This window comes from Candidatus Saccharimonadales bacterium, from assembly GCA_035758565.1.
Classification (GTDB): domain Bacteria; phylum Patescibacteriota; class Saccharimonadia; order Saccharimonadales; family UBA10212; genus DASTXL01.
Genome location: DASTXL010000001.1, coordinates 224358 through 335297, shown reverse-complemented (window position 1 = coordinate 335297; position 110940 = coordinate 224358). Strand labels below are relative to the sequence as shown.

Below are 110940 nucleotides of genomic sequence, written 5' to 3'. Positions count from 1 at the left end.
ATGTGCGCCGCCAAATAAGTTCATACAATTTCTTTTGCTGGGCGTCGGCTCCGCGGCTCGGTTTGGTCAAATCTGTTGGGCGAATAGCCTCGTGGGCTTCTTGAGCGGACTGATTCTTGGTCTTGAATTGTCTTACTTTAGAATACTTTTCACCGTATTCGCGGGTGATGTACTCTTTGGCTGCGTTTATGGCCAAGCCTGACAAAATAGTGCTATCGGTGCGCATATAGGTGATGTGGCCAGCCTCGTACAAACGCTGGGCCAGGCTCATAGTCTGGCGCACGCTATAACCCAGCCTGCGGGCAGCTTCTTGCTGTAAGGTACTGGTAGTAAATGGCGCGCCGGGATTGCGTAGCCCCGGTTTCTGTTCAATACGCTCAACGCTAAACTTGGCACCCAGCAAATCTTCTAAGAATTTTTTGGCTGTGTCGTAACCATCTAATTTATCAGGCAGCTCGGCTGGTAATTCTTGGCCGTCGACGTTAAAAGTTGCCGAAATTTTGTAGCTGCTTTCCGGCTTAAAATCACGAATCTCACGTTCCCGTTCCACGATTAGGCGCACAGCTACACTTTGTACTCGGCCGGCGGATAAGCCAGTTCGGACCTTTTTCCATAAAACTGGGCTGAGCTCGTAGCCCACCAGGCGGTCCAATACTCGCCTGGCCTGCTGGGCGTCAACCAACTTCATGTCGATAGTGCGCGGCTTTTCAATAGCTGCCGTAATCGCTGGCTTGGTGATCTCGTGAAAAACAATTCGTTTGGTTTTTGCGGGGTCTAAGCCTAGAAGTTCGGCAATATGCCAAGCAATGGCTTCACCTTCGCGGTCTTCATCGCTGGCCAGCCAAACAGTTGCGCCGTGAGCCGCTTTTTTTAATTCGCTAACAACTTTCTTTTTATCTGGACTAACCTCATAAGTAGGCTCAAAATTTTTATCAATATCAACACCGATTCCCTTTTTAGGGAGGTCGCGGATGTGGCCAAAGCTGCTTTTTATTTCGTAATCGCTGCCCAAAAAACGGGCGATGGTTTTGGCTTTAGCTGGACTTTCTACTATTACTAGGTTCTTAGGCATAGGTTCTACGTATTAAGAGTTTAGGGAGCTTCTTATATATATGCAAATAAAAGGCTCAGTCGCTAATGCTAAACCCCAGATGCGCTTTTTACAAGCCGTTTTTTACGCAACAAGCCAATAACCGGCGCCAGCTGGACGAATATGGCCGTTAATTTCCAGCATTGTTAAGATAGTGGCCAAACTTGCACCGTCCAGAGATAATTCAATGGCTAAATCTTCTTGAGCGGTAATGCCGCTAGTGATTAATTCAAATACCGCTCTTTCTTGATCGTTGCCGCTAAATAGTCTTGGAATTTTTTGTTGCCCGATTTCCAACCCTAGGGCAAATAACACATCTTCGACGCCAGTAACCGGCACTGCACCGCTCTTGATTAAGTTATTAGCTCCCTCGCTTAATGGACTAGTGATATTGCCCGGTACGGCCATCACCGTTTTCCCTTGCTCCAGGGCAAAGCGAGCGGTGTGCAGGCTGCCGCTGGCGGCTGCGGCTTCGGTAATGACTAATACGTCGACAAGACCGCTAACTATTCGGTTGCGAGCAATAAAGTTTTGCTTATGGGGTGTTGCGCCAAGGGGGTATTCACTTACTAACGCTCCGCCATGGGCGATAATGCTCCGGGCCAAGCCAGCGTGACTAGCGGGGTAAATCTTATCCAGTCCGGCTGGCAAAATTGCTATTGTTTGACCTCCGACTTCTAAGGCTGCCTGGTGAGCAATCGAATCGACACCTAGCGCGAGTCCACTAATAACTACAACGCCATGCTTGGCAAGCTCTTTTGCCAGTTGGCTGGTAACTTCTCGGCCGTAAGCACTTACCTTGCGGCTACCAACAACAGCAACCCTCGGCAACTGTAGCCATTCTTCAGGGGTCGAGCCTAACCAGAATAGCTGTTCTGGAACGCTATGAATCTGCTTTAGAATAGCCGGAAAACTGGGGTCATCCCGCTTAAGACTATTGACTTTCATAGTTAATCATTAAGTAGTATTGACACAACGTAACTATTTTGCTAAAATTGCAACTCGTAAGTACAGTTTGTCTGAACTTACGCACCTTATACCCCCATTTCTAACATCTTGTTAGATTGTTTAAGAGCATCTAGATGAGGCAAAGTTGTACCCTCCACTTACCTTTCTAGCCCAGCACTTAGAATGCAGCGAAGACAAGTCTTCAACTTAGATAAAACTTTATATGGTTTCGGTTTAACTGTCCATAAAGTTTGAGCTACATAATGGCCGCGCCATTATCTGCATTCTAGGTGCTGGGAACTCTTAAACAAACTAACCCCTTTAACTTTCACCCCATGAAATTGCTTTGCAATTTAATGGGGACCCCAATTCAATGTGGGTCGGCGAGTCGTAAAAGATGGTCGTAAGACCGGCGCGGTTTTTGCTCCGAGGAGCCTCCGGACAGCTTCGCTTCATGGTGGGTTGAAGGGTGTATTTAAGGGACGAGCCAGGTGCTCGTCCCCTGGAAAGACTTCCGGCGGTGCCCACCCCCTCCGGAAGTCTTTCCAGTTTCGGAGTAGATTCTTTAAGTATAGAATCAGATACAAGATCTTAATTATGAGTAGCGTGAAGAATAAATTTGTCGGTTTTGCCATAGAGGCTCATAAATCTACTGCGCAAGAAATGTTGGATGAACGACCACATCGCAACGCGATGCTGCGTCTAGCTTTGGTCGGGGTTTATAAAACTATGAGCGCTCCAATTGTGGGTCAAGTTGAGCGATACCTTGGTGCTGAATTCTTTGGAATTGGTGGAGAACAAATAGCTTTCCGCAAGAGCGGCGAAGTCGTGAAAATATTACGATCCACCACCGGACTGCCGAAAGAGACGGCCGCAGAAGAAGCTAAATCGTATCAGAAACTCTCTGATATAGCTCAATCATTTATAGGTAATCGGTGGGTCGATACTACTTTCTCAGCCGAAAAGATGCCAAGAGTAATTGGCGGCTACGCTGTTGTTGCCGTTCAGCCGGAGGTTAATCCTATAAAGAGCCTACAATCTCCAGAAGAGCTGCTCTCCTACCCTGTTTCCTCAGAGCTACTTCGGCACCTTGGAGATATTGTCGAAAGCATCAAAGAACTTCACTGCGTAACAGGCATGTATCCCGATCTTTTCGGTCCTGGCAATGTTTTAATGGTTGGACCGCAAGGTTCAGAAGATCTCTCCATCGTAGACACTATCCCGGAAACACCAGGAAAGCTTGAAATGGCTATGGGGCCCGATCGTGGAGGGATAAGTCGCAGGCAAGCTCATCATGAAGCTATTGGGGCTTGGGGCGACTTCGTCAGGTCTAACTTAGAACGCTACGAGTCTCCGGCAGTAGTTTTCCATTAAAAATAAACTCGGTGATTATGGCGTTGGCTTCGCGTAGAACCTGTGGCAGCCGATCCTGCTCGTCTTTAGTAAATTTTCCCAACACAAAATCTGAAGTATCGGCTTTGCCGCTAAATTCATTGGCTACGCCAAGGCGCAAGCGGCCAAAGTCATCGCCAATATGCTGAATAAGCGACTTTACTCCATTGTGGCCGGCGTCGATACCACCAACCCTTGTGCGCAAGCTGCCAAATGGGATAGCCAGCTCGTCGTAAATCACCAGGGTGCTTTGATTATAAATCCTATAAAAATGCTGCACAGCCTGGGCGGACCAGCCACTGTTATTCATAAAGGTCGCCGGTTTACAAAGAATCACGCGGGTTTCACCCAAATTCGTAGAGCTAAGCTCGCATTTTAAATCTTTCTTGCTGATCCAGGCCGGGAAGTTGTTTTTATCTGCAAAGTAATCTAGCGCGACAAAACCAATGTTATGGCGAGTATTTTTGTATTCGTTCCCTGGATTGCCCAAGCCGATAATTAATACAGTTTTATTAGACCCCAAAGTGTAAAGCGGAGCGTTACTGGTGACGTTTGGTTTTTTTTGAAATAAAGCCATCTTCAGACTCTATCTTACAATAATCTGTTTCCGGTCGACACCGGTCCCGATGAAGTTGATGTCAATGTCCAACTGCTCCTCAATAAATCTTATCAATTTTTGAGCCTCCAGCGGCAGTTCGCTAAGCTCTTTCGCTGCCCTTACCCGCTCGTTCTTTTGCTGTGACCATAGACCAACTTCTTCGTAAGCTGGACGAGCCCTATCAAGCTCCTTAGAGTTGTTAGGCGCAACTGCAGTAGCGTGAGTTCCTTCTTCGTAGTCTATTTCGTAACCGACGGCTACTAGCATTGATCGGCCAAAAAGCGGTAATTGATCCAGCTTGGTCAGGGCCAGGCTGTTTATTCCGTTGGCCATTATCGAACGCCTCACTTCCGGCAGATCAAGATACCCTACTCGTCTTGGTCGGCCCGAAGTGGTTCCGTATTCGGCGCCCGGTTCTCCGCGTTTTTGTCTAAGACGATTGGCTAATTTTTGGTCATATATTTCCGTGGCCATAGGTCCGCCACCAACACGAGACTTTATGCCTTTCATCACGCCTATAACACTGCCGATTGATTGAGCGGGTATTTTTAGACCATCAACTATACCGCCAATACCGGTATGGGTTGACGATCCCCAAGGGTATGGCTGTTCGTTTATGTCTAGCCAGTGGCTTTGGGCGCCAGAGGCGAGAATTCTGCCGTTAACATCTAGTATTCTGTTTAAAAAGATCGTAGTGTCACCCTTATACTGCAATAGTTCCTTCGCGGCCTCTATCCACTCGCTGGCTTCCGCGACTGGGTTGTGTTCGTTTAGGCCAACGTAACGCCTGAGTTGCTGAAGGCCGTAGAGTTTTTCAATAATAACTTCACTAACAGCTTCTGGGCCTTCGGCTATCGTTTCAAGCTGAATGCCCTCGCGTTCGTATTTGTCGGCAGCCACATAGGCCAAGCCGCTTTTAGTGCTGCCTTGTTTCCCCCGACCAGCTTCTCTGATTTCGTCTCTACTGACATGAAAAGGCGTGATCAGATGAGTATTGTTGCTAATGAGCAGCTTGTCTGGGCCGACCCTATAATTTTTTATTTCGGCTGTCAGTTTAACTGGATCTACGACGGCGCCTGGCCCAATAACACTTTCGGCTCCTGGATATAGCGCGCCTTCCGGTAAGCCATGAAATTTATAAACTTTGCCGTCTACATAAATTGTATGACCGGCGTTGGGGCCGCCCGCGGCTCTGGCGACATAGTGGTACTCACCATTACTCATCAAAGCGTCGACAATCTTGCCCTTGCCTTCATCGCCCCACTGGGCACCAATGACGGCATCAACGTTTCGTGGAATGTTCCTCACAGGCAGCAGTTTACTACCTAAAAATTAGTTAAAGCAAGCAGAAGCGTTTAATGCTTCTCGATGAACCAGAATTTAAGCGGTGAACCGTCTAGGGGCCAAGTCTCGCGGAATTTGCGCTCCATGTAGCGCTTGTAGCTCCAATGCAAAAAACGCGTGTGGGCGCCAAAGACCTTGAAGCTCGGAATTGGGTTATCATCTTCCTGAACTATGTAGTTGAGCTTGGGCGAGCGGTTTTTAAGGCCGGCTGGCGGATGCTCGTTGACTACTCGGCGCAGCCAGTTGTTAAGCTCGGCGGTAGCGAAGCGTTGTTTCCTAACCTCGCTAATTTGAATTATCAGGTCGAAAATCTTGGTAACGTTTTGCCCAGTAACGGAGCTGGTAAATATCAATGGGGCCCACGGCACAAAGTCGAAGTTGGCGGCAATTTGTGGGGCGAGAGTATCGTGCGTGTAGGCGTCTTTGTCTAAACTGTCCCACTTAGCTACTACTAACACCAGACCCTTGCCGGCTTCTTTGATCATGCCGGCGATTTTCTGGTCGAGCTGTACGTTCAGTTCGCCGGCGTCCATTAATAGCAGGCAAACGTCCGCCTGCTCTATAACGGCTAGCGAGCGCAAAACACTAAAGTGCTCAGCTCCTCGCTCAACTTTGCCAGCCCGGCGTATGCCGGCGGTATCCATGAGTTCAATTTCCCGACCTTCATAGCGAATAACGGTGCGGTTTACATCCCGGGTAGTGCCTGCTCTATCCGCGACGATCGCTTGCTGTTTTTTAGCTAGCGCGTTGAACAACGATGACTTGCCAACGTTTGGCCGGCCAAGCAGGCCAACGCGGATACGATTATCATCCTCGTGAATCCTGCCTTTTGGCAGCTGCTCCGTAACGTAATCAAACAGATCGTCAATACCGATACGCTGAGTGACACTGGTGCCAAAAGCTGGCTTAATGCCTAGTCTCTGCCAGTCGCCCAAGTCAGCCCGTTTATTTTTGTCGAGCTTATTGACTACCAAAACGACCGGCTGGCGGCTTTTTAGAGCCATGCGGGCCACTCGACGATCTTCTTCTGTCGGCGGCACATCGGCTTCGACAACAACCAATATCATATCGGCAGTGGCAGCGGCTTCGCTGATCTGCTCTTGAATAGTTAACTCAAAATCGTCTTCGGCGGTTTTGAGGCCGGCTGTATCTACCAACCAGAAATCTTTATCGTTCCAGCTTGCCTTGGCCATTAAAGAATCGCGGGTGGTGCCGGGTTCGTCGGCGACAATCGCTTCCCGCTGGCCAATGATGGTGTTAAACAGACTGGACTTGCCCACGTTAGCCCGGCCGACAATTGCGACAATACTTGCTTTTTGACTGCTCATTGGTTCTATATTATACCTGTAAAATGAAAAATCCGCCTCTATAAGTTAGGGGCGGATTTTTACTGGTCTATTCAATTTAGATTGCGTTGCTTGTTGGATTTCCTGGCGCTGGCGGCGTTGCTGATGTGTCGCCTGCTGGCGGCATTGCCGAACCGTCTGCGGCTGGTGCCGGCGCGTCGGTTTGCGGCGGCACTACCGGCGGGTTATCAGCTGGCGGCGTTGCCGGCGGAACCACTGGTACATCGGTAGTTGCAGCTGGAGCCGTTAAATCGGGAGCGCCAGGAGTAGATACTGGATTATCTACTGGCGCACTTGGCGTGAATGCTGTGCCTGGATCCGGGGTAGTGGCTGGCGCTGGCGGGGTCATGCTATCGGCGGCAGGGGGAGTAGCACCATCAGTGGCCGGAGCGTTATTTACGAAATCATTAATTTGGCCTTGAACGGCGTTTTGCTCGTCGGTGGTGCTTTGCTGATCGCTACTGACACCTGAGTCTGGCGCGCCAGTTGCTGGCGGGGTCATTGGGTCCGCTGGTGGCGTTGGCGCCGGATCAGCGGCTGGTGTTGCCGGGTTAGTTGGCGTTGTTGGTTCTTCTGGCATTTTGCTCTCGCTTTCTTGGCTATTTTGTGAGGATGCACTAGCTTGTCCTGTTGCCGGTGCGGCACTGGCGCCGGTTGGCGGCAATACCTCGCGGATGACTCGGGCAAAATCTTCAAGCGTAGCCTGAGACTTCACTAGGTACTTTACCACGCCCAGTTTTTCGCCGCGAGACCGGTCTTCTGCTTGGCCTAACGCCGTCATCATTATGACTTTGGCGTCTTTACCCTCTGGGGTGGCTCGTAGATTCTCGATCATCTCAAAGCCCGACAATTTGGGCATCATGACGTCTGAGATGATTAGGTCGGGCTTGGTCTGCATGGCTACGGTTAGACCCTCTTCGCCGTTTCCGGCGGTGACGGTGTCGTAACCCTCAGCCTGCAAACGCATCTCGAAGATTTCTCTCAGATTATTGTCATCTTCTACGAGCAGTACTTTTGGCATCTAGCGATCCTGCTTAAGTTTATAGGCCAATTGTAACAACGTTGCTATTTAAAAGCTACCCTTATGCAACAGGGCTGGATATGCCGGCCTGGTTCTTTTGCATATTAAGAGCTTGCTCGGTGGTTAACCGGGGCAAGTTAATGTAAAAAGTACTGCCGTTGCTTAGGGTGCTTTCTACCCATATGCTGCCATTATAGAGCTGTAGAATTTTCTTGCAGATATAAAGGCCAAGCCCTGTTCCGCCGATGGTGCGCGTAGCTGTGTTATCGACACGGTAAAACTTCTGGAAAAGGTGCGGAATATCTTCTGACGGTATGCCAATGCCGGTATCGCTGACCTGGATTTGGATTACACTGCCATCACCTGTTAAACGGACCGTGATGGAACCTTGAGGGGTGTACTTAACGGCGTTATCGATTATATTTTGCAAAACTTCCGTTAGCCGGTTTGGATCAGCAAAACAATAATACAAAGGCTTTATTACCTTGCCGCCGGCCACGTCTTGCGGCGCGCTGACCGCGTAATTCAGTGCCAGGCTCTTTTCTTTGGCGCGGAAGCGCTCGCTCTCTACCACCTGAGTAAGTACTTCGCCCATCTCTACTACTACCGGGTAGCTGGTAATCCGGCCGTCCTCAGCCCTGGAGCTGGTCAAAAGATCTTGAAACAGCTGACCCAAGTGCTTGGTGGCGTCAGCCGCTTTTTGGATGTATTTTTGGGCGTTTGGGTCAATTTGGCTAATCTTTGGATTGAGCGCCAGGCTAAGGTAACCCTCGATGGCAGCCAGTGGCGTGCGCATTTCGTGAGAAGCGGTGCTGATAAAATCATTGCGCTGTTCTTCCTGCTCTTTTTCGCGGGTGACATCGCGAAAAATACCTACTACGTTGCCGGTCGGTGCGGCCTTCTCGTCTAGGATTGGCGAGACAACCAGTGAAATGGTCAAGGTTTTTCCACTTTTGGTAGCTAGGGTGGTGCTGGGGTTGCGCACGGCCTTGCCGCTGGCAATAGCCTGGGCAAAAGGATGCTGTTCGGCTGGCAGAGGGTGCCCCTTGGCGTCTATTAAGGGCAGCACGTGATAAATATCAGAGTTCACAGCCTCCTCAGCTTTCCAGCCCGTTAAAACGGCTGCCCCCGGGTTGAATAAGTTGACCCGACCATCACGGCTAGCTAGCACTACGCCGTCTTCGATAGCGCTAAGAATAAAATCAGAGCCTAGGCGGCTGTCTTTCTCTGCCTGTTCACTGACTGTTAGGCCGCCTTTTCTCTGATGAGCGGCCTTTAACTTACGAAATAACACCCTGTTTCACCCACCGTATAGCTATAAAGTTAATGCTTTTATTATCTGTCGCCGGCAAGATTTTTTCAATCTGATTATTCAAGTACAAGACTAGGCGTTGCAGAGTAGTTCAAAGTAGCGTGTGGTACCGAACGGAATTTTTTGTTTGACGGTAGCTTTGGCGCCCAAAGACGTAGCAAAAGTTATGGTGAATTCGCCAAACTGACCGTTAATCGTGTCTATAGCCTCAGTCAGCCAGGCTTCTTTGTTAACCTCCTCTAGCAGACTAATTTGGTTAATATTTGACGGCTCTAGTCCGTAGCAAGTCACGCCGATTTCGCGCTCATAGGCCTCATGCGGCCGGTTATTAAAGAGTAGTAATGCTCGGCGCAGCACTTCTTGGTTGGTGTAAAAAGCGCTTTTGAACATCCGCCGGTCATACCAATAGTCGCCGTTAGCGTAACGTACGTAAACGAAGATGCCGCGCGCACAGACTCCCTTATAACGTAACTTCATAGCTGTGGTTTCGCAGAGGTAGGCCAGGCGCGTCCGCACGGTATCGGCGCTGGGACGCATTTCGTCCATCACAAATTGCCGGCCAACCGTTTTTAAACCGTGTTCTACGTCGTCAACTTCCCAGCCGCGCAGGCGTTTATACCAATCTTCGCCGCAAACACTTTTAAACACCCGGCGGCGGAGTAGGTCAGCCGGGGCGTCTAAAAACTCTAGCGGCGTATAAATGCCAGCGCTGTTTAGGCGAGCTTGGTTGCGCTCGGCGATGCCGGTCAGGTCGGTTAGTTTAAGGCCAGTAAAAATCTGGCGCAAATTTCTCGCGGTAATAATATCCAGGCCGTCTGGCTTATTAAGACCGGCGGCGGTTTTAGCCAAAAACCGGTTGGGGGCAATGCCAATATTACATTTCATCCAGCAGCCAATTTCGTCCTTTAAGCGTTGTTTGATTTCGTAGCCAATGTCCTCCAGAGACCCTTTGTTTACAAGTTCGGTGCCTTCAAAATCTACGATACCTTCGTCTATCGATTTCATAGTGACAAATGGCGAGTAGCTTCTCATGATATCGACCAAGATCTGATAAACGTAGTGGTACTTGGGCGGGTCGGATTCTACTAGTACAATATCCGGCGCCAGCAATTTAGCGTCGTGGAAGCTCATGCCGACCTTTACGCCCAGCGCCTTAGCCTCGTAGCTGCAAGCTACCACGCAGGTGTATTCGGTATTGCGGTTGGCGACGCCAACTGGCCGGCCGCGAAGCAGTGGCCTAGCCTGCTGCTCGACAGTAGCGAAGCAACTATTCAAGTCTATGTGCATAACCAGCGGTTTAGCTGGGTTAAGCGGCAAGGCTAGGTGTGAGGAATGTGGCATCTTGTTGTTCGCTAATATCGGCGATTGAAACCAGCGTCCAGGTAAGCTGTTGAGCGTCGAACTCCAAGCGGTAGTCGGCACTGCCGTCGGTCATGTCAAAGATGTGCAAGGTGCGCTGACCTTTCTTAGTGGGGTGTACCATGCCGGTTTCGGTGAAGTTGACTCTTCGGCCATTCCATTCCATAGCCTTTGGGTAGCAGCGCAAACGGCGTCCGCGGTTATGAAAGTAGTAGGCTACGATCGATACGTCTTGGTTGATTAGATTTACGTTTTCCATAGTTGAATTCCTTTCTTGGCAGCCTAGGCGGCTGATTTTGCCACCTTGTGCCGACAACCCGGGGGTTCCCCGCAAAGTTTACTTTGTGGGGTGCACTGGTGGCGCCAAACTCTCAGCACATTCGAAAACTGGATGCTCATTCGATCACTCATTAAAAGTGAATCTGCGGGACTCCTCACTATTGTTCGTCAGACAAGTCCTCGATTCCACTTTTACTCGTGCTCTCTCGCTCTGTTTTCTCGAGTGGTGAAAATTAGGTTTTTAAGGTTTATAAAAAGAGTGCCATTCATCTGTAGTCGAGATGTGGCGAACGGCCTTTATAAGAGTCGGCTGCCTTGAAGCGTCTAAGGGTCGGTAACCGTTCTGATACCTGCCCCGTTTAGCTAGGAAGCTTAGCAAATGTATTGAGGTTAGCAGTGACTAGGTTGTGATGCTACCCTGGAGTTTGAAAATAAGTCTGCGAGGAGAAACGTTTACCGAGTCCTCACACGGCTAATTTTATTTTAGACCAAGCATTTAAGCACGGGCAATATTGATTTTTGCGGGTAATATTTCGCTAGAACTACGCTGAAAGAGATAGCTCGATTTCTCGAATTAGCTGGCTGTAATCTTCGTCTAGGGTCATAAATCTAGCTAGCCAGCTCCAGGCAAAGTTACGCACCTTATCGCGCTGGCCTTCGCCGGTGTGCGGGTTGTAGTGTTCGTAAGCGCCAGTCCGGAACTCTTTTAGATGATGGGCTTCTAATTCTATTTTGGTGAAGATGTCGATAACTTTAGCGCCCATACTTTGTGCTCGTCGCCTTTCGGGTTCGTTCATGTCCAGGAGCTCGTTGGAGGCCTGGGTGAGGCGGTTGGCCCAGGCTTTGCAGCGCAGACGCAGCTTGGGGCTGATGTCTTGCCGGGCAGCCTGCATAAACAAGCCGTGTTCGGCTATATACCAATTGGTATTGAGCCACGTCGGTCCGCGCCACAAGCGATCCTTTTCTTGGTTGTTGGGGTCGTAGTTCGGACTCTTGATTGAGCCGCTAGGCAACGGATAAGGCACATTAAAGTGCTCATCCATCATATTAAGAACGGCTTTTAATTTTTCTTCGGGCAGGTGGGGCAAAGTTAGAGCCATTAAATTACTAACCGTTATGGTCTCAATTGGCTCGCCATTGTCCTTTAGCGAGTAAAAGCCCGGCATCGGTACTTTATCTGGATCGTCTTGCCACATATCATCTATCATCTGTTGCTCAACGGTGTTTGCTAAATTCTCATAAAACTCCAAATCATCTTGTTTGCCGAGCTCGGCTGCCAGCTTGGCCATAACTTGCAGGTTATGGAAATAAATGCTGTTTATTAATACGTCGTTACACCAGAAAAGCTGGCGCTGTTTGGCAAGATCGCCGCCAGCCACAAGGTAGCGTTCGAATAGCCGGACTACAAAGTGACCGCCGTCGGCAAAGCGGTTGCGATCGTCAACTTCTTGAGGCGTGTCGACGCCGTTGCGCTCTACTCGGTGAGGTTTGATGTAATCCCATTGTTCTAATGAGTCCAAGCCGGTTTCGTGCGGTTCAATCACACCTATTTTCTTATCGGCCAGGCTGTTGCTGCGGTAGTCGTGGAAGTAGCGCATAAATTTATCCATAGAACCGTACATTTCTTCTAGATAAAGCTTGGCATTGGGGTTGTTGGTCTCGACCATTGACTTATAAGTCGCGTAAGTTGCCAGCGGCAAAACAGGCGGCTGAGTATAATTGCTGCTTTTGTTGACTTTGTCGAGAGATACAAACTGCTCAACTTCATACCAGAGAGTTCCCTCGCCATACTGTAGGTTGGGTATGAAACCGTTTGCTTTTTGGCCTTTAATAACCGAGAAGCCCTCTGTAACACTGGCCCTCTGGAAAGTTTCGGCAAGGTCTTTCAGTTGTTTTATTGCTGAAACAATTTCTAGCCGGTCTTCTAGTGGAGCGCTATTCAGACGGGTTTCTAGGTGAACTGCTGATTTATAAGCCAGTTCGGCGGCTTGCGCCAGCATGATCTGGCAAAAACCGGAATCCCATAGATAAGTATGGCGGTAGTGTTCGGCGGCTGGCGGCGTGTGCAGCCCGTCGTGCCAGTGATAAAGTTCTTGGGCCCGCTCACGGTTCCTGATTAGCATTTTAGCTGCATGGATGCGGGCGTCTGCGAGCATGCTGTGGGCCAATGCCTTAATGTTCCCAAGGCCTTCTTGCCAGTGAGCTGGTTCACGCCATTCAAATGGCTCGCGCCAATCTAAGTCAACTTTAAGCGCTTGCTCGCTCCCACGCGGCAACTCTTCCTTACGCATTACCTAATCTTAATAAGAAGTAACCAGCAGACCAAGCATAGGCGGTTTACTACTGGACTACGATTGTGCCGCGCATTGAAGGGTGTGTGCGGCAATGGTACTGATAAGAGCCAGCTTGGTTGAAGGTGTAGCTAAAGCTCGCACCAGGAGAAATATTGCTGCTCTGCGGGCCGTCGCCGTGGTCGATAATTACGGTGTGGGAGACCTTGTCGTTATTGGTCCATGTTACAGTAGTGCCCCTAACGACTGTAACTTGAGAGGGCGTGAACATCATATTGCGGATATTAACTTCAGCCGATCGCTGGCCGGCGTTGAAGTTCCCATTCTCGGCAGTGTGTGGCGGCATCGGTTTTGGTTTATTGTGGTCGTGAATAGCAATTGCTCCACCCACCGCTAGTAGCAATATTATCAGGGTTATAATAGCTTGCTTAGTGATGCTGATTCGCAAAGTTAACTTCATTTAATTAATTATACAAATAAAAAGCCCCTTGAGGCGGGCTTATGTGTGGTGACGCTACGGGGAATCCGTCGTCGCCTAAAGGCTCCTTTGGGATACCTGCGTCGCATGCTCGATGCGAGCATCTGCGCGTGCTCCTTGTTATCGAACCCTTGACGGCGTTCCGGTTCGGCTGAACCGACCAACTAAAATACCCGACAAAAAGTCGGGCACTTTAGTTGGTGATCCCAAGGGGAATCGAACCCCTGTTGCTGGGATGAGAACCCAGTGTCCTAACCGCTAGACGATGGGACCGTTTAGCAAGACCGGTCTATTTTAACAGACGTAAAGGCAAATTAACAGAGGAAAGGTAGTAGCTCAGCTTGCCCTTCCAGGGGCGGCTTTGCCGACTGAGCGTTGAAGGAAAACCGTCCGGTTGTCCTTCAATTGAGTCAGGGGTAAAAAGTCTACTTGTAGCTAACTTGGCTAGTGTCGCTGACTAGCGTGACCCAGGTTTGGCCGGCGTTTAGGTTTAAGGCGTGGCCGTTTTCGTCTGTGAACTGCAATGGACCGGTAGTGCCGTCCTTAGTCCAGGTGCCTTGCGTAACGCCGCCGTCTTGGAATACATAAGCAATGCCGCTACCGTAGGTTTGATAATTAGAATAATAGGCACCGGAGGCATCCAGGGCTCCTTGGCCAAGCGGAACCACCAAGGCTATAACGACTTTTGGCTTGAGCTGCACGCCGGCGGCGTCGCTAGCGCTAACCAAGTCCACGTGTGGTGCCCCGCCCTCGCTGCGCAGATAACTGTTAGAGCCAGCGTCGTAATCGTAGTGTACATGATAAGCCTCGCTGGAGATGGCCAGGTCAATCGAGGTTGTAGTTGGCGTTTTTGGCCTAGAGTCTTTTTTGCGGGGCCACGAAGTGAAAGTGCTTGAAGTGTAGCCTTTGGACTGGTTGAGTTTGTCTAGCAAATCAAATCCAGTATAAACGTTATGCGGGGCTGCCCGCGCAGATATTCTTGTGAAGTAATCACCATTAAAGAACTGGTCTAGATTGCGATAATTGCCGTTTTCTACTTCGCTCAAGGCATCGGGGCTACCCCCAACGTGGACGATTGAAGCCTGATACGGTGCGGCGTAGTCAATGAAGTACGGTCTGAGTGAGCGCACCGGACCAATGTATTGCGGCCTGGCGTCTTGGAATAAGGCCAAAAAGCGGGTGATGCCGGCTTCGGCAACAGCTTCGTAGACCACGCCAGCATCCTGTAAGCCGGATTGCGGCCTGGCGTCAGTGCTGTTTTCTATCATGATGCCAGTAACTGGCCTTTTGGCTAGATCTGGTGCTACTTGCACGCCAGTAAGAGGCGAGGCCACTGTGTTGATGGCTGGCGTCTTTTTGCCCTTGTGCAAGGTAAAGCTGGGGTTACTGCCTGGACTTGCAAAGAAGTAAATAGCCAAGGCTATCACGCAAAACAGAATTATGCCCGCGCCAATAACGCCAAAACGAACGTTGCGGTTTAGAGTCTTCCACCAGGCCGACAATCTAATAAATGGACGAGTGAATAAGTTACCTTCCGAGTTTGAGGTTGGTGTTTTTGACGGCTCGGCGTTGTTGTCGTCTAAGACAATAGTATCGTCTATGTCGTCAGCTGTGGGCGGCGCTGGATCTATCTTGGCCGACTTAACCAATGACGACTGAGGCGTCTCGGCAGCTTTAGGCGCTGCGACTTTTCGCTGTTTAAAATCCCCCTGCATTGTTTCTATTTTATATTGCTTGCGCTTAGTTGGCCAGCGTTTCAGCGGCTTTTTTAAGTCTATTGATGGACTTTTCTTGGCCCAAGACGTGCAAAGTTCCAAAGATTTGCGGCGAACTGGTTTGCCCAGTCAAAGCTATGCGGACTAAGGCAAATAAAACGCCGGGTTTGGTGCCTAACTCTTCTAGAAGCTGGTTGAGGCTGTTCGTAATGTTATCTTCGGAAAAGTCAGAGTTTTCTAATTTTGTAATTACCTTGTCGAGCATTGGCTTATAATCGCTAAACTCAATTTTCTTGAGTTGCTTGTCGACTGGATTTTTATATAACTCTTTGACGTTTGAGGTATCGGGCTCTTCAAAGAAAAACCTGGTAAGCTCTGGCAGTTCGGCAAAATATTTCAAACGTTCCTGCACAAGGCCAAGAATGGCGTTTTTGTAAGTTTCGTCTGCTGCTTTGGCTTTGGCCGGCCAAAAGTCGGCTGCTCTTTCGGCTAATTCTTTCAAAGAAAGTTCCCGGATATAGTGTCCATTCATCCAGGTTAAGCGACGCTCATCAAAGCGGGCGCCGCTACGCTGCACATGATCCAGGCGGAATTTCTCGGTAAGTTCATTACGGCTAAAAATTTCCTGCTCGGTGCCGTCATTCCAGCCCAGGCTGGCAATAAAGTTAACTAGTGCGTCTGGCAGATAGCCCTCACGGATGTAATCCAGCACATCTTTAGCGCCATCACGCTTAGATAGTTTCTTATTGCCATCCGGGCCCAAAATGTGCGGCATGGTGGCCAGCACAGGCCGCTCGATACCCAATGCCTCGTAAAGATTTAGGTAGTTCGGCATGCTGGCTAGGAACTCCTGGCCACGGATAACATGGCTGATCTGCATTTCGAGATCGTCAATTATGTGAGCGAAGTTATAGGTTGGATAACCATCGGATTTAATTAAAATAAAGTCGTCGATGACTTCCGGCCCGGTTGAAAGATCGCCCATAACTTCATCGTGCCAGACGTAGGCTTTGGGCTCTGACTTAAAACGCAAAGGCTGACTGCCGTCCCATCTCGGCGGATTCTCTGGCCGACGGTCACGATATAAAAACGGGCGCTTTTCTTTTTGAGCTTGCTCTCTAAAAGCTTGAACTTCGATTGGAGAATAAGGATCGGCATAGGCTCTGCCCTTCTTTATTAATTTTTCGGCCCACTTTCTATAAATATCCAGGCGCTCGCTTTGGCGATACGGCCCGAACGGACCGCCGATGTCCGGGCCTTCGTCGTAATTAAGACCCAGAGCTTTTAGGCTCTTCATTATGTGCTCGTCAGCGCCGGTTACCTCGCGATTTTTGTCGGTATCTTCAAGCCGCAAGATAAACTGGCCATCGTTGCCGGCTTGACGGGCCAAAAGCCATGCAAACAGCGCAGTGCGAATACCGCCGACGTGTAAGTAACCTGTTGGACTAGGCGCAAAACGAGTCCGAACCGGCCCACGCACCGCAGCGCTCTGCTTGTCGGCAGGGCCGGCCACTCCGCCGGTACTCTTTGCGCCGGGCGGCGTTGCTGGTTGCGGCATTCCTTCGCCGTATTTCATATACGGCTCAGTCCATTCCTCGCCATCGCCTTGCTCGGCACTAAAGCGAAAAGTACGCGCGCAATAAAACTAACTATCATTAACTTTAATTGTAGGCTAAATAACTCTTTGGCGCTACATTGATTGCACAATGCGCATAATCTGGTCAGACGTTAAGCTGGCATTGTTTTTGAGCGTGTACCAAACACCGTTATTGACCCAAGTAGCATTGTTCTGCTTGCCGTAGATATAAACGGTTGTACCTTGTACTTGACTGGTTTGTACTTGCAGGCCAGGAGTTATAACGTTGGCGGCTAAGGATGTGCTATCCCAGCCGGAGCTTTTTTGGGTTATGTCGTAAGAATAACCGCCGCTTTGATATTTAATAACCACCGTGTTGCCTTGGTGCGAAGCTGGTCCGGCTATCGAAAAACCAGTCGGCGCATAATCAGGCAGGCTGGCGCTAACGTGAGCTTGTTCGCCGGCTACCTTTAAGGCTACTTGAGGTATGTCGCGCCACGCAAAAAATCCAACAATAGCTATGACGATAATGAGCAAAATAGAAACAACTAGCCAGCGCGGCAACCTGGTAATGTGGTTAAGTGGATTGCGTGATCGCTTGCGTTCCATAGCTTTGTGAGCATCGGCACGAATAAGCGCCTCGTCTAATAGTCTTTCAAGTTTTTGATGAGAAGCGCTGACTACCATGCTTGGCAAAGGCTTAGCGACAGCCGGCGCACTAACAGCTTGGCTCATTTGCACAACCGGACGAGCTTTGGCTGTGATTTCGTGGCGAGGCTTTGTCTCGGCGGTTTTTAGAACGCCGAAACGGTCAACTCTCGAATGCTTTGGAATAGCAACTGCGCGAGCTCGACGCTCTTGTTCTTGGCCAACGGCCTTAGAAACAGATGGCTTTATAAGCCCCTGTCTGACTTCGGCAATCTGGGCTTTGGGCTTACTCACAATGTTGCGCATTAAGGCATTTGAACGTTGTGTTCGATTGTGGACCTGATGAGCTAGCTTTGCTTGCCGCGGTTCAGCTGGTGTCCTCTTTGGTATTACAGCGGCTGGGGCCTTTACAACTGCTGCTGGGGCCTTAGTGATAGCGGAGCCGGATTTACGCACAAAACCGTCTATTACCTTTGATTGACCTTTAACTTGGGTGGCAACTTTCTTAACAGCTCCGACTACGTTGCCGCTGTTGGCGTCATAGCGAGTGCCGTTAATTTCGATGATGCTGGCTGCCCTGCTCACTTACAAATTGTCCCCAAATATTTATGAGATATATATTAACTCCCACGCGCCCCTAACACAAGCATCTTGCCGAAATAAAATATTTGAGCGACAATTTATGTGAGATCATAGAAATACAAACATTTGCTAAACAAATTTAGATTATGGATTTTCTTGACCCCCGTAAAAGACGCGCTCATAAAATACGCTTAATCGTAGGCTATGTTCTTGTGGCTATCGCCATAGGCCTGGCTACCGTGATTTTGGCTTACGGAGCTAACGGCTATGGCATAAATAAGAAAGGCCAGATCATCCAAAACGGCCTGCTGTTTGTGGATTCTAAACCGGGTGGCGCGGAAATTTACCTAAACGGCAAAAATTGGAATGCTACCACTTCTGCCAGGCTGGTAATCCCGGCCGGCGACTATACTCTAACCCTCAAAAAATCTGGTTACCGCGATTGGCAGCGCAGCTTTACGCTTCAAGAAAGCAGCATCGACCGCTTTGTTTACCCCTTCTTATATCCAGTGAAGTTTCGCACCACAACTCTAACTAACTATGCGACGCAACCCGCCTTAATAACCGAGAGTCCCAGCCAGCGTTGGCTCTTGATCCAGCGACCTGATAGCGACTCAAAACAGGTTACCTTTGACCAGCTTGACTTAAACGCTCTGTCAAAAACCGAAAGCCAAACTCCAACCCAAGTTAGTATTCCCGAGGGGTTGCTATCCGGAGATGATGGCGCCAGGGCCAATTTAAGCGTTGTTGAATGGTCTACTGACAACAATAACGTCTTACTCAAGCACACTTATAGCGGTGGCAGCGAATATATCGTCTTTAACCGCAACAAGCCCGAGCAATCATTTAACGTAAACAAAATCTTTAATATTGTTCCCGACGAGGTTGCTTTGTTTAATAAGAAAGTCGACCAGCTATATGTTTATAGCCAAGCCAACCAAACTGTGCAGCTCGGCGATGTGAGTAAGGGCACGCTGGCCACCCCAATGCTCAAAAAAGTTCTGGCCTTTAAACCTTATGGCACAGATCTTATGACCTACATCACCGACCAAAATATGCCAAGCGGCGAAGTTCAGGCTAGGATTTGGAATAACGGCAAGACTTACCCGCTCTATACCCTTACTGCCGGCAGCACTTATTTAATTGATGCAGCGCAGTATTCCGGCCACTGGTACTACATCGCCGGCAGTGATACCGACAAAAGAGTAAATATATATGAGGATCCTTTGAGCGACATTAATAACAAAAGCATCGGCAAGGCTATCCCTACCCTGGCCCTTAACGTGTTGGGCGCTACAAAAGTTGGCTTTTCTAATAACGCTCGTTTTGTAGAAGTTGAAAACGGCCAAAGCTTTGGAGTATTCGACATAGAAACCAAAGACAATTATCAGTATCGTCTGGATGCTCCGCTGGCTGGTCCTATGACTTGGATGGATGGCCATCGGCTGATTGGCGAGTCTGACGGCAAAGTTTATGTTACGGATTACGACTCTACCAACCAGCAGCCATTAGTGCCTACTACCGATCCCAGCGGCGCACTGTTCAGCAGCGACTATAACCATATGATAACTTTGCAAGCCAAAAGCGACGGCACGCTTAATTTGGTGAATGTTGATATGCGTGCCGGCAACGATTTGCCTAAGCAATAATAAATAATTTACCGCCGCACTAGCCTGCCGCCCGGCGAAGCCGGCCGCTCCGCTAGTGCTCTTGGCGTATAACTTTGTCAGAAGCTCCGCTACTCCCTCTATGTATGCAAATACATCTCGGTCCGTTGCTCGCTTCTTCCTCGTTCTGCGCTCAAGCGGTAAATTATTTAATCCTGCAGATTTAGTTAATCCCAGATGGCGTGCCAGAGCCTTTGCCACAGTGTTGGTCCGTTGCCGGCTATAGCTTTGGCGTTTTGCGCGGCTTTTCCGGTATCTGCCGAAGCGGCTATGTTCGAGGTGGGATTAGGGTCGATTTGATCTGCGCTAACTACCAGACGGTTGAGGCTGGTGCCTGGCGGATCGCAAGTAATCAGAGTGGCAGTAGCCGTCTTGTTTGCTACTGGTCCCAGCACATTGACGTCGCTCGGCGGTACAATCTTCTTGCCAAAAACCTCGTAAGTGTAGCGCTTGCCGCCATTATCGACATAAAATGTATCGCCATTCTCTAGCCTAGACAGCAACACAAAAGCAAACTTGTATTTTCCGGGGTTAAAAATGTTATTTGACGAGTGGCCAAAAATAACTAAGTTGCCGTCTTGGCCCGGCATGGCCGTATCGGCGTAATGCACCACACCGCTTTCTAGGTCATTCTCAATCGTATTATCGCTGTTATCGGTGGCGTAAATGATTGGAATCTGCACGTTTATTTTTGGAATTATTAACTGCGGAGACTGTCCAACGGCTTGAGTGCCAATGATTAGCGGCGTAGCGCTAACGTCGCGGCTAGGCTGAATAAAAGGAGTGATGAAGCGCTCGTTAAAGAAGCTGAAGAGAAAGATCACCAGCACTATGCAACCTATGGCCAATCCAAATAGAATTGAGTGCAGCGGACTTTGTTTTTTGACTCCCACAGCCCGCTGTTCTGGCGTTTTTAGTGAGTTACGGAAGTTTTGTATTGATCGGCTTGCGGTAGTAGTTGGCGGTAGCGACCTTTTTTCTTCGGTCGCGGCATGCGATTTTTGATCTTTATGAGTGTGGGTGATTGCCTGATAATGTGATGTTTCGGCATGGGTCTTATAGAACTCTTCCCATACCTCGTGTTTTTGGTTATCTGGCAGCGCAGCGTAATATTCGTGCCAGGCTATCTGCACTTCGTGCAAAGGTTTGCCGGAGCTAGTGAGGTCTAATATAAACCTTTGGTGCTTAGAGAGTTTTTTGCTGGCTGTTTTTTCTAGTTCTTCTTCTTCCGCTTGGGCGCTTGGCTCTTTAGCGTAGGCAGCCTCGATCTTTTTGCGAATCAAGTCAGCCGTAGCATCGGAGCCGCCGCTACTGCTTGCTGCTTGTGGTTTTTGGCTATGGTTTATAGGCAGCGGTAGCGCTGCGTCAAATTGGTCGTTATGCTTTTGTTCATCTTCGTCAGCCATAGCTTATAAAATCTTCACTTTTATTGTACAACGGTGAATATGAAAAAGCCGGAGTTGTTCCGGCTTTTTCGATGGTGGGTGAGGTGGGAATCGAACCCACACTCCTTAAAGGAACACGATTTTGAGTCGTGCGCGTATACCAGTTCCGCCACTCACCCGCTCGGCAGTATTATAAATTGGTTTTAACTTCTTGACCACCCTTATGTATTATTTTGCCTTATGATCATGGCTCAGCTTTGGAGGTAACAATAAACCGCGGTTGTTAAAGCCTCGAAAGTTTTACCGGGCTGCTGCAAGCTCCAGACGCTTATATGGGCCGCTAGCTCCGCAAAGTCGACCCTGCTGGCTGGCGTAGTGCTGACTTGTCCGCTCGCTGCTACAATAATCTGATCGGAATGAGCGGTAACTACATTGACCTGACAATTGCTAGCAAGCCTGGCCAAAGCTTCTGCTAGCTGCGCTAAATTCATGGAGTGTTTTAACAGCAACCGGCCCGATAATAATTTTTGCAATTGGTTAAATTCCGCCACTAGGGTCGTGCTGGGGCGATCCAATATAAGAGAGGGTTCATTATAAAAATAATCTATACCGTTGCCTGCCAAAACCACCCCGTCTTTATACTTGGCCAAAAAGCTTTCTAACAAAATAGCCGTCTCGGAATTTTTGCCGAAATCTCCGGCTAGTAAAATATGATCGCCCCAAGCTGCCGCATCGCACATAGGCCCTAGCGCAGTACGAGCAAAACTGCCGCTTAGCGTGCTAGAGGTGAATTCGGCCTCAGGAAAGACTTTAATCAGCATTCGTTCTAAGCTATCCGGCAACATCACTCTGGCTGTACCGATTCCAGCACCGTTAGCGGCGCTGTAGGCTGAGCTGACAGCGGCAAAGCTGTGCTTGTTGCCGCCGATAATCAAAAGCTTGCCGGCGTGCCGCCGGTTTTCTGGCCGACTCCACAAAGTGTCGGGAAAGGAAGGCTGGTCTTTAGCCTGCTTGCGCCAGTTGGTATTTTCCATCTTGATACTTTAACTCATAAACCATATTCTTGCGTTCCAGCACAATATCCCATGCCCGCATGCGAGCGTATTCATATAAATAGCGGTCTGGGTTAAAGGCTATTGGGCTGGCGACCATCTCTAGTATGGCAATGTCGCTCCTGGTGTCGCCCACGCCAATGCTGACGGCGTATGATAAATCGTGCTTTTTAATCATCTCAATAAGTGTTTTGTCTTTGTGGTATGAAACTACGCGTTTGGCGCCGGTAAAGCGGCCATCTTTGGAGAAATGCGTGCTGCCTCGCCAGTCATCAAAGCCGTAGTACTGCGCAACTTTAGAAACAATCTCAACTGGTGAGCCGGAGATGGCCAGCAAAAAATAATCTTCGTTTTTGAGTTTGGCGATAAGGTTCCTGGAATAGGTGTAGGCCTGGTCCTTATATTCTGCGAAAACTTCGTTCACAACTTCGTCGAGCTGCTGAGGAGAAATAGACTTTAGGGCGCTATCGAAAGCTTGCACGACTCTGCGTTCATACAGCGGAAAGGCTTCGTCGCTTGTGCGGCGCTTCCATTGCATGCGGGCTTCGCGCATTGTTTCATAGCTAGCTTCGTTGATGTATCCGTGATGGGCCAATCTATCGGCCAGCGAATGATACAGCTGCCAGCGAATCAGCGTGCCGTCGATGTCAAAAACCGCAAACTTCTTCACAGGCATATTGTACAACTTGCGTTAGCTCGCGCTGTATTCAGCTAAAGCTTCGTTTAGGGTGCCACAGGAAGCGTCTATGAATACTTGGCTCCTGGCATCATTCCCGGCCGATTGTTCGGCCTTTCCAACAAACGCTGAAGCATAACCCGACCACCAAATTGCAGCTTCACGAGTAGTTTCTGATTCGTCTGCAGCTAAAACTTCGGCAATGTTAGCCGACCTAACGCCTGCTGCCACAGTCTCTTCACCTGTGACCCAGCGTGAAGTAACCGGGAAGGCGTGGCCCACTAAGGCATCCTTGTGTTCTTGTGGGATTGTTCCCCAGGCGTGGACTTCGCCATCCATATTGTTTACTTCAAATTTATATTGAGGGACTTTTTCGTAATCTAAACTTCGTTCTGACATATATCTCCCCTTTGCACTACTCTAACTAAAATGTAGGAGAATATTGCTAAATGTGCAACAAAATAAAATAGCTATACTTCTATGTCGAGGCTGATTGGGCAGTGGTCGGAGCCCATATATTTGGGGTGGATGTCGGCGGCTTTAATCTTATCTTTAAGTGCGCCGCTGGCCAAAAAATAATCTATGCGCCAGCCAACGTTGCGGGCGCGGGCATTGGCAAAGTGACTCCACCAGGTGTAATAGCCATTGCCTTGCTTGAACATGCGGAAGGTGTCGACAAAGCCGGCATCTATATACTTTTGGAAGCCCTCGCGCTCTTCGTTGGTAAAACCTTTTTTGCCAACATTTGGCTTTGGATTGGCCAAATCGTCCTCTGTGTGGGCCACGTTTAGGTCACCGCAAAAAACTACCGGCTTAGTTTTTTCTAATTGTTTTACGTAAGCTAGGAACGCCGGATCCCAATGTTTGTATTTGAGCGGCAAGCGGGATAAATCGTCTTTAGCGTTGATGGTATAGACGGTTACCAGCCAAAAATTTTCAAATTCGGCGGTTAGCACCCTGCCCTCGTTCGCAGTATCGGCAGTCTTGTGATCGACAAAGTTATATTTTTTCTCAAAACCATCCGGGAAGCCGCAGATAATTTGCTTAGGTTCGATTTTGGATAAAATTGCCGTGCCGGAATATCCGCGCTTGCTGGCCGAGTTCCAGTAAAAATGATAGCCGCCGTTATCTTTGCCAAGCTCGAGGTCAATGCCCTTGATATCGTCGTCAGAAATCTTGGTTTCTTGCATACAAAGGATGTCGGGCTTTTCGTGAGCGATAAAGTCTTGCAACGCGCCTTTCCGCAGTACGGCTCTGATGCCGTTTACATTCCAGCAATAAATCCTCATACGTTTCCTTTAGTATGAAACCATCTTGAATAATCGCCAAGCTTAATGCCATAAATCGATGACCAAGGGTCGACATTAATAACTTCGTCCTTATCAATCTTTACCTTCAAGTACTGGTGAGGTGATATTCCCCAGTAAGGAGTCCAGCGTTTTTGTATGTCGGTCTTTTTAAACATGCCACTTCCTAGCAATAAGGATGCCAGGAGTTGATTCTGGTGGGCGCAATCAAGCTGACCGGGATGCTGCCATAACTTCTCGGGATCACTGCCAAAAAACCTAATAGCCGTCCAGTAAGTATGAAGACGCTTGCCGTAGTATCGCTCAGTTGTTAACGAGTATGCTTCTTTAAGCACGTCCTTTTTTGACTTTTGATTCTTTAATCGTTGGACGACTTGGTTTAGATCCATGGGTGCTTATAAACCTCTGGCAGCTTCGCGTTCTTCTTGGCGCTTTCGAATAGTCTGGCGCTTGTCGTAGCGCTTACGGCCTCGGCCAATGGCAATCTTTAATTTAATAAAGCGACCTTTGGTAATTATTTCTAGCGGAATAATAGTGTTGCCGGCTTGCCGGGCCGCCACCAAGCTGTCTATCTCGCGCCTTTTGGCTAGAAGCTTACGACTGCGGGTTTCGTGGCTTACCGGTACGCCACTTGTGCTGTTGATCTGAGCATTCACGAGCCAAAGCTCATTATTTAGAACATTAACGTAAGCGCCGCGGAGTTGCCCGTGGTTCAGGCGGAGAGCTTTAGCTTCGGCACCGGTAAGTTCAATTCCGACCATCAAAGAATCGCCCAGTTCGTAATCGAATCGGGCGCGGCGGTTAGTGATCTTGCCGGTGTCCTTATCTTTCTTGGCCATAAGGTTATTATTCCATATTTTCAAAGAAGTTCTTAAGAAAGAGCTAATGGGCTCCGTCGGTGGCACGGACTTTATCAAGAGCGCCTTTAACGGCATTCCAGACAGCTGGGTCATGACGGACAACTTTGAGGTAATACCACCACTCACCGCCCCACATATCTATATCGCGGAAGCCGGTGTTCACGCTGTAGCTTATGCGCTTAGCGGCAATAGTTGGGTTCATAGATTTGTACTCTTCGGAGAGTGGCGCGGTGCGGATATCGTATTGAGCTGGAATCCACGGTTCAATTTGTAGCTCGTGCAGCATTGATTCTTTGCCTGTAAACATCTCGGTTAAACCTGCTCGGTAGGCATAATATCGAGCGCCGAATGGATACTCCAAATAGCGGTGGGTTACCGTAAAATCGTAAACTCGTTTATAAACCGATACGCCAAATTCATCGGGCCTAGGCTGGCCGGTTGGAATACCGAAATAGTTATTAGCCAGACTCATAATAATTGGTGTTTTGGGGTCGGTAGCTTTGACCAGGTTAAACTCTTTAATTAGCTGATTGCGGTCAGCCGCCGGACATTCACCAAAGGCGCCCAAGAAGTATTCGTTCTCTAGCTGGTAGCTCTGCACGACGTTGAATTGTTTAAGGTGCTCAACCGTAGCTTTTATATAGCTATCTACGTCGCTATTGCGCTGGGCGGTAGATTCGCCGTTGGCCCAATCTGCTAAATGGCATTCTGGCCAGCGTGGTTGGCGCAGGCCAATGGCCACGGTGGCGGTGCCGTGAACCTCTTGAATCATCTTAAGCTGCCAGTCAATGTCGCTAAAATCATAAACGCCTTTTTGCGGTTCTACCACGTTCATGTAAGTCACCAATCTAAAACGGTGAATGCCCATATCATCGCGCAGAGCCTTAAATGTAGCTTGCGGATCGACGCCCAGAAAACTGGCGTAACCGCTAATAAACGTCACGCCAAAGGTCAGCGGTTCGTCTTTATGTTTATTTATATACCATTGGCTGATAACCATACCTTGCGCATAAATAAGCAAGCATAGAATTGCCACGATTATCCAAAATTTTTTGAACCAACTCAGCTTCTTCCAAAACTGTTTGCCCATCGGCAGCTTAGCCCACCCTAATCTAGATTTTTTGGTTTTCATCAGAATTTAAGCTTTAATCTACATGCTATTATACAAGGAGCAAGATGATAGAACAAAAACCATTAACGGTTTCGGTAGTTGTTCCCTGTTATAACGAAGAAGATAATATAGCAAATTGCTTAAAATCGCTTGAGAGTCAGACGGTTAAGCCGTTCGAAATCATTGTGGTTGATAATAATTGCACCGATAAAACCGCCAAAATCGCTCGCCTGCACGGCGCTCGAGTCATTAAAGAGAAAAAACAGGGTTTGATCGCTGCCCGAAACGCCGGTATGGCCGTGGCCCGCGGTGAAGTTATTGCCCGTATTGACGCCGATAGCCGTCCGGCCGATAACTGGGTAGCAACGATTAATCGCCTTATGCAAGAAGAAGGGCTACAGGCCGTAACCGGTAGCGGTTACTTTTATGATCTGCCCTTTAAAAAACCTTCGAAATTCTTGCGCAACCTAGTTGCCATTTACTTGAATCGCCTTTTTTTGGGCCACGATATGCTGTGGGGTTCGAATATGGCTATCCGAACGGCAGCTTGGCACCAGATTAAAACCGAAGTGTGCAACCAGTCAGATATTATGGAAGATCTGGATATTGCTATGCATTTAGCTGACGAATTTGGCCTTGGCGCCATTCATTACAACTCTAAAATGCGAGTTGATATATCGGTCCGCCGGGCCACGGGCGGTCTTTTACAACATTATTTATACCTTAGAATGTGGCCCAAAACCCTGAAAAATCACCGAACGCTGGGTTCGCTCGGCGCCTGGCCGGTAGTTGGCTTTTTGATGCTAACTTACGCGCCTTTTACTACTGCCCTTTCCCGTTTTCATAACGGCGAAAAATGGGTTTTTGATTTTGATCAGATTCGTGGCAAGAACAGTTACGACCGCGACAACCCTTAAACGAGCGCTCTCATATAAAGCTTGGTAAGAAGTTCTAGATTATCACCCCAGGTGTGATTGGCGCCAGCAACCTTAATTGATATAAAAGCTTCACTGCTATTTTCGTCATACAATTCATCTATCGCAGGTTCGATCCACTCCGGCTTGGCAATAGCACTGTCGCCACCATAGCCAACAACCAACTTGCTGACCCGGCCTTCGTCTAGCACGGCTTGCATATTAGCCTTAAAGCTATCCACGGTCATGCCCTTCCAAAGAAGTTTATTTGTAGGTGTTTGTGAAGCCAGGCCAAACTTTGCTATTCCTCCAATACCCCAGCCAGTTATTCCTAGTAAAGCTTTTTGCTGAACCTTTAATCCGGTAGCTTTGCCTGCTTGTCGCAGAGCGCCTAAGCCGGTTTTTCTAAAATCTTTACTAATATCTTTGGTTGTCCGGTCATGGACACCGGCCGGATCACCTAAAGACAGCGCATCAACATCAAAGTTGCCGGAGTAAGCTTCTTGAGCTCCGGCTAAGGCCACATCCGCTCCCTGTGAGAAGCCAAGCATGGCGACCTTGCCCATATCATATCTTTTTATGCCTTCTAACAATTCTTTGGCCGCCGGCCCTAAATTGCCGTGTTCAATTTCTTCTCGATCAGCTTGAGTCAGTCTTAGTCCGTGGCCGGGCCCCGGTGCGGCAATCATGATCACCGGCTTAAGCTTGCCCTTATCGTCGGTGACGCCCATTTCTTTGGCGACGCGGCGGATGAATTCGGCTCTTACCAACATGTTAGGTGTAGCCATATTGGCGAAAGGATTAAACATGACCATAGCCTCATTATCTGAATACTCACTGCGGTTTCGACCGTACAACATAGCGGTGACGACGCTATTTTCTGACATCCTTACCTGGCGTTGTAGGTCGTGAAGCGTTTGATGGGCGTCGGCTCTATTCATTTCACGGACTACATCGCCGATGGCTTTTTCTAGCTTCGGATCAAGGTTTTGCGTCTCTGGTTTGCCCGGTGTCCAAAGCTCTGTCTCGATAGCAAGAGGAGCTATTTCTGGTTGAGGCGCTTGGGGCTGGTGTGGTTCACGATTTAAGAAGGGTATCATTTGTCTTTACAATATAATCAAAAGCTATATCTTTCAAGCACTATTGGTTTGGTAAACGCCGTCGGTTTCTTGATGAATCTGGCAAGCACCCCAAAGGCCGCGTTTGGCGGCTTGGGCGGCTTGCATGTCGGCGCTAAATTGCGCTTTCTTGCTGAACGGAAACAATGTATAGGCAAAGCCGTAACCACCTTGGATAATCTTCTCATCCATCAAAGTGCCGTCGGGTAAATAGACGTAGCGCAACAATCGTCCGTAGCGATCGCGGTTGGTATCCAGGGGATCGGCTTGCAGGCGGACTTTACCATATTTGCTTATAACGTTTTTGGTGTTGGCAGCGGCTAGCTCTCCGTAGCATTGTACGGGCGTGTTTGGCTTGTGAGTTTCTGGGGTGTCAACGCCTATAAAACGGATAGTCTCGGTGGCACCGTTCATGTTAACGTCGATGGTGTCGCCATCTACATAATGAGTGACTGTATAAAGTCCTGGTTGGTTAATCTCGGCGGTTTTGGTTCCGGACTCAAGCCAGCCCGACTGCGTGGCTACCACTACTAAAACGGCAACAATAAAAGTGACAAAGCTGGCAAAATGTTTGCGGCGATATCGTCTAGCCATAAGCACATTTTACTCTAGCGATTGCTTGCGATGTAAAAAATACTATTATCTGATTAACTTCTTTGGTAATAATTTCCTAAACTGTAAACAATATTGTCTGATGACAAAAAAACAATACCTATAGCTTGCTTTTAATACGTACAATTTAGGTATTCACAAAAAGGCAAGTGGAGGGTAACACTAATGCCGCTCGGTTTAACCGGCATTGAGAAAATAGAAACAAAAAACGACATGGGCGGTGTTTTGCTGACTCGGGCTATTGATATTCGCGATGGGCGCATCAGCGCACCGGGCGGCGACGAAGCCGCCTTTCAACAACTGACCCTGGATCAACCCAGGGTCTTTTCTATTTATGGCGAGGAACTACTGGGTCCTTATGCTTCGCACTTGCTTTTTGAAAAGCATTACTACACCCAGGATGATCCTAATTCTATTCCCCGCCGTATCCTCGACAGAATAGTCATAGACGATGTTACTGGCTGCTGGGTGCCGGATTATTATCTGAATTATGCTGGCTACGCCGGAGCCACTGATAATGAGCTTGGCATGACCCCCTCTGGACAGAGTGGCCTGCACCGGGTGACGCGTGCCCGCCAAGAACTTATGGACGCAGAAGATATTCCTCTTCTGACGCCAGAACATGACGTGGAGCATATGTGCCGGTTTACGAGTTGCTGCAATCCGGGTCACTCCAAGCGCATGACCAGCTTGGAGAATAATATTCGCAAAGATAACGCTGTGCCGCTGGAGGCGGCGCTAAAAACTGGCCAGTTAGCCATGGTTGGCGCAAATGGTCATAATTACGCCCCGATTGCTGCTCTGCTGGAAGGCTACCGGGTAATATTATCTACCAGATTTGGTGCCCGAGAGCTTCAGAAGCTAGACCGCGATACACTGATGATCACGTTGGCAAGTTGTGTCGCTCGCGAAAAACGCCGCCGCCTGGGCAAAAAGCCAACCAAGCGTTACGAAAAACCTAATGTTAGCGACTTTCAGGAAGCGCTAACCTAAGCATAAGCAGTTTTGATAATGATTATGAAGGGTATACTAAGGATAAAGATGAGGGCAAGTAGAAGGTAATGTCGGCGGTTGATGAGACCTTGCAAAGCAAAGAAAATCAACGGCCGGAGTATTTTCAGATAGGCGAAACTCCAGTAATTGTTCAGGTGCCAATGGACTCTTATATTATCGCCGGCCAGATGCGCGCCGCTCATGATAGCGAAAAACATCAAGAGCTCGTGCATGATATTAAGTCCCACAACGAGATGCACACATCTATTTTTTTGGCTCAGACACCACTTGATGTGGCCAGGCGCTACGTTTCTTACACCAACGAATGCTGGGGCAAAAATGTGCAGGTACCCGAAAATAAAATACAACCCGATGGCACTGTGTTGATTTTGGCGGCCGGGCACCGGCGTGACCGCGCCTATTTGCAAATTGCAAAAGAAAACGGTTATTCGCGCGAGCAGACTTTAATCCACGCTAGAGTCTTTCCCTGTTTGTCGCCTGAGGAAATCATGCGTTTACAAATCAGCGAGAACTTTCATGACAGGCCACCGGCAATTCAATATGCTAAAGCCGTCCGAGAAATGTACTTTGTAGGCTGCAAAGAGGGGCGCTATAACTCGATTGCAGATTTTTTGCCTGACTCCCCTCTAGGTCAAGATGCTACTCGCGAAGCTCTTCGCTACTTTGCCCTGCCTGAAGTCGTGCACAAATTGGTAGACGACGGTAGGTTATCTTACAATTTGGCCACCGAGCTTACTAAGTTACACAGAGCCGCTATTGATTATTTTATTGCTCAACGTTCTGCCGAGGCAGAGGGTGGTGAGGTTAGCGCAGAGAATTACCTGGATCTACTAGAGCTCGCTACACTTGATGCCGACGATAGGGTTAAATCTGCTGCCATTAACATTGCTTCTAAGATGAATCCTGCGCTGCCTAAATCAGAAAAAATGTCTTCTGACCAAGCCCGAAAGCGTATTTTAGGACAGGCGGACAATCTGAGAAACACAAATCAACTCGAAATCTATACGCAAACTCAAAATGCTATTGAAAGACAAGTGGAAAGATGGCATCAGAGCGCTAAAAAACGGCAAACAACAATAGCTCGAGGGGCAGTCGAAGGTCTTCTATTGTCTAAATCATTAGTAGAAGTTGGCGCGCATTTACCAATTGAGGGGCGGGATTTAGAGAGGATTAGAAGGGTCGCTCAAAGAGCAACAGAGCTTGGTCTTCTTGATGCTATAGATAGCTTGGGTAGGCGAGAGATTGATGAAACTCTGGAAGTGCATCCAGATCAGCTAGCCCTAGGTTAGAAATCAATACCCTTGTTCGCCAGAAACTTATCGTCGAAGTGATGTTTGACTAAACCCCACAAATTAAAATTTGCGGGGGCCCCGGATAGAAAATCAAACATCCAACCAGGGGTAAATAGCGATCTTTCTAGAAATCAATACCCTTGTTCGCCAGAAACTTATCGTCGAAGTGATGTTTGATTTTGGTCATGTTAGTAGCGATGTCGGTGAGCGGCAGCAGCTCTTCCGGAAAATCGCGGCCAGTTAGGCACAGGCTGGTCTTCTCTGCCTTGTCTTTAATAAGTTTCTTTAAATCGTCTTTGGTTATTAGGCCATGATGGGCGGCGTTGTTTATTTCGTCGCAAATCACAATATCATAGTCACCGCTAGTGGCTAGTTTGTAAGCCATATCGTAAGTGCTTTGAGCGGCCTTTTTATGTTCTTCTTCTGAGACGTTTTTGGCGCTCAAATCTCCGGCATCGTAAAAGCCTTTGCCGCCTTTATAAAAGAAGAGTTTATCGCCAAAAACCGGTTCGATTTTGTGAATAAAGTCGTGCTCGCCGACGTTCCAATGCTTAATGAATTGAATGTAGGCAGCCCTCCAGCCGCTGCCCAAGGATCGGGCTAACAAACCTACGCTGGCGCTGGTTTTTCCTTTGCCCTCGCCAGTGTAAACAACGATTACTGACTCTTTTGTTTTATAGTCTTCAAACGCCATATTGCCCGCTTATTCTATCAGAATATTCAGTCTGCAATTGTCTGGCAGCCAGAATTCTAAACACATCTTCGCAGTAAGCGGCTTCGGTAGGATTTAATAGCGCGTCAACCTTAATGTCTCTATCGGCGTGTTTGTGTTTGGTGGCCATAGCTTTAATAATTTTTAGAGCCGGCGTGTTGGCAGGAGTCAAGATGCTGGTTGCTTGGCGAATCGCGTCAAATTGCGATGGACGCATTTCTAAGCGCTCCACAGAAGCCTCGTTGGCGGCCTCCTGGATGGCCTGCCGCAGCGCAGCGGCGGCTTCTAAGGCTTGCTCCTGACCTTCAACGTTCTCGAAGTCTAAGAATTCCGCCCTCTGAAGCTCCAATTGTTCTCGCGACGGGATTAGACCGGCTAACTCTAAGGTGTACATTATTAGTTCCGGAGTTTGGGTTCTATGACTGGGGTTAGCTTTTTTAATGTCGTTAACCCGAGCCGGTAACGGTTCAGCAAAGCTTCCGGCTATAAAAGAAAAGCCGTCTAACGGATTGCGCGGCATCTCACCGCCAGCTGGTCTGTCGAGTATCTCGCTCATACCTTAAGTATACCCATATATAGGGCCTTTTTAAACCAAAGACACGCTATATCTAGGCCAGATTGTATTGTTTTAATGCTGAATCAATTCGGGGTTTGTCGAAGCCAATAACTACCGCTTCGCCTATCTCTAAAACGGGAATTCCGGCCTGGCCGGTCTTGGCCACCATTGCTCGGGCGGCGTCGTGGTCTTCATCGACGTTAATGTCTTTATAGGCTACATTAAGGCTCGTTAAATAGTCCTTGGCCATCCGGCAGAAGGCGCACCAAGGAGCGCTGTATATAGTTACGGTTGCTGGCTCGCTCATATATCTATTATAACAACTCAGTAAACCTAATAAGAAAAGCAAGGAGTTACAAGGAGGAAAAACTGCAGGCTTGCTCTTATGAGGCGAAGCCGCAACTTGGCATAAGCATAATAACCGTATATAGTAAGGTTCATGATTAAACTAAGGAGGGTTCGATGCAATATGTAACAAGAGCCAAGGCAGCTCCTGTCCTCGGAGAGTTCCTCGGGACGGCTACTTTGGTCATGGTGGCGCTGGCGTTGAGCGAAATCACGTCGGTTTCTTACTTCGTTGCCACCAGTGTGGCTGCGACTTTGGGCGTGGTATATATGATGTTCTCTGGTCTTTCGGGAGCTCATGTTAACCCAGCTATCACATTTGGTATGTGGACTGCCCGCCGGGTAACTACTCTGCGCGCCGTTTCATATATCGTGGCTCAGTTGGTTGGTGGCTTTGCCTCATGGCAGCTCTACCAGTACTTTACTGACCACAAACTTCAAGCTCGCACTGCCAGCTGGAACTGGCGCGTACTACTAGCTGAGGCCGTAGGTACCTTGGTACTTTCTATGGGCTTTGCGGCGGCTATTACTCGCGGCTTCAATGCTCTTGAGTCAGCCTTGACTTATGCCACAGCTTTGTTTGCCGGTATAATGATTGCCGCCACGGCTGCTGCTGGTTTTTTGAACCCGGCGGTTGCTCTAGGTTTGCGTAGCTTTGATTGGGTCTACATTCTTGGCCCACTGCTTGGTGCTTTGGTCGGTGTCAATCTTTACACCTACCTGTTCGCTCCAACTTCTGCATCTCGTGCCGCTAAGGCCGGTGTTGTAGTCAAGCGCTCGACCACTAAGAAAAAATAAGTAAGAAGCATTTAATAAAAACGTCCGGTTTTAACCCGGGCGTTTTTATATTTGCTCTAATTTAGAGGTGGATGTGAGCAGTAGCTATGGTCGCGGCCCGGCGGATACTGCCCGACTCGTAACTGCTCGTTCATAATGATTAGTTTGCTTTTCAGCGTGTCGATGCCGCGTTGGGTTTTGCGAACGGTACCAAGTTGGTTTGTCTCTATAAAATCCAGGGCCAGTAGCCTGGGTAGTTCGCCATGGATCAATTGCCAAACTAATGCGTAAACAGTCAGCTGATCCGAGTTGGTTGCGCGCTGCTTAGCCTTTTGCTCTGTGGTTACGCTGGTGCTGGTTTTGAAGTCGCGAATTTCCACGCCATCGGCTCGTTCGTAAATCGCGTCCATTCGCCCGGTAATTTTTATTGGCAAATCCGACAGTGTTACGGCAAAATCGGCTTCGTCGCGGCTAGGTAACTCTTCTTTGGTGAAGCGCTCGTAAATCATTTGCAAGGATTTTAGCGCCTGAGCATGATGTCGCTGCCGATGGCCAGCGCTAGTGTAGCCTGTTTGCGACAAGGCTTGCTCGACCCTTTTTGTCAGCTCGGCTAATGTGGGCATCTGCCCAGCTCGGCGGCCATCGAAAATGGCACGAATGACGTCGTGGATGGCTGTGCCGTACGCTGCCAGCGGGCTCTGCTGCTCGGGCATTGCTAGTACATGCTTGTAGTAAAAGTCCTGCGGACAATTCAGCCAACATTCAATTTGGCTGGCACTCAAGCTCAGCGTGCCGCCCTTTAAAATATAAGCCGGCAACGATGCTACAGTCTGCCCGGGTTGCTTGGGCGCAAATAATTCGAGGTTGGTTTGGTCGGATTGATCGGTAGTTTCCGCAGTATTGATGTCACCAAACATCTCGGTAATAAAACGCGACGCTGTGCGATGTGCGCCGCTACCGTGACGACTACTATAGCTCAAGTTCAACTCACGCCGGGCTCGCGTCACAGCCACGTACATCAGCCGGCGCTCTTCGGCCATGTGATCGTCTGCGTTAGTGACATTTTGCAGTTCTAACGGAATAGTCAACGAACCGCGGCTACTACCGGCAAGCGGGAAAGATCGTTCTACAAGATCAACAATAAACACTGTGTCCCACTCCAGACCTTTGGCCGAGTGCACCGTCATTACGTTTACGGCGGAATCGCTAATTTGCAGCGATACGTCTTCGAAGTCACTACCGCCGGCTTCAAGTGTTGGCAGGCTTAAAATATAGCTTTGCACACTGGGCAACCCACTGGCCCGCTCAAAGTCGCGTAAAGTTTTGAAGTATTCGCTTAATGCCTGCATCTGGACATAGGCCTCGCTATCTTTCTGCGCCTCGGCGTATAGCCGGTTTTTCCAACCACTGTCAGTAATGATGCTGTAAGCCAGCGAGCCGACGCTTTCGTTTTGACTCATAGTCCGCCATTCGGAAAGCCGCTGTAGTGCTTGCTTGCAGACTTGGCTGTCCGAGCTGGTAATTATCTCTGCTAGACCCCTGTGCTCGCTACGTGCTTTAGAATTGAGCTCAGCCAACTCGCTGTGCACTACATTAAAAACTGGCCCGCTTAAAGCGTGGAACAGCGCCAAGCTGTCCGTGGGGTCGGCTATGGCCTTCAGTGTTTCTATCAGTCGCAGCACTGCCGGCTGGCGGTATAAATTGTTCTTCTGCCCGGCTACAGCATGCGGTATATCATGTAGCTCCAGTACTTCATGCACGCGGTCTACACTGGCTCGCCCACGTGCCAGTACGGCGATTTGTGCCGGGTCTTCACCGCCTTTGACACGCTGCGCAATTTCTTCTGCCACCCACGTCAGCTCAGATTCAAACGTAAAAAAATGCTGCAACTTCGGCGCCGGCCCGTCAGTTTGGGCGTGCAGTCGTTTGTCTAATTTATTAATTACTTCCAGACGCTCCGGGTTGTTGTTTTGGATTAGTCGGTAAGCCGCGTCCAAGATTGGCTGCGTGCTACGATAGTTTTCTATAAGTGTAATTTCACGCGCCTTTGGATATCTTTTTTTGAAATCCAAAATGTTAGCTAGCGTTGCCCCGCGCCAACCGTAAATGCTTTGATCGTCGTCGCCAACTACCATTAGGTTCTGATGCTGTCCTGTTAGTAAATCTACTAGCACAGATTGCATCGGGTTGGTGTCTTGGAATTCATCAACGAGTACGTATTGATACTGTTCTTGCAATTGAAGCAGGATATTTGGCCTGGCGTTCAGTAGCTCTACAGTCAGATACACTTGATCGTCGTAGTCGATTACCTGATGTTGCCGGCACAGTTTCGAGTATTTGTCATAAAAACGTGCCAGCTCTATATGCTTGGTTTTTTCTAGCTTCTCAGCTGCATCGCGGGCCGACAACTTTTTAGCATAATCCAGATAAACTTCGGTCTTAACCAGCTGCTGCTTGAGCCGCGAGACATAATCTCGTAAATTAGCCAGCTGTCCATCCGGATTGCTCACTGGCGCAAAATAGTCCAGCTCCAATTCGTCTAAATGCTCACGCAAAAAAACTAGTTGCCCAGTCTCGCCCAGTAAACTTAAGCTGCCTAATCCCCATTCGCTACCATAACGACTTAGTATCTCGCCGCCAAAACCATTGAAGGTAGCTATGTGCACATCTAGTGCCAACTTTAGGCTGCTAGCGGCCACACGGTCCAGCATTTCGCCAGCAGCCTTTTCGGTAAACGTTAAAGCAATAATAGCGCTCGGCTCTACGCCTTTTTCGATGAGTTTTAGGATACGCTCGGTTATAACCCGCGTTTTGCCCGTACCGGCACCGGCTACGACTAATGCTGGCCCGCCAACAATGTCTACGGCTTCGGCCTGCGCTTTATTTAATTCCTCGCTCATAGCACTAATTATCGCACTTTGCGTGATTCTATGCTTGCCAGGAATAGACTCGAACCAGGCGCATCTACCGCCAAAATTTTTGACTCGCCTTACCTTAACTTACCCAGCAATAATAGTAAAATTTGTTTACGAGATTACAGAGCCTGGTGAGCTATCACGACATAAAAATCGATCTGAAAAGATCCCACAGTAGAGTACGCACGTTATGTGCTAACAAAGGGCAGCTACACCGAAAAGGCCGAGTTTGCAAAGGGTATAAAAGACGATTTGATCATCAAAGACGTATTACTAAAATGTGCTACGAATCATCGTGCATAAGATTCACTGCCCATGCATTATGCGGTCGGCACGTATGTACAGCACGACATACAGCCACGATGAGGTCAGGAATCCACAGGCCATAACAAATGACCATATATCCTGTTTCGTGAGTACGGTCAGCACTCCGCCGGAGAACGTCACGGCTATTGCTGCTGCAGACCACCAAGACAGTTTACTTTGTTCTTTTAGGGCAATATAGATGCCGCCTTCTACCAATCCGATAGCGTTTAGAACATGTACTATTAGCACACTATTATAGATAACATGCTCTACTCCCGTTGCTTGCCACCCTATGAGGTTAAGTATCATGCCAAGCACAAATTGCAAAGCCAGCATCCACAGCTGCCCGAAGACGCGGCGGCAAAATTTTCTGGGCGTAAATGCAGCAAGCTTCATTTGTACCATTCTATAATAAAAGGCTTATCGTATGATATGATTTTCATATGATTATGGACGCACTGTAAAAGCAAAAGTTTATAGGATTGTAGACATGGGTGAAATCTTGCAACACTTAGTACTGGTGCGGCATGGCGAAAGCGAAGGTGATGTTCGCCGATCGGCTTGGAGGCGTGGCAATATGGTTCCGGCTACGAAGAAGCCCGAGCAAGAAGAAATAACTGCCCGGGGGGCCGAACAAAGCCATCAAGCAGGCTTATGGATCCAAAAACATATCGTTCAAGCATGTGGGCTGGGAGCTTTTGACGGCTGCTATGTATCGTCTGCGCTCCGGAGTGAGCAATCTGCCGTTGCTCTAGATCTGTCCATAGCAATGTGGCAAGGAGACAATTGTCTAGATGAACGTAACCGTGGCAAAATTCGTGGCTGGCTTTCAATGCAACACGAGCAGGCGTACCCTGACAGCTTCAGGCAAATGAAGGTTGATCCTCTGCACTGGGTGCCACCGGGCGGGGAGTCATTGGTTCCGGATGTTGTCAGTCGGGTCAAACAATTTATAGACAATATCGAGGGTGCAGAAGCCGTTTTAGCGGTTACTCACCGTGATTGGATGTGGGCAGCGCAACTGGTTTTGGAGAATTTATCCGAAGATGATTTGTTAGCAGTAAATACTGATGAGATTCATAACGCCCAAGTTGTCGAGTACACCTCTATCAATCCCGCAACCGGCGAGCAGGCTCCAGTTCTGTTGTGGAAGCGGTCTGTCGATCCGACAGCCACGAGTGACTCGGGTGCATGGCAAATTTTACCGCGCGTCGCCGAGCTTAATTCTCTTGCGGCATAACCTTATATTGAGGCTTCCCAGTCGAACAACACGTTATCTTCACGGTAGCCACCACGTCCCTCACCTATGTGTTTGAAGTCTTCCACGAACTCAATAGTCTTGATGTACTTGACCATCTTATAGCCGAGCTTACGCTCACAACGCAGTCGTAGCGGCGCACCATGCTCCAGACTCAGAGGTTCCCAGTTCATCTCGTAGGCTAAAATAGTCAGTGGATCTTTCATGTCAGTCACACGGAGCGCTTCGTAAAACGGCTTGCCGTTGACATCGACATCGTAGGCGTGGAAGACTACGTATTTAGCTCTTTTGTCCGGTTTGCATCGTGCGATGATTTCTCTCATTTGCACGCCGCCCCATTCGCCTATAGCACTCCAGCCTTGTATGCAGATGTGTTTGGTGATTTGCTCTTTTCTCGGCATTGCTTTTAGTTCGTCCAGGCTCAGAGATAATTCGTGCTCTACCATACCGCCGACTTTGAGCCGCCAGTCTTTATAGCCACTATCGCGGAGTTTGTAGAACTCCTCAGTCTCGGGCGGATAGCCGTTTACGCGGAAAAATGGTGAAATGTCTTGCCTTTTATACGTCTTGTGTGGCACGAGCCTGCCGAAGACACCATGCACGACTGGTTGGAAAATACTTACTAGGACCTTACGTACACCAACCCGATGGCGCAGCGTGAAATAGGTGGCGAAAATGTTGAAGATCAGAATAAGCAATATTGCAGCGATAAAGATGGTCAGTGCGGAGCTTAAGCTGGCGTTTGTGTTGCCGAAGGTTATGAGGCGGACATTCCGCGAGAAGTAGACCAGCGACACCATTAATATGTGGATGACGACGAAAATGCTGAACAACAGCATGCCAATGAAGTGCAGGCTGCGCGCTACTTGGCGTCTGCCGCCGAAGAGCAGCATGTAACGCGGAAAACGGTTCATAAATGCCGGGCTCATTGCTAGGGCGGTCACGATCATTAATGTTGGTAGCAAGAATGCGACGCCCGCATACGTAAGTTGCTGCAACGGATCATATGGTTGGAAAGCACTAATCGGCGGCTTATGAAGCGTAATATAACCGATGAAGTCATGATATGCTGCCGGAACGATGCTCCAGTGTGTCGGGATGAGACGTCGCCAGGCGCCGATGATAAACATGTATCCCCAATAAACGGCTCCGGTAATGAGCCAGATCGTAGCTGTGGCGAAATGCCAATTCCTCGCCGAGCCGAATTCGTGGTGGCCACCGCCCGGTAGCGTCAAGACGTGACTGGAGACCTCCGCTTCGTCATGGGCCGTCCAGAGCTTGTCGGTCGGCATATTCTTCTTGCCGAACTTAAGCCAGTAGTTATCCCGTCTGGTGTGGTCGGTCCAGTACAGCATTGGATGGTCGGCCAGGATGTGTAAACCACTTCGGATAAGCAGTAAGATACAAAACGCGTTTATACCGTGGGTAATAACGATTACCAGTGGCATACTGTCACCGTCCATAATTTATATATCTCTCCGACGTGTTCATTGCGGTAATGATTACAGCTACATAGTAACACATGCTATACTATTCATATGAACTATACATCATTTGACCATTTTTTCATGACATTAGGGAATAAGCAGCGCGTTCGGATCCTACAGCTGCTTGTTAAAAAGGGCCCTCTGAGTGTGACTGCTATTGCTGAGACGTTGAAGATTGAACAATCGGCGGCATCTCATAGCCTCAAGCAGCTGTTACTCTGTCACTTCGTTACCGTCAAACAAGATGGTAAAGAGCGTATTTACGCAATAAACGAGGATACGGTTAAGCCACTGTTTGAGCAGATAGAAAGGCACGTTGAAAAATACTGTGTTAAAGGATGCGAACACTGGGAGTAAAAGGAGGATCACCATGATAGCAAGCGTAAAACTAGTAAAGAAAGAAGAGATAGCAAACGGCACAATGGCCTTCTACTTCGAAAAACCGGAAGGCTTTGAGTTTAGGGCTGGGCAGTTCGCCGATTATACACTAATCAATCCGCCGGAGACTGACGAAGAAGGTAATACGCGCGGCTTCTCTATCATTACCGCGCCATTTGAAGAAAATATAGGTGCTGCCACGCGACTACGCGACACGGCTTTCAAGCGGGTTCTTAAGGATTTACCTATCGGTACGGAAGTAAAGCTCGATGCGCCGTATGGCGACTTCACGCTACATAAGACCGAGACAACACCGGCTGTGTTCCTTATCGGCGGTATCGGAGTGACGCCGGTACGCAGCATGGTGACCCAGGCCATGCACGATAAAACTGCTCACAAGATTACACTTATCCATTCCAGCCGTACACCAGCCGACATGCCGTTTATGGCAGATTTTGAACGGCTTACTACAAAAAATCCCAACTTTACCTATATTCCAGTCGCTTCCGATAACGCGCCCGAGGATTGGCAGGGTGAACGTGGCCGCGTGGATGAAGCGACAATCAAGAAGCATGTATTGGATTTGAACGCGCCGATTTACTATTTGTCCGGCCCTGAAGGCATGGTCAAAGCCATGCGACAGCTTTTAGTCAGCTTAAACGTAAATGAAGACAATGTAAGGACTGAAGAATTTACGGGATACTAGGATTATGAAGGTCAATATCAAGCGAGTGTATGAAGAGCCATCTGCCAAGGACGGCAAGCGAATACTTATCGACCGGTTATGGCCGCGCGGACTAACAAAGGAAAAGGCTAAGGTTGATTTGTGGCTGAAAGATATTGCGCCTAGCACAGGCTTACGTGAATGGTTCGGCCATGACCCAGGAAAGTGGCCAGAATTCCAGAAGCGTTACGAGCAAGAACTTAAAAGCAACGAAGCGGTCGTCTCCCAACTCCGCGATGAACTTAAAACCAGCCCGGTCACACTTGTCTTCTCCGCCAAAGACGAACTGCATAATGATGCAGAGGTACTCAAAAGCTTTCTCGAAAAGTAGCACGCTATGTACGAAACTGTGTGTACCATACCGGTCGCATTACCCTTCCGACTGGACCTTACTATATGGGCGCTTCGGCGGCGGGAGAAAAATACCATCGATTATTGGGATGGCCAGAAATACAGTCGGATACTGATATTGAGCGATATCCCCGTAAAGCTTACCGTATTACAGTGGCCTTTTGTACCCGATAGAAAGCCACCGCAAGTTTTCGTCAGGCTGCAAAGTCGTGAGCGACTGACGCCGGAGCAACAATTGGACGCACAGGTTATTGCGCAAAAAGTGCTGGGCATGGCCGTTGACGTGCAGCCTTTTTGGGTGCTGGCAGCGAAAAATCCCGTTCTGAAACCGCTCGCCGAACAGTTTAGTGGCGTACGGCCACCGCGTTTTCCAACGATATTCGAAGCCTTAGTAAACGCTATTGCTTGCCAACAAGTGTCGCTTGACGCGGGCATTGCACTACTGAACCGCTTTACTGAAACATTTGGTTTAGCATTTCCAGGTACAGCCAGCACTATGCATGCCTTCCCAAGACCGGAAGATGTGTTCGATGTGCCTGAAAGTGACCTCAAGCAGCTTGGCTTTAGCTATCAGAAAGCACGTGCCGTTAAAGAGGTTGCGTATGCAGTTGCCGATGAGGAGCTGCGGCTTGAGCAGTTCGAGCTTGCCACCAACGAAGAGGCGTTAGGTAGCTTGCGATCTATTCGCGGCATCGGACGTTGGTCGGCCGAATATGTGCTGCTCCGTGGTCTCGGCCGTTTGGACATATTTCCCGGTGATGACGTCGGCGGGCAATACAATATCCAGAAGTTATTGGGGTTAGATACTAGGCCAGACTACGAGCAGCTTGAGAATCTCACAGCCGCTTGGCGTCCGTATGCGGGGTTCGTCTATTTCCACCTGCTGCTCAGCAAATTACATGATAAAGGGTTGGTATGAGCGTGGCTATAACAAACCTTCGAACGAAGTCCGGTAAGCAGCTTCACCCAATAGGCATCGGTACGTGGGGCTACGGCGGATATCCCTTATTCTCACCAGGAACACAAGCGGAGGTGGAAGCCATGCGATATGCAATCTCTCTCTCGAACAGAACCATATAGATACGGCCGAAATGTACGCAAACGGCGGAGCTGAGCGTACCGTTGGCCAGGCGATACAATCGGCAAACCGTGCAGACCTTTTTATAGCTTCCAAATTATGGAAGAACCACGTGGCACATGGGATGGTTCGTCCGGCAGTTGAAGGCATGCTCAGACGGCTCGCTACGGATTACCTTGATCTGCTTTATATTCACGCACCCTGGTTTGATGCATCATGGCAAGAAGCAATCCCTCAGATTGGTGAATTGATTGATAAGGGGGTAGTACGGTATTTTGGATTGAGTAACTTCAACGCCGTATGCTTGCAGGAAGTAATGAAGTTAACCAAGTATCCGATTGTGGCGAATCAGATGCATTACAGCTGTGCGCATCAGCAGGAGGTTACCCTTCAACTGCGTGAGTTGTGTGCAAAAAATCATATTGCCATTGTCGCCTACATGCCACTTGAAAAAGGCGATATCCTTAATAATCAGCTGATTGTGCAGATGTCCGAAAAATATAGCGCAATGCCTGCGCAGATAGCGCTTGCCTGGTTAAGGAGTCAGAATGCATTACCGATCCCTAAGTCCATACAAAAATCCCATATCGACAGTAATGCAGTGGCGGAACAACTCCAACTATTGCCTGAAGATGCTTTACGTATTAGCGGCTTAATCTGACGCATTGTATCTTATGAATTAAAGTAGGCTGGCGGTCAAGGAACCCGGTCTGTTTTTGAAGTGTCCAGCCCTCATGGTGTTAGTCGGTCAGTTATGGAACGCTTTTAAGAAGTTAATCGCACCTTATGCCAGGCTTTAGCGGTTCGAATGCAGCCCAATCAATTATTAATTAATTGAATAAGCCTGCTAATAAATACGACAGGGGTAAATAAATAGAGACCGGTCATGGAACACGGTCTCGTATTTTGGGTGCATGATCTGGTTGTGGAGAATTTAGCCCAACCCCGGCAAGACACAATGCCCGAAATACAGCAATTCTATTTAACGCCCTGAACATTCTTATGTTCGAGCCGTTGTATAAATCTGCCTCCTCTTCATCTGTACGCCTTGGTCCGGGTAGCACCACTTTTCTCCACTGTGCCCTAAAATCTTTAATATTCTGAAGTAATTGTTGAGGGGGGATGCCGTATGTGACGCCTGGTTGATCGGCCGCAAGCGTGATGGCAGGAAATTCCTCTAATCCTCTCGACATTAATGCCTGGGCATATTCTTCTGCCTTGGCGTTTATGTAGGCGACAATTTCCGATGGTGTTTGTAGAGTGCTGTAGTTTTTGGCGTCAATAGCTATTGAGTACATGTCGTGTGTCAAGCAATCAAATGCTGGTAGCTCAACTCCCTCGTGTAGCTTCGCGGTAATCTGGTCCCGTCGCTTCATTAGGCTGTCCTGCCACCTGGCCTCGACTTGCTCGTAGGCTGGCATGTCTTGAGGCTGCGGGGCGGCCCGGGTTGGTAGAGCGCCCCTTTTCATAAGTTCATCTATGTAGCTGACCAGCGTCATCTCTTCCAGCCAATGGCTTTCGTGGACTTTGACTCTTCCTAGATTCGCCAGCACTAAGCGCTTAGCTTCCACTAATGCTGGTGCGTGACCCAATGAAGCGGCGTTGATAAAGTAATCTACTGTTTCCCAATCAACGTCGTCTTTGGCTTGGGAGCCAAGATCTCGTTTTGCTTCTTGGTAAACTAATTCTAATGCAAAATCATCCTGGGCAAAATCTGCGATTCGCAAGAGGTTATTAACTCGTGAGCGCCTATAGTCAGGATCCAGTCTATAGGCTAAGGTGCGGGCTTGTTGAATGAATACTGGATCGGTATTTTTGCCAAACTTAGCCAACGCTTCAACTTTTTCCGGACCGTCAGGAATGGTTTGAAGTACGCGCCAACCTTCATCCGGCATCACAGTTGACAAAGACTCTACTAGATCAATCTTTAGAGTATCGGCCACGTCACGGATTTTAAAATAGAAAGCATGAGCGGCCTCAACTGATGATATGTAGCCTTCAGCCGTCCACAACATCTGCTTAGCTGGTGTATCAAAAAAGGTTTCATAATAAGACTGCGCAAATTCAGCTGCAGTTTTTGCGGGTGTGTCGGTAACCTGTTCAATAAGCTCATCGCTGCGATCAACGCTTTGTTGACGAGCGCCGTATATTATTGATAGTTCTTGGCCAACTTGCCTGCTACTAACCTCGGTATTTCTTCGACCAAACATTTTTAATTTATATCATCTTTTTGCTGATAGGAAAAGTAACGGATACACTATTCTTTGCATGAAACTTTCGGATTTTGATTTTGAATTGCCATCTGAGCTTATCGCGCAGACGCCTGCCCGGCCGCGTAACCACGCTCGCTTACTGATTTATGACCGCCAGACCAAACAGATAATCGACGATTATTTTTATAACTTAGAAAAATATCTGCCAATTGAGACGACTCTGGTTTTGAACAATTCTAAGGTAGAAAAAGCCCGACTGCGTTTTGGCAATGCAGAAATCTTTGTGCTGGAAACCGTTAATCCAGATACGGTTCGGGCGTTGGTTAAGCCCGGCCGCAAATTTAAGTTGGGCAAGATTGCCGAGCTGGCGAATGGCCTGAGTGCCGAAACTATTAATATTGATGAAGCCGGGATTCGGACACTAAAGCTTAGCAAAAACATTGACGATCCGGCCTTTGATGATTTTCGACTAACTCCCCTGCCACCATATATTAAACAAGACGAATCACTGGCCGATGAATATCAAACGGTTTACGCCGATCCGCTGGGCAGCAAAGCGGCGCCAACAGCCGGGCTGCATTTTACAAACGAGCAGCTTGATGGAATCAAGAAAACACACGATGTGGCCGAGCTGACTCTGCACGTAGGCCTAGGCACCTTTGCGCCGGTCAAATCAGAAGACATTGACGAACATGTCATGCACCACGAATGGTACGAAGTGACCACCGAGACCGCGGGCATACTTAACAAAGCTACGCATATTACGGCGGTTGGCACCACTAGCGCCCGGACACTGGAAAGCTTAGACAGACCCTTCAAAGCTTGTTCCGGCGTGACTAATATATTTATCAAACCGGGCTACGAATTCAAGAACGTGGACGCTATCATCACCAACTTTCACCTTCCTAAATCCACACTTCTAATGATGATCTCTGCCCTGCTTGGTTCAATCGACGAGCTACATCGAATTTATAAGCACGCTATAGACAGCCAATATCGCTTTTACAGCTTCGGCGATGCCATGCTGATTTTATAGCCAGCCTCGATTTGTGGTAAGCTTAAGAGGAATGGAACAATTTGAACAAGCGTTAAAACAAAAAGGTTTTTCTGGTGATTTTGATAATTCCGAGGAGACTCGCGAACTATTCAGCCACGACGCCTCTTTATTTGAATTAGTCCCGCAGCTGGTTGTGGCGCCAAAAAACGGCTCGGACATTGAAAAGCTTGTCGCCACAGTCAGCGAGCTGAAGGATAAAATGCCCGATCTCAGCTTGACTGCCCGTAGTGCCGGCACGGATATGAGTGGCGGTGCCATAAGCGAATCGGTGATTGTTGATTTCCGCAAATATTTTACCAAGATCGAAAAAGTCAGCGCCTCATCGGCCCAAGTCCAGCCTGGCGTACTTTATAAAGATTTTGAACCGGAAACGCTAAAGCACAAGGCCCTAATGCCGACTTATCCGGCCAGCCGTGACCTAGCCAGCGTTGGAGGTATGGTTAATAACAACTCTGGTGGTGAGAAATCTTTAGAATACGGTAAGACGCAGAATTTTGTTACGGAGCTCAAGGTTGTTTTTGCTGATGGAGTCGAACGAACAGTCAAACCATTGAGCAAAGCCGAGCTTGATAAAAAAATGAAACAAAAAGATTTTGAGGGCCAGCTTTATCGTCAACTCTTCATTCTTTTAGATGGTAATTATGACGCTATCCAGGCTGCTCGTCCGCACGTGTCCAAGAATTCAGCAGGTTATTACTTGTGGGATGTATGGAACCGCGAGACCGGTGTTTTTGATCTGACCCAACTTATCTGCGGCGCCCAAGGCACGCTCGGGCTGGTCACAGATATACACTTCAAGCTGGTCCCTAGCTGCCCGCATTCCGGCCTGTTGGTTTTATTTATGAAGGATATAGACGATCTGGGCGAAGTCATACCGAAGGTGCTCGAGCACAAGCCGGCTACCTTTGAATCATTCGATGATGCCACGATGTGGCTAGGCATGCGTTTTATGCCAAGTTTTCATAAAATGCTCGGCTGGGGTGGAGTGGTCAAGCTACTACTCAGTCTGGCGCCTACAGGACTGCATATGCATGCTTGGCGTGGTATTCCTAAGCTTATTTTGATGGTTGAGTTCAACGGCGAAACAGAGGATGAAGTCCGCGAAAAGGTCAAAGCCTTGCACGCCGACCTTAGAAAATACAGAGCTCGCTACGAAATCAACGGTTTCGAAGAAGATCCGACTGAAGGCAAAGCCGAAAAGTTCTGGCTAATGCGCCGCTATAGCTTCCAGCTGCTCAGATCCAAAGTTAAGGACAAGCACACTGCGCCGTTCATTGATGATTTTATCGTTCGACCAGAATACCTGACTGAATTTTTACCGCGTCTGCGTAAAATCATTAAAAAGTATAAATTGTTCGCAACAATTGCCGGTCATATGGGTGACGGTAACTTTCATGTTATTCCACTGATGAAGATCGAGATCCCAAGCGAGCGTAAAAAACTAGAGCCAGCTATGCGCGAAGTCAATAATCTTGTCTTGCACTACCATGGTTCCATCACGGCCGAGCACAACGATGGCTTGATTCGCGGCCCTTGGCTGGAGGCTATGTATGGCAAGAAAATTGTTGACCTATTTCGCCAAACCAAAAAGATTTGCGATCCGGATAATATCTTTAATCCGCACAAAAAAGCCGACGCTAGCTGGGACTATTCTATGTCCCACATCCGCCAGCGTTTTTAGCCGCTTATTTTGGCACCGTGCTTTGTTGTCGGCTCCAGTACTCCTCACTGTATTTAAATACGGCCCGTCCGTCCTTCGCCGACGCTTAGCTCAAGCACTCAAAATAAGCACCTAAAAGTCGCCGGCGCGCCGCGAAAATTTTAATTCCTGGTGACCTTGACTTCCACTATCGGCTGGCTGGCGTTAGTTCGAACGCTCTGATTATTATTACAGCTTATTTTGACGGTGCCGGCCTGGAAGATACGTATATCCAGCCTACTTTGTTGCTTTGTGCCAGTAAGGTAAAAATTAGAGCGACTATATGGAATGCTTGGATTATTTTGTTTAGAGATCGTATTTATTAAGCTGAGGTCGGCAGCTATTCCGTAACCCTTTTTTTGAGCCGTAGCGACTAGGTAGCTTTCTGGATTAGCTGTTGTCTTATAAAAAACGTCATAAATATCCTGATTGCCAGTCTGGCTTTGATCGCACACCAACGAGCCGTTTATCTGATTTAAATTACCGTAAAGAGCCACGAACTCGTCTTTGGCTTTGTTGGCCAGCGAGTGCGATAGCGAAACAAAAATAATAACTAAGATTAAAACTGCGACCAAACAAGCTCTAAATTTTCTGGAGTTTATCCAAGATGGCCATTTCATTGCCTACGGTAACTTAATCCAAGGTAGCCTGACTGCCCACTTGTTCGGAAAGGATCCAACCAGGAACACTATCATCACTAGGATGTAAATAATATGTTCGTCAACTCCGGGGGCATCGGCTGGCCACAAAAGCGAACTCCACATTAGAACCAGTAAACAAATACCGGCGGCAGCGGCCGAGCGGATCCATGTGCCGAACACCATGCCCACACCCACAAACAGTAAGCCTAGCATAAATAGCCAATCAACCCAGGCCTGCCCTGCTAAGTGGTGATAAAAGCCAGCCAGTGGTCCAGTAGTGGCGTGACCCAAAAATCCAGCCGTTGGCGAACCGCCGTGAATCCAGGCTTGTTTGCAGCCCACGCTCAAATCCTTGCAGGTTGAGAACTTAAGACCAAATAACTTGTCGACAAATGCCCACAAAAATACATAGCCTAGCCCAATTCGCAGCAGCGCTAATGTGTATAAATGGCTATTATTAGATTTGGTTGCCATTTTCCTCTCCTTATATTTTTTGCCTAGCCAGCTTGTGTCGAGCCAAAACTACGGCCAAGCTACTTATGCCAAGATAAGTTAAACCCGTTAAGCAAGCTTGAGTTAGTGGCAGATGGGTGTGCAAAACCAGATAAGTGCCGCTGACTACGGTCAAAGCTATTAGCTCGTAACTTGCGCGCAACTTAGTGGTCGATGGTGAGATAAGGGCTAAACCGGTACTAACCAGGCTAGCCAGTGCCACGATGATGTGAATCCCCAAAAGCATTACCTTTATTATAACCTATGGCAGCAACGGGCCAATGGCCAGCATTATGCAAAGCACCAAGATAGTTATCATAGAAAACCGGAACATCCGGCGGGCCCACACATCGTCGTCTTTGGGCTTGGTTTTTAAACCTCGGTAGCCAAGACCCAACCAATAACTGCCCAATGCGGCCATGATCACAAAGTAGACCCAGCCGGCATAGCCGAAAATTGTCAACAAAAGAGTACAAACTACATAAGCTAGCGTGTAAATAAATATTTGCGTCTTGGTATTTTGAACGCCCTTAACTACTGATATAACTGGCACCCGGGCAGCGGCATATTCTGTTCGGCGGTAGATGGATATTGAATAGAATTCCGGCATTTGCCAAAAGAATAAAATCAAAAAAGCTAGAATGGCGCCAATATCAATATGGTTAGTTACGGCACAGTAGCCGGCCAGTATTGGTGCTGCTCCGGATACGCTGCCAACCAGCGTGCCATGGTGAGTGCGGCGTTTTGCCCAAGCTCCATAGAGCCAAACATAATCAACAAAGCCAACTAAAGCGATAATAGTCGTTAGCCAGTTAGTCCAGGCGGCCAAAACCACCAAACTAATAACAGCTAAGACGATGGCAAAAACTAAATTGCCGGCCGGGCTGACCTTGCCGGTGACGCTGGCCCTTTTCTTCGTTCGCTCCATGCGACTATCTATATCGCGGTCTAAGTAATTATTGAGCGCGCAGGCCGCACTGATAATTAGCGCCAAGCCGAAGGTACTAGCAATAAAAAGCCCAAAACTAAAACGTTTGGTATAGCTAGCGGCAAGCAAAAAGCCGGCAATAGCAGTCAGTGCGTTGCCGTACATCACGCCTGGCTTAGTTAAGCTATAGTAGCTCTTAATCTTTTCCATAATTTATGGCTCGCTTAGATACCGCCGTCTTGGTTCTTAAGGTACGTATTAACTTGGCTAGGTGTCATGCGGTAATTTAAGTTGTCCATTATCCAAATTGAGCCAACGACTATTATAAGCACTACTAATATAGCGAAGACTAAGGCCATTGATTTCCAACGTGGCTTGCCTTCGCGGCCCAGATGCAAGAAAAAGAAAAGTTGAATAAATAGCTGAATCACGCCAAGTCCCAACAGAATTGCCGGCATTACGCTATCAGGCGGTGAAGTATGGTGCGTATTAAGGTGGTGTTTGGTGACTAGATAGGCGGCCATAGTCAGAATCACCGATAGCAAAAATCCAATGTAATAACTCAAGTAGGTTCCCGGTTCCTTTTGCTCTTTCATCTAACTGGTTACCCCCAAAAGATAAACAATGCTAAATATGAATATCCAAATGACGTCTAAGAAGTGCCAAAATAAACTCAGCATGGTCAATCGTTTGTACGACACCTTATCAAATCCGCGCTTATAAATGCGAACGGCCATAGTTGCCATCCAAATAAGGCCGGTTGTGATGTGTAAACCGTGCGTGCCTACCAGCGTGAAGAAGGCTGACAAAAAGCCGCTTCGGCGCCAACTGTTACCCTCGTGGACTAATTTAGTAAATTCATGGAGTTCTAGGCCCAAAAAAGACAGACCCAAGACAAAGGTTACAGCTAGCCACAGCAAGACTTGATCCTTGGATTTTTGACGGGCTGCCAAAATAGCCAGACCCATCGTGAAGCTGCTGGTCAGCAGAATTAACGTTTCGGTTAAGACGAATGGCAGGCTAAAAATCTCGGCGCCGCTCGGACCATCGTAGGTGCTATTTCTAAGGACGGCATAGGTGGCGAACAGCGATGCGAATAATATGCAGTCGGTCATTATATAGACCCAGAAACCGAAGGTTGTTTTGTCTTCTTGGGATCGGATTATGTCGCTCATAACCTGGCCTCCGCGCGGGCGGCTTCCATCTTGGCAATCTTGGCCGCCGATAATGTGTATTCGGTTTTGTCGTCGGTTGAGCGAACTATAACAAAGACAAGAAGAGCGACAAAGCTAACAATACATAACCACCAAATATGCCAAATAACTCCAAACCCAAACGCAAAGGCCAAGGCGGCCAGTACTAGACCAAATGGCGTGTTCTTGGGCAGCGTGATTGGCTCGTATTCGGGTTTTTTAACTTCGCCTTTTTGGTGCTTTATCTGCCACCAGGCGTCGCGATCAGTGACCTCTGGTACAACAGCAAAGTTATAAACCGGCACTGGTGAAGTTGTAGACCATTCCAGTGTGCGGCCATCCCACGGGTCGCCGGTTAGATCGCGGTTGTAGTCGCGCTTCCAAATACTATAAACAAGTTGCAGTAGCTGGAAGAACACTCCTAGGCAAATTACTACCACACCGACAGCGGCAACTATGAATAACGCTTGCCAACCCGAGCTGGCGCTGTAGTGGTCTAGCCGGCGAGTGGCGCCCATCAAGCCCAAAATATAAAGTGGGAAGAAAGCCAGTACAAAGCCGATAATCCAGCAGTAGGCGGCGTATTTGCCCAGGCGGTCGTTGAGTTTGAACCCAAAAACCTTAGGAAACCAGTAGGTCAAGCCGGCAAAGTAACCGAACAAAACACCCGATATTATCATAGTGTGGAAATGGGCTACCAAGAACAGGCTGTTATGCACTTGGTAGTCGATAGCCGGAACGGCCAACATAACACCCGTTACGCCACCGGTGGTAAACAAAAAGACGAATCCTAAGAACCAAATCATTGGGCTAACAAATTTAATTCGGCCGCGATACATAGTAAATAGCCAGTTGAATATTTTCACACCAGTCGGCACGGCAATTAGCATGGTCGTGATGCCAAAGAAGGCGTTCACATCTGCACCGGCGCCCATGGTAAAGAAGTGGTGCAGCCAGACAGTAAACGACAAAAGAGCAATAGAGGCCAGCGCCAGTACCATTGACTTATAGCCAAACAGTTTCTTGCGCGAAAACGTGGCCACAATTTCTGAATAAACTCCAAAGGCCGGAATTACCAAAATATAGACCTCCGGGTGTCCCCAGGCCCAAATTAGATTAACGTACATCATCGGATTGCCTCCCTGCCCAGCCGTAAAGAAGTGCATGCCAAGCGTTCGGTCCAGAGCCAGTAGCGTTAGCGTAACGGTTAAGATTGGAAAAGCAAACATGATCATTACCGAGGCGGTCAAGACGCTCCAAACGAACAGCGGCATTCTCATCAAAGTCATACCGGGCGCACGCATTTTTATAATCGTCGTAAAAAAGTTCATGCCGCTCATAAGCGAGCCAATACCAGCAATTTGCAAACTCCAAATCCAATAGTCTACGCCTACACCCGGACTGAATTTGAGTTCGGAAAGCGGCGGATAGGCCAACCAGCCAGCAGCCGAAAATTCACCGACTATGAGTGATAAATTAACTAACGCCATACCGGCTGCAAACAGCCAAAAACTAACTGCGTTAAGTACTGGAAAGGCCACGTCTCGGCTGCCAATTTGCAAAGGCGCTATCAGGTTAAATAAGCCGAACAAAAAGCCCATGCCAACGAAGAAAATCATAATGGTGCCGTGAGCGCTGAAAACTTGTTGGAAAGTGTTGCTGGTTAATACTCCGTGGTGGGCGCCCACCGAAGTTGCCTGCTGGGCGCGCATCATCAAGGCGTCAGAAAGGCCGCGCAACAACATCACGCCGGCTACGCTCAGATACATTATGCCGATTTTCTTATGATCAGTTGTTGTTAGCCATTCTTTATATAGCCATGTCCATTTTTTATAGTAAGTCAGTAAAGCTGCGATAAGGACGAGGGCGCCCACCATAGACAGTGCGCCGCCAATGGTTATGATTTCGTGCGGAAAAGCACTGGTGTTTAATCTGCCAAGTAAGGCGCTAGCAAAAGTTATCATTGGCCTTCTCCGTGCATCCCAGGCATTTGCGCCATCGGCCCCATATACCTGTCTACAATCTGATCGTAAAGCCCCGACTTAACAGAAGAATAATAGGCTATCTGATTGTGCAGGCTAGGTTTGGCTAGCTTGCTATAAGTATTTTCGCTAAGGCTCGCGGTTGACTTTTTGACTGAACTCAACCAGGTTTTAAAGTCTTGTTTAGAACTGGCCGTTGCCGTAAAGTCCATGTCCGAAAAGCCTTGGCCGCTTATGTTGGCGCTTGAGCCAGAGTAGGCTCCGGCCTTGCTAGCCATCAGATTCAGATCAGTGCTCATGCCCGGCATAGCATAAATCTGGCCGCCTAAGTTTGGAATCCAAAAAGAATTCATTACACTATCTGATGTAATTTCGAAATTAACCGGCGTATTCACGGGGAATCGTACGTAATTAACCGTTGCTATATTTTGATCTGGGTAAATAAACAGCCATTTCCAATCTAGTGATACTACTTGGATCCTCATGGTTTTGTTGTTGGAAGCGAGAGCTTTATAGGGGTCTAAATTATAAGATGAGTTCCATGTGATAATGGCTAACACAAAGATAATCGCAAAAGGAATTCCCCACCAGGTAACCTCCATCCAGCGGCCACCTTCCCAGTTGGGCGAATAGTGTTTCTTTTTGGTATTGCCTTCGCGGTATTTAAGAGCAATCAAAATGGTTAACGCAAACACCGGGATTACCACTATTGCGCATAGCAGCAAAGCGACCAGCATAAGATTGCGTTCCTGGTGAGCAATAGTGCCGCGGGGTTCCAAGATGGCGACATTATGGCGTCGAAAGAACGCGACCACAATGATAGTAGCTACCAAAATAACTGCAAAGAGCAGCGTTAAGCCCACCTCTTTTTTATATTTTGCCCTCATCTTCGCTCTCATTATAACCCAAAATAAACATAAAGCTCATGCTTGCATTAAGTAAGTTAGAGCTTAGGTAGGCTTAAGCGTCGTTTAAGCATAGGGACTTATAATAGCAAGTACCTTTAAAGCAAAAGGAGGAGATTTATGAAACTAGCAAAATTCAACGAGGACCAAGCGCTAATTATCCAGGTCATAGAAGAATCTGGGGAAGAAGACGTTGAAAACCTCGCCGAAAGGCTGCGCTTTGACCGCCGCCGCTTGTTTAATATCCTTCAGAACATGCAGCATAAAGGTCTGGTTAAACTCAAAAATACCGGTTACGGCACAATGGCCACTCTTAGCAGCAAGGGTCGAAAAACGGCTCGCTTGCTCTGGCCGGAACTACCGTACATCCGCTACGGTCAATAGCTTACGGCCGACTTTAAAAGTCCGGTTGCCCTTAGGGGGCCGGACTTTTAGTTTTGGCAGTGTTTGTGCTTTAAGTCATAGCGCCACGGGAAGAATCCTTACATATTTTAAATATGGGTAGCGTAGATTCAGCATTTCAAAGTTTCCCCCGCGAAAAGTTCCTGCCTAGTCAGGCAGGAGTCGGCTTTGACGTAGCGCTCCCGATCGGCTTCGGGCAAACCATCAGCCAGCCTACAACGGTGCGTTACATGCTAGATTGGCTGGACGTTGAGCCTGGCGATAAAATTCTTGATGTCGGATCCGGTTCCGGATGGACTTCTGCCCTGCTTGCTTATCTTACGGGTTCTACCGGTCGGGTTTACGCCGTAGAAATTATTCCCGAGCTAGTGCAGCTAGGTCGTGATAACTGCCGTCGTTTAGGAATACATAACTTAGAATTCCATAAAACCGGTAGTAGGTATGGCCTGCCCCGTTACGGACCCTATGATCGAATTTTGGTGAGTGCGGCTGGTGATGAAGTGCCTGGTGATCTGCTTAGTCAAGTGGCCGTGGGTGGCAAAATGGTGATTCCGATCGATGAAATGATTTACGAAATAGAAAAGCTAAGCGAAGGCAACATTGATGTTATTGAACATCCAGGTTTTGCCTTTGTGCCTTTGGTCGAACCGCTAAATGGCCGGTGAGCTAGCTATCCCATGTAAATTTATTGCCAAAGTGACCCCAGGCCGCGGTTTTTTCGTATTGCGGCTTAAGAAGATCAAGGTGCTTAATGATGCCGGCTGGCGTTAAGTCGTAGCCGGAAACAGACTGCTCTTGGCCGTCAATTAGCACGGTGGCTTCGACCGGTTCGGCTACACCAATGGCATAGGCAAGGTAACAATACACCTCCTTGGCGCCAGTGTTTTTTAGGTAGTCAACGGCAATTCGGCGGGCCATATAAGCGCCAGAGCGGTCTACCTTAGAAGCATCCTTGCCAGAGAACGCACCACCGCCAACAGGAATCTGCGGACCGTAATTATCAATGACTAATTTGCGCCCAGTTAAGCCTGTGTCGGCGTCAAAGCCGCCTTGGTCCCAGTCGCCCGATGGGTTGGCAAAAATAGTTACATCTCGAGCAGTATTCTGGCCTTTAAGCCACTCGGCTACGGCTTCGGCGAGTTCGGCCTGCTTGGTGTGCTGAAAGCTAGCTACAACAGTTACGATTTGATTGTCTTTGAGCGTGACTTGGGTTTTGCCGTCATTCGGCCAGAGCGCAAATAAGCGTTGATTAAGTTGGCGCGCCAGAACTACCTCCAGAGGCAAAAGTTCGGTGGTTTCGCTTGTAGCGTAGCCCACCATTATTCCCTGGTCGCCCGCGCCGCCGGTGTCAACTCCACTGGCTATTTCCGGGCTTTGCCTGACAATTTTAATATGTGCTTTTGCGCCGGGGGCGATTCTTTTAACAATTGGCTCGATGTCGACATGATGATCAGAGGTAACTTCGCCAACTACAAAGATTATGCCGTGGCCGCCAACAGCCTCTACGGCTACGCGAGCTTTGGGGTCTTTGGCTAGATAGGCGTCTAAAATAGCGTCGGATATTTGGTCGCAGAGTTTGTCGGGGTGTTTTGGGCTGACACTTTCGGCGGTTTTGTAATTTGACATTAAAAATCCTTTCTTTTTGCAAGAGAAAGGATCGTTTTTGATCAACATATCTTTCCCTCGCGGGCGAGATTTAGCACCTTACTTTTAGCAGGTTGCTGGCAGTTTAGGGCTCGTTCCCTGGCTGCTCTCTTGATACTTAAATTGTTAACGCTATTTATTATACACGAATCAGATCGAGGCTAAGGCGAGTTTGCTGGTTCGCGCCTAGCAACAGAGGTTATTTTTACAAAAAGCCAACCCAGTAGAATCATCTGTAGCTCTTGAGCGTAGCCTGCTAGGTGGCTAAAAACACTACTTTCGTAGAAGGATTCTAAAGCTAAAAGCCCAAAAAACAATAAAGTCGAAACTAATACCACCCAACTAAGAAGCTTCGTCGCTTGGTTGCCCACTCGATTGGCATAAAGGTAAACGGCCAGCGGGATTAGTACATAGCATAGGCCGATGATCGTACTACTAAAGACATGGGTAGGCAGCGAGACTCGGTGCAGGCTGATCCTGACTGGCGCGTTGCAATGAGCATCAACCGTGCCAGAACACGGCAGTGGCAAAACGGCATCCAAGCAGTTTGATAGTCCCAAAATCAGTAGCCCAAATCCTAGCCAGCTATAATAGCGTCGTCCGGCCAGCAGTCTGTAAATAAGAATGCCCAGCCCTGCCAGCAAAAGCCCAGAGACTATATCGAGCAGTCTGAACAGCCAGTGATAAGGTTGAGTTGATGCACTAAATTCACTAACTGATCCGCCGGCCAAAAACAGATGGTTATTTAAGAAAATGCCGAGTATCCAGTTATTGAATGATATGGCTGCCGCCAAAGCTATTAGCGGTAAGAAGCGAGACTTTAGCATTAACCGTATAATAACACTGTTAACTCCATGAAAAGCTTAAGACAAGACTGGCCGCTTAATATAATTGCCGCGCTAACGGCTTTGCTTGGAATCGCCACGCTATCCAGTACGCTCTATGAGCTTGTTCACTTGCACTACGCTCGAATCATTATTGCCGATGCCCATTTAACCCTAATTGCCGGCATTAGCCTTATATATTTGGGCATGTTACTGCGGCGCGGCAAGCATAACGCCTGGCTGGCTGCCTTAGCTGTTTTTCCGCTGATTTTAATTCGTAATACCAGGCACTTTGTTTTTGATGACGAAATGAGCGGCCACTATCTGCTGCTAGTACTCACTAATCTTGTCCTGCCTATCTTGCTTTTGATTTGCCTGGTTATTTTCAGGCAACGGTATGTCGTTCGCAGTGAAGCCACGACTTTTCGAATTGCTTTGCGTAGAGCAATCATTATTTTATTGATAGCTTTTCTATATGGAGTTATTGGCTTTCAGCTTTTTGACCGGCGGGATTTTCATGAAGAAATCGGACCGTCGACAGCCGCCCATTACACGATCGACCAAATTGGCTTAACCACTAACAATAAACCCACGCCGCATACCCGGCGCTCCCTATTCTTCGTCGATTCGCTAGCTACGGTCAGTGTGGTTTCTCTGGCCTACGTAGCATTTTCTTTATTTAGTCCGATTCGCTTTCGCCTGGCGCATCGGCAGCAAGACTATATAGACGCCAAAAATATTGTTGGCTGTCGTCCAAAAACTAGCGAAGACTTCTTTAAGCTGTGGCCGCGCGATAAGGTCTACTTTTTTAACCAGTCTAGAACCAGCATGCTAGCTTATCGGGTTAGCCGAGGCGTAGCTCTGGTGGTCGGTGATCCACTGGGAACACCTGCCGAGGTCAAACAGCTTTTAATTTCTTTTGATGAACTTTGCCGTGCAAACGATTGGCGAACAGCTTTGGTGCATACGGACAAGTCTAACCTCAAGCTATATAAACGCTTAGGCTTGGAGGCGCAAAAGATTGGCGAGGAGGCTCTGGTCGATGTTGCCAATTTCAACTCCTCGGTAGTTAGAAACAAGTACTTTCGCAACATCAATAACCGCTTTTCTAAAGGCGGTTATACCTTTGAAGTCTTAGAGCCTCCCCACGACCAAGCAACCTTAGACCGATTGGCTGTAGTTTCGGACAGCTGGTTGAGCTCACCTGGTCGAGCCGAGCGTGGATTTATGCTCGGCTACTTTAGTGCCGCCTATATGCAACAATGCCGTATTGCCGTCGTTAAAGACCAAAGCGGTAATATCCAAGCTTTTCTTAATCAAGTTCCTGATGTTCTGAATAAAGAAGCCAACTATGACTTTCTGCGCCACGAAAGCGGCAGCTTAAGTAATATTAACGACTTTTTGATGCTTAACTTCATAAAATATCTAGGGATCGAAGGCTACAGCCATCTCAATATGGGTCTTTGTCCTTTGTCCGGCCTGGACAAAGAAAATGACGCTGACAAAAATCTACTCGGCAGCATTTTAAGGTTTGCTTATGCCAACGGCGGCCGGTTTTACTCGTTCGAAGGCTTAAAGCGCTTCAAATCTAAATACGAACCTAACTGGGAAGACCGCTACATTGTTTATGGCGGCGGTATTGCTGGTTTTGGCCGCGTTTTATCTGCCCTGCTCAAAGCTATGACGAACATCGCCTAAGCCTGCGGCAGGTAGACGCTAAAAACCGAACCCTTGTCTACGGTACTGGATACTTCTATATGGCCGTGGTGAAGATCGGCAATCTTTTTAGCTAGCGCCAGACCCAAGCCGTAACCCTCAGCCTGGTCTTTGTTGCGGCTGGTGTCGGCCCGATAAAAGCGATCAAAAATGCGAGGTAAATCAGAAGCCTTGATGCCCTGCCCGTGGTCTTCAACGCGCAAAAAGGCTGCTTTTTTTGACTGTCCGGTAGCTACCAAAATTTTGCTGCCCGCCGGGCTGTATTTGATTGCATTGTCTATTAAGATAGCTGCTAGTTCCGTTAGGCTGGCCGGGTCGCCAATAGCCACCGATGGCTTGAACTTGGTTTCTAAATCGATGTTTTTTTGCTGAGCGTTCTTCTCCATTCTGGCAATGGCTTCGCGGGCTGATTCATCCAGATGAACGGCTTGGTTCGTTTTAATACGACCGTTGTGGTTTGCTAATTTAAGCAGACCTTCTGATAAAGTTTTGAGTTTGGCGACTTCTTCTAGATTGCTGCCCAAAAGGGCGACGGCTTCGGTTTTAGATAGCTTTGGATCGCGCAGGGCGACTTCAATCTCTGATTGCATGGCGGTCAGCGGCGTGCGCAACTCATGGCTGGCATCGGCGGCGAAGCGCTTTTGGCCTTCTAACGCGGTTTCGATTGGTTCTAAAGTACGGCGCGCTAGAGCGTAGCTAGCCGCTCCGCCAACAATCAAAACCAGCAAGTTTAATGCCACCAAATTGGCGCGTAGATGAGCTCGGTCTTGATCGAGTTGTTGCTCTCGAATTTGCGAGTAATTATTAAGGTCGAACGGCGACAAAAAACCATTGTAGTAAGAGACCTGGCGGTTGACGTTACGATCTAAATCATTGCCGGCAACATGGTAAAGCGCCACGCTAAAAACAATGCTTACCACCATGATGATGCCGAGGTACCAGGCCGTGATTTTTAGTGCTGCGGAATGAAACATTTTTAAGCAAGCCTTCTTGCCGTGCCGGCCTGATTTGATTTTGAATCATTAAAACTCATCTTATCTTTCTCCTAGTTTGTAGCCAAAGCCGCGGAGCGTATGAAGCAGTTCTGGGCTGTCGAAGGGCTTATCGATTTTGCTGCGTAAATAGCCCATATAAACCTCCACCGTATTCGGCAAAACGTCGGCATCAAAGTCCCAAACGTGCGCAATGAGATTATCTTTTGATAAAACTCGCCCGGCGTTGCGCATTAAGTATTCCAAAAGTGCAAACTCTTTGGCGCTTAAGCGAATATCCTTGCCCGAGCGCTTGACTTCATAAGTCACCGGATCTAGCGACAGATCGCCGACGTTTAAAACCGTGCTTTGAGCTTCGTGCGGCCGGCGCAGCAGTGCCCGGATGCGGGCGAGCAACTCCTCGAAGCTGAATGGTTTAACTAAATAATCATCGGCGCCGGAATTTAAACCCTCTACGCGGTCTCGGACTTGGTCGCGGGCAGTTAGTAGCAGAATCGGTGTGTGCACGCCCTTTTCGCGTAGTTGACGGCAGATATCCAAACCCTCTATCGAACCCGGCAGCATGCGGTCAATAATCATTACGTCGTAACTTTCGCTTAGGGCGGCGCCTAAGCCGCTATCGCTGTCGTATTCAACATCAACGGCATACTTCTCTTGTTCTAATCCGCGCTTCAGCGCGTTAGCAATCTTATGCTCGTCTTCGATAACTAAAATCCTCATAACTTAATTTTACTTGATAGAATCTGATAATAAACTGAACAGCGGCAAGCGCACTGCGGCTGATGTAGAATTATAAAAGTGGCTAAACTTAAGCGAATTCATTTCATCAAAGCGTTCGGTCTTATCGGCGCGCTACTGTGTCTGGCGGCCTTTATTCATGAACCCAGCTTTCCTACTCCAGACAAACTCTTCGTATTTTTGCTGTTTGTTTTTATGGCTTTTGACAATGCTTGGGAGTTTACCAAGCGGCTACTACCCTTTGTGGTCGTGATTCTTATTTATGAATCTTTTCGCAGCGTGGCCGACCAGTTGAACAAGCACGTGCACTACGGTTTTGCTCCCCACGCCGACAAGCTCTTATTTGGCAACCTGCCAACGGTTTATTTGCAGAACTGGCTGTGGACTGGTCATGTCCGGTGGTACGACATTCTTTTATACATTCCGTACATGATGTTTTTCATCATCCCATTTTTTGTGGCGATTTTAGTTTGGAAAACACGGGATAGTTATTATTGGCAGGTCATAACGGCTTATAGCTTGCTATTTTTTGCCGGCTATCTGACATTTTTATTGCTGCCGACGGCTCCACCTTGGCTAGCCTCGCAAAATCACTACATTCAGCCAATAACAAGAGTTTCAAGCTATGTTTGGTCGGCCATGGGCATTCACAACTTCCCTTCGGTCTATAATCACATTTCTCCTAACCCAGTAGCCGCTTTTCCATCTTTACACGCTGGTGTTTCTACGCTGTTTTCGTTGATGATTTTTAAGCTCTACGGCCGGCGTTGGGGCGCTTTAAGCCTACTTTATCCTACCCTGATATACATAGGAGTCGTTTACGAGGGCGAGCATTACGCCATCGACGTGATTGCCGGTATTGTTTACGCCGTCGGCGCTTACCTAACTGCGCCTTATGTAAGCCGCGAACTAGAGAAACTCAGTTGTTGGCTTAGGCTAAAGTACTCCAGTAGTACCAGAAGCGTTTCAAAATCAGCGCGATAATTATTAAGAACCACAAGAGTAAAATATCGCCGTGATGCCGGCGAGCAAGAGCAATAGCTCGAGGAAACTTATTAGTCAGCTTTTTAGGGGCGTGTCCGGCGCTCAAGTTATATAAAGTGGCGTACCAGAACATCGGTCCGGTGCAGGCCCAGACAATCATGCAAAAAAGACACAGCGCACCAATGCGGTAAAGCGTCTGAAATTGCAGCCAGGTAATGAATAAAAAGGCGAACAAGAGCCCGGCTTCAACCAATCGCCAAAACCACTGCTTAAACTTGGCGCCAGCTAACATGGCGACACCGATTGCGGTTACGGCGGCGTAACCGGCAATGCCAATGAAGTAGTTAGGAAAGCCGAAGGCGTGAGCCTGATTGGAATCCGCTACATTCGTGCAGCTCAAAACGGGGTTTAAATTGCAAACAGGAACGTAGCTAGGGTTTTTTAACCTGTCGAACACTTCTATAGAAAGCATCACCGAAGCAACTAAAGCAATAAGGCCGCCAATAACCAAAAGCCAGGGCAAAACTGCTTCTAATGTCCAACCATTTTCGCGGGCTTGTTTTGGTGCCGTTGTCATTACTAGAATTCTAGCACGCCTCGTTTGCGTTTAAGACCTCAGCCTAGATTCAGCGATGGTTGATTAGTTGTAGTCAGCACTTGGTATAATAAAAGCAAAGCTTCTATTTAAGGATTTGTTTTGATTTTAAGCGGCATCACAACCGAACAATTTATTAGCATGTATAACCACGCCTATCAACCAGAAGGTTTAAACTAATATGGTGCTAAAAAACATAAAACGTCTTAACAGCAAGATCGAAGATATTACCGTTAACGTCAATCTTTCGCCTAGCAGAATTGTTTCCCTGGATATTATTCGCGGTCTGTTTCTGATTTCTATACTGATTGACCACATTGAACTTTACCCAAATGGGTTTGATTATTTCACCGGCCGTGGCCGCCTGTTCGTTAGTGCCGCCGAAGGCTTTTTCTTCATGTCGGGCTTGCTTGTGGGCATGGTCTATAAGCGCCGCCTGAATCTTGGCATGAAATTTATTGTCCGCAAAATGTGGCGGCGAGCCCTGGTACTTTATCTGGCTTCGGTGTTCTTTACCTTGCTGTTTACGGCGTTGGCCGTTTTCACCAACCACCAGACAATCAAGTATGGCTTATATAACGTAATCAACTGGCCTCATATCATCAAAGAGACTGTTTTGATGCGCTATGGTTACGGCTGGGCGGATTTCTTGGATCGTTTCGCCCTATTGATGTTTATTGCACCGTTTGCCTTTTATCTGCTGACCAAGGGCAAGTGGTGGCTAATGAGCGGTATCAGTTTTTTGTTTTGGCTGTGGGGTCAGTTCGGTCCGCAAGACAATAACTTTACGATCACCTGGCAGTTCTTGTTCAACATGGCTATGCTGCTTGGTTTTTACTGGCCGCAGATCAACGCCCGCTGGCAAAGCTTAAAGGCATCTACCAAGAAAAAGATCGAGCTTTCTATTGTTGGCGTTTCGGCCATAACGTTCCTGTTTAGTTACGCCAGCGTCTATATACTATCTGTTTTGAATGAAAAACTACCCTCGCTGCCGCACTGGCTTTATAATCTGACTTTGCACTGGAATAGCTTTAACTCAGCGGTTTGGGTTTACGCTCAAAAATGGACTCTCGGACCTCTGCGCTTAGTTTTGTTTGCTCTTTGGTTTAGCGTTTTGTTTATGCTTATCAACAAATACAGCGAGACCATCAATCGATATACCAGATACTTAGTTGAACTGCTTGGGCGCAATAGTTTGCTTGTTTATATCGAACACGCCTTTATTGTGTTTGCTTTTAAATATTACATACCGCCGCAAACTAACTTTTGGCAGAACTTTCTATTTACGGCCGGAGCTTTGGTGGCGCTGTTTATCGTTACCATTATTTACAAAAATATCGAGCCGAATGTTAACAAAAAAGTTAACTCAATAATTCGCGGCATTAAAAAACCTTTTCTAAAGCTACTAGTGTTTAGTGTCGAGGCTTGATTTAGCCTGAAAAAAAGTTAGAGACCGCGGCCAAACTAGACCTCGCTGCGCGCCCAAGCCGTGATCGCCATTAGGATACACATAATATTCGTGGGGAATTTTGAGTTTGTTAAGCCTGCTGTTTAAGTCGGCAGAAAACTTCGGAGGCACTATTTGGTCTTTTGAACCGACGTGAATTTGAATGTTAGCTTTAATGAGTTTGAGATAGCTCAGCGGCGTGGTTTTATTCCAATAAGCTGGATTAGACGCGGGCGTACCGTGGGCGTTGATTTCTTGCAGACGGATTTCCGTAGCAGCGGGATTATTAAAATCGGATATCGGCGTGTAATCCAAATACATATCTTGCGGCGTGCCCACCGGGCCGGATAGTAATACCACATGTTTTATATCCGGCGAAACTACAGCTGCCCGCAGGGCAACGTAAGCTCCCATACTTTGACCCCAAAGGCTAATGTTATTTTTGTCTAGGTAGCCGGTTTGTTTGACCGAGGCGATAAGGCTCATAACATCAGTGTTATAACTCATAGAATAATAGGCGCCGTCGGGCGTGCCTGAAGCTACCGAGAAACCGTTGCCCCGAAAATCGGGCTTAATAACGGCAAAGCCGTGCTGACTGTAAAAATCCATATCGTTAATGTAGGTTTCGAGCGTTGAATATGCCTCGGGGTTGGCATAACCGTGACACAGGATAATGGTTGGATAGTGGCCGTTTTTGGGCGGGTCTTTAGGCAGCGTCATTAGGGCGTACTCGCTTAAACCGTCCTTAGACACATTAAAGACAACTAATTGTTCGCGCACATTGTTGACTACGCCAAAATCTTTGACTTTTTCTATCGGCTTGCCAACGTAGGTGGCCTGTCTAGCCTGTGACAAGTCTAAACTTTTGTAATAGAGCGCTTTGGCCGATGGATGAGTAGGCGTGTAATAAAAGACCAAAAACCACAAGATCAGCGCAAAAACGGCCGTTAGCCAAGCCATACTTAAGAAAATCCGCTTTTTTGGAGCGCGCTGATTAGCCTTTTTGGACCTTTTGATTATTGATTTTTTGTTTAGCTTTAGCATTTTAGCTAAATATACCAGTTTTAGTTGATATTTTCACCTTTACCGCGCAATAGTGCGGCTACCCTTTTCTGCTTCGCTATGGTTCGGGTCTGTCGGGTTTAAGGCGTGGCCGCCGAATTTATTGCGAATGGCTGCCAGGAGTTTGGTGGCATAGGTTATTTCGCCTTTTTGGCTAGCTAGGCGCACGTCAAAGGCCGCTTGGATCGATGGCATTGGCATATTTAATTCTTTGGCCGTCTCTAGCGTCCATCGGGCTTCGCCGCTCTCGGCGACTACTCCTTCGACCCCTGTCATTTCAGGGTTTTCGGCTAAGGCTTGGCGGGCCATTTCGTTGAGCAGCGAATCCACTATGCTGCCGTGCTGCCAAACGCCGCCAACTTTGGCCAGATCAATCCCCTTATAAGGTCCTTCCTTTAGCATTCGATAACCTTCAACGTAAGATTCCATCATTCCGTATTCAATGGCGTTATGAACCATCTTGACGAAGTGTCCGGCTCCGGCCGGACCAAAACATCCCCACCCGCCACCGGCCGGGGCCAAGCTTTCTAGAATTGGTCTGACAGCTTCGACTGCCTGCTCATCGCCGCCGATCATCATGGCGTAGCCGGCCTTGCGTCCTAGAATTCCGCCGCTGGTACCAACATCCAGGTAGAGGACTTTCTTTTGGCGGGCTTGTTCGGCGTATTTAGTGCTATCGGTGTAGCGGGAATTAGCTCCGTTAATAAGTATGCCGCCTTCGGGCAGAGCTTCTAGAGCCTTGGTCACGTGATCCTGGGTAATGTTTTCGGGCAACATTAACCAAATAATGGCCGGGTTCATTTTGGAAGCCAAATCTTTGTAGTCTGTGGCTGCGATAGCACCAAGTTTAACCGCCTCTTCGACCGGCTCCGGGCTACGATTCAGAACTACTACCTCATGACCATTTTCTAATAAACGGGCTACCATGTTGCCGCCCATGCGCCCGAGGCCACTAAATCCAATACGCATCTTAACGCCCTCCTTTTATGTCTATTATAAACTGCTCGAGCTATTCGTCTATTTGATCGTTGAAGATGATCACTTCTTTACCTAGTTTCAAAAGCTGCGCCGGCTGTTCGGCTGCCGGTAGGTTGGATTTTAACTTCGTTAGTTGTTCTCTTTTCTCGAGCCCGGCTGCGTACACGATCAACAGGTCAATTCTCTCTATTAATTTAGCGGTGGTGGTGATGCGTACGTAATCGTCCCACTCGTAGCCGATTACTAGACGCTCGGTTTCTACTGACGGGCTGTGCGGCTTAATACCAAAGGTGTGCCCGTCGGGCCCCAGTCCGGCTAAGGCGATTACAAAATCAGTTTGATCGAGCAAACTAGAGAGTTCGCTTTGGTAATCATTTACAGTTTGTTCAAGGCCTTTGTTCTCCAAGATTGGTTTGAGGGGTAGGTCAAAGCCAGAACTTTTAAGTTGTTCGTAATTCGAGTCTTTATGACCGGCATCGCCGTAGCGTTCGTCAATTAGCAAAGCGGTTAGATTATCCGTTTTGTGGTTGTCTTTTAGTTTCTTCGAAACTTCGATTTCAATGGGAATCGCCGAACCTCCCGATAGCAACCAAAGCACTTTTGCACCGTTTTCAAGGTGTTCTTCGATTGATTTGAGCACATAGTTATACACAGGCTCTGTGGATAAGATCTTTTTAAATTCAAATTTATTCATAACCTTTATGGCTCGCTTATCTGTTAATTAACGCCCTATGAGAGATATTTTACAAGGCAATTGATAAATGGTTAACAATCGGTTTAAGCAATTGTTCACAGCCGGTAGCTTATGCTTAACGATATCATTTTAGTCACAATAGCAATGAAGGGGGAGAGCTATGAAAAGTGCGCGTACGTCGGACACAAACATTAAATACATACTGACTCAACCGGCAAGGTTGTCTAATATCACTCTTGATGAACTGGAAGATGACGACAATTACGCCTGGAGAGAAAAAGCTCGCAAACTGCAAGCTAGGCGCTGGCGCCGCATTAAGCACCAGCTAGCTTAAAAGCTAAACTAATCCTAAGTAAGTCCACTTGCCCTAAAACGACCGGCCTGCCCTCCGGTCGTTTTTTATATATCAAATTCGGCTGGTGGCAATTCTGTCAGGTAAGAATCAGGCACCTTTTGCCACACGGAATAGGCTTGCTTGACGTATTCGGTAAAGTAGCCGTTGCGCTTAACTTCAGCCTCGTAAACGGGCCTCACCACTTTGTCCACTGCCGCATCCCAGTCGCCACCTTGCGGCACGTTGCGTACTCGCTGAGGTTCATCGTCTATTAAAACAATGCTCTCGCAGCTGTCTCGCAATGAGTCAAGAGTACGCTTATAGTCGCCCCAACCCTCGTCTTCACCCTTTTCACCCAGTTGATATGGAATGTGCAACTCTCCAAATTGCCGACGCGGATCATAGTTTGAGGAATGGGGCAAATATAGATTTGAATGCACTGGAGCAAACATTGTGGGTAAAATCCGATCGCCCATTTCTACGCTGAAGTTAGAGTAAAAGCTCGGAGGTGCTAAGAGGGTTCGATAATCAATAGTTCTTCCGTACCACTCAACCGCTCCGCGCTCTCGAGAAACTTGCCGAAGTTCTTTCGTTACATCACCCGCAAAGTCCCACAATTTTTGCTGATTGCCAGGCGAACGCAGCCCAACGATGAGCCGACCACCAGGCTTCAATACTCGCTTTATCTCCTGAAGTATCTTCATTGCGTCAGAGTGATATAAAACGAACATACTGACTACACAGTCAAAAGATTCGTCCGGGAACTCGAGCTGACGGGCATCCATTTTGTAAAGCTCGATGTCTATTCCGGGTTTCTTTTGCTCAAAATACTCTTTGAGCTCTTCTTGGAAGTTTGAAGCTCTATCGACTCCAACTACTCTGGCATTGGGGTGTTGGGGCACATAGTTTTTTATAAGAATGCCGTCACCGTAGCCAATTTCAAGAATTGATTGCCCCTGTATTTCTTGGCCGGCTTCCCGGAAAATGTTTCTTTCGGGGTAAGAATACTTTAAGTAGAGTTCTCGTCTATAAATTGCGCTCGTAGAAAACCGCTCCTCGAACTCATCGCTGTCGCTGGCAAAGCCATACTGTTCTTTAGCTATTTCGTCCGGATCTCTAAGAGGCAAATCGGTTAGATCTATGTCTGGAGGCAGATCGCTTAGATCGATATCCGACGGTAACTCGGCTGGGCTTGAACCGCTAAGCTCAACTCCAGGCGGCAGCCAAAGCCCGTTATTTATGTTTTGAGCCTCACTCATATATCTATAACATTAACATAAAATCGATGTTTTTACCAGAGCTATAACCCCTTATGCTTTATAAAATCGTAGCGTTTGATATCCTTATAGGTGATGAATGACGCCAAAATTTCGGAAGAGCTAAAAGCTCTGTTGCTTAAGGGTCGCCACTATAAGATTCCCAAAGGCCAAATCATCCAGTCTACCGAAGACCGGCTTGTTTTTAACATGATCAAGTCCGGTTTTGTTAAGCGCTACCTAATTTCTAACGATGGCGCGTTGGGTGTGCAGGTAATTTATGGTCCCGGCGATATTTTCCCTATCACGCTGGCTCTTAAAATCTTGGTTGGGCAAGATATTAATCCCGGACCCGAAGTCTACTACTATGAAGCCATGAATGACGTAGAGCTTTACACAGTTGAGCAGCCGGTTCTTCAAGAAGGTATAGAAAACGACCCAATTCTGTATCGCGACTTGCTGGCGATCTGCGGCAAACGCCTGCATTCGACCTTAAATAGCCTAGAGAATCTCACTCTGCGCAGTTCATACAAAAGGTTGGCTCACCAGCTGGTTTACTTGGCCGAAGCTTACGGCAAGCAAGTCAAAGAAGGTACGCAGATCGACCTGCAGCTTACCCACCAAGACTTAGCGGATATTCTTAGCCTGACCCGCGAAACTATCTCGACCAATATTATTCGCTTGCGCAAAAAAGGCTTGATCAAAACCGGTCGCCGGATAATTATTCCAAACCTAGAAAAATTAACCGAAGAAGCTTTTAATTAGATTTTTTGATCTGGCTATCGAAGGTCAGGATATCGTACTCCAGCTCGTTAATGCCTTCGAGCTGATATACCTGAAAAGTCGAGAATATTTTTTTGTCGTCGGGGTTCAAGTCAAGTATTTTAATAGCTTTATCAATATCTTTCCAGCTCCCTGCCTCAATCTCTAGGTACGGTTTAAGCAGCGGCCAATAATCAATATCAAATTCAATGGTGTCGAGCGTCCAGCGCACCCGGCGGTTTTCTTCGTAGAACTTCTGCTTTAATCCGACAGCTTCTAAAAATTGCCAGGCTTTGTCGAAGCTATCCACTTTGATTTCGATTTCTTTCATGCCAACGTCATTCGCACCGTCGTCAGACATCTTTCTTTGCTTGAAACCCATGGTTACTTGACTGCCTTCATCGCGCACGCGAATCCAAGCGCCTTGATCGTTGAGTCGCAGGTCCGGATAATCATAAACTTTGCGCCGGTATTTTTGGTCAAACTCTTTTTTAGCGCCCAAACTTTTGAGCTTTGACTCGATCTCTTCAACGTCGATATTCAGAAACTTAACTTCAATCTCTTCCATGTCAACCTTACTGTAAACATCCTATCAAGGCTTTGGGCGTTTTTGCTTCTCCACTATAAAGTACTTGCCTGCAAAGTTCCTCATCATGCTCTAATGCATAAATTGATTTGTGCAGCGCGGCTGCCGCTCCTACCTCAAGAGTCACGCTATTTCCAGCATACCCGCCCTTGTTATAGACGAAGGTAACATCGGCTTTTCTAATAAATTCAATATGGTGAAGGGTCAAGCCGGTGGCTACCAGGACTGAGATTAAAGGATCCTGCTTTTCTAGTTCGGCCCAGTCGAAATTGGTTAAAAAAGGCTCATAAACGAACACACCTTGTGCTTTTAGCTCTTTGGCAAACTCTCTAATCTCGGACTTAAAGCGCCTTGCGCCGCACATTACCACCGATTTCATTGAGTGAATTATACATCAACATACAAAAAACCGGACCAGTATGGTCCGGTTTTTTGTATGGCTGGGACGGAGGGATTCGCCTCGCCGGCAAAAGAAAAATTACTTTTGCCAAGGCGACCCGGCTCCCATGGTCGCCGGGCTAGGTTCGGGGTTTGCCCCCGGCAAACCCGTTCGAATCCCATCTAAAAAATCAAGGCCGACAAACGAATCCTAAAGATCCATTTATCGGCCTTGGCTGGGACGGAGGGATTCGAACCCCCGAATACCGGGACCAAAACCCGGTGCCTTACCACTTGGCGACGTCCCATCGTCGGAACTTGCGCTTTGGCCTCGTTTTGCCTATCGGCAAAAGCTTCGGCTTGTCGCTAGATTCCTCCTCTCAAAATCATGAATCCTCTCATGATTTTGTTTTGCAGAACAAGACGAAGAACAGAGGTTATTTTATACGCTGCGCAAGCTTTAGTCTAGGCTTTTACAGATAGGCTCTAACAATTTATAATTAAACGGACATGCCAAAACGTAACTTAGATGCGGCAGATTATATCCAGCCGCTTAATATCAACGGTCTCGAAGGCCGTATGCTGTACCTGCCTACTCAAAATAAAAAATACGATCGAGATATTCTTTTTGTCTACGGTCAGCATTCTAGCTTGGAACGCTGGTGGGGTTTGATTAAAGTGTTTAGCCATTACGGCAACGTAACAATGCCGGATATGCCTGGTTTTGGCGGCATGGCCAGCCTATATAAAATCGGGCATACGGCTACTATTGATGAGCTGGCTGATTATCTGGCCGCCTTCATGAAACTTAAGTACAAACGGCGCAAAGTTACGATAGTCGCCATGAGCTTGGGCTTTGCCACCGCCACCCGAATGCTTCAGAAATATCCCGAACTAACTGACCGTGTCGAAATGCTGGTGAGCGTGGTTGGATTTTCGCACCATGATGACTTTATATTTCCCAAGAGCCGCATGCGCATGTACAAACTCGTCTGCGGCCTATTTTCGAGACGCCTTCCAGCGGCGTTTTTTCAGGGCGTGTTTTTGCAGCCATTTTACCTTCGCCGTGCCTACAAGCACTCCCGTTTTGCCAAAGAAAAATTAGCTAAAATGTCTGGCGACGAATTTAACAAGACCATGGATATGGAAATTGTGCTCTGGCGGATCAATGATATTCGCACTCAAATGAAAACTAATGTAGAAATGTTTAATCTGAACAATTGCGGCAAGCACATAAATCTTCCGGTTTATCACGTGGCTTCTCAGCACGACCGATACTTTAACCACGTAAAGGTCGAGGAGCATTTCCGCCAGATATTTACAGACGTGAACGTATTCTTCACTAAAGATCCTAACCACGCTCCGACAATCATTGCCGACGAAAAAACTGCCGCGCCATTCGTGCCCGACGGGCTGCGAAAGGCGTTTGCCAAAAACCCTACGGCAAAAAAGAGCCAGCAATCTTCCAAGAGATCATCTAAGCGGACGGTAAAAAAATGAAAATAGCACTAATTTGTCCTTATCATATGTTTCGCGGCGGCGGTGTTCAGGAATGCGTTACGGCTTTGCGGCAAGAGTACGCTGCTCGCGGCCATGACGCTAAAATCATTACGCCGATGCCCAGGGATTACGAGGGCGAAGTGCCCGAGCATATCATTACCTTAGGCACCTCAATGAGTACCACGGCCTTTGCCGGTAGCGCTTGGCAATGGTCTTTTAGCGTTGATAATGACGCGATCGACGAGGTCTTTCAGCGCGAGCAGTTCGACGTACTGCACTTCCACGAGCCCTGGATTCCGTTTTGGAGCCGCCAACTGCTAGGCAGGGCCAATATGGCGACGGTTGGCACTCAGCATGGACGATTTTGGGAAACGCTGACAGCCAAAACTGTCACCACGGTGGTAACTCCATACGTTAAGTCAATGGTTAAACACTTTGATGTTTTTACTGCCGTTTCGGAGCCGGCCACTGACTGGTTCAGGGCCGTTACACACCGACCGATCATCATTGTGCCCAACGGTATAGATCTTGCTAAATTTCAAGTTTACACTCCTAAGCCAAAAGGCAAAAAAAGCAATACAAAAACCATTTTTTATGTGGGCCGTCTAGAAAACCGCAAAGGTGTTAAATACCTCCTGCAGGCTTTTCATGATTTAACTAAAAAGCGCAAGGACGTTCGTCTGGTAATTGCCGGTAGTGGCGTGGATGATAAAAAACTAAAAGAATTTGTAGCCGATCAATCTATCCCTAGGGTGGAGTTCCTGGGCTTTATTAGCGAAGAGGACAAAGTTCGTTATCTTCATGAGAGCGATCTATTTTGCTCGCCGGCGGTCTACGGCGAAAGCTTCGGCATCGTGCTTCTAGAAGCAATGGCGGCCGGTTTGCCGCTGGTAGCGGGCGACAATGCTGGCTACCAGAGCACATTAATCGATACCGGCGCTATTTCACTCGTTAATCCTAAGGACACAGTTGATTTTGCTCGCCGCCTAGAAATAATGATGTTTGACGAAAAGATCAGGCAGATTTGGCGCGAGTGGGCTCTGAATTATGTAAAGCAATTTGACTATCCGATTGTTGCCGAACAGTATCTGGCTATTTACGAACAGGCAATCAAGCGCCATGAAGAACACGCCAAAGCTTAAGATTGGGTTTGTCTTTGACGACACCCTTGATAGCTCGGATGGCGTCGCCCAGTATGTCAAAACTATAGGTGCGTGGCTTTCAGGCCAAGGTCACGAAGTTAGGTATTTGGTCGGCGAAACCAAACTTGAATCCTGGCAGGGCGGCAAAATCTATAGCCTTTCTAAGAATTATAAGGTCCGCTTCAACGGCAACAGGCTCACAATTCCCGGTCCGGCTAGCCGCCGCCAAATTAAGAAAATTTTGCATGAAGAAAAATTCGACGTACTGCACGTGCAAGTTCCCTATTCGCCGCTGCTTGCTTCGCGCGTAATTAGGCTCGCTCCTAAAAATACGGTTATTCTTGGAACATTTCATATCTTTCCAGCTGGGTGGCTTTCGCAATTTGGGTCGCGCCTGCTTAGAATTGCTCTGGCTAACAGCAAACATCGTTTTGACGCGATGGTTAGTGTCAGCCGAGCCTCTGCCGAATTTGCTCGCGTGGCTTACGGGTTCAAAACCGAAATTTTGCCCAATGCCGTAGACATATCTAAATTCCGTTCTCATGGCGCTGTCAGCAAAAGCGATATTGTATTTCTTGGCAGACTAGTCGGGCGCAAAGGCTGCCTAGAACTGCTCAAAGCCGTCAATATTTTGGTTAAAGAGCCTGGCATGTCGAAGATAAAGGTTAGAGTTGCTGGCGCCGGCGGGCTGGAATCAATGCTCAAAAACTATGTCAAAGAGAACAAGCTAGGTTCTAATGTCGAATTTTTTGGTTTTGTTAGCGAAGAAGAAAAGGCCAAGCTGCTTGCCGGAGCGCGACTTGCCTGTTTTCCGGCGCTTTACGGAGAAGCTTTTGGTATTGTCTTGATCGAAGCGATGGCGGCTGGTTCAGGTGTGGTTTTGGGCGGCGACAATCCCGGCTATCGCAGCGTGCTTGGCGAACGAGAAGAGCTGCTCGTGGATCCCAGGGATTCAGAGATTTTCAGTCAAAGACTCATGTCTCTATTGACTAATAGCAAACTGGCCGCGGATCTGCATACCTGGCAGGAGCAAGCTGTCAAACAATACGACGTCAACGTGGTCGGCAGACAAATCGAATCTATCTACCACTCGCTGATTGCCAATAAAAATAAAAACGAGCATAATTAATATCAATGAAATCTGACAAAATTGTCGTCAGTGTAACAAACCGGACAATCTTCCGCTCTATTCTCTGGGTGGTCGCGACAGTCGTTGCCTTCAAGGTCATCGGCCGCGTCAGTCATATCCTTATACTTATCTTCGCGTCGTTCTTTTTAGCCCTGGCGCTCAACCCGGTAGTTAGCTGGTTATCGCGCCGCTCGGGCATAAAAGGCCGCGTGCAAGCCACATCGCTAGCTTATGTACTGGTGATTGCGGTCTTGGCCGCCTTCTTTATTCTGGTGACTCCGCCGCTGGTCAAACAAACTCGCACCTTCATCAATGAGGTCCCGCATCTGGTTGATAATTTTCAGCACCAGGATAGCACGCTCGCCCGGGAGGCGCGTAAGTATAAACTCGATCAGAAGCTTTCCAGCTCGGCCCGCGACTTTGCCAATAATTATGGCAATTTCGGTACGACTGTCTGGGACACCGGCAAACGGATAGCCGAGATCGTTACCTCGATTTTAGCTGTTTTGGTCATGACGTTCATGATGTTGGTCGAGGGTCCGTACTGGCTCGATCTTTATTGGGGCATCGTGCCCGCAAGCAAGCGCGCCCACCGCAAAGATCTTGCCAGGCAGATGTATAAAGGTGTCAGCGGCTTCGTCAACGGACAAGTTATAATTGCTCTGATCGCCGGATTTTTCGCCTTTTTGGCGCTCGAGATCGCCAGTCACGTCATGGATGTCAGCATCAATGCCGCCGCACTGGCCGGCATAGTCTCCGTCTTCGGGCTGATACCCCTGTTCGGTAACCCGATCGCCTCGACGGTCGTTATTTTAGTCTGCCTGTTGAACTCCCTGAGCCTGGCCATAGTCATGCTGATTTACTTCATCGTTTATTTCTTCGTAGAGAACCACACCTTCCAGCCGTTCATCCAGTCGCGGCTTAATAAACTGACTGCTCTGTCGGTTTTTGTCGCGGCGCTGCTTGGTGTCGGCCTCGCAGGATTTCTGGGTGCTATCGTAGCCATACCCGCTGCTAGCGCCGTCAAAGTCCTTCTAGAAGATTATTTCAAACATAAAAATCCGGGCGTAAAACCGCCCACCAAAAACGAAACCATCCAGGCTGTTTAGAGTCGGTACCAAACTGGGCCTTGCGGCGTGTCGTTTATGCCAATTCCCTGCTCAGCTAACTTATCACGCAGCTCATCGGACTTTTGCCAATCCTGATCCTTGCGCGCAATTTCGCGCTGATTTATTAGATCTTTTTCATCGCTGCTGATATCTGATGCGCTCATCAGGTCAAGTCCGAAAAGATCATCTATTTGCTTTACAAATGGTCCGATTAAAAATTTCTCATCAGCTAGTGATTTATTCTCTACGCCCTCTATGAATTGCTCGATCTTTTCTAGTGCTTCAGGAGTGTTTAAGTCATTTTCTAATGCAGGAATGGTGCTGAACTTACTCACAACTATCATAGCTGGCGAAAAGGAACCAGCAGCTGGTTGAGCTTCTTGGAAACGCCTAACAGCAAAATTTCGAAACCTTTTTAAACGATTTTTAGCAGCCTCGAGCGCTTCCCAGCTGAAGTTAGACTGGCTGCGGTAATGGCTTTGTAAAACTAGCATTTTGAAGTCCATTGGCGAATAGCCGCGTTTTTCTAAGTCTTGCAAAGTAAAGCCGTTACCCAAAGACTTGCTGATTTTATGGCCGTTGACCATCATATGATTGTTGTGCAGCCAGAACCTAGAAAGCGGTTTGTTAAAGGCGGCTTCGGTTTGGGCGATTTCGTTAGTGTGGTGAGTGCCGATATGGTCGACTCCACCAGTGTGAATATCTATGGGATCGCCAAGGATGGCGTGGATTATAGCCGAACATTCGATATGCCAACCAGGAAATCCGTCGCCCCATGGGCTTGACCAATGCATTTCATGGTTAGCGAATCTACCTATCGTAAAGAACCATAACGCAAAATCTTGTGGGTGGTGTTTCGCACTGTCCGTTACAACTTCGCTTCGAGCGCCGACTTCTTTATCCGATAACTTTTGTCCGGTCAGCTTGCCGTAGTCGTCGAGCTTTTGAACATCGAAGTAGATTGCCTGCCTAGTTTTATAGGCGAAACCTTTATCGATTAGTGTTTGAACCATTTCTACTTGCTGCGGAATATAATCGGTAGCCTTAGCAAATTGACTTGGTTCAAGCAGGTTCAAGGATTTGAAATTTTTCTTAAAGTCTTCGGTGTAAAAGTCGGCAACTTCTCGGGCGGTTTTGCCTTCGCGGTGAGCGCCCTTTTCCAGCTTGTCCTCGCCTTCATCGGCGTCGCTTACTAAGTGCCCTACGTCTGTTATATTCATGACGCGGTTTACATCATAGCCTTTGAATTTAAGTAATCTAACCAGAACGTCCCAGTAAATATAGCCGCTGTAATTGCCAATATGCTGATAGTCGTAAACAGTTGGCCCGCAGGTGTAGATACGCGCCTCGTTATCATTTATTGGTGAGAAATCTTCTAGCTTGCGGCCGAGCGTGTTAAACAATTTCATGACTTATCACCACCTAGCTCGTCTAGAAGTTTGGTAGCTACTTGGATGCATTCGCTTTTTACGTCTTCAAAATTTCGGCCGTCGGTTAGCTTAAAACCGGCAGCGTATGGGTGGCCGCCGCCGCCAAAATGCTCGGCTAATTTATCGCCGATTCCCTTGCCGTAATTGCAGCGAATTTTACCGGTAATTTTGCCGTCGCGGTAAACCTTAAAGCAGATAGCTACGTCGGTGTCCTTGGCCAGTCGCATGTCGTCAATAACCAACATTGGCGGATTGTATAACGGGCTATAGCGCTCGATTTCTTCCCACGGAATAGTTACGGTAGCAATGCGGTTATCGCTATAGAATTCAACTCTCTCTAATAAACGGCCTTTGTAATGAATTAGCTCGGTCTCGCGGCGCATGGTTTCGCGGCGGGCGTTTTCTAGCTCTGCCAGGCTCACACCGCCTTCAACCAACTCGGCAATAATATGGATTGAACGGGCGGTTGTGGCTTCAGAGGTAAGTCCTAGGCTGTCGCTCAAAATTCCCATGGCAATGAATTCTTTAGCTTGCTGAGTTAAGGGCCAGTTTAAACCTTTGGCAATTTCATATATGAGTTCACAGGTGGCGACGGCCGGCTTGACGTAAGCAAGCTCGGCGAAGTCTATTGTTGGCGCTGTGGCGTGGTGATCGACGATTAAGCTCGGCTTGGCGGCCAACCATGAGCGCTGGCTTTTTAACCGCAGCTGCTCTAGCAACGAATCGCTGCTGGTGTCTACAATAATGCTGGCCTCAAAATCGTTGGGAACCTCAGAGGTTACGCGGTCAGAACCAGGAAAATAGTGCAAATACGATGGCAAATCAACTCCGCAATATAAATAGACATCCTTGCCCAGCTCGGACAAAATTTCTTCTAAGGCAAGGGCGCTAGCCAGGCTATCGCCGTCGGGGTTGTCGGCCTGGACAACTAGAATTTTCTGGTGAGTTTTAACAAATTCATCAATGTCGGTAATTTCAGCAAGTTTCATTAGTATAATTGTACCTTTGCCACCTTGTGCCGACAAGGTGGCGCCAAGCTCTCAGCACATTCGAAAACTAGATGGTCGCTCGGTTGCTCGTCAAAAGTGAATCTGCGGGACTCCTCACTTTGTTCGTCAGACAAGTCCTCGATACTGCTTTTGCCTCGCTACTCGCTCCCTCTGTTTTCTCGAGTGCTGACTATATACTAAAGTAAGGCTTGGCGGCCTTCTAGGGCTCGGGTGAGGGTAATTTGGTCGGCGTACTCTAAATCCACGCCAACCGGCAAGCCGCGAGCCAGGCGAGTAATTTTAACCGGCTTATCGCCAACGGCTTGGGTGATTAGTAAAGCTGTGCTCTCGCCTTCTACGCTGGCGTTAGTGGCCAATATTAGCTCTTGCACATTGTCTTCATCTATTCGGTTGATGAGTTCGCTTATATGCAGGTTCTCGGGGCCCACGCCATCAATTGGCGACACCAAGCCGCCCAGTACGTGATAAGTGCCGTTAAAACTATTGGTTTTTTCTAAAGCCACAATATCAAAAGGCTCGGCCACTACCGCTACGACGGTTTTATCACGCTTGGGGTCGGCATAGAGCGAACTCACCTCCTGCCCTTCCTCAATCAGCGCAAAAGTCTTTGGACAGTAGCCAATGCTTTTATGCAGCCGGTTCAGTTGTTGCGCCAGGTTCAGAGCTTTGGCGCTATCGGCCTTAAATAGGCTGTAGGCATAGCGCTCGGCCGAACGCGGTCCAACGCCAGGTAGCTGGCGAAGAGCCTCGATGAGGTCCAGTAACGGTTCTGGGATAACGGCGCTCATTAACTAAAAGCCTAGACCAGAAAGAGCTCCCATCATCGGCTGCATTTTTTCGGCGGCCAACTTTTGGCTTTGATTGATAGCTTCTTTTACGGCTTCTTCGACCCACATTTCTAGCTGGCCGATGTCATCCAGGTCGATATATTCAGGGTCGATATGGATCTTTTTGATCTTCTGCTCACCGGTGATTTCTACCCTAACGGCACCTTCGCCGGCTTCAACTGTAATAATTTCTTTTTGCAGCTCTTTTTGCAGCTTGCGTGCTCGCATAATTAGCTTAGCTTGGTCTACTTTACTCACTTTTAAAAACTCCTTTTCGTTACCTATATTCTAGCAAAACACTTATCTAACCGGTAGGCTGTGCGGCCAGGCTGTCAGGCTATAATGCGCGCCCCAGGCTATATGCACCACTATTACGGTTACTAAAATTATCAGGGCTAAGCCGCGCGGCAAAGGATTGCGCGGGAACACTCTGGTCCACTCTAGATACAGGTAACGAAGACCCGTAGCGGCGACCACTAGAATTGGTATGATGCAAACAAGCAGTAGGTCATAGTTTTGGTTTATGGCGCTCGCTAAAACACCGCAGGCAGCAATAAAAATTAAAGGATAAAGTTTCTTTGGAGCCTTGCTCCACAGGGCATAAAAGCCAAACAGGGCTAGTACTATTTCGGTTGCGTCAAGAATGGCCAACTGTCCAACCTGCAAAACGTGGTGCGTGCTACTGTGCCAGAACAACGCCAGAACCGACCAACCAATGCTTTTTACTATAACTGTCGCGCCAAGCCAAGTCGCCGGAACTAAGAAAAATTGTTCTAGGGTGGCCGCATGGCGGGCAGAAGCCCAGCCGATTGGAGTTAGCAAGGCCAAAAGAACCACGATATTTACCGCCAAACTAAATGTTGATGCTGCCTTAAATAGCTTGGCCAAGTTGTGACGTTCATAAATAGCGCCCACAATCAGTACTATCAGACCACCTGGCGAATATGCGCTTAATACGGCTGCTAAAGTCAGGGCCAGCAGTCTCCACAAACTAACCTTGCCGCCTCTGAGCATCCACATATAGGCAACTATGCTCACAATGGGTAATAGAACCATTAAACTATTGCCTGCATTTCGACCAGCAAGCATAAATAGCGGTGTAAAGCTCAGCATTAAAGCTCCTAGCCAGCCACCAAATCGTCCAAGCCAAAACTTAACCATCAGGTAAAAGCAAACAATTATGATCAAGGCAAAAATAACAGATATTAGCCTAGCGCCTGTTGGGCCGGCGTGATGCCAATGTTTTAAAGCTAACAGCAGCAAATTATGAGGTGCGTTTAAGGGGTTGTCTTTAATATTTTGTAGACTTAAGCTGTTTACTAAATTAGTCTCGCTAGCTCCAAACGGCTTAGCGCCCAAGCGCCAAAGGTAGGCAATAACAATCAACAGGCCGCTGCCAAAGCCGAGCAAAGTTGATAATTCCCAGCGGTCGCTAACCCACTCCCGCCATCTTGTATACATAAGCACAATTATAGCAAAACCTCTTTCTGTACCTTAATAACAGTTCCCTAGCTTTACATTTGGGCGTAGTGCAAAGACTGATAAATAATCATGAGCAATCATTTTTGCGTCTGAAACATAGCGATAATCCTAGCGCTGCGCTTGGATGAATCGCAAGGCAGCAGTGAGGAGCGAGTGAAGTGTAGAATTGCTACTCTGAACGAGCGACAGAGCGTAGCTAACGCAGCGATTCGCCGAGAGCGCGGGCGGAATTTCCGGCTATGCCGGAAAACAGGCCCTGCGCGACGCAGTTGCTAGGACTCGAACGGTTGGTCGTGCGCGACGTCTAAGTCGCGGAACCGCTGCTTGACTCTGTCGAAGTAGAGGTCAATGTTTTTAGTCGGGCCGTTACGATGTTTTTTAACCAGTATTTCGGTGATGTTTTGCTTGTCGCTATCGGGGTTATAGTAATCTTCGCGGTAAAGAAAAGCCACGATATCGGCATCTTGCTCGATTGATCCTGATTCGCGCAGGTCGGCCAATTGCGGAATTTGCGGCGTGCGGTTTTCTACGGAGCGGCTCAACTGGCTTAGGGCTACGACCGGCACATTTAATTCGCGGGCCAAAATCTTTAAACTACGGCTAATTTCAGATATTTCCTGCACACGATTAGCGGTGGCCGCAAAGCGTGAACCGCCGCTCATCAGCTGCAAATAGTCAACCACGATTAATGCCAGTGGATGCTGGTGGTGCAAGCGGCGAGCTTTGGTGCGCATATCGCTGACCGTAATACCAGAAGTGTCGTCAATAAAAATCGGCGCTTCGGCCAGCTCGCCCATGCCGGCGCTAAGCCGTTCAAAATCCTTGGTGTCTAAGCCTTCGCCAGTCCGGAGCTTCCAGGCGTCAACGCCGGCTTCAGCGGCCAATAAGCGGTCTACAAGCTGCTCTTTACCCATTTCTAGGCTGAATATTAACACCGAGCCTTGCTTGGCCTTGGTGGCCACGTTAAGGGCGATATTTAGCATCAGCGCCGTCTTGCCCATGCTCGGGCGGGCGGCAATAACTATAAGATCCGAGCGCTGCAAACCGGCAAGTAGTTTATCTAAATCGCGCAGGCCGGTTGGAATACCGCGGATGGCGCCCTTGTTATTGTGCAAATCGTCAATTCTATCAAAACTAGCCTCTAGGATTGATTCCAGGCTGGTAATGTCTTGGCGCACGTGCCGCTGGCTGACTTCAAACAGCCTGGTCTCGGCCTCTTCGATCAGCTCCTGCAAGGTTTTGCTTTCGTCTGAGCCAATGTTGGCAATATCTCGCGAAGCGCTAATCAAGCGGCGGCGAATAGCCTTATCGGCTACGATTTCAGCATACTGCTCAAGGTGTGTGGCCGTGGGCACGGTGTTAGTTAGCTCGGTTAAATAGCTGGCGCCGCCCACGCCGTCCAGCTGGCCAAGTGATTTGAGTTGTTCGCTCAAAGTTAAGATATCTATCGGGCTGCGGCGATCGTGCAGCGTGCGCATGGCGGCAAATATCGCCTTGTGCCGCTCATCATAAAAATCGTCGGCTTGAACCATATCGGCGATCTTAATAAAGCTCTCGCTGTCAATTAAAATGCTGCCCAGTAAACTGGCCTCAATATCGAGGCTTTGCGGAGCGGTTTCGACGGGAGGCTTTGGCATCTAACTAACCCTGTTCTTCTTTAGGATTCTATCACCTCGGCTTCGCCGAAGATATTGCTTATGCTTTCTAAAGAGCCGTTATCCGGCTTGGTTTTTACTGGTTTTGGTTCTGGCTTCTTTTCTTGTTTGGGCTGTGGCTTCTTAGATTTATCCACGACTGACTCTATGATTAGATCTTGGCCCGTCACCTGAGCGACAATTTGACCAATTAGTTCGCGGTGCTGGGCTTGGCTAACTTTTTTCTGATGCAGCGGAAACTGAAAAGCCAAGGTTAACTTGCCATCGGCTACTTCTGGGGTAGCTAGCCTAAGTGCCGTATAAAGCGATGCAGCCTGCTCTTTAACCTTAGCGACAATTTCTTCCCAGGCTTGATCGTTTAACTCACTGACTATACGCGGTTTTTTGGGTTTAGCCACTTCGGTCATTAACTCTTTTTTAACTTCTTCGATTTTGGCTGGTGATTCAATTTCGATTTTTGGAGCAGCTACCTTAACTTGGATTTCTGGTGATTTAACACTGGCGGCAGACGAGCGTGGCACGGCCAGTTCCAGGTTAGCGGCACAAGCTTCTAAAACAACTATTTCCAGATTCTCTAAGGGGCGCGTACTGGCCGGAACTTCAATCAGGTCTTTCAGCGCTCTGCCCATCCAGCTTTGCGGCGAGGCAATATAGGCTTGTCTAAGATTTTTAGCCAGCAGCTTGGCCGTAGCGGCGGCACTTATGCCCTGATCTCTTAATTCATCCAGGCAAGCTAGCGCGGCCTTGCTATCGCCGCTTTCTATAGCGGCCGACAGGGCTTGAACTAGCTTAGCCGGCGGCAAGCCTAGGAATTCTCGTACGGTTTGCTCGGTGATTTTCTGGCCGCTGGCCGATAGTTGATCCAGCAAGCCAATGCTGTCGCGGAAACTGCCGGCGCCGTGCTCGGCTAGCAGCTCCAGGGCGCCTTTATCTATATCTATCTTTTCTTTCTTGGCAAGGTAAGCCAAATGCCCAACTGCCGAAGCATTGGCAATAGATTTAAACTCAAAACGCTGAGTGCGGCTAATGATCGTTTCTGGCAGTTTGTGGGCCTCTGTGGTAGCCAAGATAAATATGCAGTGTTCTGGCGGCTCTTCCAGGGTTTTTAATAAAGCGTTAAACGCCTCGCGGGTTAGCATATGGACTTCGTCGATAATATAAACCTTATATTTGGCGCTGGTTGGCGCAATATGGACCTTATCGCGCAAATCCCTTATTTCTTCAATCCGGCGGTTGCTGGCCGCGTCGATTTCGATAATATCTAGGTGAATCGATTCGTCTTCGTAAGGCAAGCCATTGACCTCATGGGCCAAAATACGGGCGACGGATGTCTTGCCTACGCCTCTTGGGCCAGTAAATAAATAGGCGTGGCTAATGCGGCCGCTTTTAATGGCTTTTTGCAGGGTGTCGGTAATATGCTCCTGCCCAACTACGTCGGCAAAACTTTTAGAGCGATATTTTCTATATAAAACCTGCGCCATACAATCCTTTAGACAAGCACCAAATTGCCCGCATTCATGAGCGCCGTCCGCCCAGCTTCTGATTTCGAGGCTTCCCTACGGAAACAATCTCTGCAAAGCGACACGTAGCTCACGCCTTCGCCGTCAATTGCCACTTGATCTCCTTCAAAAGTATACTCCCCATCGACCATCCTAGCGTTGAATCTAGCTTTATGGTCGCCGCATGGACATATGGCGGGCATTTCCTCGACCTTGTCAGCCTCGAGCATTAATTTTTCGCTAGCCGGAAAACCATTAGCCTGAAAATCCAATCTTAACCCATAAGCTATAACTGCTATATTGAGTCCGTCTTGCGGCACCACGCCCCAAGCCAGCTCTTCCACTTGTGGCACTGTTAAGAATTGAGCTTCGTCAATAAAAACACACTTAATCTCATGTCTAGCCACAACTGGCGCGAGCTTTTCCAATACTCTGTCTTCGGGAGTAATTACAAAATCAGCTTCTCGTTGAACGCCCAAGCGAGAAACGATGTGGTCCTTGCCTTTGGTGTCAATTCCTGGTTTGGTAACTACCACCTTGTGATCGTATTGTTCGTAGTTGTGCGCTTCTTGCAATACGCGAGTAGACTTTCCGCAGTTCATCGCACCGTAGCGAAAATATAGGTTTTTAGCCATTTTTATTAGCCCTCTCTTCTTCTAAAAGAATAACAAAAAGCACGCCATCTGTACGGCGTGCTTTTTACAATAGAAACTCTTCTTACAGGGCGGCTTCTAGGGCGGCCCACTCGGCGTCGACGGTAGAATCTTCTGGAACATTCACGCTGACTTGGTCGCCAGGCTTAGCCTTAAAGTAGGTTACGCTGGCCAACAGTACGCGGTATTGTTTGCCATCAACTTCTACAAAGTAGTGGCCGTCTTTTTGCTGCAATACGCCAACTACCTGCTTGCGTGGAATTGGCCCGATTTGCTTATAAAGGAATGAGCCGTCATCGGCGATTGTCAGCTTAAGAATATCGCCCTGCACCAACTTAGATTTAGAGGCGTAGTTAGCCGGTACTGGGTAAGTTTTGCCGTCGCTGCCGACCATGTTCTGGCCGTCGAAGACGCCTTCTATAACTTTGCCCAGCTGCTTATCTACAAGTTTCTCGGTTAAAACTGGGTCGTCGCCAACCAAGCTCACTAACAATTCTTTAGTGGCGGCCAAAGCCGTCTCAGCCTCTGCAATTAAGCTGCGAAGCCGTTTTATCTGCTTTTCAGGTATGTCTGTCATTTGTTTTCCAAATCTCCCTATAGGTTTTTTATTTAATCCCCTATATTCACCCCAAACCTAACACACTATTATATATGGTGTCAAAAATATAGCGTTTTTCTGTGGATAAACCAATTTGAAGGACAACCTGCGGTTTTCCTTCAACGCTCCTTCCGGAGTAAATCCGGATTCGGCCAAAGCCGAACCGGAGCTACTACCTTTCCCTTTACTATTAACTTAACCCAACAAAAAACTGCCCTTTTTCGGGGCAGTTCTTTGCAAAAGTCTCTCTAAAACTTTTCCTTTTCTCTTTGAATCAAACAATTCACGCATCTGAGCGTAGTACAAGAAAGAAGCTGAGGAACGGACTCTAGCTGTATCGAAATACTGCTAAGGAGTACCGTAAGCTTCTGACGCCGTAATACGCCAGAAGCCTAGCCGGTGCGGCTGGCTAAAGCCAGTTGGCAGGGCTAGGCGTTGCGTTATTGTTAGGCGAGTTCGACTGTAGCGCCAGCTTCTTCTAAAGCCTTCTTGGCGTTTTCAGCGTCTTCTTTGCTAACTTTCTCGACAACAGCCTTAGGAGCGCCGTCTACGATAGCCTTAGCCTCGCCCAGGCCTAGGCCGGTGATATCTTTAACAGCCTTGATGACTGCAACCTTCTGAGCACCGGCGTCTTTTAGCATGACGTCGTATTCGCTCTTCTCTTCCGTGGCGGCTCCGCCTTCAGCGCCACCAGCGGCTGGGCCGGCAACAGCTACAGCTGCGGCGGCCGGCTCGATGCCGTATTCATCCTTAAGGATGGTCTTAAGTTCGTTGACTTCCAGGACAGTTAAGCCTGTGAGTTCTTTAGCTAAATTCTTTAAATCTGCCATGATTTCAATTCCTTCCTAATTAATATTTACGCTGTAGCCTTTGCTTCCACGCCGTCTAATAGAGCGTACAGGTTGCCGGAAAGCGCGTTTGTAACGTCGTTAACGGGCGATAGAAGCATTGCGACAGTCTGAGCGATAAGCTCGTTCTTGCTTGGCAAGCTGGCCAAGACTTTGACCTCCTCGGCAGGTAGAAGTTTACCTTCTGGGGTCAAGGCGGCGACAAATTCGATCTGCGGCTCATTTTTGGCAAAATTGGCCAGGCTCTGGGCGGGTGCGACTTCGTCTTCATTGTTGAAGGCGTACATCAGCTGTCCGTTCAGTTCGCTTAGATCAGTGTCTTTAAATCGTTCGTCACCAGCGGCCGCTTTTTTGAATAAGCGGTTCTTGACGACGAGGACTCGGGTGCCGTTATCGCGCGAAGCGCGGCGAAGCTCCTGCATAGACTTAACGCTCGTGCCCTGGTATTTGGCTACGACCGTCAATTTGGAATCTTTCAGGAGTTGCGTAACTTCACTAACGGCTTCTTCTTTTTTCTCTCTGGATAAAGCCATGAGTTTTCTCCTTGTTTAACAATATCGACCAATTTGTTAAGGTGTCTTGAGCTATAAAAAATGGCCTATTATGGCCAAAAGACTAACGTAAAAATCTATAAGACTTTCTTGTTCCTAGGCGACTTTATTAAGGTTTCCCCGTCGCTGTCTTTGGCTCAAGTTCCTGGATATATTAGCAAAATTAACTCTGTTAGGCAACAGTCTAAGCGGGCATATCTCCCATTAAGACACGGTAACAGATTAACAGCCCAAACCCGAAAAGTTAGCTTGATTACAATTTCCGTCAGTAGTAGGGTCGTTACCGCCCAGAGCAAAAGCTATCAAAATAATGATTATCATAATAGCTAAACCTATAAAGAAGTCTCGCCAGCCATGGCTCTCAATTTCTTTAGCGGGGTGGGTTTTGGCGTATTCTTCACGCCATTTAGCGCGCTCTGCGTACGTATGCCCGCTTTTGCGAGTTTTCATCCATTTAAGGTCTTCCTCGTCCGGTTCGTAGGCCATAACTTTATTGTACGCTTAACTATTTTTTGTTCCATTTTGTTCTGGCAAGAATGTACTTTTGAAAAGTACCAAATGTTTTCTTCCATTCTTTGGCCGCGAAAGAACGGAAGCCAAGAAACGGCAGGCATTCGAAAACTAGATGGTCGCTCGCACAATCGCCAAAAGTGAACCTGCGGAACTCGCCGTTTGGCGCTCAAACAGTCCTCGGTTCAGACTTTTGAACTCGCTCCTCACTCTCTCTGTTTTCTCGAGCCTGGAATATCAGGAACAAGTCGACGTTCGACTTACCCGACCCAATTCTTTAGTGAGTTTATGTCTATCTTCAGACCTAGATGACGGAGAATTACATATATTACTAGGATGATTATTACTGAAGCTAAAGTTGGGCCAAAATGTTCTACAAGCCACTTAACAAATTTTTCAGAAGAGGGCGCATTCTCAAGTCCATCGATTAGGTAGTTATGCACGCGTTGTAGGTGGCTCATATATTTTGATACAAATTCATTTGCATCATTTTGTTGACCGGGAGAAAAAGTTCGGTTTTTTTCAAACAAATCTCCGTACATAAAGTGAAATATAAATTGCTCATCATGATCGCTCTCTTGATAAACCTCTCGCCAAACAACCTCTAGGGCTTGATAATCTTCAATCCGTAGATAATTTAAATACACGCCCTGCATCTTTAGCTTCTTTGCAAACTCGTTAGATATATCGCTATAGTCAGACTTTAACTTTGTGAGTGCTCTTGTCTCGCCCGCTAATTGCGTGGTGGCAAAAATAATTGAGCGGAAATGACCTATTTGATTTGGTAAATCACTGACTCTTTGATGGTCGCTGGGAAGTTTGAGGAAATTGTCCAAGAAGCTAAGGTTAAAAGAGACCTCCTTGTCTAGCGTAATCTGTTGAGCCGTGCTGGAAGTATTAAATTGATACGGTCCAGTATCAATACCTTGTTTGGCTGCAAATTTAACAACCTTATTACGATCTTTTCTTAACTGAACTATGATTTTATCTGCCTCATCAATAAGAACTTGATCACTCGCGAGTGCCTCTTTATTTTTAAATAATTTTGTTATGGCTTCCTCTGTGAGTTCGTCTTGCTTAATGTAGTTAATATAGTGGGCGATCAGCGATATAAATTGACGTGCGTCCTCGTCATTCTTCAATCTGCTCTCAGATCTCCTAAGCACTTCTTCATAGCGGCGAGTAAGCTCGTTGATGATTTTGTCGCGGTTTGGCAGTTTCATTATGTCTTTATTTTTTCTTAACAGGCGCCATAGAAGTGCTATCTTCATCTTCGCTGTCACCCTGGTCGCTATCGTATTCACTGCCCAAGAATTTCCCGATATCAGGACTAGCCTTATGCAAACCCGCTCCTGGATTTATCGACGAAATATCAGGAAACGCCATACTTCGCAATAAAGAATCTGGATATATCGAACCTGAAACTGTATTAAAGTTTGATATCGAAGAATTTATGTCTGGGATTGCAGATCTGAAAGAGTTTGAAATGTCTTTAGTGGCCTGCGTAAGAAAACTATTATTAACCTTTATAGCATCAAGTGCGGCTTTATTTACTTCCTTGAACAACTCGTATTCTTTAGCCCACACAGAAAAAGTTTGAGCCATCTCCTCAATTGCTTTTCGGTCCGGGTCCGGCTTTCTCGATAGCTGGGGTAGTAAACTTCCTGACAATTCGGTCGCTCTCTTAAGATTATCCGGCGTTGCGATTCTAAAATGAGCGGCTACATTACGGATGTTTTTTAGCTCGTTTAAGTCATCTTTGATACTTAACCAAGAAATCGGTTGTTGCAAAACCGTCTTCGCAATAACATCCCAGACCGTTAGGCGCTTAAACTTCTTAATCAATTTTTCCTTAAATTGTTCAAAGTTCGAAGTTGCCTCTAGCAGTTTAACTATGTCGTCTGTGGGTCTGGTTGTGTCGACCTCATTCCCATCACTTCCCAGAACTTTTATAATTTCCCCTAGGTCGAGAAATGAAACGGCCGAATCTAAAACTTCCTTGCCCACTAATTGCTTAGAGCCCATAAACCTCTTCGCCACAGGACTTTTAGGTTGAATAATGTCGAAGTACGCGTCAACTAGCTCGTGAGCATAGATAATTAACTCTCTAAGCTTTAGCTCAATTGGTCTTGCGAGGTCCAGGATCTTTTGTGCTCGCTCATCAGATGCCTTGTCGCTTAACAGAGTTATTGTTGAACTTGCATGAATCTTTCCATAGAAACCGTCGCTTAGGTCTCTATCAGATAAATCTAATCCAACAATATAGTGACCCGCCATCTTGTAGTCACCAATGTCCTCTTTAACTTTTGTGATTCCTAATTCTTTTTTGAAGACAGTAATTACTTCGTCCCAGTCCTTGGCGACGACAAGAAAGGTTAATTTAAAAACTCTATTTTCTCGGCTCATACTCTTAGACCATCCTTACCGCAATTATATCTTCGTTTTAGCGAAGAATACAGACCAGGATTTTTTGGGTCCGCCCCGATGATTTTAGAATCGAAAAAAGCGCCAAGGCGCTTGACTGCAAATGCAGAAGCGTTCATGGCGCTGGGGCGGGAGCTCTACGGCTCCCGCCCGTGGAAACGGCAATGAGGGCTGTTTCTCCTATGACGCGGTGGCGATCGACAGGTCCTCGGTCGGGCCGCGGTAGCCGCAGCTCACCCTGACGCTTCCGGTCTCGATCCACATGGTCGTCTTCCAGGGGAAGAGCGTCATGCCGACACGAATGCCGGCCTCGTCCGCGCTGTCGACGAGCAGGTAGTCCGGGTGGTAGTCGACGTCGATCGTGACGCCGAACTCACCGGACTGCTGCAGCCGCTCCTGGACGCGCCTTGCGAGCGCTTCTTCGAACACGGAGATCTGCTCGTCGCTGAGGCCGGAGCGTTCGCGCTCGTTGAGTATCCCTGCGAGACCCATCGTCGTGATGGCCTGGTCGAAGTGGTTCGGGTCGCCGGTCTCCATGGAGTACTCAAGCGATCCGTTGTCCATCCTCGCCGGCCCACGCAGCTGGTCTGCCCACCACTTGGCAGCGGTGCGAGCCTCGGGGCTCACCGTCTGATCGTCCATGATGCCTCCTAGAATAGGATGACATTACAATCTGAGGAATTGCTTCCAAAGATAAGTAAATTATAACATAATATGACTATATTAACAATAAGAGGATTTTTTGGGTTTGCCCCGCCCGGTTTTAGGTAAAGAGTAGGCCGGCCACAAAGGCGGCGTTAATATCGAGCAGTTTGAAGCTGTCGAAGTGTCGGCTGAAGCTTTCTGAAAGCGATTTTATAGTCGGCCTAAAGAAATAATAGGCTAAGAACTCATCACCAGCTCTGACGCCGAGCTTGCTGAGATCTTGGCTGACATTCTTTATCTTAAACCAGGCTCTGATGCCGTCGTCGCACCATTGCTTTTCAAGATCTGAGGGACGAAGTCCTAGCAACCTTATCTTTGTCTCCAGTAACGCATAAACCTCATCCTGATAAACATCCGTGACCGCGGCCATATCTAGCCGTTCCCTGATCTGTGAATTAGTCAAGACGTATCCGGATTGACCGGCAATCTTCTTCAACAGCGGCAAGATCGTGTCAGGCGCATAGTTCGTAAACGTCATTCCGATGGAAACAAAGCGCGGGGTATGACTTGCTGGCAATCTGTACGGTAATTCTTCGAAGAGTAGCTGAGCATCTGAAACCTCGATACCTTGTCGCTCTGCATGCCGAGCAGCAAGATCAAGATATTTTTTATCTATGTCTACAGGGATGTACTTAAATTTTTTTCCCAGGGCTTTGAGCGCGTCAAAAATATATTGTTCTTTATGTGCATTGCCAGGACCGAGATCGATATATTCAAAATCATTTGGCAGCGCATTTGCTACTATTGGTGCAATTTGTTCCAGATACTTCTTTTCTGGTTCCGTGATAAGTTCGTGGTATCGACTTCCGCTCTGCTGAACTGTTTCGTATTTTTCTTCCTCGTCAGGCACGTAGATCAATGATGGATCTGAATAGTCCCACTGGCCTTCTTTGATTTTCTTAAGTGATTTAAATGCTCTCTCCTGAAACCATTCAAGAGAATAGTCCGTTTTCATGAGATTCATCATAGCAAATATAGGGACTTTAATTTTACGTTAATCAAATCCAGGCTCGAGCGAACCAGAGATTGGTGAGAAGTTTATGAAAAGCCTGAAGCGAGGACTGTTTGAAGCGCCAATCCGCGAGTTTCGCAGTCTTCCCTTTTTAAAAACGTACGAACCAGCCCTGCCGGAGCGAATGCCTGTCGGCTTTGGTCAACCGTTTGCCGAATCAAATGGTTGAAAACATTTGGTTCTTTGCTAAAGAACATGGATTTTTGAGTTTGCGTCTAAAAGCTATTTAAGTAATTCTTCAACGGCTGCATCGAAGATGTCTTGAGAAACTTGCCTGTGTAAATCGCGGTTGGTTTCGTAATTTATGTCCATAACCGTTTCTTCTTCTATAAGGTTATCGCCAATGTGAAGAATGGCAGCCGAGGGTACTTTAAAATGATTCGATACCGCAAAAACAGTAGATGCTTCCATCTCTACGCCAATATAGCCCTGTTGTGCCCAGCGCTCAATGTCTTCCCAGGTTTCACCAAGCATTGCTTGATGAGTGACGGTTGGACCACGGTGCACCTTGTATTTATCGGCTAGTTTATCTGCCAACCTATCAGAAATCGAAGTGTCCGAATACTGCTTACCATCTTTTTCGTTCTGATAGGACCTCGCGGAACTTTCGTCGCCATAGCTCCAGTCCGGAACTATGATGTCCAAACTCGACGCGCCTTTTTTGAGCCCGCCGCAACTACCTATCAAAAGGTTCTTCTTGCTGCCAAACGTGCAGGCTAAATGTAGATATTCGCTTAGCATTGTTCCGCCGTAAGCAATAGTGAACCAATAATTATTATTGCCTACCCTAAACGTAAGCACTGGGTCAAAATATTCGTCGCCAATTTTTGCGGTTTGATATTCTATCCTTTGTTTTTTGAGTGAATCCTCCAACTGTTCGTATGGGAACTTTCTAAACGTGCCGTAAATTAAAAAACCATCAACAACATAATCGGCCGGCAGCTTTAAGTGTTTGCGATAATCATCTGCTGTAAATGACTTGTACATATAAAAACTATATCAAACTGGGATTTTTTGGGTCCGCCCCGCCTGTGTTTTAAATAATTATGTCGCCGTGTTGGCGAAGCCAGTTGGCAATCTCTTGGATGCTCGGCTTATCATTAACGACGTGGAGCATGAAATCTTCGTATTCTTGGTTCGTGAAGTCGGTAGATATACCGTACGACACCAGAAAGATAACTGCCGACGCCATGGCTGTTCGTTTATTGCCATCTGCAAACGGATGATCATTGGCAATGCAGTCCAGTAAGGCGGCTGCTTTCTCGAACAGATCGGGATATGTTTCTTCACCAAAAGCGCTTTGAAAAGGCCTGGCTAGGCAAGCTTTGAGCTGTCCTTTATCCCTTAGTCCCGTAAGACCGCCAGAAGCGGCAATAATATGGTCGTGGATGTAAACAACATCGTCGACCGATATTTGGTTCATAGATTTTTATTTTTTGGACAGCTCTTTTAAAGCCGGAGAGTACTTCTTGATGAAGTTCTTTGTCCAGACCTGAACGTTCGGCTTTGTTGCTACTTTATTCATAAGAATATTATATCAAAACTTGGGATTTTTTGGGTTTGCCTCAGCGGCTGAGGGTTTACACTTCCAGCGGGATGTGAACAATACGTTCTGGCGAAGAATATGCGTTCATCGTCCTGGCTAGCACATACATTTGATTGGTCCTAATAACTCTGTCCAAGTCCCCATAGAGGTCATCAGATTCGGCAACTACTGTCTGTGCTTGTCGTTCTAAGGTAGATAGTAGCATGGCTATATCTATTGAACTTTCGGCGATTTGGCTAGCTAAGAAGTTTAGGGCCTTATCTACCGACCGGTTGTAGGGATTATCTTCCTTTGGAATATTATGGTCATATTCTCCAACTACACCTAGCCAATTAATAGCGTCGTTAAATAGATTTTCTACGTACTTTTCATTTGGATGTGTTCTCTCTGCCATGCTTCCTCCGATTAACAGAAATATATTCTTAACGATTCAACATTGCAAGCATAAGCAATCTTGGGATTTTTTGGGTCCGCCCCGCCCGGCTCAAAAACCCCAGGCTCGAGCGAACCAGAGCTGCTAAAGAAGTTTATGAAAAGTCTGAAGCGAGGACTGTTTGAGTGCCCAAAGCACGAGTTCCGCAGTCTTCCCTTTTCATGAACGTACGAAACAGTCCTGCGGGAGTGAGTTGCCTGTCGTTCTTTGGCTTCCGTTTCTTCGCGACCAAGAAATGGATGAAAAACATTTGGTTCTTTGGTAAAGAACGTAGCTTTGGTTCGAGATTTTTAGATTCCGTTTTGCCAGAACAAATGGAGCAGTTAGCCGTTAAAGCTTTTTGATACCAGCTAGGCTTACCAAATCACCAACCTTCAAACCTGACTTTTCGAACATGGCTTTATCGAATACAACAACCGTCGCTTTGCCAATTTTTGCTACTTTTCCTTTGAGCTTCATAATCACTACAGTCTTAAACTGAAAGTTTATAACCAATCTTGTCGGCCAGCTCATGGACCCAGCGGTCCATTCTGTCCAACTGGTGGCCCATGACCAGGCGTTCTTCGTCGTTGATTTCCTGTTGTTTGGCAATCTTATCAATCAAAGCCAGAACTTTTTCTACCAGAGCTGCATCGGCTTTTTTCTCAAGCTCTGCATCTACCTTGTCGAAACGTTCGGTGATGTATTTGAAAAGTTTAGTAAATTCATCCTCTGCCATGAATGAATTATAACAAACTGGGGATTTTTTGGGTCCGCTCCGCCTGATTTTCTGCGGGTGCCTACTCGATAACTAAATACTCTTCTTCGGGAATCGTGACTACAGGCAGATCTTCGGCATACGACTTTAAATCATTGAGCTGTTCAGGTTCATCTTCTGAGAAGTGAGTAAACAGCTTTATGTTCAAGAAGTTAGTTCCCTCTCGGATGTCTTGAGCTACCGACGAATAATAATATTTTGAAAGAATGTTCGCTCCGGCGCTTATGCCCACTAGAGTTTTGCCTTCAACCATCTGTCTAAAGCGCTCCACACCGATCGAAAGCAGAGTTTCTTTTAAGTGCCCTCTATGGCCGCCATTTATAAACACAATATCCGCAGCGGCTATTTGGTCTACGAATGAATCATAAGTAGCTAATTCGGTTTCTACATCTTTGTCGGTATCTATTCTTTGGAAAATATATTTATCTTCTTCGTACGAATCATCCCAGCGGTGTTCCGGACGGGCAAAATAGACACATAAGACTTTTACCGTATTAGTTCCCACGCCATCGACAATTTCTTTAAAGAACTTGGCGTTCTTTTCGGTGCTTCTATCGGAGTTGCCGCCATGAAGAATTATTCGAGTTCGCATAGGCTCACTATATCAAACTGGGTTTTTGGGTCTCCCGCTAACTTGAGCTTGGAGCGTATGTAAGGATGATGGCGCCGGATTGTAGGGGTTGAGATTTTAGTAGTTTTAATTTTTGATACGGCAGGCCGTCGTTGAACAGCCGCCTGCCCTTGCCCAAGAACACCGGCACTACGCACAAGCGGTATTCATCGAACAGGTTCGCGCGCGTAAGCGATTCGCTCAAGATGGCGCTGCCAAAAACGAACAGATTGCCGTCGCCTTCCTGCTTCAATTTGGGTATCTCGCTCACGGCGTCTTTAATAACCGTGGTATTTTGCCAATCGGCAGTCTTAAGTGTAGGCGAACAAACATATTTTTTAATTTTATTTATAGGTTCGGTCTTAATATCGTCTACTTGGTCGGGGTCGGTCCAGTATTCGGCCATGCCTTTGTATGTATTCTCGCCATAAATAACTGCGTCGGCTGAATCTAGCTGCTTGATCGTAAAATCCTCTAGCTCTTTATCGAAAACCAGGCCGTGGAAAGATAAATCCCACGGCTTCTCGCCCTCAAAAAACCCATCGAGCGTGACCAAATTCCACATGATTAATTTCTTCATTCTTCAGCCTTTCTATAATGCAGGTGCACGAAGCCGTTTTCAAACTTGCGCATATCTACCAGCTCCAGCTTGTTGCGGTTCCCGCCGGGCAGCCAGAAATTACCTTCGCCAAGGATTAGCGGAGCGATAATTTGGTGGTATTCGTCGATAATATCAGCCTTGATGGCCTGGGCGGCCAGATGCGGACCGCCGATATCAAAATCATGAGCCGATTCGGCCACTTGCTTTTTGACTGCTTCAGGATCAAATGACCGCTCAATCTTCGCGTTGTCTATCGCGAGCTCAGAAAGCGAAGAAGAATAAACTACCTTATTAGCGGCGTGCCATATCTTAGAATAATCATTCATGGCTGGACTTGGGCCGTCCATGATGCCGCCTACCCCTTTAGTAGGAATGTCGTCCCAAGCTTTTAAGGTCTCGTACAAATTGCGACCCATTAGAATCGTGCCGACGTTACGCAATTGGTCGTTGACAAAAAAGTGGACCTCCTCGGTTGGTTTCGACCAACTAAAATCGCCATTTTTATCGGCGACGTAGCCGTCCAGCGATGTGGTGAATAAATATATTAGCTTTCCCATATTCTTGCCTATCGACCTCTGGAACTATCGTTTAAATACTTGCCGGCAATGCTTAATGCGAATGAAGGCAAGACGATAAAGACGGTTGCCATTAGAAGCCGCACGATTATCTTGTTAAAATCTGACGCATCGTTGTCATTGTCTGGCATTGTTATAACCTGGATGACGCCCAGAATACCAAAAACGATCGACGCGCCAATAAATACTCGAGTAGCTACTTTTTGCATAGCTCTATCGTAACACTAAGGGCCACTTTAGGACTTCTTGGATTTGCCGCCCCGGCGGCGAGGGCGTTTTTTGCGTGCTGACTTTGGCGCTTCCTCCGACAATTGTTCACCCAGGCTGGCGGCAGCTATTGGGTGGTGTTCGCTTATCTTTTCTAGCAATTGATCAATCAGTTGGTTAAGTTCGCTAGACAGACTTTTATCTTTAATGGTCTTTAGGTCCGCCAAGCTGCAAGTAACGTGGCAGCGGTTCTCGTGCCCGGTTAAGGTGGCATAAACAGCCAAGTCGTCACGGCTAGCGGCTTGCAAGGTGCTAAATAGCTCCAGGCTTTTGTCAAAACACTCTAAATACTCTTCTGTTATGCCGGCTTCGTCAACCGCGTGAGGAACGTCGTAGCCATAGCGTGGCGTGGCCGGCTGTAGCTTAATATCTTTAACCAGGCCAACCACGTGACTTAAGAGCCGGTAGTCAAGCGTTAGGTCAAACCGATACTGAAGTTTGGGCATTACCTCTGACGGCGAGTTTTTTAGCGCGGTTTCTAAGGCCTTTGTTTTTTGCTGGTAGCCCCACTGGTCTATCTCGGCCTCTAGGTCTAGTTTGGGCAAGTTACTATACGGGTATAAAACATCGGCCAAAACCTTAAATTCATTGCGTGGCTGGGCTTCTACCAGCTCTACTGTCTCAGGTTGTTGTGCCAAAGCTTGCGGCAAATGTTCACCGGCGATTCGGGCAAGGATTTTATCGATAGATTCTGGCGGATTAGAGTCGCGGACGCTGGCTTTACTCTTAGAATTGCCGTTTAGCTGGCCTGCAAGTTGGCGCAGCTCCACATTTTGACTACCAGAAAACTGTTCTAACAGGCCTTGTTCATTCTCTGGCAAAGGGACCTTAACTTCGAATTGCGCCGCTAGCGGCAAGGCGTCATAGAGCAAAGCCTCGCTAGCACCGGTTTTTTTGAGTTTGCCTTTCATGGCCCGGTGAAACACCACAAAACCTTCCATAAACTGCTCGTACTTAGCTGCTGTTTTCTTAGGCAAATCCTGTGGTTTAAAGTACTCGTAGCCGGCTTTTGACCAATCTAGCTCAGGCTGAATGTCTAATCCGGCCAGGCGAGCCTCTAATATGGCCGCCAGGCTTAATTTTGTGCTTACCGCTTCTTTGACCGCCTTCTTTGGAACCTCAGACGTATCGGTCTTGGGCGCTGATTTAGACTGAGCAGTCTCGTTGAGTTTTACCGTTACGCTGTGAGCTGGTTTGCTTGGCTTATCGGGCAGAATAGGCTTAACAACATCCCAAATCTTATTGTTGATTTGCGGTACGCTCAGCAGCTTGCCATTTTCGGTGCAATCTACCAACTTAAAATCGTTCGGAAACAACTGGCAAAGTTTTTCATATGTTGAGACGGTTGTTCTAAGGTGCTCGACATTTTTTTCGTGCTCGTCTAAGGCTACGCCAGTTTTTTTGGCGCGTTCAGCCAACAGTCTTTGAGATATTTCGGCTGGAACGTGCAAAAAAATAGTCAGAGTTGGTCGAGGTATGTTTAAGAGTTCGAACTCCAAGCCGTCTTCCCACACAAAGAAACCTCTTTGTTCTGCCGGATTTGTAAATTTGGACCCCTGGTGAGCCATGTTGGCGCCCACATAGCGGTCGCTTAACGCTATATGTCCGCTTTGCATTGATTGACGTATGGCCGGCGCTCCTTCGAATCTGTCTAGCGCATAAAACAAAGAGGCTGTGTAGGGGCTTATTTTATCAATCGGGCCGTATCCGCCGTTCAGGTACTTATGCACGAAATAGCCCGATGGTTCGTGGTGCTGCGGGAATTTAAAAACATCTACCTCGTGCCCTATCGCCTCTAGACGGGCTTTTAGGATATTGAACTGAGTGGATTTGCCGGAGCCGTCGGCACCCTCGATGACTATAAATGTGCCAGATGGGTTCTGCATTTTGATCCTTTCCGCATGCCCACCTCTAAACCTCTAACCCTTTAACATTTTTTGGCTTGCGCCGCTCGTCTTTATAAGCCCTAGGCAGCATTTGTTCGGGTCGCCAGTTCTTAACTATAGTGGCTAGATCCGAGCTCTTATCCGATTGGTATTTGCCGCTAAGTTTCTTATATTCGCCGTCTACGGGTCCGGTTTCGTAAAAAACAAGTTGGGCGACACGCTCGCCTACGGGCAAAACAACACTCTCGTGCTGGTTCATATTATATATCTCCATGGTCCAGCGGTTAATGTAACCGGGGTCGCCCCAGCCGGCGTCTAGGCAAACAGCCACGCCGTTTCGGCCCCAGGTGCTGCGGGCCTGCATGGTGCTGGTGCCAGGGGCCTTAATGCCTACAAACTCGTGCGTGTGGCCCAAAATGCGCTCGCCAGGTCGCAAGACAATAATTGGGTGATTGGCCGGAATGCCCTCGAACAGTTGGCGCCCGTTAGCTTTAGCCCATTTGCTATGAATCTCGGCTTTATAGGGTCCGGCAAAGTAGCGATCCACGTCTTTGATGTCAAAGGGGTTATAAAAACCGCTGCTGCCGGTGCGTTCGGTGCGGTAAAACCACTCGCCAAGCGTAACATCTACGCTGCTACCGGCCACGTTGTCTTTCACCAATGGGTAGCAAACAATATGCCCGGTTTTGATGGCTTCAAAGATCTGCTTGTTGCTATATACGCTCACTGGTTCTTCTCCATCTCGGCCTCGGCCTGTTTTTCTAGGTTGTCGAGCTTTTCTAGCTTATATTGAGTGGCCAGTTCGGCCGCCATTCTAGTTAGTTTGGGGTCTTCGTCTTGATTTACAAAACGCATGGCGCTAGCTAGCATGGGGTGGACTTTTTTGAGTTGCTCATGCATCTGCATGCAAATGCGGCGATAGCCTGGATGACCTTGCGGACTCGATCTTAGTTCTAAGAAATGAAAAGTTGCTCGGGCGTTTAGCATAAATCGGTAGCGCATCCTGTGCCCGAACAAAGTTGCATACTGGGCTTCTTCTACGTATTTTTTTTGAAGCATCAGTTGATGGAGTTCTTCTGATAATTCAAAACACTTATGAAAATCTTGCTCCAAGCCTGCTTCTCGAACAAGCTCCGGCACCTCGTAACCGTAAGCGGTGCTCAAATCTTGCCACTCAAAACCGTCGATAACCCTATGGCGCTGCAGATCACGAAAAGTGCCGTAATCGGCCGTGACTTCCCATAAGTAGTGCGGAAACTCCAGGGCCCTGCCAGGACGATGGCGGCGATTAAGTCTTTTGCCCATATAAGTATCAAAGATCCTTCGCTTATCGGCTTTCTTGAGTTTTCTAACCGCCTTTTCTAGCTCTGCGGTTGATAGATTGCTTTCGGCGAACAGCAGGTGATTGATAATTTCTGACTCATTTTTTGGCCAGTAATCTATAAGCTTTACTTCGCTATCAAAATCTTTAGATTCTTTTGGCAGATATTTTTTAGCGAGTTTAGACATGGCCGCGCGGGTATTGGCTCGGTAAGCCGTGGTAGCGCCGCCACGATCTGGCTTGTCGGCTCGCTCTAAAAAGGCCGGAATAACTTTGCGAGCTTCTTCTAAGATCTTTTGACCGGCTAAGCGGGCTTCTAGCAAATCTTCGCTGAGAAGGTGCAAAATAAGACTTTCAACGGCCTGAGCCGAAGCATAAATGCCCACAGTCGATCTTGTAGACACGGGCAAGACTGGTCTGATGGTGTCGCAGGCTTGGGCTTTGGTGGCGCCTCTCCAGGCAATTTTTTCGCGGACGTCTTCAGGTGCGGGATTAGCTTTGCGCACATGGCGAGTCAACTTGTGGACCATGCCAGAATAAAGATCAAAAATCTGGTCGTGAATTCGGCAATATTGAGCTTCTGTCTCTGGGTCTAAATCGGCTGGAACGTAATATTTGTACTGTCCATTTTTATCTTTTTCGTCATAGTAAATGTAGCGGGTAGATTGTTCTAGGTAGGCAGCAAACCGTCCCCATTCCAGCATTTTGGTTAATAGATTAGAGGCGTCCTCTACCACAAAATGCAAACCGGTGAGCTGCTGCACGCTGTCGTCGCCATATGCGGTAACCACGCGGTGAATTAGGCCCGAAGCATCTTTTTCACCGGCCATGCCGAATTCATCAACAAAAATTTCTCGTAAATCGCTGCCTCGACGGCTAAGACGGGCCATAGCGGCGGCAATCAGTAGCGGAGAAGTCTTACCGTTAAAAGCGTAAATATTGCCCTCGACGTCAGTAACGCGATCGCCCAAGAAGACATATCCGGCAGGTGAAATCTGCATCTTGTATTCCACAAGAGGATTTTTATCTTTTTGCACGAATGCCTCCTTTGCCTCCATAATACCAGTTAACATATGCAGGATAATATTTTTTAAGGTTGTAAAATGAACATCTCGATAATAGTTACACGAGCGCAAAATAATGTCATTGGAAGCTCCAAAGGCACGCCTTGGTATTTGCCGGCTGACCTGGTCTACTTTAAGAGAATTACCACTGGCCACCCCATAATAATGGGCCGCAAAACACACCAGAATATCGGCCGGGCACTCAAAGAACGTCGCAATATTGTTATTACGCGCAACCAAAGCTACACGCCCAGCCCGGGTGCTGAAGTGGCCCATTCGCTAGAAGAAGCACTTAGCCTGGTCGACGACGAAGACCAGGTGTTTATAATCGGTGGCGAGTCGATATTTAAGCAAGCCCTGCCGCAAGCGACAAGGCTTTACTTAAACACTGTCAAATTTTTGCCCAAAGGCGACCGGTTTTTTGAGTTTGATCCCCGAGATTGGAGGCTAATTTCGAGCGAAACACGGGCTAAAGATCAAAAAAATCCTTACGATTTTAAGATGGAAGTTTACGAGCGAGCTTAGCGGCCGCTAACCTCTACTTTTATGCCAGGGCCCATGGTGGTGCTGACAGTAATGGCCTTGATGTAGTTACCTTTAAGGCTGGCAGGACGGGCGGCGCGGATAGATGACATTACAGCCTCGGCATTTTGATTCAACTTGTCTTTGCCAAAGCTTACCTTGCCGATGCCAATGTGGATGATGCCGCTTTGATCTACGCGATATTCAACACGGCCGGCTTTGGCTTCGCTTACAGCCGCCTCTACGTCGTTAGTAATGGTGCCGCTCTTGGGGTTAGGCATTAAGCCGCGCGGGCCGAGCAAGCGGGCATATTTACCCAAACGAGGCATCATGCCAGGTGTAGCGACCAGGATATCAAAGTCGATTTCTTCTTTGTCTAACTTAGCAAACAGCTTTTCGGCGTCGTCGTCACTGGCTAGAGTGGCAACGCGGACGTCCTTACCGGTACCGGCTGGCAAACTAACAGTATCGCGGACGTTCTGATCAGCCTGGCGCGGATCAACACCTAGGTTAATATGAAGTTCGACAGTGGCGTCGAACTTGGACGGGCTGGTCTTGGTAGCAAGCTCTAGGGCGTCCTCTTGAGTATAAAACTTTTCTCTGTCTACGAGCTTGGCGGCTTCGCGGTATTTTTTACCGGCACGCTCAGCTTTGGTGCGAGATTGCTGCGGTTTGGCCGCTGGCTTAGTGGCTTCTGCCGGTGTTTCTGCCTTGCGGGCTTCTTTGGCTTCCTTCTCTTCGGTTTCGCGAGCAGCTTTGGCGCTGCGCTTGCCGGCTTTAGCAGTAGTTTTTGGCTCGGCTGGGGTCTGAACGACTTCTTTTTCTACCTTGACTTCGGGCACATTGCCCTCAACTACGGTCTCGGCAACTACGTCTGCCTTTTTGACTTGCTTTTTCTTGGCTTCTGCCATGGTTACTCTCCTTTCGTGGTGCATGCGGCGTTTCTTAGCGCCTCCCACGTTAGTTAATTATTGAATTCCTTGCTGAATATCCGAGGCTCTGTAAGCTAAACTTCTAGCCTGATCTTCTAGCTCTTTAATTTCTTGGGCGCTCGGTGGATGGGTGCCTAGGCGATTTGTCGCGCTGGAGCCGTCTAACAGTGCCAGGTTCGCAGCTATTCTTGCCTTTCCCAGCTCTTTGACGGCGCCAAAGTATAAGTCAATCTCGGGTGCTGTGCGGACTCTAAATGTCTCGCGTTCGTGGATGCCTGGAGTTGGTTCAAACCCCTCGGTAGATTCGCCGGTAGAGACCTCTGGCGCGATGCCCTTGCTGCGATTGCGACCTAGGCGCTCACCATCGTCAAACCAGTCAACGCCCACCTCTGCTGCGGATGCTGACATACTAAGCCTCCACCTCAATGCCCATGCTGCGGGCAGTGCCGGCAACCATCTTTTTGACTGATTCGATGTCGTCGGCGTTCATGTCGGCCATCTTGGCCCCAGCGATTTCGGTCAGTTGGGCTTGGCTAAGCTTCTTAGAAAGCTTTTCACTGTTAGGCTTGCCAGAACCCTTATCAACGCCGAGTGCCTTTAAGATAAGTTCGTCAGTTGGTGTGCCTACAATGCGCCAGTCCATAGTCCGATCTTCATAAATAGTGATATGAACTGTCAGATTTTGACCCATCTTGTCCTTGGTTTGATCGTTGAACGGATTGATAAAATCCATCATGTTTACGCCGTACTGACCAAGAGTGCTACCTACGGGAGGCGCCGCGCTGGCCTGGCCGCCGCGGATTTTCATCTTTAAACTTGCTCTAATTGGTTTTGTTGCCATAAATCTCTCCTAAACTCGCTTTACCTGAAGGCCGTCGAGCTCAACCGGAGTTTCGCGGCCGAACATGTTGACCAACACTTTAAGTTTGCCTTTTTGGGCGTCGATTTCGTTAATTGCACCATCAAAGCCTTTGAACGGTCCGTCAACAATGTTTACAACCTCGCCCACGGCGTAATCGAACTTATGCTTTGGCTCTTCACGGCCCATGCGCTTCATAATCTTGGAAATTTCATCGTCGCTAACAGGGGTTGGTTCGGTACCTGTGCCTACAAAACCAGTTACATTCGGCGTATTACGCACGATGTACCAAGCATCTTCTGATAGTTTCATTTCTACTAATACGTAGCCCTGAAAAATACGCTTTTCGACAATCTTGCGCTTGCCGTTCTTGATTTCTATCATCTTTTCTTTGGGTACTAGAACCTGGAAGATCTTGTCGCCCATATCAAGACTTTCCGCGCGCTGACGGATTGATTCGGCAACTTTCTCTTCGTAGCCACTATAAGTATGAATGGCATACCACTGTTTGGTTGAGTCGTAACGTTTGCTCACTATTTCTTCCCTTTACTTTAGAACTACGTGCTTAAATATTTCGTCTAGACCTTTGTCTACTCCAGCTACCAACGCTCCAAACACTACTGAAAAGACAAAAACAGCCAGCGTTAAGCGCCAGGTTTCACCCCTGTTCGGCCAAGTAACTTGTCTTAGTTCGCGCCAAGCGTTCGCAAAATAGCGAGGGGCTAGCTTGGAAAGAACTCTGCCAATTGGCTGAAAGATCTTTCGCAGAGTGTTGAAGAACTGGTTTTGCGGAAGGTGCGGACGCTTTACTTTAGGTACTGGGACTTTGACAAAAACTTTCTTCAGCCGTTTGGGCTTTTCTTTTTGAGCTTTTTCTTGGGCAGCAGCTGCCCTTTCTCTAACGGTCGGCGCAGTCTTTCGAATACGCGGTTTTCTGGCTCTACTTGGTTGCTCTGCCACTTTTGTCCCCTTTGACACTAAAAAACCTACTTATGATAAGTAGGTGTCTAGAGTCAATACTATCTTAAATTTTCAAATTAAGCAAGCATTTCACCGAGGTTAGTGGCGATAACTCTGGGTTTGTGAGCATTAACCTGCTTTCTTAATTTTTTGGCGCCTGGCAGTACGCTTTCAAAGCGTCGCCAAAAATCCGGGCCGTGATTCATTTGCTCGGTATGAACCAGCTCGTGCAAAAGAACGTAATCTATTAATTCCCAGGGCAATTGCATAAGATAAAAACTCAAAGTAATGACCTTGTGGGTCGAGCAACTACCCCACCTGGATGTTAGACTGCGAATCCTTACCTCTTTATAGTTAAAACCGTGTTGGCGGGCTAGATATTGCAGCCGTTGCGGCAACAGTGTCTCAGCCTCTTGTTTTAGCGCACGGATCGACGCCTCAACTATTTTCTCTTGAGTGAATTTGTGATCAATCGGCAAAGGACTGCTAATTATTACCTCGGTCTTTGTTAGTCTGGATTTTGGTCTATCCAACGCTACATCCTGATTAATGCTCAAAACATGAGCCTTACCAATCCTATCGCCGCTTCTAAAAGTGGCCTTGGTGTGACTTGACAGGTGTTTGTTGATCCAGTCAGTGCGCTCGCGGGCAAAAGCTATGCCGGCGGCATAAGGAGTCCAATAAGGCATACCGACTCGGACTATGCCCTTAGCATTAACGCTAAGCCGCAAGTGTGTGGTGCCGCGTCGTTTAGACAAAACGACCTCGCCTATGCCAGGTATTTCAACTCGTTTTTGCGACATTCTATCTTATGGTTATGTTTCGGCGGCTCATATCCACGCGGCCGCTGTATGGATTAGGGACAAGATTGATCAATTCCGGTTTAGCCACATGTTGCTGGACCATCTCGCTGTTGATTAGACCTAGTTGGTAGAACTTGTTAACCACGGCGTTTTTCTGAGTTACGAAGGAGTGTTTGCCGCTGATAACCATGTAAGGTTCGTTGGGGTTAGGATTCTGCATGTCGCCAACCACTTTGCCAAAGGATTCTTGGGTTTGCGGCTGGGCGAAACGATCATCGCTGGTTCTGCGGTCGCGAGCTTGAGTCCGGTTAAAGGCGCTATCTTGATCAATTTGCAGCCAAACCAGCAAATACTCGGCTCTGTGTTTTTTGGCTAGTTCGCGCAGTGCCCTGCGCTGCCCTAGGCGAGCAGCACAAATATCGTAAACAACACTGACACCAGCTTCTAAAAACTCGGCGGTCATGTAATTCATAAGGTGTAAAACTATTGCGTTTTCTTGGGCGTCATAGCGTGGCTGCTGGAATAGCTCGCTGCGAATGCGATCGGCGCTGACGTGAGCCATCTGGACCTCACTAGCCATGTTGCGGGCCACATAACTCTTGCCCGCTCCCGGGAAGCCATAAAGACATAATAGAACCGGTTTATCTAGAACCGTTTTACTCATCCTCTTGATTTTACCACTGTCAGATTAGCTAATAAAGTAAAAAGACGACCGTCTATAATTAGGCGGTCGTCTTGGCAGGGGAGACAGGACTTGAGTTATTCTGCGGCTGGCCAAAATGCAAGCATTGGCCGAGCCGGCCAAGCAAAGAAAACATGAATAGCCTACTGGCCATTCATGCCTATCGGTTCAAGTCCTAACTCATATCAAAATAAAACAGCCTGTCTTTACGACAGACTACTTTATTTTGGCAGGGGAGACAGGACTTGAACCTGCGACACCCGGTTTTGGAGACCGGTGCTCTACCAACTGAGCTACTCCCCTTTGAATTACCCCACAAATTAAAATTTGCGGGGACCCCAGTATTTTAGAACAGTTTTAAATTAACCGCTAGTTTTAGTGTTTGCGGGGTTTGACTTCGTTGCGACCTAGGCTTTTTTTGGTTTCTGACTGAACAGCTATAACCCTTTTAACCGGGCATAGCTTTTTAAGCTCCAGCTTTTCTGGGGTATTCATAGTGTTCTTGGTGGTGTAGTAGTGGCGCTGGCCGCAAGCCTCGCACACCAGCCCAACAACTTTGCGTTTATCACCTTTTTTTGCCATATCGAAAATATATTAACAGATACGGGACTATTAAACAACTCTAAAATAAAGAGCCCCGCTCCGAGCTAACGGACGGGACTCACTGGTGTTTGCGCCTATAAATCATTCAGGCTTACCTCCCAACAAACACAAGTACATTTAAGCTCATAGGCGAGATACGCACTGTAATTTTTATCACACAGTTTTTGTGATAATTTTCTGGAGCCGACAATGGGATTTGAACCCATGACCCCGATCTTACCATGATCGTGCTCTACCCCTGAGCTATGTCGGCAACATCGAGACTAAAGCGTCTCGTAGCTTCTTGTTGTGGTAATAGATTGTTAACACTCCGTATTTATTTTTTATCCGGTATGTTCCAATCGCACCAGATATAGTAACTGTTATCTTATAAAATTGCGAGGGTTTTACGCTAAGAGCTTCTGTCCAGAAATTCAAGGCTTCATTCTTACTGACGTCTGAAAAAAGTTGCAACCCAAATTTCAGATGGTCTTTATTGACACCGCATATTATAGTAAGAAATTTTATAAAAGCGATGATTAAATGTGGATTTGAGTTTCCTAAACGCACAGAGTGCTTATTTGCCTTCGTGCCCTCACCCCAGTAGAGGCCGATTCCTAAGCCTAAAAGCTTGGCTTCTTCTAGTGTGGTGGGCGTTATTATTTTGAACGGGTCTCCATTGGGATTTTTGTGCAAGTAAATGGCGTCACTAATGCTGCGCCTTTTAATACCATGTTGATCCATCCAATAGACCACCCTGTTAACCGAGCACCCTAACTCTTTGGCTATGGTGCTCATGGACATCCCCTTTTTTACATACAAGGTCTCTAGGGTGACTTTGTTTATGGTAGTCCTATCTTTTGACATGGAAGTAGTTTACCACAAACTACATCTGTGAAATGGTAGATTGTACGGCTTTAATCACTTCTTGCACGCTACTGGCTTTGATTTTCGTTCCGGCAGCAGCAATGTGGCCGCCACCGCCAAGCGCGTTGGCGATTAAAGCTACGTTCTTGGTTCCGCCCATAGCGCGCAATGAAACCCCGTAAATATCGTCTCCGCCGGCTAAATCCTTATAGACCACAAAGCCCCAGACTCGGCCATCTATATTTCGAATGTAGTCATTAGCAAAATGGCCGCAAGCAATCTTGAGCTCGTCAAAATTCTTTCCCTGATTTTGCCAGTTTTTAGTGAAATCATCGCCCACGAAGCTGAACGAATAATCATCTTTATGGCTAAGGTTGCGGGCCAGTTCGCTTAGAGCGAGCATACTGTCGGTGCTGTAGCGATCGAGTAGGTTTCTGGTCTTTTCCACGCTGGCGCCGGCTTCTATCAAATCACCTACAAGTTTCAAGGTGTCACGGTAGCGTTTATTCTCGTAGGCAAATCCGCCGGTGTCAGAGTATAAACCAAGCATAGTGGTTTGGGCATAACCCACTGGTTTATTGAGTTTTATGCCGCTAAACATCACCTCATAGACATCTTGCACGGCCGCTGGGCTGTCTTGGTTGATATAAACGTTATTTTCTTCAATGTTGACTCTTTCGTGATGATCGATAATGGCTAGCTTGATGCGCTTTTCTTTGACAAGTTTGGCGATCTCTTGATCGTCGCCACGCGTGCAGCGCTTAAAATTCATGGCATCGACCATAATTATTAGGTCCGGTTGGTCATTCTGGATAGCATCAGCGAGTTTTTGAAGCTTAATCTTGCCATAACCGGTTAAGAAGTTAAGCCCGCCGGTTTGTTCTTCTGAGCTCATAACTATTTTTTTATCTGGATAGTTTGCCTCTAAAGTAGTTCCGGTCAAAAGCAAAGAGCAAAAAGCGTCAGGATCCGGCCCGACATGGGTAATAATCAAAACACTTGCTGCTTTTTCGAGAATCTCTTTAAACTTGTCCATTTATAAGTTGCCTTCAAAGTAACTCTTGCCAGTCCGATAGGATTCAATATAGTTTTCCGTGCATCCAAACAAAGGTTCGGGCAACTTATCCATGTCGTACCATTCCCAGGAGTCTTTTTCGTCCGGTTCTGCAACTATCGGTTCTCCTGACACATACTCGGCTAACATACCTATATCTACGTAGTGCTTAGGGGCATATTTGCGGAGATTAGTCACGCACAGAAATTTGATCCGATCAACCTTGAGATCTGGACCAGCCTCCTCTTTTAGCTCCCTCAAAACACATTCTTCAAAAGACTCGCCTTGTTCCAGGTGGCCGCCAGGCAAGGCATACTCGCCCTCTCCGTGAGACCCCTTTCTTTTACCCATCAATAATTGACCTTCTTTGATGAGGAATATACCGACGCCAACTTTAGGTTTCAAATCATTCATTTTGCTGTACTTGGTGCAGGGGGAGGGATAGCGCTTCCCTCGCCTTGCGGCTCGTCGCTTCTCCGCCTCAGACATGCTCAAAGCTGAGCTTTTGCGCGTGCCTTTGCTACGCCGAACCCCTTTTGCGCCAGCTAAAGCTGTCGCCGGTGGTTCAGCCCACTCTACAAGATGAAATATGGCCGGTCAAATGACTAGCCATATTTCATGGTGCGGAGGGAGGGATTCGAACCCCCGAAGGCGAATGCCATCTGATTTACAGTCAGACGTGTTTGACCGCTTCACTACCTCCGCGCAGTCGAAAAACTTCATATTTTTTATGTTCGATACTGATTTCATTTCTTGCGGTTACTTTACTCCATGGCAAAAGGAACATTTCACCCTTAGCAGTATAAACAAAAAGCTCGTCAAAGGCATCGTCCATGTATTTCTTTGCATAATGAAATGATTGATTTCCGCCAGTTATGCGTAGTCCCACCTTACATTGATTGCCGCGCAGGTATAAGCCAGCGTACTTTACCTGAACCCTAGACAGCTGGCCACCCTTCTCAATTATTAAGTCATAGTCACGCTTGTCTCCTATCGGCAGACAGACCTCGTAATCCTGGCTGACAAAATATTGAATTGCGGATGCTAGGGCTAGATCTCCCTTTTGTTTAGTCTGCATAGACCGCACTATAGCAGAGTATAGTGCGGTTAGCAATGTAACACCCACCTGAACTTTCCTCACCTTGAACGCCCTCGCAAACACGTTCAAAAAATGGAGCCGACAGAGGGATGCGCTTACGCTTGCACGGAATTCGCTTGTTCGGAATAAATTCCTGCACGCTCATTCCTGTACGAACCCTTGTTCGCTTTCGCTCACTCACCCGGGTTCTCATCCGTATCGACTAGATAATTTTGCTACCGCCAAAAGGCGGGCTCAAAATCATGGAGCCGACAGAGGGATTCGAACCCACGACCCGCTGTTTACAAAACAGCCGCTCTAGCCACTGAGCTATGTCGGCAAGAAAAAGAGCTTATTTGTTAAGCTCGAAGTTAGTTTATCAAAACAGAGGTAAAAATGCCAGATATTGCGGTAAAAAATCTAAACCGTACTATACTTATGCAATGATAGTAGAAACGGCCTGGTCGACAGTAGCCAGACACAGGCTACGATCGTCCTTTATCAGCCTGCTGGTAGCTACAGCACTCACTTTATTATCCAACTACCTCGACCCATCTTCTGACACCTGTGGAGCGTCCAAGTACTATCCCTATCTGATTATCTCTAGTTTAGCAACCATTGTCTTATTAGCGTCGACGCTTTTGCTTTCGATTCATAAATTAGCTTCAAAAATTGAAATTAGGCGCGTGAGGATTGAAGCAACTTTTGCGTTAACTCTATTTAGCCTGTTTGTTTTTGGTTTTGTTATAATTTGGGTTTATTTGTCTGTAGTAAGGTTGTGTTTTTAGATAACCACCCGTTTGGGGCGTAAGATTCGTTTATGCTTTGCTGCCGGCAGCAACATTTTATCAAGTTTCTTTTGGGCGGCTTTGGCTTCGTCTTCCATGCCTTGAGCTTCATAGGCTTTGGTGAGCAAGGCATACGTTTCGCGGTTTGGCTCAAGTTCGGCGGATTTTTCCAGCTCCTGAATCATCAGTTTCTCATTGCCTAATTTTTCCTGAACTTTGGCATAGGCAATATGGCGGGCAGCCAGCTCATCTTCCAGTTTAAGGGCTTGCTCGAAAGCGGTAGCGGCCTTTTGATAATTCTCTGTTTCGTAATAGATCAGTCCCAGGTTGTGCAGGCTGGAAGCGCTTGGCTCGATGGAGCTAGCAATTTCAAAACAGTCGATAGCGTCTCGGTATTCACGCTGTTTAGCGTACAAAATGCCTAAGCGGTTATAAGCGGCGGCGTTCTTTTCGTCGATTTTAAGAATGGTCAAAAGGGCCTTTTCGGCGCGTAATAAACGATTCTCACGCATACCCATATGCGCTATTTCCCAAAGTTTGGTTAAACGGTTACCAATTCGCTGCGGAATCACCACCATTTCTTGTTCGGAGCGGTGACCGTGCCGATAAACAACCAACCAAAGTACAACTAATAAGAGTAGTGAATACATTTCGGCTTAATTATAACAAATCTATACCGGTAAGCTCAGGGCTAATTTTAGGATAATTAAACGCGGCATAACGCTGTTATTTAAATCTTGCTGAGATTGACTCACTAGCTTCGTAGCCTCTAAAAACCTCTTTAGCCTGTCTTTGTTATTGGTTTTGGCCGCATTTCTATATAAAGCGTTGAGTACGCGCTTTAGACCTTCTAACAGATTAGAGAGGTCTGCTTTGTTCTTGCTTAACCGATCTAGTTCTACTAACCGCTCGTAGCGGTCCATGGTAAGGAAAGTTTTGGCCTGATCAACTGCTGATCTAAGTTCACTGTCTTCTTCGCCCAGTAATGTTGCTAGCAGTCCAGGGGCGCCCTGGCTAAGCGCCCAAGCCGATAGAACTTTGTTCTGAGGGAACTGATTAAAGAATTTAACGGCTAATTCCTGCCCTACCGGATTGATAGAAATGCTGGTTGCTCTAGAGGCGACGGTTGGCAAAAGCTCTGCTTTGTCCGTGGCAGTTAGTATAAAGATCGTGCCGCCGCCGGGTTCTTCTAACGATTTTAAAAGTGCGTTTTGAGCCTCTGGGTTCATGAGTTGGGCATCTTCTATCAAAATCACTCTCTTTACGGCTGCGTTTCCAGGAATTTGTAGGTATAAAGCACGAGGAATTTGCCGAATCGAATCGATACTTATATCTTGCTTACCGCCAGAGCGACTGATTATTAAGAAATGAGGATAATTTTCTAATACTTCTGGTTCAAGTGAAAGCAGCTGCGCGGCTAGTGCTCGAGCAACAGTTAATTTGCCGCTACCGGGCAGACCGCTAAGCAATAGAGCATGTGACGGTCTTTTCATAAAACCATCCAATTGTTGACGAGTAGCTTCGTGCAGCAAAAGATCGTTAAACATCTCTAAACTCCTTTGGCAGCTTAGCCTCAAACACCTTTCTTTCGCTAGTAGGCAAAGTTATTTCCAGACTACTAGCGTGCAGCATCAGGCGATCATCGTTGCTGTGGCCGTATATTGGGTCGCCCGCTATCGGATGGCCGATATAAGCCATATGCAGCCTTAGCTGATGAGTGCGGCCGGTTTGGGGCTTGAGCTCCACTAATGAATACGTTTTATCTTTATCCGCAAAAGTCTTTAGAACTTTATATTGGGTAATGGCTGGCTTGCCACTGCTTGATACTTTAAATGTCTGCGGACGAGCTGGATTGCGGGCAATCGGCACGTCAATAATAGCTTCTGGCGGGTCTAAACTGCCTTCTACGAGTGCCAAATAAACCTTTTTAGCTTTGCGATTAGAAAACTGTTTTTGTAGCTTGGATAGCGTCTGCGGGTTCTTGGCGGTGATAATCACACCGCTGGTGGCTCTATCTAGACGGTGTACAATCCCTGCCCTATTTCCTTCAAGTTCTTTGACTTTTGGCCTAACAAAGCTCGCCACTGTACCCTCTAAGTTTAGGGCGCCTTTAGAATGCGTTAGAACGCCGGGCGGTTTATCGATAACAACTACGTTTTCGTCTTCATAGATTATCGGCAGATCAATTTTGGGTGGATCTAATTTTATCAAGGTTTCATCCACGATGACCCTATCGCCGCTTTTAACCTTATGAGCTGGTTTGGCTGTCTTATCGTTGACTTTCACTAGACTTTGGTCGAATAATGCTTCTAACGCCGAACGGGTGAACTGCGGATACTGGGCCGCCACGAACTTATCAGCCCGTACCCCTACGCTGCCTTGATCAACTGTAAACTCTTGCATCTATTCTTTTGGTCTTAATCCTACAGCTCTTTGTACGCTCAGCAAGGTTTCGCCAGCAATCTTAGTCATAGCTGACTCGTCGGCTTCGAGTTTCTGCATTATCGCTTGTTCGTCCACGCTTGCTAGCTTGGCTTGAAAATCATTAAGGAAATCTTTGACTGAGTTCGCGACTTTCTCTTTAAAATCTTTATATCCTAGGTTGCTGACATCACCAATGTTTGGATCCAACAGCTTAAGAATTTGAACCAGGTTGGCAACACCCGGGCGAGTCTGCATATCCGGATTGCCAACGCTGCTTTCGCTGTCAGTTGTGGCGCTCATGATCTTTTTTGCGGCGTCGTCAGGATTATCGCCAAGGAATATAATTCCGCGGCCGGATTCGTCGGACTTGCTCATCTTTTTAGTTGGATCAACTAAGTCTTTGATACGCAAGCCCTGGTCTTTACCGAAGAATTCATGTTGCTTCGCCACTGGTTCTGGCACCACAAAAAGCTCTCCAAACTGATTATTCATTCGGGTCGCAATATCGCGCGTAAACTCCAGGTGTTGTGTTTGGTCGTCGCCAACCGGCACATATTTAGCGCCATAAAGCAGAATGTCCGCCGCCATCAGGACGGGATAGTTGAACAGCCCTACAGAGACAGATGCAAATAAATCTTGAGCGATGGAGCGAATATGCTCTGGATTATCCGCCTCCGCTACGTCGAGAGTTGCTTTTTGCGCTTTATCTTTAAACTGGGTCATTCTTCGCATTTCACCGAAGCCGGTGAAGCAGTCTAGTATCCAAGTCAGCTCGGAATGCGCTGGAATATAGCTTTGGCGGTAAATATGAATCGAATCATTATCCAGCGGTAATCCAGCAGCTACAAATAGCCTAAGATTATGTAAGATTTGGGCTTGCAGTTTGCTATGGTCAATCGGCGTCGTAAAGCTGTGTAGATCTGGCACGAACAAATTGATTTCGTACTCGTCAGAGTGTTTTTTGGCCATATCAATCATAGGCAATAGCGCGCCAAAATAATTGCCAATATGAAGATCATTATTGGCCCTAATGCCAGTTAAAATTGTTTCTTTCATTACTTTCATTATATCGGTATTCTTTTAGTTTTCTATAGTGCGACTAAAAGCGGCCTTACGGCCGGGGTTGTCTTAAGCCGAGGCTTATAGTCGTTTTCTGGCGCCTCCTCGCCGCTATCTGCAATACCAAAGTGTGGATCAAAGCCGAAGACCTCCATAAAGTGGAAACGTTCCACAAAGTTTCGAGCCGCTCTGGTTTGTCTTGCTTCTAAAATTCGCTGTTCGCGACCACTTAGGGCAAGTTGGCCAAGCTCGTGTAATCTTAATCTTTCGGACGATATTTGTTCGCCAGAAGCTTGCTCTGGCCCGTGTTGACGGTTCATTGTTTTTCTCCAATTCTAATTAATTTAAAAAGCCGCCAGCTTGGCGGCCTCACTCGTGGTTACTAAGTTATTTACTTTTTAATACGCACAGGAGAAACCGCCAGCTTTCTGGGTGTGAACCAATACTTCAAGACGGTCTTAACAAAGTTCATAACAATGACCTTATCTCAACAAAAACCTTATGTCAACGATAGCCGAGCTATTAAGCCGCCTATGCTTGCATTCTTACTCCTCTGGCATACAATCGAAACCAAAGGGATTTATGAGCACAGAAAGAGTTAATCAGCGACTAGAAGAAACCAGAGAATCGGTTAAAGCTGGCATGCAGCTAGAAGAAGAGCATGTAGCTCGAGTCCGCGAACAAGCCGCGGAGCTGCGTCGCGAACAAAGGCGTAATGCTCAAAGAGCCAGAAGCATTGAAGCCCTGCACGAGAGGTGGCAAAGTGTTTTAGATAGGAATCAATTCGCGGTTGAAGCCAGTGATAAATTG

General features: G+C 47.6%; 123 protein-coding genes, 7 tRNA genes, 1 pseudogene, 1 riboswitch and 1 other annotated feature (2 of these 133 running past the window's edge). Of the genes and pseudogenes, 29 read left to right on the top strand and 102 right to left on the bottom strand.

The features are described from left to right. A protein-coding gene (gene topA / locus VFT49_01930; GenBank protein HEU5004824.1) for a type I DNA topoisomerase crosses the window boundary here: on the bottom strand, window positions 1–1072 show its start. Its footprint begins 1214 nt before the window's first position; only the first 1072 of its 2286 coding nucleotides appear in the window; it begins with the start codon at window positions 1070–1072; the stop codon falls past the left edge of the window. Between the two features lie 102 nt (window positions 1073–1174). Beyond that, window positions 1175–2038: a DNA-processing protein DprA gene (gene dprA / locus VFT49_01925; protein HEU5004823.1), complete on the bottom strand. Its 864-nt coding sequence runs from the start codon at window positions 2036–2038 to the stop codon at window positions 1175–1177. Window positions 2039–2635: 597 nt separating this feature from the next. Here dprA and VFT49_01920 point away from each other — a divergent pair. Next, window positions 2636–3412: a hypothetical protein gene (locus VFT49_01920; GenBank protein HEU5004822.1), complete on the top strand. Its 777-nt coding sequence runs from the start codon at window positions 2636–2638 to the stop codon at window positions 3410–3412. Here the strand turns inward: VFT49_01920 and pth are convergent. The 13 genes from pth to VFT49_01855 form a co-directional block, all read right to left on the bottom strand. After that, a complete protein-coding gene (gene pth / locus VFT49_01915; protein ID HEU5004821.1) occupies window positions 3369–4007 on the bottom strand; it encodes an aminoacyl-tRNA hydrolase in 639 nt (212 codons plus the stop codon). The genes VFT49_01920 and pth overlap by 44 nt on opposite strands. Before the next feature lie 9 nt (window positions 4008–4016). Continuing rightward, window positions 4017–5336, bottom strand: a complete 1320-nt coding sequence (locus VFT49_01910; protein HEU5004820.1) for an adenylosuccinate synthetase — start codon at window positions 5334–5336, stop codon at window positions 4017–4019. 47 nt (window positions 5337–5383) lie between these two features. Further along, complete coding sequence (der, locus tag VFT49_01905) at window positions 5384–6700, bottom strand: ribosome biogenesis GTPase Der (protein ID HEU5004819.1); 1317 nt, start codon at window positions 6698–6700, stop codon at window positions 5384–5386. A 76-nt stretch (window positions 6701–6776) separates the two neighbouring features. Then, window positions 6777–7739 (bottom strand): response regulator, encoded by a 963-nt coding sequence (locus tag VFT49_01900; protein ID HEU5004818.1) that lies wholly within the window; start codon window positions 7737–7739, stop codon window positions 6777–6779. A 61-nt stretch (window positions 7740–7800) separates the two neighbouring features. Continuing rightward, window positions 7801–9033, bottom strand: a complete 1233-nt coding sequence (locus VFT49_01895) for an ATP-binding protein (GenBank protein HEU5004817.1) — start codon at window positions 9031–9033, stop codon at window positions 7801–7803. A 90-nt stretch (window positions 9034–9123) separates the two neighbouring features. Then, the gene (locus VFT49_01890; GenBank protein ID HEU5004816.1) at window positions 9124–10392 is read right to left on the bottom strand and encodes a hypothetical protein; all 1269 of its coding nucleotides are present in this window, start codon (window positions 10390–10392) and stop codon (window positions 9124–9126) included. Beyond that, a complete protein-coding gene (locus VFT49_01885) occupies window positions 10358–10669 on the bottom strand; it encodes a hypothetical protein (GenBank protein ID HEU5004815.1) in 312 nt (103 codons plus the stop codon). The genes VFT49_01890 and VFT49_01885 overlap by 35 nt, the downstream gene beginning before the upstream one ends. Window positions 10670–11231: 562 nt before the next feature. After that, a complete protein-coding gene (locus VFT49_01880) occupies window positions 11232–12980 on the bottom strand; it encodes a hypothetical protein (protein ID HEU5004814.1) in 1749 nt (582 codons plus the stop codon). A 49-nt stretch (window positions 12981–13029) separates the two neighbouring features. Next, the gene (locus VFT49_01875) at window positions 13030–13440 is read right to left on the bottom strand and encodes a cupredoxin domain-containing protein (GenBank protein ID HEU5004813.1); all 411 of its coding nucleotides are present in this window, start codon (window positions 13438–13440) and stop codon (window positions 13030–13032) included. A 216-nt stretch (window positions 13441–13656) separates the two neighbouring features. Further along, a tRNA-Glu gene (locus VFT49_01870) sits at window positions 13657–13731 on the bottom strand. 152 nt (window positions 13732–13883) lie between these two features. Next, entirely contained in the window at window positions 13884–15173 is a 1290-nt protein-coding gene (locus VFT49_01865; GenBank protein HEU5004812.1) for a DUF3048 domain-containing protein, read from the bottom strand. A 25-nt stretch (window positions 15174–15198) separates the two neighbouring features. Then, window positions 15199–16749, bottom strand: coding sequence for a glutamate--tRNA ligase (gene gltX / locus VFT49_01860; GenBank protein HEU5004811.1), 1551 nt, complete (start codon window positions 16747–16749; stop codon window positions 15199–15201). A 114-nt stretch (window positions 16750–16863) separates the two neighbouring features. Beyond that, entirely contained in the window at window positions 16864–17982 is a 1119-nt protein-coding gene (locus VFT49_01855; protein HEU5004810.1) for a DUF4367 domain-containing protein, read from the bottom strand. 209 nt (window positions 17983–18191) lie between these two features. Here VFT49_01855 and VFT49_01850 point away from each other — a divergent pair, with 209 nt between their 5' ends. Further along, the gene (locus VFT49_01850) at window positions 18192–19628 is read left to right on the top strand and encodes a PEGA domain-containing protein (GenBank protein ID HEU5004809.1); all 1437 of its coding nucleotides are present in this window, start codon (window positions 18192–18194) and stop codon (window positions 19626–19628) included. 185 nt (window positions 19629–19813) lie between these two features. Here the strand turns inward: VFT49_01850 and VFT49_01845 are convergent, their stop codons facing one another. The 9 genes from VFT49_01845 to VFT49_01805 all read right to left on the bottom strand — a co-directional run bounded on the left by VFT49_01845 (window position 19814) and on the right by VFT49_01805 (window position 26058). Beyond that, a complete protein-coding gene (locus VFT49_01845; GenBank protein ID HEU5004808.1) occupies window positions 19814–21052 on the bottom strand; it encodes a sortase in 1239 nt (412 codons plus the stop codon). 72 nt (window positions 21053–21124) lie between these two features. After that, a tRNA-Leu gene (locus VFT49_01840) sits at window positions 21125–21210 on the bottom strand. 72 nt (window positions 21211–21282) lie between these two features. Continuing rightward, complete coding sequence (locus VFT49_01835; protein HEU5004807.1) at window positions 21283–22065, bottom strand: hypothetical protein; 783 nt, start codon at window positions 22063–22065, stop codon at window positions 21283–21285. After that, a complete protein-coding gene (locus VFT49_01830; protein ID HEU5004806.1) occupies window positions 22034–22753 on the bottom strand; it encodes an HAD family phosphatase in 720 nt (239 codons plus the stop codon). Before VFT49_01830 ends, VFT49_01835 begins: the two co-directional genes overlap by 32 nt. Window positions 22754–22774: 21 nt before the next feature. After that, complete coding sequence (locus VFT49_01825) at window positions 22775–23158, bottom strand: hypothetical protein (GenBank protein ID HEU5004805.1); 384 nt, start codon at window positions 23156–23158, stop codon at window positions 22775–22777. Between the two features lie 71 nt (window positions 23159–23229). Continuing rightward, on the bottom strand, window positions 23230–24048 hold the full coding sequence (locus VFT49_01820) for an exodeoxyribonuclease III (GenBank protein HEU5004804.1): 819 nt from the start codon (window positions 24046–24048) through the stop codon (window positions 23230–23232). Then, window positions 24045–24455: a hypothetical protein gene (locus tag VFT49_01815; protein HEU5004803.1), complete on the bottom strand. Its 411-nt coding sequence runs from the start codon at window positions 24453–24455 to the stop codon at window positions 24045–24047. Before VFT49_01815 ends, VFT49_01820 begins: the two co-directional genes overlap by 4 nt. 6 nt (window positions 24456–24461) lie before the next feature. Further along, window positions 24462–24905 (bottom strand): SsrA-binding protein SmpB, encoded by a 444-nt coding sequence (gene smpB / locus VFT49_01810; GenBank protein ID HEU5004802.1) that lies wholly within the window; start codon window positions 24903–24905, stop codon window positions 24462–24464. 43 nt (window positions 24906–24948) lie between these two features. Continuing rightward, window positions 24949–26058 carry a hypothetical protein gene (locus VFT49_01805; protein ID HEU5004801.1) on the bottom strand — a complete coding sequence of 370 codons (1110 nt, stop codon included), beginning with the start codon at window positions 26056–26058 and terminating at the stop codon, window positions 24949–24951. A gap of 44 nt (window positions 26059–26102) precedes the next feature. Here VFT49_01805 and VFT49_01800 point away from each other — a divergent pair, with 44 nt between their 5' ends. Continuing rightward, window positions 26103–26954, top strand: coding sequence for a glycosyltransferase family 2 protein (locus VFT49_01800; protein HEU5004800.1), 852 nt, complete (start codon window positions 26103–26105; stop codon window positions 26952–26954). Here VFT49_01800 and VFT49_01795 read toward each other — a convergent pair. Together VFT49_01795 and VFT49_01790 are read right to left on the bottom strand one after the other, a co-directional pair. Next, on the bottom strand, window positions 26951–28051 hold the full coding sequence (locus tag VFT49_01795; protein ID HEU5004799.1) for a hypothetical protein: 1101 nt from the start codon (window positions 28049–28051) through the stop codon (window positions 26951–26953). The genes VFT49_01800 and VFT49_01795 overlap by 4 nt on opposite strands. A gap of 33 nt (window positions 28052–28084) precedes the next feature. Further along, entirely contained in the window at window positions 28085–28663 is a 579-nt protein-coding gene (locus tag VFT49_01790) for a thermonuclease family protein (protein ID HEU5004798.1), read from the bottom strand. Between the two features lie 183 nt (window positions 28664–28846). Between VFT49_01790 and VFT49_01785 the strand changes: the two genes are divergently transcribed. Both VFT49_01785 and VFT49_01780 read left to right on the top strand, forming a co-directional pair. Beyond that, entirely contained in the window at window positions 28847–29674 is an 828-nt protein-coding gene (locus VFT49_01785; protein HEU5004797.1) for a hypothetical protein, read from the top strand. Between the two features lie 68 nt (window positions 29675–29742). Continuing rightward, a complete protein-coding gene (locus VFT49_01780) occupies window positions 29743–30984 on the top strand; it encodes a hypothetical protein (GenBank protein ID HEU5004796.1) in 1242 nt (413 codons plus the stop codon). Window positions 30985–31111: 127 nt separating this feature from the next. Here the strand turns inward: VFT49_01780 and VFT49_01775 are convergent, their stop codons facing one another. The 3 genes from VFT49_01775 to VFT49_01765 are packed head-to-tail and all read right to left on the bottom strand — an operon-like array spanning window position 31112 to window position 32562. Continuing rightward, a complete protein-coding gene (locus VFT49_01775) occupies window positions 31112–31681 on the bottom strand; it encodes a cob(I)yrinic acid a,c-diamide adenosyltransferase (GenBank protein ID HEU5004795.1) in 570 nt (189 codons plus the stop codon). Next, the gene (locus VFT49_01770) at window positions 31671–32255 is read right to left on the bottom strand and encodes a hypothetical protein (protein ID HEU5004794.1); all 585 of its coding nucleotides are present in this window, start codon (window positions 32253–32255) and stop codon (window positions 31671–31673) included. The genes VFT49_01775 and VFT49_01770 overlap by 11 nt, the downstream gene beginning before the upstream one ends. Window positions 32256–32307: 52 nt before the next feature. Further along, window positions 32308–32562, bottom strand: coding sequence for a glutaredoxin domain-containing protein (locus tag VFT49_01765; GenBank protein HEU5004793.1), 255 nt, complete (start codon window positions 32560–32562; stop codon window positions 32308–32310). Between the two features lie 155 nt (window positions 32563–32717). Here VFT49_01765 and VFT49_01760 point away from each other — a divergent pair, with 155 nt between their 5' ends. Continuing rightward, on the top strand, window positions 32718–33398 hold the full coding sequence (locus VFT49_01760) for an aquaporin (GenBank protein ID HEU5004792.1): 681 nt from the start codon (window positions 32718–32720) through the stop codon (window positions 33396–33398). Between the two features lie 56 nt (window positions 33399–33454). Here the strand turns inward: VFT49_01760 and VFT49_01755 are convergent, their stop codons facing one another. Continuing rightward, the gene (locus VFT49_01755; protein HEU5004791.1) at window positions 33455–36277 is read right to left on the bottom strand and encodes an ATP-dependent DNA helicase; all 2823 of its coding nucleotides are present in this window, start codon (window positions 36275–36277) and stop codon (window positions 33455–33457) included. Window positions 36278–36598: 321 nt separating this feature from the next. Beyond that, on the bottom strand, window positions 36599–36994 hold the full coding sequence (locus VFT49_01750) for a hypothetical protein (protein HEU5004790.1): 396 nt from the start codon (window positions 36992–36994) through the stop codon (window positions 36599–36601). A 94-nt stretch (window positions 36995–37088) separates the two neighbouring features. Here VFT49_01750 and VFT49_01745 point away from each other — a divergent pair, with 94 nt between their 5' ends. After that, on the top strand, window positions 37089–37838 hold the full coding sequence (locus VFT49_01745) for a phosphoglycerate mutase family protein (GenBank protein ID HEU5004789.1): 750 nt from the start codon (window positions 37089–37091) through the stop codon (window positions 37836–37838). A gap of 2 nt (window positions 37839–37840) precedes the next feature. On the opposite strand, the gene VFT49_01740 is transcribed toward VFT49_01745, so the two are convergent. Further along, on the bottom strand, window positions 37841–39319 hold the full coding sequence (locus VFT49_01740) for a molybdopterin-dependent oxidoreductase (protein ID HEU5004788.1): 1479 nt from the start codon (window positions 39317–39319) through the stop codon (window positions 37841–37843). 75 nt (window positions 39320–39394) lie between these two features. On the opposite strand from VFT49_01740, the gene VFT49_01735 reads away from it, so the two are divergent. From VFT49_01735 to VFT49_01715, 5 genes are all read left to right on the top strand, one after another. Beyond that, the gene (locus VFT49_01735) at window positions 39395–39700 is read left to right on the top strand and encodes a metalloregulator ArsR/SmtB family transcription factor (protein ID HEU5004787.1); all 306 of its coding nucleotides are present in this window, start codon (window positions 39395–39397) and stop codon (window positions 39698–39700) included. 13 nt (window positions 39701–39713) lie between these two features. Beyond that, window positions 39714–40427 carry an FAD-dependent oxidoreductase gene (locus VFT49_01730; GenBank protein ID HEU5004786.1) on the top strand — a complete coding sequence of 238 codons (714 nt, stop codon included), beginning with the start codon at window positions 39714–39716 and terminating at the stop codon, window positions 40425–40427. 4 nt (window positions 40428–40431) lie between these two features. Next, window positions 40432–40776 carry a DUF488 domain-containing protein gene (locus tag VFT49_01725; protein ID HEU5004785.1) on the top strand — a complete coding sequence of 115 codons (345 nt, stop codon included), beginning with the start codon at window positions 40432–40434 and terminating at the stop codon, window positions 40774–40776. Between the two features lie 6 nt (window positions 40777–40782). After that, window positions 40783–41715 carry a hypothetical protein gene (locus VFT49_01720; protein HEU5004784.1) on the top strand — a complete coding sequence of 311 codons (933 nt, stop codon included), beginning with the start codon at window positions 40783–40785 and terminating at the stop codon, window positions 41713–41715. A 64-nt stretch (window positions 41716–41779) separates the two neighbouring features. Beyond that, window positions 41780–42535 carry an aldo/keto reductase gene (locus VFT49_01715; GenBank protein HEU5004783.1) on the top strand — a complete coding sequence of 252 codons (756 nt, stop codon included), beginning with the start codon at window positions 41780–41782 and terminating at the stop codon, window positions 42533–42535. Between the two features lie 223 nt (window positions 42536–42758). On the opposite strand, the gene VFT49_01710 is transcribed toward VFT49_01715, so the two are convergent. Further along, entirely contained in the window at window positions 42759–44084 is a 1326-nt protein-coding gene (locus VFT49_01710) for a hypothetical protein (protein HEU5004782.1), read from the bottom strand. Window positions 44085–44142: 58 nt separating this feature from the next. Here VFT49_01710 and queA point away from each other — a divergent pair, with 58 nt between their 5' ends. Then, window positions 44143–45123 (top strand): tRNA preQ1(34) S-adenosylmethionine ribosyltransferase-isomerase QueA, encoded by a 981-nt coding sequence (queA, locus tag VFT49_01705; protein HEU5004781.1) that lies wholly within the window; start codon window positions 44143–44145, stop codon window positions 45121–45123. A 31-nt stretch (window positions 45124–45154) separates the two neighbouring features. Continuing rightward, complete coding sequence (locus tag VFT49_01700) at window positions 45155–46825, top strand: FAD-binding oxidoreductase (protein HEU5004780.1); 1671 nt, start codon at window positions 45155–45157, stop codon at window positions 46823–46825. A gap of 140 nt (window positions 46826–46965) precedes the next feature. Here the strand turns inward: VFT49_01700 and VFT49_01695 are convergent, their stop codons facing one another. From VFT49_01695 to cyoA, 8 genes are read right to left on the bottom strand one after another with little or no spacing between them, the layout of a single operon-like run. After that, window positions 46966–47463 (bottom strand): hypothetical protein, encoded by a 498-nt coding sequence (locus VFT49_01695; GenBank protein HEU5004779.1) that lies wholly within the window; start codon window positions 47461–47463, stop codon window positions 46966–46968. A gap of 3 nt (window positions 47464–47466) precedes the next feature. Then, window positions 47467–47958: a hypothetical protein gene (locus VFT49_01690; GenBank protein HEU5004778.1), complete on the bottom strand. Its 492-nt coding sequence runs from the start codon at window positions 47956–47958 to the stop codon at window positions 47467–47469. Between the two features lie 10 nt (window positions 47959–47968). Next, complete coding sequence (locus VFT49_01685; GenBank protein ID HEU5004777.1) at window positions 47969–48223, bottom strand: hypothetical protein; 255 nt, start codon at window positions 48221–48223, stop codon at window positions 47969–47971. Between the two features lie 15 nt (window positions 48224–48238). Next, entirely contained in the window at window positions 48239–49114 is an 876-nt protein-coding gene (gene cyoE, locus VFT49_01680; protein ID HEU5004776.1) for a heme o synthase, read from the bottom strand. 14 nt (window positions 49115–49128) lie between these two features. After that, complete coding sequence (gene cyoD / locus VFT49_01675; GenBank protein HEU5004775.1) at window positions 49129–49500, bottom strand: cytochrome o ubiquinol oxidase subunit IV; 372 nt, start codon at window positions 49498–49500, stop codon at window positions 49129–49131. Next, the gene (cyoC, locus tag VFT49_01670; GenBank protein ID HEU5004774.1) at window positions 49501–50079 is read right to left on the bottom strand and encodes a cytochrome o ubiquinol oxidase subunit III; all 579 of its coding nucleotides are present in this window, start codon (window positions 50077–50079) and stop codon (window positions 49501–49503) included. Then, on the bottom strand, window positions 50076–52061 hold the full coding sequence (locus VFT49_01665; GenBank protein ID HEU5004773.1) for a cbb3-type cytochrome c oxidase subunit I: 1986 nt from the start codon (window positions 52059–52061) through the stop codon (window positions 50076–50078). Before VFT49_01665 ends, cyoC begins: the two co-directional genes overlap by 4 nt. Beyond that, window positions 52058–52966, bottom strand: a complete 909-nt coding sequence (gene cyoA / locus VFT49_01660; protein ID HEU5004772.1) for a ubiquinol oxidase subunit II — start codon at window positions 52964–52966, stop codon at window positions 52058–52060. Before cyoA ends, VFT49_01665 begins: the two co-directional genes overlap by 4 nt. Before the next feature lie 138 nt (window positions 52967–53104). Here cyoA and VFT49_01655 point away from each other — a divergent pair, with 138 nt between their 5' ends. Beyond that, window positions 53105–53368, top strand: coding sequence for a hypothetical protein (locus tag VFT49_01655; protein HEU5004771.1), 264 nt, complete (start codon window positions 53105–53107; stop codon window positions 53366–53368). Between the two features lie 113 nt (window positions 53369–53481). Continuing rightward, window positions 53482–54051, top strand: a complete 570-nt coding sequence (locus VFT49_01650; GenBank protein ID HEU5004770.1) for a protein-L-isoaspartate O-methyltransferase — start codon at window positions 53482–53484, stop codon at window positions 54049–54051. A gap of 1 nt (window position 54052) precedes the next feature. Here the strand turns inward: VFT49_01650 and VFT49_01645 are convergent, their stop codons facing one another. Both VFT49_01645 and VFT49_01640 read right to left on the bottom strand, forming a co-directional pair. Further along, the gene (locus VFT49_01645) at window positions 54053–55012 is read right to left on the bottom strand and encodes a methionine adenosyltransferase domain-containing protein (protein ID HEU5004769.1); all 960 of its coding nucleotides are present in this window, start codon (window positions 55010–55012) and stop codon (window positions 54053–54055) included. 43 nt (window positions 55013–55055) lie between these two features. Continuing rightward, a riboswitch (SAM riboswitch) is annotated at window positions 55056–55151 on the bottom strand. A gap of 40 nt (window positions 55152–55191) precedes the next feature. Continuing rightward, complete coding sequence (locus tag VFT49_01640; protein ID HEU5004768.1) at window positions 55192–55857, bottom strand: DUF998 domain-containing protein; 666 nt, start codon at window positions 55855–55857, stop codon at window positions 55192–55194. A gap of 27 nt (window positions 55858–55884) precedes the next feature. Here VFT49_01640 and VFT49_01635 point away from each other — a divergent pair, with 27 nt between their 5' ends. Then, the gene (locus tag VFT49_01635; protein ID HEU5004767.1) at window positions 55885–57552 is read left to right on the top strand and encodes a phosphatidylglycerol lysyltransferase domain-containing protein; all 1668 of its coding nucleotides are present in this window, start codon (window positions 55885–55887) and stop codon (window positions 57550–57552) included. On the opposite strand, the gene VFT49_01630 is transcribed toward VFT49_01635, so the two are convergent. Together VFT49_01630 and VFT49_01625 are read right to left on the bottom strand one after the other, a co-directional pair. Next, complete coding sequence (locus VFT49_01630) at window positions 57549–58544, bottom strand: HAMP domain-containing sensor histidine kinase (GenBank protein ID HEU5004766.1); 996 nt, start codon at window positions 58542–58544, stop codon at window positions 57549–57551. The genes VFT49_01635 and VFT49_01630 overlap by 4 nt on opposite strands. A gap of 60 nt (window positions 58545–58604) precedes the next feature. Continuing rightward, window positions 58605–59282: a response regulator transcription factor gene (locus VFT49_01625; GenBank protein HEU5004765.1), complete on the bottom strand. Its 678-nt coding sequence runs from the start codon at window positions 59280–59282 to the stop codon at window positions 58605–58607. A gap of 78 nt (window positions 59283–59360) precedes the next feature. Between VFT49_01625 and VFT49_01620 the strand changes: the two genes are divergently transcribed. After that, window positions 59361–60284, top strand: a complete 924-nt coding sequence (locus VFT49_01620) for a phosphatase PAP2 family protein (protein HEU5004764.1) — start codon at window positions 59361–59363, stop codon at window positions 60282–60284. Here the strand turns inward: VFT49_01620 and VFT49_01615 are convergent. After that, window positions 60232–60861, bottom strand: coding sequence for a vitamin K epoxide reductase family protein (locus tag VFT49_01615; protein ID HEU5004763.1), 630 nt, complete (start codon window positions 60859–60861; stop codon window positions 60232–60234). The two genes, VFT49_01620 and VFT49_01615, sit on opposite strands and share 53 nt — an antisense overlap. Before the next feature lie 199 nt (window positions 60862–61060). On the opposite strand from VFT49_01615, the gene opgC reads away from it, so the two are divergent. Next, on the top strand, window positions 61061–62308 hold the full coding sequence (gene opgC, locus VFT49_01610) for an OpgC domain-containing protein (protein HEU5004762.1): 1248 nt from the start codon (window positions 61061–61063) through the stop codon (window positions 62306–62308). On the opposite strand, the gene VFT49_01605 is transcribed toward opgC, so the two are convergent. Genes VFT49_01605 through VFT49_01595 form a run of 3 tightly spaced genes read right to left on the bottom strand, consistent with a single transcriptional unit; the run spans window position 62285 to window position 65060 of the window. Further along, window positions 62285–63370 (bottom strand): alpha/beta fold hydrolase, encoded by a 1086-nt coding sequence (locus VFT49_01605; protein ID HEU5004761.1) that lies wholly within the window; start codon window positions 63368–63370, stop codon window positions 62285–62287. The two genes, opgC and VFT49_01605, sit on opposite strands and share 24 nt — an antisense overlap. 39 nt (window positions 63371–63409) lie before the next feature. Next, complete coding sequence (locus tag VFT49_01600; protein HEU5004760.1) at window positions 63410–64357, bottom strand: NADP-dependent phosphogluconate dehydrogenase; 948 nt, start codon at window positions 64355–64357, stop codon at window positions 63410–63412. 40 nt (window positions 64358–64397) lie between these two features. Beyond that, window positions 64398–65060, bottom strand: coding sequence for a 6-phosphogluconolactonase (locus tag VFT49_01595; protein ID HEU5004759.1), 663 nt, complete (start codon window positions 65058–65060; stop codon window positions 64398–64400). Window positions 65061–65220: 160 nt separating this feature from the next. On the opposite strand from VFT49_01595, the gene VFT49_01590 reads away from it, so the two are divergent. After that, window positions 65221–65394 (top strand): hypothetical protein, encoded by a 174-nt coding sequence (locus VFT49_01590; protein HEU5004758.1) that lies wholly within the window; start codon window positions 65221–65223, stop codon window positions 65392–65394. A 65-nt stretch (window positions 65395–65459) separates the two neighbouring features. On the opposite strand, the gene VFT49_01585 is transcribed toward VFT49_01590, so the two are convergent. Beyond that, window positions 65460–66653, bottom strand: a complete 1194-nt coding sequence (locus VFT49_01585; GenBank protein HEU5004757.1) for a class I SAM-dependent methyltransferase — start codon at window positions 66651–66653, stop codon at window positions 65460–65462. Window positions 66654–66746: 93 nt separating this feature from the next. On the opposite strand from VFT49_01585, the gene VFT49_01580 reads away from it, so the two are divergent. Beyond that, on the top strand, window positions 66747–67415 hold the full coding sequence (locus tag VFT49_01580; GenBank protein HEU5004756.1) for a Crp/Fnr family transcriptional regulator: 669 nt from the start codon (window positions 66747–66749) through the stop codon (window positions 67413–67415). Here VFT49_01580 and VFT49_01575 read toward each other — a convergent pair. The 3 genes from VFT49_01575 to VFT49_01565 all read right to left on the bottom strand — a co-directional run bounded on the left by VFT49_01575 (window position 67408) and on the right by VFT49_01565 (window position 68684). Next, window positions 67408–67980, bottom strand: coding sequence for a CYTH domain-containing protein (locus VFT49_01575; GenBank protein ID HEU5004755.1), 573 nt, complete (start codon window positions 67978–67980; stop codon window positions 67408–67410). The two genes, VFT49_01580 and VFT49_01575, sit on opposite strands and share 8 nt — an antisense overlap. Window positions 67981–67987: 7 nt before the next feature. Further along, on the bottom strand, window positions 67988–68377 hold the full coding sequence (locus tag VFT49_01570; protein ID HEU5004754.1) for a hypothetical protein: 390 nt from the start codon (window positions 68375–68377) through the stop codon (window positions 67988–67990). Between the two features lie 232 nt (window positions 68378–68609). Next, window positions 68610–68684 (bottom strand) — tRNA-Gln (locus VFT49_01565). A 202-nt stretch (window positions 68685–68886) separates the two neighbouring features. Here VFT49_01565 and VFT49_01560 point away from each other — a divergent pair. Genes VFT49_01560 through VFT49_01545 form a run of 4 tightly spaced genes read left to right on the top strand, consistent with a single transcriptional unit; the run spans window position 68887 to window position 73256 of the window. Beyond that, window positions 68887–69876 (top strand): alpha/beta hydrolase, encoded by a 990-nt coding sequence (locus VFT49_01560; protein HEU5004753.1) that lies wholly within the window; start codon window positions 68887–68889, stop codon window positions 69874–69876. Beyond that, a complete protein-coding gene (locus VFT49_01555) occupies window positions 69873–71018 on the top strand; it encodes a glycosyltransferase family 4 protein (protein HEU5004752.1) in 1146 nt (381 codons plus the stop codon). The genes VFT49_01560 and VFT49_01555 overlap by 4 nt, the downstream gene beginning before the upstream one ends. Further along, a complete protein-coding gene (locus VFT49_01550) occupies window positions 70996–72147 on the top strand; it encodes a glycosyltransferase family 4 protein (GenBank protein ID HEU5004751.1) in 1152 nt (383 codons plus the stop codon). The genes VFT49_01555 and VFT49_01550 overlap by 23 nt, the downstream gene beginning before the upstream one ends. Window positions 72148–72152: 5 nt before the next feature. Beyond that, complete coding sequence (locus tag VFT49_01545) at window positions 72153–73256, top strand: AI-2E family transporter (protein HEU5004750.1); 1104 nt, start codon at window positions 72153–72155, stop codon at window positions 73254–73256. Here VFT49_01545 and cysS read toward each other — a convergent pair. From cysS to VFT49_01450, 19 genes are all read right to left on the bottom strand, one after another. Further along, the gene (gene cysS / locus VFT49_01540) at window positions 73253–74665 is read right to left on the bottom strand and encodes a cysteine--tRNA ligase (protein HEU5004749.1); all 1413 of its coding nucleotides are present in this window, start codon (window positions 74663–74665) and stop codon (window positions 73253–73255) included. The genes VFT49_01545 and cysS overlap by 4 nt on opposite strands. Continuing rightward, window positions 74662–75675 (bottom strand): DHH family phosphoesterase, encoded by a 1014-nt coding sequence (locus tag VFT49_01535; GenBank protein ID HEU5004748.1) that lies wholly within the window; start codon window positions 75673–75675, stop codon window positions 74662–74664. The genes cysS and VFT49_01535 overlap by 4 nt, the downstream gene beginning before the upstream one ends. Before the next feature lie 197 nt (window positions 75676–75872). Beyond that, window positions 75873–76484 (bottom strand): recombination mediator RecR, encoded by a 612-nt coding sequence (gene recR / locus VFT49_01530; GenBank protein ID HEU5004747.1) that lies wholly within the window; start codon window positions 76482–76484, stop codon window positions 75873–75875. A gap of 3 nt (window positions 76485–76487) precedes the next feature. Beyond that, window positions 76488–76781, bottom strand: a complete 294-nt coding sequence (locus tag VFT49_01525; GenBank protein ID HEU5004746.1) for a YbaB/EbfC family nucleoid-associated protein — start codon at window positions 76779–76781, stop codon at window positions 76488–76490. A 42-nt stretch (window positions 76782–76823) separates the two neighbouring features. Beyond that, window positions 76824–77984: a hypothetical protein gene (locus VFT49_01520; GenBank protein HEU5004745.1), complete on the bottom strand. Its 1161-nt coding sequence runs from the start codon at window positions 77982–77984 to the stop codon at window positions 76824–76826. A 293-nt stretch (window positions 77985–78277) separates the two neighbouring features. Next, complete coding sequence (gene dnaB / locus VFT49_01515) at window positions 78278–79642, bottom strand: replicative DNA helicase (protein ID HEU5004744.1); 1365 nt, start codon at window positions 79640–79642, stop codon at window positions 78278–78280. Window positions 79643–79662: 20 nt separating this feature from the next. Beyond that, entirely contained in the window at window positions 79663–81141 is a 1479-nt protein-coding gene (gene dnaX / locus VFT49_01510; GenBank protein ID HEU5004743.1) for a DNA polymerase III subunit gamma/tau, read from the bottom strand. An 8-nt stretch (window positions 81142–81149) separates the two neighbouring features. After that, complete coding sequence (locus VFT49_01505; GenBank protein ID HEU5004742.1) at window positions 81150–81794, bottom strand: thymidine kinase; 645 nt, start codon at window positions 81792–81794, stop codon at window positions 81150–81152. Between the two features lie 82 nt (window positions 81795–81876). Continuing rightward, a complete protein-coding gene (locus VFT49_01500) occupies window positions 81877–82389 on the bottom strand; it encodes a hypothetical protein (protein ID HEU5004741.1) in 513 nt (170 codons plus the stop codon). A gap of 467 nt (window positions 82390–82856) precedes the next feature. Then, entirely contained in the window at window positions 82857–83240 is a 384-nt protein-coding gene (gene rplL, locus VFT49_01495; protein ID HEU5004740.1) for a 50S ribosomal protein L7/L12, read from the bottom strand. Between the two features lie 26 nt (window positions 83241–83266). Then, the gene (rplJ, locus tag VFT49_01490; GenBank protein HEU5004739.1) at window positions 83267–83791 is read right to left on the bottom strand and encodes a 50S ribosomal protein L10; all 525 of its coding nucleotides are present in this window, start codon (window positions 83789–83791) and stop codon (window positions 83267–83269) included. Between the two features lie 47 nt (window positions 83792–83838). Then, window positions 83839–83963, bottom strand: a sequence feature (ribosomal protein L10 leader region). Between the two features lie 68 nt (window positions 83964–84031). Beyond that, the gene (locus VFT49_01485; GenBank protein HEU5004738.1) at window positions 84032–84295 is read right to left on the bottom strand and encodes a hypothetical protein; all 264 of its coding nucleotides are present in this window, start codon (window positions 84293–84295) and stop codon (window positions 84032–84034) included. Window positions 84296–84579: 284 nt separating this feature from the next. Then, on the bottom strand, window positions 84580–85542 hold the full coding sequence (locus tag VFT49_01480) for a hypothetical protein (GenBank protein ID HEU5004737.1): 963 nt from the start codon (window positions 85540–85542) through the stop codon (window positions 84580–84582). Window positions 85543–85549: 7 nt separating this feature from the next. Beyond that, a complete protein-coding gene (locus VFT49_01475) occupies window positions 85550–86725 on the bottom strand; it encodes a hypothetical protein (GenBank protein HEU5004736.1) in 1176 nt (391 codons plus the stop codon). Window positions 86726–86923: 198 nt separating this feature from the next. After that, window positions 86924–87385, bottom strand: a complete 462-nt coding sequence (locus tag VFT49_01470; protein HEU5004735.1) for a hypothetical protein — start codon at window positions 87383–87385, stop codon at window positions 86924–86926. A 121-nt stretch (window positions 87386–87506) separates the two neighbouring features. After that, window positions 87507–88403, bottom strand: a complete 897-nt coding sequence (locus VFT49_01465; GenBank protein HEU5004734.1) for an L-histidine N(alpha)-methyltransferase — start codon at window positions 88401–88403, stop codon at window positions 87507–87509. 279 nt (window positions 88404–88682) lie between these two features. After that, complete coding sequence (locus VFT49_01460) at window positions 88683–89447, bottom strand: hypothetical protein (protein ID HEU5004733.1); 765 nt, start codon at window positions 89445–89447, stop codon at window positions 88683–88685. A gap of 49 nt (window positions 89448–89496) precedes the next feature. Beyond that, complete coding sequence (locus tag VFT49_01455) at window positions 89497–89883, bottom strand: type II toxin-antitoxin system death-on-curing family toxin (protein ID HEU5004732.1); 387 nt, start codon at window positions 89881–89883, stop codon at window positions 89497–89499. 157 nt (window positions 89884–90040) lie between these two features. Further along, a complete protein-coding gene (locus VFT49_01450; protein ID HEU5004731.1) occupies window positions 90041–90400 on the bottom strand; it encodes a hypothetical protein in 360 nt (119 codons plus the stop codon). 200 nt (window positions 90401–90600) lie between these two features. On the opposite strand from VFT49_01450, the gene VFT49_01445 reads away from it, so the two are divergent. Then, window positions 90601–90783: a hypothetical protein gene (locus tag VFT49_01445; protein HEU5004730.1), complete on the top strand. Its 183-nt coding sequence runs from the start codon at window positions 90601–90603 to the stop codon at window positions 90781–90783. On the opposite strand, the gene VFT49_01440 is transcribed toward VFT49_01445, so the two are convergent. The 9 genes from VFT49_01440 to VFT49_01400 all read right to left on the bottom strand — a co-directional run bounded on the left by VFT49_01440 (window position 90770) and on the right by VFT49_01400 (window position 97529). Then, on the bottom strand, window positions 90770–90898 hold the full coding sequence (locus VFT49_01440) for a hypothetical protein (protein ID HEU5004729.1): 129 nt from the start codon (window positions 90896–90898) through the stop codon (window positions 90770–90772). The two genes, VFT49_01445 and VFT49_01440, sit on opposite strands and share 14 nt — an antisense overlap. Before the next feature lie 13 nt (window positions 90899–90911). Next, entirely contained in the window at window positions 90912–91157 is a 246-nt protein-coding gene (locus VFT49_01435) for a hypothetical protein (protein ID HEU5004728.1), read from the bottom strand. 61 nt (window positions 91158–91218) lie between these two features. Then, window positions 91219–91788 (bottom strand): Type 1 glutamine amidotransferase-like domain-containing protein, encoded by a 570-nt coding sequence (locus tag VFT49_01430; GenBank protein HEU5004727.1) that lies wholly within the window; start codon window positions 91786–91788, stop codon window positions 91219–91221. 37 nt (window positions 91789–91825) lie between these two features. Then, a complete protein-coding gene (locus tag VFT49_01425) occupies window positions 91826–92386 on the bottom strand; it encodes a dihydrofolate reductase family protein (protein HEU5004726.1) in 561 nt (186 codons plus the stop codon). Beyond that, window positions 92383–92964, bottom strand: coding sequence for a dihydrofolate reductase family protein (locus tag VFT49_01420; GenBank protein ID HEU5004725.1), 582 nt, complete (start codon window positions 92962–92964; stop codon window positions 92383–92385). Before VFT49_01420 ends, VFT49_01425 begins: the two co-directional genes overlap by 4 nt. Before the next feature lie 8 nt (window positions 92965–92972). Continuing rightward, window positions 92973–93191: a hypothetical protein gene (locus VFT49_01415; GenBank protein HEU5004724.1), complete on the bottom strand. Its 219-nt coding sequence runs from the start codon at window positions 93189–93191 to the stop codon at window positions 92973–92975. A gap of 27 nt (window positions 93192–93218) precedes the next feature. Beyond that, window positions 93219–95135 carry a hypothetical protein gene (locus VFT49_01410; protein HEU5004723.1) on the bottom strand — a complete coding sequence of 639 codons (1917 nt, stop codon included), beginning with the start codon at window positions 95133–95135 and terminating at the stop codon, window positions 93219–93221. A 25-nt stretch (window positions 95136–95160) separates the two neighbouring features. Continuing rightward, entirely contained in the window at window positions 95161–95862 is a 702-nt protein-coding gene (locus tag VFT49_01405) for a deoxycytidine triphosphate deaminase (protein HEU5004722.1), read from the bottom strand. Beyond that, window positions 95859–97529 carry an FAD-dependent thymidylate synthase gene (locus tag VFT49_01400; GenBank protein ID HEU5004721.1) on the bottom strand — a complete coding sequence of 557 codons (1671 nt, stop codon included), beginning with the start codon at window positions 97527–97529 and terminating at the stop codon, window positions 95859–95861. Before VFT49_01400 ends, VFT49_01405 begins: the two co-directional genes overlap by 4 nt. Window positions 97530–97559: 30 nt before the next feature. On the opposite strand from VFT49_01400, the gene VFT49_01395 reads away from it, so the two are divergent. After that, the gene (locus VFT49_01395) at window positions 97560–98045 is read left to right on the top strand and encodes a dihydrofolate reductase (protein ID HEU5004720.1); all 486 of its coding nucleotides are present in this window, start codon (window positions 97560–97562) and stop codon (window positions 98043–98045) included. Here VFT49_01395 and rplA read toward each other — a convergent pair. The 16 genes and pseudogenes from rplA to VFT49_01315 form a co-directional block, all read right to left on the bottom strand. Beyond that, a pseudogene (rplA, locus tag VFT49_01390) lies at window positions 98042–98686 on the bottom strand (50S ribosomal protein L1). The gene VFT49_01395 and the pseudogene rplA sit on opposite strands and share 4 nt — an antisense overlap. Window positions 98687–99010: 324 nt before the next feature. Next, window positions 99011–99382, bottom strand: coding sequence for a hypothetical protein (locus VFT49_01385; protein ID HEU5004719.1), 372 nt, complete (start codon window positions 99380–99382; stop codon window positions 99011–99013). Window position 99383: 1 nt separating this feature from the next. Beyond that, window positions 99384–99815 carry a 50S ribosomal protein L11 gene (gene rplK, locus VFT49_01380; GenBank protein ID HEU5004718.1) on the bottom strand — a complete coding sequence of 144 codons (432 nt, stop codon included), beginning with the start codon at window positions 99813–99815 and terminating at the stop codon, window positions 99384–99386. Between the two features lie 9 nt (window positions 99816–99824). Then, window positions 99825–100367 carry a transcription termination/antitermination protein NusG gene (nusG, locus tag VFT49_01375; protein HEU5004717.1) on the bottom strand — a complete coding sequence of 181 codons (543 nt, stop codon included), beginning with the start codon at window positions 100365–100367 and terminating at the stop codon, window positions 99825–99827. A gap of 12 nt (window positions 100368–100379) precedes the next feature. Beyond that, complete coding sequence (gene secE, locus VFT49_01370) at window positions 100380–100793, bottom strand: preprotein translocase subunit SecE (protein HEU5004716.1); 414 nt, start codon at window positions 100791–100793, stop codon at window positions 100380–100382. 77 nt (window positions 100794–100870) lie between these two features. Beyond that, complete coding sequence (locus tag VFT49_01365) at window positions 100871–101596, bottom strand: SprT family zinc-dependent metalloprotease (protein ID HEU5004715.1); 726 nt, start codon at window positions 101594–101596, stop codon at window positions 100871–100873. A 1-nt stretch (window position 101597) separates the two neighbouring features. Then, the gene (locus VFT49_01360) at window positions 101598–102260 is read right to left on the bottom strand and encodes an AAA family ATPase (protein ID HEU5004714.1); all 663 of its coding nucleotides are present in this window, start codon (window positions 102258–102260) and stop codon (window positions 101598–101600) included. A 245-nt stretch (window positions 102261–102505) separates the two neighbouring features. Continuing rightward, window positions 102506–102581, bottom strand: a tRNA-Trp gene (locus tag VFT49_01355). A gap of 72 nt (window positions 102582–102653) precedes the next feature. Beyond that, window positions 102654–102860 (bottom strand): 50S ribosomal protein L33, encoded by a 207-nt coding sequence (gene rpmG, locus VFT49_01350; GenBank protein HEU5004713.1) that lies wholly within the window; start codon window positions 102858–102860, stop codon window positions 102654–102656. Window positions 102861–103059: 199 nt separating this feature from the next. Further along, window positions 103060–103134: transfer RNA gene (locus VFT49_01345), tRNA-Thr, on the bottom strand. Next, on the bottom strand, window positions 103125–103727 hold the full coding sequence (locus tag VFT49_01340; protein HEU5004712.1) for a hypothetical protein: 603 nt from the start codon (window positions 103725–103727) through the stop codon (window positions 103125–103127). Before VFT49_01340 ends, VFT49_01345 begins: the two co-directional genes overlap by 10 nt. A gap of 19 nt (window positions 103728–103746) precedes the next feature. Continuing rightward, window positions 103747–104763 (bottom strand): DHH family phosphoesterase, encoded by a 1017-nt coding sequence (locus tag VFT49_01335; protein ID HEU5004711.1) that lies wholly within the window; start codon window positions 104761–104763, stop codon window positions 103747–103749. Then, entirely contained in the window at window positions 104764–105195 is a 432-nt protein-coding gene (locus tag VFT49_01330) for an NUDIX domain-containing protein (protein ID HEU5004710.1), read from the bottom strand. 205 nt (window positions 105196–105400) lie between these two features. Continuing rightward, window positions 105401–105486: transfer RNA gene (locus VFT49_01325), tRNA-Tyr, on the bottom strand. After that, the gene (locus VFT49_01320; protein HEU5004709.1) at window positions 105455–105859 is read right to left on the bottom strand and encodes a group I intron-associated PD-(D/E)XK endonuclease; all 405 of its coding nucleotides are present in this window, start codon (window positions 105857–105859) and stop codon (window positions 105455–105457) included. Before VFT49_01320 ends, VFT49_01325 begins: the two co-directional genes overlap by 32 nt. Before the next feature lie 264 nt (window positions 105860–106123). Next, window positions 106124–106199: transfer RNA gene (locus VFT49_01315), tRNA-Thr, on the bottom strand. Here VFT49_01315 and VFT49_01310 point away from each other — a divergent pair. Continuing rightward, the gene (locus VFT49_01310; protein HEU5004708.1) at window positions 106192–106647 is read left to right on the top strand and encodes a hypothetical protein; all 456 of its coding nucleotides are present in this window, start codon (window positions 106192–106194) and stop codon (window positions 106645–106647) included. The two genes, VFT49_01315 and VFT49_01310, sit on opposite strands and share 8 nt — an antisense overlap. Here the strand turns inward: VFT49_01310 and VFT49_01305 are convergent. From VFT49_01305 to VFT49_01285, 5 genes are read right to left on the bottom strand one after another with little or no spacing between them, the layout of a single operon-like run. Then, window positions 106644–107297 carry a tetratricopeptide repeat protein gene (locus tag VFT49_01305; GenBank protein ID HEU5004707.1) on the bottom strand — a complete coding sequence of 218 codons (654 nt, stop codon included), beginning with the start codon at window positions 107295–107297 and terminating at the stop codon, window positions 106644–106646. The genes VFT49_01310 and VFT49_01305 overlap by 4 nt on opposite strands. 21 nt (window positions 107298–107318) lie before the next feature. Then, window positions 107319–108194, bottom strand: coding sequence for an AAA family ATPase (locus VFT49_01300; protein HEU5004706.1), 876 nt, complete (start codon window positions 108192–108194; stop codon window positions 107319–107321). Continuing rightward, entirely contained in the window at window positions 108187–109050 is an 864-nt protein-coding gene (locus VFT49_01295; protein HEU5004705.1) for an RluA family pseudouridine synthase, read from the bottom strand. Before VFT49_01295 ends, VFT49_01300 begins: the two co-directional genes overlap by 8 nt. After that, window positions 109051–110127 (bottom strand): tryptophan--tRNA ligase, encoded by a 1077-nt coding sequence (trpS, locus tag VFT49_01290; protein ID HEU5004704.1) that lies wholly within the window; start codon window positions 110125–110127, stop codon window positions 109051–109053. Between the two features lie 32 nt (window positions 110128–110159). Beyond that, window positions 110160–110450 carry a hypothetical protein gene (locus tag VFT49_01285; protein ID HEU5004703.1) on the bottom strand — a complete coding sequence of 97 codons (291 nt, stop codon included), beginning with the start codon at window positions 110448–110450 and terminating at the stop codon, window positions 110160–110162. A gap of 262 nt (window positions 110451–110712) precedes the next feature. Here VFT49_01285 and VFT49_01280 point away from each other — a divergent pair, with 262 nt between their 5' ends. Next, window positions 110713–110940, top strand: partial view of a hypothetical protein gene (locus tag VFT49_01280; GenBank protein ID HEU5004702.1) — the 5' end (the start) only. Its footprint extends 651 nt past the window's final position; only the first 228 of its 879 coding nucleotides appear in the window; it begins with the start codon at window positions 110713–110715; the stop codon falls past the right edge of the window.

Coding starts and splice junctions, on each gene's coding strand:
- VFT49_01410 (HEU5004723.1), bottom strand. CDS start 95,135: ATGCAGAACCCATCTGGCACATTTATAGTCATCGAGGGTGCCGACGGC.
- VFT49_01435 (HEU5004728.1), bottom strand. CDS start 91,157: ATGGCAGAGGATGAATTTACTAAACTTTTCAAATACATCACCGAACGT.
- VFT49_01815 (HEU5004803.1), bottom strand. CDS start 24,455: ATGGATCTAAACCAAGTCGTCCAACGATTAAAGAATCAAAAGTCAAAA.
- VFT49_01320 (HEU5004709.1), bottom strand. CDS start 105,859: ATGCAGACTAAACAAAAGGGAGATCTAGCCCTAGCATCCGCAATTCAA.
- VFT49_01285 (HEU5004703.1), bottom strand. CDS start 110,450: ATGAACCGTCAACACGGGCCAGAGCAAGCTTCTGGCGAACAAATATCG.
- dnaB (HEU5004744.1), bottom strand. CDS start 79,642: ATGCCAAAGCCTCCCGTCGAAACCGCTCCGCAAAGCCTCGATATTGAG.
- VFT49_01775 (HEU5004795.1), bottom strand. CDS start 31,681: ATGGCGTTTGAAGACTATAAAACAAAAGAGTCAGTAATCGTTGTTTAC.
- VFT49_01650 (HEU5004770.1), top strand. CDS start 53,482: ATGGGTAGCGTAGATTCAGCATTTCAAAGTTTCCCCCGCGAAAAGTTC.
- cyoE (HEU5004776.1), bottom strand. CDS start 49,114: ATGGAAAAGATTAAGAGCTACTATAGCTTAACTAAGCCAGGCGTGATG.
- VFT49_01465 (HEU5004734.1), bottom strand. CDS start 88,403: ATGAAAACGGACTATTCTCTTGAATGGTTTCAGGAGAGAGCATTTAAA.
- VFT49_01590 (HEU5004758.1), top strand. CDS start 65,221: ATGAAAAGTGCGCGTACGTCGGACACAAACATTAAATACATACTGACT.
- VFT49_01505 (HEU5004742.1), bottom strand. CDS start 81,794: ATGGCTAAAAACCTATATTTTCGCTACGGTGCGATGAACTGCGGAAAG.
- VFT49_01615 (HEU5004763.1), bottom strand. CDS start 60,861: ATGACAACGGCACCAAAACAAGCCCGCGAAAATGGTTGGACATTAGAA.
- VFT49_01740 (HEU5004788.1), bottom strand. CDS start 39,319: ATGGACGGTGACAGTATGCCACTGGTAATCGTTATTACCCACGGTATA.
- VFT49_01730 (HEU5004786.1), top strand. CDS start 39,714: ATGATAGCAAGCGTAAAACTAGTAAAGAAAGAAGAGATAGCAAACGGC.
- VFT49_01360 (HEU5004714.1), bottom strand. CDS start 102,260: ATGAGTAAAACGGTTCTAGATAAACCGGTTCTATTATGTCTTTATGGC.
- VFT49_01745 (HEU5004789.1), top strand. CDS start 37,089: ATGGGTGAAATCTTGCAACACTTAGTACTGGTGCGGCATGGCGAAAGC.
- VFT49_01890 (HEU5004816.1), bottom strand. CDS start 10,392: ATGCCACATTCCTCACACCTAGCCTTGCCGCTTAACCCAGCTAAACCG.
- VFT49_01310 (HEU5004708.1), top strand. CDS start 106,192: ATGTCGGCAAGAAAAAGAGCTTATTTGTTAAGCTCGAAGTTAGTTTAT.
- der (HEU5004819.1), bottom strand. CDS start 6,700: ATGAGCAGTCAAAAAGCAAGTATTGTCGCAATTGTCGGCCGGGCTAAC.
- VFT49_01710 (HEU5004782.1), bottom strand. CDS start 44,084: ATGTTTGGTCGAAGAAATACCGAGGTTAGTAGCAGGCAAGTTGGCCAA.
- dprA (HEU5004823.1), bottom strand. CDS start 2,038: ATGAAAGTCAATAGTCTTAAGCGGGATGACCCCAGTTTTCCGGCTATT.
- VFT49_01580 (HEU5004756.1), top strand. CDS start 66,747: ATGAATGACGCCAAAATTTCGGAAGAGCTAAAAGCTCTGTTGCTTAAG.
- rpmG (HEU5004713.1), bottom strand. CDS start 102,860: ATGGCAAAAAAAGGTGATAAACGCAAAGTTGTTGGGCTGGTGTGCGAG.
- cyoC (HEU5004774.1), bottom strand. CDS start 50,079: ATGAGCGACATAATCCGATCCCAAGAAGACAAAACAACCTTCGGTTTC.
- VFT49_01700 (HEU5004780.1), top strand. CDS start 45,155: ATGGAACAATTTGAACAAGCGTTAAAACAAAAAGGTTTTTCTGGTGAT.
- VFT49_01790 (HEU5004798.1), bottom strand. CDS start 28,663: ATGGCTAGACGATATCGCCGCAAACATTTTGCCAGCTTTGTCACTTTT.
- VFT49_01485 (HEU5004738.1), bottom strand. CDS start 84,295: ATGGCCTACGAACCGGACGAGGAAGACCTTAAATGGATGAAAACTCGC.
- VFT49_01420 (HEU5004725.1), bottom strand. CDS start 92,964: ATGGGAAAGCTAATATATTTATTCACCACATCGCTGGACGGCTACGTC.
- VFT49_01560 (HEU5004753.1), top strand. CDS start 68,887: ATGCCAAAACGTAACTTAGATGCGGCAGATTATATCCAGCCGCTTAAT.
- opgC (HEU5004762.1), top strand. CDS start 61,061: ATGGTGCTAAAAAACATAAAACGTCTTAACAGCAAGATCGAAGATATT.
- VFT49_01500 (HEU5004741.1), bottom strand. CDS start 82,389: ATGACAGACATACCTGAAAAGCAGATAAAACGGCTTCGCAGCTTAATT.
- VFT49_01725 (HEU5004785.1), top strand. CDS start 40,432: ATGAAGGTCAATATCAAGCGAGTGTATGAAGAGCCATCTGCCAAGGAC.
- VFT49_01400 (HEU5004721.1), bottom strand. CDS start 97,529: ATGTTAACTGGTATTATGGAGGCAAAGGAGGCATTCGTGCAAAAAGAT.
- VFT49_01520 (HEU5004745.1), bottom strand. CDS start 77,984: ATGTATACAAGATGGCGGGAGTGGGTTAGCGACCGCTGGGAATTATCA.
- VFT49_01480 (HEU5004737.1), bottom strand. CDS start 85,542: ATGAAACTGCCAAACCGCGACAAAATCATCAACGAGCTTACTCGCCGC.
- VFT49_01455 (HEU5004732.1), bottom strand. CDS start 89,883: ATGAACCAAATATCGGTCGACGATGTTGTTTACATCCACGACCATATT.
- dnaX (HEU5004743.1), bottom strand. CDS start 81,141: ATGGCGCAGGTTTTATATAGAAAATATCGCTCTAAAAGTTTTGCCGAC.
- smpB (HEU5004802.1), bottom strand. CDS start 24,905: ATGGCCAAGAAAGATAAGGACACCGGCAAGATCACTAACCGCCGCGCC.
- VFT49_01595 (HEU5004759.1), bottom strand. CDS start 65,060: ATGAATAAATTTGAATTTAAAAAGATCTTATCCACAGAGCCTGTGTAT.
- VFT49_01300 (HEU5004706.1), bottom strand. CDS start 108,194: ATGTTTAACGATCTTTTGCTGCACGAAGCTACTCGTCAACAATTGGAT.
- VFT49_01385 (HEU5004719.1), bottom strand. CDS start 99,382: ATGTCAGCATCCGCAGCAGAGGTGGGCGTTGACTGGTTTGACGATGGT.
- VFT49_01690 (HEU5004778.1), bottom strand. CDS start 47,958: ATGGCAACCAAATCTAATAATAGCCATTTATACACATTAGCGCTGCTG.
- VFT49_01880 (HEU5004814.1), bottom strand. CDS start 12,980: ATGCGTAAGGAAGAGTTGCCGCGTGGGAGCGAGCAAGCGCTTAAAGTT.
- gltX (HEU5004811.1), bottom strand. CDS start 16,749: ATGAAATACGGCGAAGGAATGCCGCAACCAGCAACGCCGCCCGGCGCA.
- VFT49_01635 (HEU5004767.1), top strand. CDS start 55,885: ATGAAAAGCTTAAGACAAGACTGGCCGCTTAATATAATTGCCGCGCTA.
- rplK (HEU5004718.1), bottom strand. CDS start 99,815: ATGGCAACAAAACCAATTAGAGCAAGTTTAAAGATGAAAATCCGCGGC.
- VFT49_01800 (HEU5004800.1), top strand. CDS start 26,103: ATGATAGAACAAAAACCATTAACGGTTTCGGTAGTTGTTCCCTGTTAT.
- VFT49_01760 (HEU5004792.1), top strand. CDS start 32,718: ATGCAATATGTAACAAGAGCCAAGGCAGCTCCTGTCCTCGGAGAGTTC.
- VFT49_01765 (HEU5004793.1), bottom strand. CDS start 32,562: ATGAGCGAGCCAGCAACCGTAACTATATACAGCGCTCCTTGGTGCGCC.
- VFT49_01755 (HEU5004791.1), bottom strand. CDS start 36,277: ATGAGCGAGGAATTAAATAAAGCGCAGGCCGAAGCCGTAGACATTGTT.
- VFT49_01555 (HEU5004752.1), top strand. CDS start 69,873: ATGAAAATAGCACTAATTTGTCCTTATCATATGTTTCGCGGCGGCGGT.
- pth (HEU5004821.1), bottom strand. CDS start 4,007: ATGGCTTTATTTCAAAAAAAACCAAACGTCACCAGTAACGCTCCGCTT.
- VFT49_01305 (HEU5004707.1), bottom strand. CDS start 107,297: ATGTATTCACTACTCTTATTAGTTGTACTTTGGTTGGTTGTTTATCGG.
- VFT49_01785 (HEU5004797.1), top strand. CDS start 28,847: ATGCCGCTCGGTTTAACCGGCATTGAGAAAATAGAAACAAAAAACGAC.
- VFT49_01685 (HEU5004777.1), bottom strand. CDS start 48,223: ATGCTTTTGGGGATTCACATCATCGTGGCACTGGCTAGCCTGGTTAGT.
- VFT49_01750 (HEU5004790.1), bottom strand. CDS start 36,994: ATGAAGCTTGCTGCATTTACGCCCAGAAAATTTTGCCGCCGCGTCTTC.
- VFT49_01450 (HEU5004731.1), bottom strand. CDS start 90,400: ATGGCAGAGAGAACACATCCAAATGAAAAGTACGTAGAAAATCTATTT.
- VFT49_01630 (HEU5004766.1), bottom strand. CDS start 58,544: ATGTTTCATTCCGCAGCACTAAAAATCACGGCCTGGTACCTCGGCATC.
- VFT49_01865 (HEU5004812.1), bottom strand. CDS start 15,173: ATGCAGGGGGATTTTAAACAGCGAAAAGTCGCAGCGCCTAAAGCTGCC.
- VFT49_01295 (HEU5004705.1), bottom strand. CDS start 109,050: ATGCAAGAGTTTACAGTTGATCAAGGCAGCGTAGGGGTACGGGCTGAT.
- VFT49_01340 (HEU5004712.1), bottom strand. CDS start 103,727: ATGTCAAAAGATAGGACTACCATAAACAAAGTCACCCTAGAGACCTTG.
- cysS (HEU5004749.1), bottom strand. CDS start 74,665: ATGAAATTGTTTAACACGCTCGGCCGCAAGCTAGAAGATTTCTCACCA.
- VFT49_01395 (HEU5004720.1), top strand. CDS start 97,560: ATGAACATCTCGATAATAGTTACACGAGCGCAAAATAATGTCATTGGA.
- VFT49_01415 (HEU5004724.1), bottom strand. CDS start 93,191: ATGCAAAAAGTAGCTACTCGAGTATTTATTGGCGCGTCGATCGTTTTT.
- VFT49_01585 (HEU5004757.1), bottom strand. CDS start 66,653: ATGAGTGAGGCTCAAAACATAAATAACGGGCTTTGGCTGCCGCCTGGA.
- cyoD (HEU5004775.1), bottom strand. CDS start 49,500: ATGAAAGAGCAAAAGGAACCGGGAACCTACTTGAGTTATTACATTGGA.
- VFT49_01475 (HEU5004736.1), bottom strand. CDS start 86,725: ATGAGCCGAGAAAATAGAGTTTTTAAATTAACCTTTCTTGTCGTCGCC.
- VFT49_01885 (HEU5004815.1), bottom strand. CDS start 10,669: ATGGAAAACGTAAATCTAATCAACCAAGACGTATCGATCGTAGCCTAC.
- VFT49_01365 (HEU5004715.1), bottom strand. CDS start 101,596: ATGTCGCAAAAACGAGTTGAAATACCTGGCATAGGCGAGGTCGTTTTG.
- rplJ (HEU5004739.1), bottom strand. CDS start 83,791: ATGGCTTTATCCAGAGAGAAAAAAGAAGAAGCCGTTAGTGAAGTTACG.
- VFT49_01795 (HEU5004799.1), bottom strand. CDS start 28,051: ATGATACCCTTCTTAAATCGTGAACCACACCAGCCCCAAGCGCCTCAA.
- VFT49_01770 (HEU5004794.1), bottom strand. CDS start 32,255: ATGAGCGAGATACTCGACAGACCAGCTGGCGGTGAGATGCCGCGCAAT.
- VFT49_01545 (HEU5004750.1), top strand. CDS start 72,153: ATGAAATCTGACAAAATTGTCGTCAGTGTAACAAACCGGACAATCTTC.
- VFT49_01430 (HEU5004727.1), bottom strand. CDS start 91,788: ATGCGAACTCGAATAATTCTTCATGGCGGCAACTCCGATAGAAGCACC.
- trpS (HEU5004704.1), bottom strand. CDS start 110,127: ATGAAAGAAACAATTTTAACTGGCATTAGGGCCAATAATGATCTTCAT.
- VFT49_01330 (HEU5004710.1), bottom strand. CDS start 105,195: ATGAATGATTTGAAACCTAAAGTTGGCGTCGGTATATTCCTCATCAAA.
- VFT49_01640 (HEU5004768.1), bottom strand. CDS start 55,857: ATGCTAAAGTCTCGCTTCTTACCGCTAATAGCTTTGGCGGCAGCCATA.
- VFT49_01605 (HEU5004761.1), bottom strand. CDS start 63,370: ATGCTAAAGCTAAACAAAAAATCAATAATCAAAAGGTCCAAAAAGGCT.
- VFT49_01735 (HEU5004787.1), top strand. CDS start 39,395: ATGAACTATACATCATTTGACCATTTTTTCATGACATTAGGGAATAAG.
- VFT49_01900 (HEU5004818.1), bottom strand. CDS start 7,739: ATGCCAAAAGTACTGCTCGTAGAAGATGACAATAATCTGAGAGAAATC.
- cyoA (HEU5004772.1), bottom strand. CDS start 52,966: ATGAGGGCAAAATATAAAAAAGAGGTGGGCTTAACGCTGCTCTTTGCA.
- VFT49_01625 (HEU5004765.1), bottom strand. CDS start 59,282: ATGAGGATTTTAGTTATCGAAGACGAGCATAAGATTGCTAACGCGCTG.
- VFT49_01825 (HEU5004805.1), bottom strand. CDS start 23,158: ATGTCAGAACGAAGTTTAGATTACGAAAAAGTCCCTCAATATAAATTT.
- VFT49_01550 (HEU5004751.1), top strand. CDS start 70,996: ATGAAGAACACGCCAAAGCTTAAGATTGGGTTTGTCTTTGACGACACC.
- VFT49_01655 (HEU5004771.1), top strand. CDS start 53,105: ATGAAACTAGCAAAATTCAACGAGGACCAAGCGCTAATTATCCAGGTC.
- VFT49_01425 (HEU5004726.1), bottom strand. CDS start 92,386: ATGAAGAAATTAATCATGTGGAATTTGGTCACGCTCGATGGGTTTTTT.
- recR (HEU5004747.1), bottom strand. CDS start 76,484: ATGAGCGCCGTTATCCCAGAACCGTTACTGGACCTCATCGAGGCTCTT.
- VFT49_01820 (HEU5004804.1), bottom strand. CDS start 24,048: ATGAGGATTTATTGCTGGAATGTAAACGGCATCAGAGCCGTACTGCGG.
- VFT49_01600 (HEU5004760.1), bottom strand. CDS start 64,357: ATGCGTATTGGATTTAGTGGCCTCGGGCGCATGGGCGGCAACATGGTA.
- VFT49_01835 (HEU5004807.1), bottom strand. CDS start 22,065: ATGGAAAATACCAACTGGCGCAAGCAGGCTAAAGACCAGCCTTCCTTT.
- VFT49_01575 (HEU5004755.1), bottom strand. CDS start 67,980: ATGGAAGAGATTGAAGTTAAGTTTCTGAATATCGACGTTGAAGAGATC.
- VFT49_01695 (HEU5004779.1), bottom strand. CDS start 47,463: ATGAAATGGCCATCTTGGATAAACTCCAGAAAATTTAGAGCTTGTTTG.
- VFT49_01470 (HEU5004735.1), bottom strand. CDS start 87,385: ATGGACGATCAGACGGTGAGCCCCGAGGCTCGCACCGCTGCCAAGTGG.
- VFT49_01665 (HEU5004773.1), bottom strand. CDS start 52,061: ATGATAACTTTTGCTAGCGCCTTACTTGGCAGATTAAACACCAGTGCT.
- VFT49_01720 (HEU5004784.1), top strand. CDS start 40,783: ATGTACGAAACTGTGTGTACCATACCGGTCGCATTACCCTTCCGACTG.
- VFT49_01570 (HEU5004754.1), bottom strand. CDS start 68,377: ATGAAATCGGTGGTAATGTGCGGCGCAAGGCGCTTTAAGTCCGAGATT.
- VFT49_01780 (HEU5004796.1), top strand. CDS start 29,743: ATGTCGGCGGTTGATGAGACCTTGCAAAGCAAAGAAAATCAACGGCCG.
- VFT49_01805 (HEU5004801.1), bottom strand. CDS start 26,058: ATGAAAACCAAAAAATCTAGATTAGGGTGGGCTAAGCTGCCGATGGGC.
- VFT49_01445 (HEU5004730.1), top strand. CDS start 90,601: ATGAACGTACGAAACAGTCCTGCGGGAGTGAGTTGCCTGTCGTTCTTT.
- VFT49_01645 (HEU5004769.1), bottom strand. CDS start 55,012: ATGTCAAATTACAAAACCGCCGAAAGTGTCAGCCCAAAACACCCCGAC.
- queA (HEU5004781.1), top strand. CDS start 44,143: ATGAAACTTTCGGATTTTGATTTTGAATTGCCATCTGAGCTTATCGCG.
- VFT49_01460 (HEU5004733.1), bottom strand. CDS start 89,447: ATGTACAAGTCATTTACAGCAGATGATTATCGCAAACACTTAAAGCTG.
- VFT49_01440 (HEU5004729.1), bottom strand. CDS start 90,898: ATGAAGCTCAAAGGAAAAGTAGCAAAAATTGGCAAAGCGACGGTTGTT.
- rplL (HEU5004740.1), bottom strand. CDS start 83,240: ATGGCAGATTTAAAGAATTTAGCTAAAGAACTCACAGGCTTAACTGTC.
- VFT49_01535 (HEU5004748.1), bottom strand. CDS start 75,675: ATGAAACTTGCTGAAATTACCGACATTGATGAATTTGTTAAAACTCAC.
- VFT49_01875 (HEU5004813.1), bottom strand. CDS start 13,440: ATGAAGTTAACTTTGCGAATCAGCATCACTAAGCAAGCTATTATAACC.
- VFT49_01920 (HEU5004822.1), top strand. CDS start 2,636: ATGAGTAGCGTGAAGAATAAATTTGTCGGTTTTGCCATAGAGGCTCAT.
- VFT49_01845 (HEU5004808.1), bottom strand. CDS start 21,052: ATGGCTGACGAAGATGAACAAAAGCATAACGACCAATTTGACGCAGCG.
- VFT49_01335 (HEU5004711.1), bottom strand. CDS start 104,763: ATGGACAAGTTTAAAGAGATTCTCGAAAAAGCAGCAAGTGTTTTGATT.